Origin of the sequence: Cryobacterium sp. Hz9, assembly GCF_004402825.1 — a bacterium.
GTDB classification, from domain to species: Bacteria; Actinomycetota; Actinomycetes; order Actinomycetales; family Microbacteriaceae; genus Cryobacterium; species Cryobacterium gelidum.
Window position 1 is genome coordinate 1 of record NZ_SOFC01000025.1, and the last position, 108,998, is coordinate 108,998.

Sequence of the window (108,998 nt, forward strand, 5' to 3'; positions counted from 1 at the left end):
GATGTGGCTCAAAGGGCAGAGCATGGGCAGCGGCCAATGCCCGGTGAAGAAATACAATCGGCAATTGCGCGACCTGATTGCCGTGGGCAAGGCCAAGCCCTCATGGATCGTTTCGCACGAGATCCCGCTCAGCGAAGCCGTGGATGCTTACAAGAACTTCGGCGACCGCAACAACGGGTGGACCAAAGTCATCCTCAAGCCCGAATAGGCCACTGTCGAACGAACGCGCCGCGGCGCGTTCACCGCTCGGACTCGATAGTGGAGGGAGTGAACACGAGTTCGTCCAATGATCCAACCGAAAGCGCAACCATCACAGGCACCGACATGGTCGCCGAGTTCGGCGGGGCGGCATTCGCGGGTGCCGCCCCCGGATCAGCGGGACGACCCGTTCAGCGGGACGCCGCGTGCCGCCCGAAGCCCCACAGGGTAGCGGCGACAACAACCCCGTATGCCAGGTGCGGGGCGATGTCGCTGGCCCAGTCTTTGGCGGTCCAGGTGCGGGGGTCAGTCACCCCGAGAACCGTCATCGGCACGTTGCCGCCAATCAGCGCGCCGACCGTGGCCGCCAGCCCGCTCACCACCGGCGCGGGTCGCCAACCGGCAGAGCGGAAGAGTCCGAGCAGTGCACCAACACCCACGCCCACGATCACACCGGTCAACGGCCCGATGCCCGCGATCCGATTCTTTCTCACCTCGTCAGATCCGGGGATTGTGAGCTGGGCGACGTCGACAAGTTTCTCGACGGTGGCCTGCGGAGTGGTGCTGGCCGGTCTGCCTTTGAGCGCCATCCCGAGGTAGCTCACGGCGTTGAGCGCGGTGGTACCTGCCGCGCCAGCCGCCGCGCCGCCCAGGAACCCACGGAGCAGGCTCATGGTCGACGAACGAGTTCGGCGAAGAAATAGTAATCGCATGTGCAGGGCATGGCACTCCTTCGAAAGAGGCGACAACGCATCGGCCTGACTTCGGTTTACACCGACAGCAGCCGCATTTCAAGAGGGCTGGCTGTAGCCGCCCACTACGAACAACGTCGGACGCTCGGTGCGCGGCCGGTGAAAATTCACGCAAAACCCAGGAGACCTGTGCGGCAGCCTACGTGGATGCAGGTGAGGGCGCGGGCGCCAACCCGGCCGGCCCCTCCGCGAGCAGGGTACGAAACTCATCGGCGTCGAGGATTCGGATGCCGAGGGTTTCGGCCTTGCCGAGCTTCGATCCGGCGCCCGGCCCGGCGGCCACGAAGTCAGTGTTCTTGGACACGCTCGACGCGCTCTTACCGCCGGCGGCGATGATCGCCTCCTGCGCGCCCTCGCGGGTGAAGCCCTCGAGTGATCCGGTAGCCACGACGGTCAGGCCCACGAGCACTCCCCCAGCGGCCTCGGCCGCGCCCGGCCCTGGATGGTCTGGCGTGGTGAACTGCACGCCGGCCGCGGCCCACTGGGTCACGATAGCGACGTGCCAGTCCACCTGGAACCAGGCGAGCACCGCGTCAGCGATGATGCCGCCGACCCCGGCGACCCCGGCGAGTTCTTCGCGGGTCGCGGCACGAATGGCATCGAGCGAGCCGAAGTGGTTGGCCAGTGCACGGGCGGCAACCGGGCCGACGTGGCGGATGTTCAGGCTCACCAGAATGCGCCACAGCGGCTTCGTCTTGGCCTTCTCAATCTCGACCAGGAGCTTGAGCGCGCTGGAGGACGGCTGCGGACCCGTGAGCCCCTGCTTCTTCTCGGCGGCGGTGGGATTGCGCTGGAACGGCATCCGCTGCCGGGCGGTGCCGTCGTCGTCTTCTTTCGGCAGCCCGGTTTCAGCGTCGCGCACGAGCACCTGGATCGGCAGCAGGTCGGCAAGTTCGAGGTCGAACAGGCCAGCCTCGGTCGGTAGCGGCGGGTCGGCCGGCTCGGTCGGCTGGGTGAGCGCGGAGGCCGCGACCTCGCCGAGCACCTCGATGTCGAGGCCGCCACGGCTGCCGATGTGCTCCACCCTCCCGCGCACCTGGGCGGGGCAGCTGCGCGCGTTCGGGCAGCGCAGGTCGATGTCGCCCTCCTTGGCCGGGGCGAGCGGTGTGCCACACTCCGGGCAGTTCAGCGGCATGACGAATTCACGTTCAGTGCCGTCGCGCAGCTCGACGACCGGGCCGAGCACCTCGGGAATGACATCGCCGGCTTTACGAAGCACGATGGTGTCGCCGATCAGCACACCTTTCGCCCTGACGACGTCCTGATTGTGCAGGGTCGCCTGACGCACCTCGCTGCCGGCCACGAGCACCTTGTCCATCACCGCGAAGGGGGTGGCTCGGCCGGTGCGGCCGACACTCACGACGATGTCGAGCAGTTTCGTGTTCACCTGTTCGGGCGGGTACTTGTAGGCGATGGCCCAGCGCGGCGCCCGGTTGGTGGCGCCGAGCTCGGTGTGCAGGGCGAGCTCGTCGATCTTGATGACGATACCGTCGAGTTCGTGCACGACGCTACCGCGGTGCGCTCCGTAGTACTCGATGAACTCCGCGGCCTCCGCAGCCGAGGTGACCACGCGAAAGTAGCTGCTGGTTGGCAGCCCCCAGCGCTCGAGCAGGCCGTAGACCTCAGACTGGGTCTGCACGGGCGGGTTCTCCCAGGCGCCGATGCCGTGAACGAGCATGCGCAGCCGACCGAGGCGCGCCTTCATCAGGCGCAGCTGGACGGCGTTCTTGCCAGCAGCTTTCTGGCGCAGCGACCCGGCTGCCGCGTTGCGGGCGTTCGCGAACGCTCGTTCCCCGGCGGCGGCCTGCGCTGCGTTCAGCTCGTCAAAGGCGGCGACGGGAAAGAACACCTCACCGCGCACCTCCATCAGAGACGGATGCCCGGTGCCGGAGAGGTGGGACGGGATGCCGGGGACCAGATCGATATTTTCGGTGACGTCTTCGCCGACCACACCGTCACCGCGGGTAGCCGCAGAGACCAGCACCCCGTCGGCGTAGCGCAGGTTGATGGCGAGGCCGTCGATCTTGAGCTCGCACAGGAGGTGCACGGCGCGACCCGAGTTCTCCGCGGCTTTTCTCGCCCAGGCTTCGAATTCGTCAAGGGAGAAGACGTTGTCCAGGCTGAGCATCCGTTCGGCGTGCGTCACCGGGTCGAACAGGGTTGTTTCGGCGCGGCCGCCGACCGTTTGCGTGGGGCTGTCCTGGCTCGCCAGCTCGGGGTGCAGTCGTTCGAGTTCGGCGAGGCGCTGCACGAGCTGGTCATACTCGGCGTCGGAGACGACGACCGTGTTCTGCTCGTAGTAGGCGTCCCGGGCGGCCAGCACGCGTGTGGTGATGTCGGCCGCCTCGGCGGCCGCGACGCTCAGCGCGTCGGGGGTGGTGTCGGCGAGGGGCTCAGGCATTGACCGTGGCGGGGCTGGCCGGCGCGGAGGGGACGAAGGATGGTGCGGTTGCGGCAAGCGCGCTGACGGTGCGGTCGATGGTGCACTGGCCGAGCACGCGGGTGCCGATATAGACGACGGCGGTCTGCCCGGGGGCGACGCCGGCGAGCGCTTCATCGGGGATGATGCGCAGTTCGACGGTGCCGTCGACCCCCGTAACCGCCGTGGTGGAGACAACCTGGGCGACGGCGGGAACCGGATCGGCGTGGGCGCGAATCTGCACGTGGCAGGCGAACTCCACCTCAGGGTGTTCGGGGGCGAGCCCGGCCCAGGTGTATTTGTTCCCGCCGATCTCCTTGATGGCGAGCGCCTCTTTCGGGCCGACGATGACCGTGTTCGTGACCGGACGCACCTCGAGCACGAACCGCGGCTTGCCGTCCGCGGCCGGGGTACCGATCGACAGTCCCTTGCGCTGGCCGACCGTGAACGCGACGGCGCCGTCGTGCTGGCCGAGCGTGTTGCCCTCCTGGTCGAGAATGTCGCCGGTGACCGGAGCGACGCGTTCGCCGAGCCAGCCCTTGGTATCACCGTCGGGGATGAAACAGATGTCGTAGGAGTCGGGCTTGTTCGCCACCGAGAACCCGCGTTCGGCCGCTTCGGCCCGCACCTCGGCCTTGGTCGGTGTGGCGCCGAGCGGAAACATGGAGTGGTTGAGCTGGTCGGCCGTCAGCACGCCGAGCACGTAGGACTGATCCTTCGCCCAGGCGGCCGCGCGGTGCAGCTGCTTGTTGCCGTCGGTATCGGTGAGAATACTCGCGTAGTGTCCGGTGCAGACCGCGTCAAAGCCGAGGGCCATGGCCTTTTCGAGCAGTGCGGCGAACTTGATCTTCTCATTGCAGCGCATGCACGGGTTCGGGGTGCGGCCGGCAGCGTACTCGGCGATGAAGTCGTCGACGACGTCGAGCTTGAATCGTTCGGAGAAGTCCCAGACGTAGTAGGGAATGCCCATGATGTTGGCGGCACGCTGGGCATCCATGGAATCTTCCACGGTGCAGCAGCCGCGGCTGCCGGTGCGCAGGGTACCCGGCATGCGGCTCAGGGCCAGATGCACACCGACCACCTCGTGCCCCGCTTCGACCGCACGTGCGGCTGCGACGGCGGAATCAACACCGCCACTCATTGCTGCTAAAACCTTCACTCGACGAGTGTACGCGCCAGTGCCGGGCACGGCCAAGGTCAGCGCCCGGGCACCCGATCGGCCATGCCTGCAGCGAGCGCCTGGGCGTGTGCGGCCGGCAGGGCCGCGAGCAGCGCGTCGACGTCGGCGTCGGTCGAGGTGTGGCCGAGCGTGATGCGCAGCGCACCCCGCGATTCGATCTCACTGCGTCCCATGGCGCGCAACACGTGGGACGGTTCGGGCACGCCGGCCTGGCAGGCCGAGCCAGTCGACACGGACACTCCGGCGGCGTCGAGCAGGAACAAGAGCGAGTCGCCCTCGCAGCCGGGAAAGCTGAAGTGCGCGTTGCCGGGTAACCGGTGGGCCGGGTCGCCGTTGAGTACAGCACTGGGCGCGACGCGGGCCACACCGGCGATCACCCGGTCGCGCAGCGCCGACAGGCGCGCGGTGTCGACGCCACGGACGGCCCCGAGAGGCACCGGTGACAGCTGCGTCGTGACAGCGGATGCCGCCACCGCGAATGAGACCGCCGCCGCGACATCCTGGGTGCCGCTGCGCACCTTGCGCTGTTGGCCACCTCCGTGAATGAGCGGTTCGACCGTTGTCGCCCGGCCGAGCACGAGCGCCCCAATGCCGACGGGACCACCGACCTTGTGCGCCGAGACACTCAGCGCCGATACCCCGGCGGCGGCGAGCGTGCGAAAGTCCACCGGGATGTAGCCGTAGGCGGCGACGGCGTCGACGTGCAGCGGAATGCCGCTGGCCGCGGCGAGCGCCGCCACCTCGGCGACGGGTTCGATCGTGCCGACCTCATTGTTGGCCATGATCACGCTGACCAGCGCAATATCGGCAGGGTCACGCGCAATGGCTGCCGCAAGAGCGCCGAGGTCGATGCGGCCCAGGTCATCGAGCGGAATCCACTCGACGATCGCCTTCTCGTGGTGCGCCAGCCACTCGACCGTGTCGAGGGTGGCATGATGTTCACCGCCGGGCACCAGGATGCGCCGGCGCGGGGCCCGTGCCCAGTACAGGCCCTTGATGCCGAGATTGATCGCCTCGGTGCCGCTGCCGGTGAAGACAACCTCGATCGGATCGCAGGCGAGACTCGTGGCCACGATTTCGCGTGACTCTTCGAGCATCCGTTTCGCATTTTGGCCCTGGCTGTGCACCGATGCGGGGTTACCGACAACCCCCATCGCTTCGGCGTAGGCACGGATCGCGGCGGGAAGCATGGGCGTGTTCGCCGCATGGTCCAAGTAGACAACCATTCCGCTATTTTACAGCCGAGCGGAGGCCGGTGGTCGTCGCGCTCCCCGGCACTGATTACTCTTGAATCCATGAGTTCCACCGATCCCCTGCGCAACCTCGGTGTGCGACTGACCAGCGCCGGCGGCGAACTACGCGTCTGGGCCGAACATGCCGATGCCATGGACCTGTGTCTGTTCGACGAGATCGACCCGAACTGGATCATCAAGAGCGTACCGATGACGCAGGATGTGCACGGCGTGTGGTCCGGTAAATCGCGCACGCTGTCGCCGGGGCGCCGCTACGGCATTCGTGTGTCGGGTCCGGCGAGCCCGAAGAATTCGTTTCATCCGGAGAAGACCCTGATCGAACCGTATTCACGTGGTCTGGTTCGGGTCGGGGCCGGGCTCTGGCAGTCCTCGGTCGTCGATGACTATTTCGACTGGAACGGCAGCGAGAAACCGGGCATTGCCCTGGACCACACCGTCGTGTACGAGGCGCACGTGCGCGGCATCAGCCGGCTCAACCCGCTGGTTCCGCCCGCCCTGCGCGGAACCTATGCCGGGCTCGCGCACGAATCGACCATCGCCTACCTGAAAGACCTCGGTGTGACCGCGGTCGAATTGTTGCCGGTGCAGGCGTTCGTCTCGGAACAACGCCTGATCAAACAGGGGCTGATCAACTACTGGGGTTACAACACCCTCAACTTCTTTGCGCCGCACGCCGACTACGCTACCCAGGCGGCCCAGTCCGCCGGGCCGGAAGCCGTGCTGCGCGAGTTCAAGGGCATGGTCAAGCTGTTGCACGAGGCGGGGCTCGAGGTCATCCTCGACGTGGTGTACAACCACACCGCCGAGGAGGGGCGCAACGGCCCGGTCACGAGCCTGCGCGGCATCGACAACGCCGCCTATTACCGGCAGGACGAGTCCGGCGCCTACATCGACGTGACCGGCTGCGGCAACACGGTCAATTTCAGCCATGACGTGCCCCGGCGACTCGTGCTCGATTCCCTGCGCTACTGGGCCAACGACGTGCAGATCGACGGGTTCCGCTTCGATCTCGCCGCGACACTCGGCCGGGACGCCGGCGTGGTCTACGACCCGGAGCATCCGCTACTCACCCAGATTCGCGACGATCCCGAACTGGCCGGAGTGAAGCTCATCGCGGAACCGTGGGATGTCGGCCAGGGCGGCTGGCAGACCGGCAATTTTCCGACCGGCTGGACGGAATGGAACGACCGCTACCGCGACCGCATGCGCGACTTCTGGCTCTCCGATATGAAGAGCCTGCGATTGACCGGCTCGGCCAGCAGCGGCATCGGCCGATTCGCGACCCGCGTCGCGGGTTCGTCGAACACCTTCTCCGAGCGGCGCGGCCCGCTCGCTTCGCTCAACTTCATCACCGCACACGACGGGTTCACCCTCGCCGACCTGACCGCGTACGACACCAAGCACAATCTCGGCAACGGCGAGTCGAACCGCGACGGCACCGACAACAACAGTTCGTACAACCACGGAGTCGAGGGTCCGACCCGCGACGTGGCCATTCTGGCCACGCGGCGCAAGGCCATGCGCAACCTGCTCGGCACCCTGCTGCTCTCGGCCGGCATTCCCATGCTCACCGCCGGCGACGAGTTCGGGCGCAGTCAACGCGGCAACAACAACGCCTACTGCCAGGACAGCGAGCTGACCTGGCTCAATTGGGACTTCGACGACTGGCAGCAGGACCTGCACCGGGTCACCCGCCGCCTGTTGCAGCTGCGCCGGGAGAATCCGGCACTGCGACCGGTGCACTTTGGTCGGTTCGGCGAGACGACGCCGAGCGCCAGCCAGCTGGACTGGTACAACATAGCCGGTGAGGCGCTGACCGAAGACGCCTGGAATTCGCCGACCGAGCGCACCCTGCAGTACATTGCGGCGTCCACCCCCGAACACGAAGCCTTCAACCGCATCCTGCTCGTCGTGAACGCCCGAGAACAGGATGAGACGGTCACCCTGCCCGCGCATGAGGGAGTGGATGCCTACACGCTGCTCTGGGATTCCAGTCACGATGACCTGCGCGACTCGGTCATCGAACACGCGCCCGGCACTGCCCTGTTCGTGTCCGGCGCCTCGATGCAGCTCATGCGTGCGCACGGAGCGATCGCGCCCCGCCGTCCGCCGCTCGCCTGAGCTGCCAGGTCGCCGCCGTCGAACTTGAACGGCGCCGTCGAAACCGGACGGCGCCGTCTCGACTAGTTCGCGACCGCGACGAGACCCATTTCGGCCGGGCTGATCAGCAGGTCATTCCGGGGAACGACGCGAACGGTATAGCCGAAGGTGCCGGCCCGGTCAAGTTCGACCGTTCCCGTGAACAGGGTGGCCCCGCCGGCTGGGGCTTCTGTCAGCGGAGCCGGCTTGAGCGCCTGAATGGCCACATCCCGTAGCTCGTCGGTGCCGAGGCTCTTGCCGTAGACCACCTCGACGGTCACGTCCTCGGCCGAGAGCCCGCCGAGCTGCACGTGCGCGCGCAGGTGCAGGTCGTCGCCCACTTCCGGAACCGACGAGACGCCGCCGGATTCGACGTGGGTCACCGCGACCTGCGGCCAGGCCGAGACGATTCGCCCCTTCCACGCCGCCAGTTCGCGAGCCGCACGGTAGTTGTTGGCCGACATCAGCGCTTCGTAGTGCCCGGCCGGGCGGTACAGGCGCTGCACATACTCACTCACCATGCGGTCAGCGGACAGTTCCGGTGACAAAGTAGCGAGGGTGTGACGAATGTTGGACACCCAGCGTTCGGGCACGTCATCGTCGTTGCGTTCATAAAAGGTCGGTGCTACCTGATGTTCGATCAGGTCGTAGAGTGCCTCAGCTTCGAGCCGGTCACGTTCGGCGGCGTCGCCGGCCGAATCGGCCGATGGAATCGCCCAGCCATTCTTGCCGTCGTAGTATTCCGGCCACCAGCCGTCGAGGATCGACAGGTTGAGCGCGCCGTTGAGTGCAGCTTTCATGCCGCTGGTACCGCAGGCCTCGAGCGGGCGCAGCGGATTGTTGAGCCAGACGTCCGTTCCCGGATACATCAGCTGGGCCATGGCAATGTTGTAATCGGGCAGAAAAGCGATGCGGGTGCGCAGTTCGGGATCGGCGGCGAACTGCACGATCTTCTGGATCAACCGTTTGCCCTCTTCATCGGCGGGGTGGGACTTGCCGGCGATGACGATCTGAATCGGATGCTCAGGGTGCAGCAGGAGGGCACGCAGGCGTCCCGGATCATGCAGCATCAAAGTGAGGCGCTTGTAGGTGGGAACACGACGGGCGAACCCGATGGTCAATACGTTCGGATCGAACACCCGGCCGATCCAGGCCGGCGGGATGCTGCCTGGATTCTGATCGCGCCAGGCGCCCAGCAGCCGGCGGCGGGCATCCTCGACGAATTGCAGGCGCATCCGCCCGCGCACCGACCACAGGTCCTGGTCGGACACCTCAGGGGAGGCCCACTTAGCCGTCGACGTGTCACTCGTGCCGAGCTTGTCCTGCGCGAGGCTCTTGAGCGCCGGGTCGGTCCAGCTTTGGGCGTGCACACCGTTCGTGATCGACGTGATCGGCACATCCGCTGAATCAAAGCCAGGCCAGAGGCCGTTGAACATGCGGCGGCTGACCTCGCCGTGCAGGGTGGAAACACCATTGGCGTGCTGGCCGAGGCGCAACCCCATGATGGCCATGTTGAATACCTCGGAGGAGCCTCCGGCATAACTTTCCGCGCCGAGCGCGAGCAGGTCTTCCACGTCGACACCCGGCAGCAGATCGGTGCCGAAGTAGCGACGCACGAGTGAACGCTCGAACCGGTCGATGCCGGCGGCGACCGGGGTGTGCGTGGTGAAGACGGTTCCGGCGCGGGCCACCTGCAGAGCTTCCTGAAAGTTCAGGCCTTCACCGATCAGGCTGGAGATGCGCTCGAGGCCGAGGAACCCGGCGTGGCCCTCGTTGGTGTGGAACACCTCGGGCTCGGGCAGCCCGTGCAGCGAACTCCACAGTTTCACGGCGCGGGCGCCGCCGATGCCCAGGAGTAGCTCCTGCAGCAATCGGTGTTCGCCGCCGCCGCCGTACAGGCGGTCCGTGACCAGGCGCAGGTCGTCGGCGTTTTCAGGAATGTCGGCATCGAGCAGCAGTAGGCGCACGCGACCCACCTTTGCCTGCCAGACCCGGGCATGCAGGGTGCGGTCGTCTGGCAGGGCGAGCGACACCTGAACGGCTGAGCCGTCGGCGCGGCGCAGTACGGCCAGCGGCAGCCCGTCGGGGTCGAGCAGGGGGTAGCTTTCCATCTGCCACCCGTCGGGCGAGATGGCCTGGCTGAAGTAGCCGGCGCGGTAGAACAGGCCGACGCCGACGAGCGGAAGGCCGAGGTCGGAGGCGCTCTTGAGGTGGTCACCGGCCAGAATGCCCAGCCCACCGGAATACTGCGGGAGGGCGGCGGCGATGCCGAATTCCGGTGAGAAATACGCGATCGCGGCGGGTTTTTCGCCCTCGATCCCCTGGTACCAGCGTGGCTGTTCGAGATAGTCGCGCAGCGCGTCGCGCGTGGCATTGACCTCGGCAACGTAGTCGTGATTCTGCGCCAGCTCATCGAGCCGGCGCGGATCCACAGCACCAAGCAGGGCGACAGGATCAGTTCCGATCTCGCGCCACAGCTCAGGGGCGATGCGCTCGAACAGCTGCCGGGTGGGCTCATGCCACGACCAGCGAAGATTGCCGGCAAGCTCCTCAAGGGCCGCGAGAGGCTCGGGAAGAACGGCACGGACGGTAAATTTGCGGATGGCCTTCACGAGGTCAACCTTAGGGGTGCCGCGTGTCGAATATGAAACACCTCGACCACGCGCGGGCAAGCCTGATAGAAGGGGAGCGCCATGGCCGCTGTTCACGCTACGGTCGTGGTGTGGCCAAGACAGCAGCGAAAAAGACGATCCAGCCGACAGTACCGAGCGGCTCCCCTGTCGACGCGTCCATCATGACGCCGACCGACACGGTACCGAACCACCGGAGCAGCGCATCGGTCGGCCGTATTCCCCTGCTCGACCTCTCGCCCCAGCTGAACGACAATCTCTGGCCAGCCCGCGCCTTCGTCGGTGAAGTTGTGCCGTTCGCAGCGACCGCTTTTCGCGAGGGACACGACCTCATCGGTGTCGACCTGCAGCTCACGGCGCCGGACGGCAGCACGACGAGGCATCCGATGGTGCTCGAGGCTGACGGATCCGACCGCTATGGCACACAGGCGCAGCTCGGCGCCGCGGGCCACTGGCAGTATCGCGTGCGCGCCTACGCCGACGACTTCGCCACCTGGGAACACAACGCCGCTATCAAGATTTCGGCCGGCATCGACGTGGAACTCATGTTCACCATCGGCGGCGCGCTCCTGGCCCAGGCTGGCATCGACAAGGCCCGCCCGCTCGCCGCACGCCGCCTGTTCAAGGCGGCCGCAGCCACCCTCGCCGATACCGGCAAGTCGGCCACCGAGCGTTTTCTCGCAGTGGCGGATGCCGCCCTGCTGCAGGTCATCGCGGCCCAGCCGCTTGCCGGGCTGGCGTCCATCTCGGCGGAACGCACCATCATCGTCGAACGTGCCAGGGCCGGGGTCGGCTCCTGGTATGAGTTCTTTCCGCGTTCGGAAGGCGCCGTGCGGCGCGCCGACGGCACCTGGCAGAGCGGAACTTTCCGCACCGCGGCCAAGCGTCTGCCCGCCGTAGCCGCCATGGGCTTCGACGTGCTCTATCTGCCGCCGATCCACCCCATCGGGCAGGCTTTCCGCAAGGGTCCGAACAATTCGCTCACCGTCGCACTCGGTGACCCGGGCTCGCCCTGGGCGATCGGCTCGGCCGACGGAGGCCATGACGCCATCCACCCGGACCTCGGCACGGTGGCCGATTTCAGCTTCTTTCTGAAAGAGGCCGCCTCTCTCGGCATTGAAATCGCCCTGGACTTCGCACTGCAGGCCTCCCCCGACCATCCCTGGGTAGAGGAGCACCCCGACTGGTTCACGACCCTGCCCGATGGCACCATCGCCTATGCCGAGAACCCGCCGAAAAAATATCAGGACATCTACCCGATCAATTTTGACAACGACCCCGCCGGTATCCGTGCGGAGGCACTACGTCTGCTGCGCTACTGGATCAGTCTCGGCGTGCGCATCTTTCGGGTGGACAACCCGCACACCAAGCCGCTCGACTTCTGGGAATGGCTGCTCAAGGAGGTCAACCAGACCGACCCCGACGTGGTCTTTCTCGCCGAGGCCTTCACCCGGCCGGCCCTCATGCAGGCGCTCGGCAAGGTCGGTTTTCAGCAGTCGTACACGTATTTCACCTGGCGCAACACGAAAACCGAGCTGGAGGAGTTCTTCGACGGTCTCGCCACCGATACTCCCGATTTCCTCCGCCCGAATCTGTTCGTGAACACCCCTGATATCCTCACCGAGTACCTGCAATTCGGCGGCCCGGCAGCGTTCAAGATTCGGGCGGCGCTGGCCGCGACGGCGGCGCCGAGCTGGGGTGTCTACGCCGGTTTCGACCTGTTTGAGAACGTCGCCCGGCTGGGTGCCGAAGAGAGCATCGACAATGAGAAGTACGAGTACCGGCCGCGCGACTGGAGCAAGGCTGAGGAACTGGGCGAGTCCCTCGCCCCGTACCTGACGTTGCTCAACCGCATCCGGAACGAGCATCCGGCGCTGGGGCAGCTGCGCAATCTGGATATCCACAGCAGTGACGACGACTCGATCCTCGTCTACAGCAAGTACCTCGACGCCGCGTTCACCGGCACCGGGCAAGCGGATGCCCTGATCATCGTCGCCAACGTCGACCCGCACTCCGTGCGCCAGACGGTTGTTCACCTCGACGTGACCCGCTTCGGCATTGCTCGCGGCGACACCTTCGACGCGCATGACCTCGTGTCGGGCGTCACCTGGACCTGGTCGGCCGACAACTTCGTGCGGCTCGATGCCTTCACCGAGCCGGTGCATATCCTGCACGTCACCCCCCACGATCCGGGCCGCGCATGAGCGGCGACAAGAACGAAGACGAGAAAAAGAAGAACTCGAGCAATCATAAGAAGGGTCAGGCAAAGAACATCGACGGCAAGAAGGCGCAGTCCTTGAAGACACAGTCCACGAAGGCGCAGAAGCACGTGGCCCCCACCGAGCCGGCACCGATTCCCGACCACGTTCTCGAAGCCGTCGCCGCCGGCTGCTATTACAACCCGCACGAGATTCTCGGCCAGCACCTCGCCCACCAGGCCGGTGTCTCCGACGCGCTCGTCGTGATCCGAGCATTGCGGCCCCTTGCTACCGAGGTTTTCGCGATTCTGGCCAACGGCGCGCACGTGGAACTGGCCCACCTCGCGCAGGGTATCTGGCAGGGCGAAAGCACCCTCGGACTCACCGACTACACGATCGAGGCGCGCTACCAGGATGCCCCGCCGTGGATCTGCGATGATCCCTACCGCTTCGTTCCAACGCTCGGCGAGCTGGACCTGCACCTGATCGGTGAAGGCCGCCACGAGCGCCTCTGGGATGTCCTGGGCGCACACCACCGGGAGCACCAGGGCGTCACGGCGGCCTCGACCGGCACGTCCTTCGCGGTCTGGGCACCGCACGCCCGCGCCGCCCGCGTGATCGGCGACTTCAACGGGTGGAACGGGGTCACCCACGCCATGCGCAATATGGGCAGTACCGGCGTGTGGGAACTGTTCATTCCGGGCCTGGAACTCGGGACCAATTACAAATTCCAGCTGCTCACGCAGTCCGGCGCCTGGGTGGAGAAAGCCGACCCGATGGCCCGGCTTGCCGAGGTGCCGCCGCAGACCGCATCGGTGGTCACCGCATCGCACTACGAATGGGCGGATGCTGCCTGGCTGGCCAACCGAGCCGCCAACGATCCCCACGACCAGGCGATGAGCATCTACGAGATGCACGTCGGCTCGTGGCGTCCCGGGCTCGGCTACCGCGACCTGGCCGATCAACTCGTCGGGTATCTGCACGAGCTCAGCTTCACGCACGTGGAGTTCATGCCCCTCGCCGAGCATCCGTTTGGTGGGTCCTGGGGCTATCAGGTCAGCGGCTATTACGCCCCGACCAGCCGATTCGGCTCCCCCGATGACCTGCGCTATCTCATCGACCGGCTGCACCAGGCTGGCATCGGCGTGATCATGGACTGGGTTCCCGGTCACTTTCCCAAAGACGACTTCGCCCTCGCCCGTTTCGACGGCCAGCCGCTCTACGAGCATCCAGACCCGCGCCGCGGCGAGCAGCTGGACTGGGGCACCTACATCTTCGACTTCGGTCAGATGCAGGTACGCAACTTCCTGGTCGCGAACGCCCTGTACTGGCTCGAAGAATTCCACATCGATGCCCTGCGTGTCGATGCGGTCGCCTCGATGCTCTACCTCGATTATTCGCGCGAAGACGGCCAGTGGGAGCCGAACCGGTACGGCGGCAACGAGAACCTCGAGGCGATCAGCCTGCTGCAGGAGATCACCGCGACCGCCTACAAGCGCAACCCCGGCACCATCATGATCGCCGAGGAATCCACCAACTGGGGCGGGGTGACGGCCCCCACCAGCGGTGGCGGACTCGGATTCGGGTTCAAGTGGAACATGGGCTGGATGCACGACTCGCTCGAGTACATGCAGGTCGACCCGATGTACCGGTCGTACCACCACAACGACATCACCTTCTCATTCATGTATGCGTTCAGCGAGAACTTTCTGCTGCCGATCAGCCACGACGAGGTCGTGCACGGCAAGGGCGCCCTGGTATCGAAGATGCCCGGCGATTCCTGGCAGCAGCTCGCCAACGTGCGCGCCTACCTGTCGTTCATGTGGGCGCACCCTGGCAAGCAGCTGCTGTTCATGGGCAGCGAGTTCGGGCAGCGATCAGAATGGAGCGAGGAGCGCGGACTGGACTGGTGGATGCTCGACCAGCCGGCACACCGCGGATTGTTCAACCTGGTCGGGCAGCTCAACCGGGTCTACCGCGACAACGCGAGCCTGTGGAGTCGCGACAACGACCCGGGCGGTTTCGAACTGCTCGACGGGGGCGCAGCGAGCCAGAACGTCGTGTCTTTCTTGCGCTGGGACAACCATGGGGTTCCCGTCGCCTGCTTCTTCAACTTCGCCGGACAGCCGCACACCGACTACCGGGTGGGCCTGCCCTTTGCCGGGCAGTGGGAAGAGATTCTCAATACGGACGCCGGCGACTTCGGCGGGTCCGGCGTGGGTAATCTGGGCACGGTCGAAGCCTTCAATGAGCCATGGGCCGGCCGGCCCGCCTCCGCGACACTGACCCTGCCGCCCCTGGCCGGTCTCTGGTTGCGCCTGCGCCGCTGATACCCCTGCGGTGAGAGCGCGAAGACAGCCCGAAAACGCAGGTGTCCGGGCCCTCGTAGCGCTCTCGCTCCAGGGGGATTAGTAGAGCAGGGCCGCCAGGCGAGAGCGGGTGGGTGCCACTCGGGGGTCGTCGGTGCCGATGACCTCGAAGAGCTCCAGGATGCGTTCGCGGATCGTGTTGCGTCCCGGTGCGGGCTGCGCCGGGAACAGGTTCAGCAGGCGATCGAAGGCGTCTTCGATATGACCGCCCGACAAATCCAGGTCGGCGACCAGGAGCTGCGCCTCGAGGTCGTCGGGAGATGATGCCGCACCGTTTCGGATCTGGTCGATCGTCTTGCCCTGCAGCCGGGCGAGCAAGCTCACCTGGGCCAGGCCAGCTACGGCCATGGTGTCGTTCGGGTTTTGGGCCAGCGCCGTGCGGTATTCGTTCTGGGCGGTGGCGTAGTCGCCGGCTTCGATCGCCGTGTATGCCTCCAGGTGGTGCGGCGGCAGTGGCTCGTCGACCACGGGGACCGGCTCGGCGTCGACGGCCACGTCGGACGCCTCGGCCGTGCCCGTCACACCCTGCTGCGCGGCGAGCTCCAACACGCGGCCGAGCACGTCGCTGATTTGTTCCTCGGCGAGCGGGCCGTTGAAGAGCTGCACCGGCTGGCCCGTGATGACCGCGGCGACCGTGGGCACCGACTGTGCCTGGAACGCCTGTGCGAGCTGCGGGTTGGTGTCGATCTCGACCCGGGCGAGCACGAACTGACCGGCGAGACCGGTGATGAGCTTCTCCAACACCGTTATGAGCTGGGTGGAGGGTTCGCTCCACGACGCCCAGAGCGCGACGATAACCGGAACGCGGGAGGAGAGCTCGAGCAGCTCACCGAAATTGGCGTCCGTGCCGTCCAGCACGAGGCTTGGAACCGTGACAGCACCGATCGACGATGCATCACCGCCGGCGGGTGTGCCGGTCACGGGTGGGCCACCACCGGCGACCGGCGGCGTCCCGACGGGGGCACGGTTCACGAGAGAAGAGAGGTCGACCGCTCCGCGCAGGTTCGATCCGAGAGGGGGCATATTCGTCATGGAAGCTCCGCTGATGTGATGAGGCCCTGGGCGAAGCCCAGGAGCACGATTTTGTCGCTTGAACCGGCCGTGGGCACATAGAACAGCAGTTGGTCGCGGTAGGTATTCTGAAAGCCCTTAGCCGTGGTGGTGATGCCGGAAAGCGCCTTGGTAGCGAGGGCGTCAGCCGCCGGGCCCACCGTGGCGCCGGCATCGACGGGTTTGACCGTCTCGGTCTCCGTCATGCTGACGGAGACGATGCTGCCGGAGTCGTTCGTGGCCAGGGCGACGGTCTCGTCGCTGCCCGCCATGGCCGCGAAATCGATCGATGCGGTTGACGGCAGGGCGGCGATCTTGGCGGCGTTGAGGTCAGCGACCTGGATTCGGAAGTTGTCGCCCTCGCTCTCGAACAGTTCGTACGAGGGGCTCGCTTCGCCCTGCGTCAAAACGTCGGCGTAGGCGGCGGCCAGCTGGTCCGGTGGCAGCAACAGCAGCTTGTTGTCCGGGGCGATAGCGGGTGCACCGACGATGGCCGGAGCTGCCTTCGGTACGTGCGCCGATTGCTCCAACGCGAACAGGTAGTTCACCTGATAGTTGGCGCGCGGCGATTCCTGCTTGAGCATGACCGCCATCGTCGGAATGCTGGGATCGTTTTCGTCCTGAATGACGGTCATGACGACCCGCGGCCAGGAATTGGTCTGCTGTGGCAGCGTGAACGTGAGCGGGGCCGCCGGCAGTGCAACGAGCGGGGCGATGGCCGGGTCGACGGCACGGATCTTGTAGTTGGCCAGGCGCTGTTCCAGGGCCGGCCCGGTGAATCGCGTCGCGATGCTGTCGGTATTGAGGTTGGTATCGGCCTCCGCGCTGAGCCGCGAGATTTCACTCATGATCGTCTCCAGCTGAGAGACGGTCACGGCGGGCGGCGGCAGCTCGGCGGCAGCTTCGACCGAATCGGTGGATTGTGGCGTCGCGGTAGGGGTAGCGGTGGTGGTGCTGGCCGTACTGAGGTCGGGCCAGAGATCGGCCGAACAGCCCGTCAAGACGAGGCCGGAGACCACAATCATCGGCACGACGGCGACCCGGTGGGTGATTCCACGCCGCGATTGGGTGATTTGACTGGCCTTGATGGCCTTCGGTCGTGGGGCGCGAGGCAATCTGGGCATGCGGGGACCGCGCGGAAGGTTGCGGCGCGGCCGGCGGGAGCGACGCAGGTGCAGCAGGGCCAACACGTAGAGCACCAGGCCAGCCAGAAGCAGCACGGCACCACCGGCGAGGAGCGGGCCTGCCAACGGGGTGGAATTGTCTGAGGCCCAGGAGAGTCGGATGCTCGCGGGCGCCGGCTCGATCCCGTCCGAGGCGACGAGCACCGAGATACCCTCGGGCAGGGCCAGCGTGGTCGTCACGGATTTCGTGCCGGAGTATTCGTCGAGCCAGAGGTCTGAGCCGGCCGGATTCACGATCGCGGCGGCAGCATCCGGTGTTGCAGCAGCGCCCGACGTTCCGTTGGGATTGTCGGGAACAACGGCATCGGTGACGGTAGAGGTCAGTTCCCCGGTTTTCTCGCTGAGGCCGACGGTGGCGTACGCGTCGTCCCCGATCCAGGCGGCAACGTCTTCGGAACGCCCGTACGCGAGGAAGATGGCCCCGTCTCCGCGCACGTTGATGGTCTGGCTGCCCGTCGAGGCCGCCAGGGCGCTGGGATTGATCACGGTGTACTTCGCGTCACCGGTGACGGTCGAGCTCAAAGAGGTGAAAGCGGGTTCGAGAAAGATCGTTCGCTGCGCGATGCCGAGAACGATCATCACGGCAGCAAGAACGAGGGCCACGATGGCAAGAACAAAACGCACGTATCACCCTTCAGCATTTTTGCTGGTCGGTACTGTTCAGTCACTCTGGCTGACCCACGTGCCTGAAAATCCGCACGCACGGAGATCCTACGTTACTGCGTTCTCCTGAAAGGTGCCTAATAGCGCCCGCGTCCCCGTCGGTCGGTACGCGAAACCGAGCTGGGGCGGCAACGCACTAAAATTGTCCTGTTCCCCGTCATGCATGATCCATCGAGGGCCGGGGCCCCATTTGTGAGGAGTAACAATGTCTGACGACGAAGCTGATTTCACCCAGGTGTTTCGCGGCTATGACAAGGATGAGGTCACCAAGGCCGTCCAGTCGCTGCGACGCGAACTGATTCACGCCAACACTCAAAACGCAGAAGCCGGCCGGGAGATCAAACGGCTGACCAGCCGCATCGACGATCTCAATGCCGAGATCGAGGAGGTGGGGAGCCCCACGTTCTCCGGTCTCGGTACCAAACTGGAGAACACCCTTCGCGTCGCCGAGGAGCAGTCCACCCGCGTCATCGCTCAAGCCGATATCGACGCCGAAAAGCTGCGTGCCGCGACCAACGACGAGGTGCAGCTGCTTCGTCAGAACGCGCTGGAGCAGTCCGAACGCACTTTGTCCGATGCCGCCGTCAAGGCGCGCCGTGTACTCGATGACGTGCGCGTCGAAGCGGATGACTTGCGCGCTCGCGCCCAAGACGACCAGGCCCAGATCACCCAGGACGCGGTTCGCGATGCCTCACTGATTCGCGGCGCGGTCGCCACCGAGGCCGCCGAAGCGCGTGCCACGGTCAAGCGTGAGGTGGCGGCCATTCGCTCGGAGGCCGATCGCGAAGCAGCCGAAGTGCGTGTGGTCGCCCAGCGCGAGGCCACGGAGGCCCGTGAGATTGCGGCCGGACTGACTCGCGAGACCGAGCTGACCCGCGCCGAAGTGGCACTGGAACTCGATCAGCAGCGCGCTGATCTACAGCGGGAGACCGAGCAAGCGCGCGTCGATCTCGGCGCCGAGACCGAACAGGCTCGCGTCGATCTCGCCCGGGACAGCGAGCAGGCCCGGCTGGCCGGCGCCCACGAGGCGGATCAGGCGCGAACCCTGCTCGCCGCCGAGGTCGAGCAGGGTCGTATCGATCTGGCCCGCGAAATCGAACAGGCGCACGCGGTGACCGAGGTCGAACGTGAGCAGGCGCAGACTGACCTCGTTCGCGAGCTCGATCGCAAGCGTGCCGGCCTGGCCCGCGAGATCGAGCAGGCCCGTGCCGCTCTCACCGCCACGGGAGAGCAGGCCGGCGCCGACCTGGCCCGAGAAAACCAGCAGGCTCGTATCGACGCCGAGGCCGAGGCCGAACAGGCCCGCATCGATCTGGAAAACCAGCTCACCGCCACACGCAAGAAGGGTGAGCACGAGGCGGGTCGCCTGACCCGGGAGATCGATCAGTCCCGAGCCGACTTCGACGTTGAGCTGAAAGCGCGCCGCGACGAGGCCGAGCAGGACCATCTGGCCCGCCATCAGGAAGCTGTGGCGCAGACGCAGAAGTTTCAAGCGGATGCCGCCAAGCAGCTCATCGAGACGACGGAGCGCACCACCGAGCTGCGCACCCTCAACGAGCAACTGGATACCGGTGCGCGCGAGGAGGCCAAGGCGAACAAGGACCTCGCCGAAGAGAACGCCGCGCGCATTCTCAGCGACGCCCACTTCACCGCCACCACACTCGTCACCGAGGCGACGACGCGTTCGCGCGCCCTCGTCGCCGACGCCGAAGACCGGTTATCGCAGATTAGGATTGAGCGCGATGCCGTTGCCGGTTATTTCGAGAGCCTGCGCAGCGTTTTGACCCAGGCGGAACGGGTCACGGCCGAGTAATTCCCCACTCCTGGAGTCGACACGTGAAAATTCAAAATGCATTCCGGTTTGGCCTTGTGGGTACCCTGGGCGTCGGGTTGGGCCTACTGATCATCACCTCGGTGATCACCCTGCAGACGATCATCATCTATGTCGGGGCCGCGCTGTTCATCGCGCTTGGTCTAGACCCGGCCGTTTCCTGGTTGGAGAAGAAGAAATTCCCTCGCTGGGCTGCCATTCTGACCGTGGTGACGGCGGTGCTCGGCGTGCTCACCGCGGTGATCGTTGCGATCGTTCCGATCATTGTCGGCCAGCTGTCCAAGCTCTCCAACCTCATTCCGGAACTCGTTCGGGCAGTCAACAGCTCGACGTTCCTGACTGATCTCCAGAAGCAGTTCCCCGGCTTCGACATCGGACAGATCAGCAGGACGATTACCGATTTTCTTGGCGGAAACCTGACCAACATCACGGCCACGGTCGTTCAGTCGGGGTTGGCTTTTGTCAACGGCCTGTTCGGCGGTCTCATCATTTTGATTCTCACGCTGTACTTCACGGCCTCCCTGAACGCCATAAAGCGCGCAACTTACCAGCTGGTTCCAGCGTCCAAGCGGGAGCGCTTCACCGATATCAGCGAGCAGATCACCACGGCGGTCGGTCGGTACATCGTCGGGCAGGCAGCGTTGGCTTCCGTCAATGGCGTGCTGAGCTTTATCTTTCTGTCGATCATCGGGGCACCGTTTCCGGCCCTTCTGGCGTTCATCGCCTTTCTGCTGTCCCTGGTGCCGCTGATCGGTACCATTTCCGGCTCGGTCATCATCGTGCTGACCTGCCTGATCCCCGAGATTGGCAGTTCCCCGCAGACTGCCCTGGCCGCTGCTATTTATTACCTCATCTACATGCAGGTCGAGGCCTACGTGCTCAGCCCGAACATCATGAACCGGGCCGTCTCCGTGCCGGGCGCGGTCGTCGTGATCGCGGCTCTGGCCGGCGGCAGCCTGCTCGGCATTCTCGGCGCGCTCATCGCCATCCCGGTCGCCGCCTCGATTATCATGATCGTCAAACAGGTCGTCATCCCCCGCCAGAACGCGCTCTGACCGGTCTCGAGGCCGCGCGGCCGCGGCGCGCAGGACGCGTCTGGCTACGGCGCCGTCCACTCGGTGGGCAGCGGAAGCGCGCCGGGATTGACGGTGGCCACGATCTCGGTCAGTACTCGGCGGGTCAGGTTTTCACCGACCCACAGGTGTTTACCACCCGCGACTGCGACGAGACGGAGGTCGGGAACGCTCGTGAACCGCAGGCGGGCGGCATCCGGTCGCAGATAGTCGTCGAACTCGGGGATCATAGCCACCAGAGCCCGTTCATTTCCGGCCCACGCCGCCACCTCCTCAGCGGTCGTCCGGTGCAACGGCGGCGACAACAGGATGGCACCTCGGATCGGATGCTCCAGGCCGTACTTGAGCGCGAGTTCTGTGCCGAACGACCAACCGACCAACCAGGGATTGGGCAGCTCGCGCTCGGCGACGAAGGCCATCGCCGCAGCTACATCGGCCCGTTCGGTGAGTCCGTGGCCGAAATCGCCCTCGCTCGTGCCGCGGGGCGACGACGTACCGCGAGTGTTGAACCGCAGTACGGCCAAATCAGCCAGGGCGGGCAGACGGTTAGCTGCCTTACGCAGAATGTGTGAGTCCATGAAGCCGCCAGCGGTGGGCAGCGGATGCAGGGTCACAAGCGTCGCGACCGGTGCACGGCCGACCGGGGTCGCCAGTTCACCCACCAGGGTGAGCCCATCGCTGGTCTGCAGTTCGATGTGCTCGATGGTGGCGGGCAGTTCGATGGCCCCACGAATGTCAACCGGCAGAGTCACTGAGTCTCCTCATATCTCGGTGCGCGCTGGTGTACCAGGTGCGTCACTTGATTTTCCAACAGTGGTTATGCCAATGCCGCCGGTTGGACAGGTCGGCGGCATCGCCGAGTACCCCATCGCCGCGCCACGTTACGATGTGCGCTGTTCCCGGCACGATCTCGAGGGTGCAGCCGGGGCACAGGTAGGTTTTAACTGCCTGTTTGGCGGGAACCGGCTGCACGTGCCACAGCCCGTCCCGACGAACCTCACTGCGCCGCCACCCCGCTAGCAGGTGATTGAGGCCGACGGCTTCGTCGTCGTCCTGCTGCTTGGCTTTGCGGCCTCGGGGTCGATTGCTGCGCGCCATGGGTCCAGTCTAAAGTGCGGCCCTGCGGCCGAACGCCAGGTGGTGCCGGCGGGTAGTCAGTACCAGCCGGAGGCCTTGGATTTCTCCCACGCGCCGCACGGTGTACCGTAACGGCCGGTGATATAGCCGAGGCCCCATTCAATCTGTGTTCCTGCGTTCGTGGCCCAGTCTTCGCCTGCCGACGCCATCTTGGAGCCGGGGAGCGATTGTGGGATTCCGTAGGCGCCGCTCGACCCGTTCTGGGCGTTGACGCGCCAACCCGACTCTTTCTGCCAGAGCGAGACCAGGCAGTTGAACTGGTCCTCGCCCCATCCGCGGGCCGCGACGGCGTCGTAGGCGTAGGCCTGAGCTGACCCCGGATCGGGCACAGCGGCCGACGGCGCCGAGAAACTCGGCTTCTTCTTCTCGGCCGCGACGACAACCGGCACCGGTTTGGGCTTCTCGGTGACGACATAACCGTCCCGAGCGATGGTGTTGGTGTAACTGCCGGCTACGAGCACAGCCTGGGCCGGGCCACCATCGGTGGTGCTGCCGGCGATTTGAAAGTACGGCGATGCCGTAGCGCCCGAGTAGGGATCAACCACGGTGACGAGCACGAATGCGAACGCTGCGGTGAACCCGAACAGAAAGTGCGCCGACTTCACCCGAGGTCGGGTTCGAGAAACACCTGGACGGGTCTTGGCCGGAACAATGTCGATTACGTGCTGATGCCTACCCATTTGTCCCCGACTCTATCGCACAAATTTACTACTGACCACGTAGTGGTCGCCAACTCAGCGCACCGCGAGCATGACGTCGACAGCGCTGTCCAGCACGAGGTCTACCTGCGCCTCGCGGTATCCACCCCGCTCAGGGCGAAAGACGGCCGTGCGAACTTCATCGACAGTGAGCTCGTGACCGTGTCGGAAATGTTTCACCAATTTGTTGGCGAGACGGTCGACATCCGCTTTTTTATAGCCGACCGCCAGCACGCTCGCGCGCGTGAAACGCTGCCCGGGCGGGCGGCTGAGTCGGGCGACGAGCACGTTGGCCGCGCTTTCGGCGTCCGCCATCCAGGCCTGCTCTCCCCCGGCGCGCGTCGCCTGATCTCGTTCCCTTGCCGCGAAGGCGTCTTCGAGTCTTTCCAAGGCCGCATCAACGTGATCGGGAGAGTAACCGTCCTTGTGCATCGCGAAGGCCGTGTGGCGGATGCCCTCAGCCGTCAGGGCCGCACTGCCACGGCTTGCTTTCGTCTCGACCTTTTGGTGATCAGCAGTAGGAAAGACCCTGGTGTCGTCAGGGACCGACGCCCCGGATACCGTTCGGTTGGGCTCGCCGCTGGCGGCAATGGTATCGACGGATTCGACGACACCGGTATCGGCGTCGAGCTCGTCGTCGTCGGGTTGGTCGTAGGCACGCCGAGCCGCATCCAGAAATGTTTCGACCTGGGTGACGTTATAACCGAGAGACTTACGGCCCACTCGGGGAAATATGGTGCTCATAGCCTCTTGTCTCGTACGGAGTTTGTGGGGGAAAAATCGTTCTGGCTCACGCGAAGACCAGGTAGAGCGCGTATGCGGCAGCGGCCGACGGCAAGATCGAGTCCAGTCGATCCAGAAAACCGCCGTGACCGGGCAGCCACGAGCTCATGTCCTTGATGCCGAGGTCACGTTTGATGAGCGATTCGGCCAGGTCTCCAAAGGTGGCGGTCAGTAGGATGACCGCTCCAAAGATCAATCCGAACCACCACGCCTGGTCGAGCATGAAAATTGATAACAGGACGCCGGCAATCATGCAGATCAGCCCGGCACCGATAAAGCCCTCCCATGTTTTCTTGGGGCTGATCGAGGGCGCCATCGGATGCTTGCCGAAATTGAGCCCGCTCACGTATGCGCCGGTATCCGCCGAAATGACCAGGATCAGGAAGGCGAGGGTCCACCATTGACCGTGCGGCTGAGCGACGAGCAGTACGGCGAAGCTGGCGAGAAAGACGACGTAGACCTGAATCAGGATGCCGCCACCCACGTCCCCGACGATGGAACGGGCCGAGGCTCGATGGGACGTAACCACGAGCAGGGCCAAACGCCACAGGCCGATCAGCACGATGCCGCCGAGCATGACCAGCCATTGGCCGATCGCTCCGCCGTAGAACGCGGCCGGGACGATCGCGACCGCGGAGACAATCACGGGGATGCGCGGCACGTTTCGCCCGGCGTGCCTCAGGGCCTGGGCCAGTTCGAAGGCGCAGAATCCCACGATCACGACCGCGAAGATCATGAAGAGTTCTTTGATGATGATGAGGCTCACGAGCATGGCGCCGCCGAGCACGAGTCCGATCAGGATGGCCAGAATAAGGTTGCGCCCGGTGCGGGCCTCGATGCGCTCGTTCGTCGCGTCGAGTTGGGCCCGGGTCGCCTGCACCTGGCGTTCAAAATCAGCCTTGGTGTTCTGCACCTGACGTTCGAAATCAGCGCGGGTCGATTTCACCTGCGCCCGGAACTCGGCGCGACTGACGCCGTGACCGCGTTTATGCGGCTGATCGTTCCCCGGTTTCTCGGTCATCTGATCGTTCCCTAGATCTCGAGGAGTTCGGCTTCCTTGCGCTTGAAAGCGTCGTCAATGCCGTCCACGTGGCTCTTGGTGATCAGTTCGAGCTCTTTTTCGGCGCGACCCACCTCGTCGTCGCCAACCTCGCTCTTGAGCGCATCGAGCTCGTCTTTGGCCTTACGGCGAATATTGCGCACCGAGATGCGGGCATCCTCCGCCTTGGCCTTGACGATCTTCACGAATTCCTTGCGGCGTTCCGTGGTGAGTTCGGGCAGGGTAGCCCGGATGGTGGTGCCGTCGTTGCCGACGTTGGCGCCGAGGTTCGGGGTATCGCGGATGGCGATCTCAATGTCGCGCAGCGCGGACTTGTCGTAGGGACCGATCAACATGGTGCGCGCTTCCTGGTTTTGCAGCGACGCGAGCTGTTCCAGCGGGGTGAGCGTGCCGTAGTAGCTCACCAGGATCTTCGCGAACATCTGCGGGTTGGCGCGGCCGGTTCGCACGGTGCCAAAGTCGTCTTTGGCGGCCTCGAGGGCCCGGTTCATGCGCGCAGTGGCGTCGGAAAGAACATCCGCGATCACGGTGACTCCTTTATTGGTGGTGGAACAATTCTAGTTGGAGACGCGGGTGCCCAGATCGGTGCCGAGGATGGCCGCGGTGACGTTGCCCTCGGGCGCCATGCCGAACACCTGCATGGGCATGTGGTTGTCCATGCACAGGCTGAACGCGGTGGAGTCGACCACCTTGAGGCCGCGCTGCAGGGCCTCCAGATAGGTGATGTGGTGAATCTTCTGAGCATCCGGGTTGGTGCGCGGGTCGTCGGAATACACGCCGTCCACGCCGTTCTTCGCCACGAGCACCACATCGGCGTCGATTTCCAGGGCACGCTGCGCGGCCACCGTATCGGTCGAGAAGTAGGGCAGTCCCGCTCCAGCACCGAAGATAACAACGCGGCCCTTTTCCAGGTGCCGTTCGGCGCGCCGCGGAATGTACTGCTCGGCGACCTGGGTCATCGAGATGGCGGACTGCACGCGGGTTTCGGCACCGGCCTGTTCCAGAAAGTCCTGCAGGGCGAGGGCGTTCATGACGGTGCCGAGCATGCCCATGTAGTCGGCGCGTCCGCGGTCCATACCGCGCTGGGAGAGCTCGGCGCCTCGAAAGAAGTTGCCGCCGCCGACGACGATGGCCACTTCGACCTGCTTGGCACCCTCGGCGATCTCCCGGGCCAGTGAGCTGACGACATCGGGATTCACACCCACGGCGCCGCCGCCGAAGGCCTCACCGGACAGTTTGAGAAGCACCCGTCGTTTCTTCACGACCGCGGTCGGGTTTATCGGGCTGGTGTGGGGCATGGGCGAGCTGGCCGTGTCAGTCATGTCGTGCGGGGCCTTCCGAGAGGGAGTACTACCAAACTACCGAGTGCGCGCGCATACCCCACCGGGGCACACACACAAAACGGAGGCCGGATCGCTTTCGCAATCCGGCCTCCGTCATTTTTTGTTAGGCGCCGACCTTGAATCGGGCAAAGCCCGACACGGTCAGTTTTGCGTCGTCGAGAACCTTCGCGACGGACAGCTTGTTGTCCTTGGCGTAGTCCTGTTCGAGCAGTGCGACCTGCTTGAGGTAGGCCTTGACGCGTCCCTCAACGATCTTGGGCAGTGCCGCTTCCGGCTTGCCCTCGTTCTTGGAGATCTCGGTGACGATCTTGCGCTCGGTCTCCACGAGGTCAGCAGGAACATCGCTCGCCGCGAGGTACTCGGGGTTGGCGAACGAAATGTGCTGGGCTACGCTGCGCGCGGTTTCCACGTCGGCTCCCGAGAAGCCGAGAACAACGCCAACCTGCGGAGGCAGGTCCTTGCTGGTCTTGTGCAGGTAGATCGAGAACAGCTCGCCGTCGACAGCAGCGACACGGCGAAGTTCGAACTTCTCGCCGATGATGGCGGCTTCGCCGTCGATGAGCTCCGCAACGGTCTGGGTTCCGGCCGATGCGGCCAGTCCAGCCTCAACGTCGCGTGCGCCAGCAGCGGCGATCGCGTCGAGAACCTTGTCGGCCAGGACGACGAACTTGTCACCCTTCGCGACAAAGTCGGTCTCGCAGGCAAGCTCGATCATGAACGCGGTCGTGCCGATTTCCTTGGCAGCGACGAGTCCCTCCGAGGTGGAGCGGTCGGCGCGCTTGGCGTTGCCCTTGGCACCCTTGAGACGCAGGATCTCGATGGCCTTGTCCATGTCGCCGTCAGCTTCAACGAGGGCATTCTTGGTGTCGACCATTCCGGTGCCGAGGTTCTCGCGAAGAGCCTTGACGTTTTCGAGTGTGAAGTTTGCCATCCGGGTTCCTTACTTGGTCTCGTCTGCAACAACGGTTGTGTCGTCAGCGACGGCAGCCAGTACGGCAGCAACGTCGGTGTCGGCGACAGCGTCGGCGATGGTGGACTCTGCAACGACGGCCTCGTCGGCGACGACAGTAGCGTCGGCAACCTTCTCGGTTTCGGCAGAGGACTGCGCAGGGGTGGTCTCGACGTCGGTGGCCTGGAGCAGTTCAGCTTCCCACGCAGCGAGGGGCTCGACTTCGGCCTCCGGCTTGGCGTGACGCTGGATGAGTCCCTCGGCTGCGGCGTCCGCGATGATGCGGGTCAGCAGGCCAACGGAGCGGATGGCGTCGTCGTTGCCCGGAATCGGGTACTGCACGTCGTCGGGGTCGCAGTTGGTGTCGAGGATCGCGATGACGGGGATGCCGAGCTTGCGCGCCTCGTCAATGGCGAGGTGCTCCTTGTTGGTGTCCACAACCCACAACGCCGACGGGGTCTTCGTGAGGTTGCGGATGCCGCCGAGGCTCTTGTGCAGCTTGACGAGCTCGCGCTTCTTGATGAGCATTTCCTTCTTCGTGAACCCGCTCTTAGCGGTGTCCTCAAAGTCGAGCTCTTCGAGTTCTTTCATGCGGGCCAGACGCTTGGAAACGGTCTGGAAGTTGGTGAGAAGTCCACCGAGCCAGCGCTGGTTGACGTAGGGCTGGCCCACGCGCTGCGCCTGCTCGGAGATGGATTCCTGGGCCTGCTTCTTGGTGCCGACGAAGAGGATGGTGCCGCCGTGGGCAACCGTCTCCTTGACGAAGTCATAAGCCTTGTCAACGAACCCGAGCGACTGCTGCAGGTCGATGATGTAGATGCCGGAACGCTCGGTGAAGATGAAACGCTTCATCTTCGGGTTCCAACGGCGGGTCTGGTGCCCGAAGTGCACGCCGCTGTCAAGCAGCTGGCGGATGGTTACGACGGCCATGTGCCGTACTCCTGTTCTGATGCGGGCTGGAAACCCACACCAATCGGTTTGTGCAATGATCGGTCGATCATTGCTCCTGGTGCCCGGCGCACGTCCGCCCTGTGACACGAAGATTCTCGTGAGACGGGACCGATTGAACGTGGCGGCCAAATGGGCACGCGTAGTCAGCGCACAAAGCGCTGCTTTGGATAGCGTATCACCGCCGGGGGTTCGGAAGCGACCGGCTCTGTCTCCTCTACAGGCCCGGCACTTCGGAACTGTGCACGAATCCGCCCGCTGCCCAGCCGAGAGCGAGGCCACGCGGCAGGGTGGGCAGATGCAGAACCCACGCGTGCTGGCGGCATCCGCTCTCATTGTTGTGATGGTGGTTTCTGGTGCCGGGCCGGCTTCCGGTGCCGCGCGGGCCGGGACGCCGTCGATCACTGCTCCGGCCCGCGCTGAGGGCTGGCGGTGGCCGCTGGCGCAACCGCACCGAGTGACCCGGGCATTCGTCGCGCCGGAGTCGCCCTATGCGGTCGGTCATCGCGGGATCGATTTGGCGGCTGAGGCCCACGAGGAGGTCTTTGCTCCGCACGATGGTGTGGTGTCGTTTGCGGGCAGTGTCGTTGATCGGCCGGTGCTGTCAATCACGCAACCGGGTGATCTGATCGCGACCGTGGAGCCCGTGGTCGCCCTCGTCGTGGTGGGAGATCGCGTGCGAGCGGGGCAGGTGATCGGTACCGTGGCGACCGGTGGTCATTGCCCGCCCGGCTGCCTGCACTTCGGTGTGCGTCTGCACGGGTCGTACGTGTCGCCGCTGCTCTTTCTCGGCAATCTGCCCCGCGCGATCCTGCTACCAGCGGCACAGTGAAGACGGCGGCACCGTACACGGCGGCACGGTACACGGCGGCACGGCGCGATGCTGTGCTCGGGCAGGGTCAGGCGCGATGCTGTGCTCGGGCAAGGTCAGGCGCGGGGGTGGGCCAGTCGATAGCTGGCTTTGAGTCGTTCCGCCGACACGTGGGTGTATATCTGGGTGGTGCCGAGACTGACGTGCCCGAGAAGTTCTTGCACCGCGCGTAAGTCGGCCCCTCCATCGAGCAAGTGGGTAGCTGCGGTGTGGCGCAGGGCGTGCGGTCCGGCCGGACCGGTGCCGGGAACCGCGGCGAGCAACGTTGCGACGAGGCGGTAGACCCCACGCACGCCGAGGCGCTGGCCCTGACGGCCCAGGAAAAGCGCGGTGGCGTTCGGTGCTGCAGTGACGGTCGGCACGGCCCCCTGCGACCCCGCGTTCCCGGTTCCCGCCGCTTCGGTTGCGAGCGTGTTCCGGGCCTGGCGCAGGTAGTCGACGAGGGCGCGCTGCGCCGGAACCCCGAACGGAACCACGCGTTCCTTCGCGCCCTTGCCGGTGACCCGCACGGTCAACCGGTCCAGGTCGACGTCCGCGAGATCGAGGCCGACGAGCTCAGACACGCGCAGCGCTGAGGCGTAGAGCAACTCGACGATCGCTCGATCGCGCAGCGCGAGTGCCTCTCCCCCGGCGGTGCGCGATGCCAGCAGGTTGAGCAGGTCGGTCATTTGGGCATGGGTGATGACTCGCGGCAGGGCGCGTCCCGGCTTCGGCGAGCGCAGGCGGGCCGCCGGGTCGGTGCTGTCGTCGTGGCTGAATGCGAGCCAGGCCGTGAAGCTGCGCGCCGACGCCGACCGGCGGGCCAGGGTGGCCCTGGCCAAACCGGCCTGGGTGGCAACCCACAGCCATTCCCGCATGAGTTCGAGGCTCAGATCGGCGGATGCCTGGTTGCCGCGGTCGGCAGCAAACCTGGCAAGTTGGTCCAGGTCGGTGCGGTAGGCCCGCACGGTATGCACCGAGTAACCGCGCTCGGCGGTGAGGTAGCGCAGAAAATCGTCAATGTCGTCGCTCAGGTGCACCGGTTGATTATCTCTGCCTGTCCTGCTCATTGCTGCCGCGAAAATGCCTGCCGGCGGTCGTGCGGCGAGAGGGCGGCCAGTTCATCAACGTAATCGGCTGAAAACTGCGTGACGGCGGTGAAAGCCCCGATCGGCACCTGCGAGTGAGTGATCTGGTCGGCGTAGACGTGCACGAGGTTGAGCGTCTGGCCGCCGTTCACCCCGGTTAGTGTGCGGTGAGGGGCGCTCAAATCCATCGTGTAGCAAGTGGCTGCCGCGACCGAAACGGGAATGCCGGCAAACAGGCCCTGGGTGGAATAGTGCAGGTGCCCGCCGAGAATGGCGCGCACGTCACTGCCCGCCAGTACGGCAGCCAGTCGAGGCTGGTCTTGCAGCTCGAGCACGCTCATCAGCGGCAACGGCGTTGGAATGGGTGGATGATGCAGGGCCAAAATCGACCCGTGGCGGGCGGGCTGGTGGAGCACGTCGGTCAGCCAGGTCAATTGCGCGTCGGTGATTTCGCCGTGGTGATAGCCGGGAACGCTCGTGTCGAGGGCGATGATGCGCAGCCCATCGAGGTCGTGCACGTGGTCGACGGGCGACGCCAGCCCGACCGACGCTGCCTCGCCCAGCAGCACGCTACGAAAGGATTCACGTTTGTCGTGGTTGCCCATCACCCAGATGATCGTGGCATTCCACTGGGCGGCGGCGGCCTCCACGATGCCGCGAATGCGGCGGTAAGCCTCTGATTCGCCCCGATCGGCCACGTCGCCGGTGAGGATGAGCGCATCGGGGCGGATACCCGAGCGGTGCAGCTGCTCGAGCGCGCGGTGCACGGTTTGGTCGGTGTCGACGGCGCCATAGAGCGGCGCGCTATTCGCGAGAAAATGGGTGTCACTGAGGTGTACGAGAATCTTCCCGGCGGGCGCATACTGGCCCAGCTGCACGGCTTCCATTGTTCACCTCTCGTCGGCTATTCAGACTACGTGCATCCACCGACACCGATCGCAGCCATACCGCCCAGGACGTTGGCCTCACCACACAGTCCGCAGGAACACCAACACCGCTGGCCTCGACGCGGCCCTTGTTCGTCTTCGCGATGGTCTGGAGCGCATCCAGATGTCGGGAAATGCTGGCAACCGAAAAAAGGGTGCAGCAGCTAACGCTGTCGCGTGTCACCGTGGGCCCGTCCGCAACCGGCGACCGGGGCAGATCTGACCGGGCGGGGCTATCATGGCGCCATGTCTGCCCAGCCGGATGCCTACACCGAGGCTCTGGACCGTGCACTGCTGCACGCCCAGGCCTGGCTTGCGTCGCTCCCTTCCCGCCCCGTCGGCCCCCGCGTCGACGCCGATACCCTGGCTGCGCTGTCGGAGGGCCCGCTCCCCGCGTCGCCGACCTCTCCGGCAGACGTCATCGATGAACTGGCTTCCTTCGCGGAACCCGGCCTGATGGCGATGCCGTCCGGCCGATTCTTCGGCTGGGTCATCGGGGGAACCCTGCCGGCAGCGCTCGCCGCCGACTGGCTGGTGACCGCGTGGGACCAGAACGCCGGAATGCGGTTCGCCACTCCCGCGACCGCCGTCCTCGAGGAGACCGCTGGTGGCTGGCTGCTCGACCTGCTCGGGCTGCCGCTCGGAGCAGATGTCGGATTCACCACTGGCGCGACGATGGCCAATTTCGTCGGCCTCGCCGCCGGTCGGCAGTGGATTCTGGAGCAGTCCGGATGGGACCTTGACCGTAACGGCCTGGCCGGTTCGCCACGGGTACGGGTTTTCGTGGGGGCTGAACGTCACGATGTCATCGATCTCACCCTGCGCTACCTGGGCCTCGGTGCACCCATCGTGGTCGACGTCGACGAGGAAGGCAGACTGCGCCCGGACGCTCTGGCCGAGCTGATGACCGCCGGGGACGGACCTGCCATCGTCTGCCTGCAGGCTGGCAACGTGCATTCCGGAGCTTCGGACCCCATGGGTGCGGCGATCGACGTGGCGCACCGGCATGGAGCCTGGGTTCATGTGGACGGGGCATTCGGCCTCTGGGCGGCGGCCAGCCCGAGTTATCGCGCGCAGCTGGCCGGGGTGGAATCGGCCGATTCCTGGGCGACCGACGCCCACAAGACGCTCAACGTTCCCTACGACTGCGGAGTGGCGATCGTGTCCCGGCCGGAGGTGGTGCGCAAGGTGTTCGGCGTGCACACGAGCTATCTGGTCGCGGCCGACGCTACCCCAGGCCACCCTGGCCCCGGTGACCCGTTCGAGAAGGTGCCGGAGTTGTCCCGCCGGGCCCGCGGGGTTCCGGTCTGGGCTGCGCTGCGTTCCCTCGGCCGGGACGGCACAATTGCGCTGGTGGACGGTCTCGCGGCCAATGCGCGCGCGCTGGCCGACGGCCTGCTGGCGATGCCGGGCGTTGAAGTACTCAACCAGGTTGTGTTCACCCAGGTGTGCGTGAGTTTCGGCAGCGACGAGCGCACCCGGCTGGTGACGCAGCGACTCATCGCCGACGGCTCCGCGTGGATGTCAGGGTCGCGCTGGCACGGCCGGGACATCCTGCGCATTTCAGTGAGCAACTGGTCGACGGACGCCACCGACGTTGCTCTCTCCCTCGCCGCGGTGGCACGAGCCGGCGCGGCCGTGGAAGCAGACGCGGGTCGGTAGTCACCCTCTAACCCGCATCGGACCGCCCACAGCCGCGACCCGACCACCACCGGAGCTCCAGCCTGCCTCCTAGAGCCGGCGCACCCAGCCGGCCTCTCGTTCCTGGGCTGCCCCGTCGAGATCGAGGCCGCCGAGGGCGCCGCGCACGGCCGCACTCGACAGCCCTGCGCGCCGCGCCAGATCGGCTACCGTGCGCGGAGACCGACCGCTGAGCGCGTCGAACACGCGGACCTGGTCGCTCGTGCGCGGTATCGGGCCCGGGCCCTCGTCGGTGTCGGGAAAATCCAGTGGCCCCTGAATCATTCGTTCGCCGACGAGCTCGGCCATCTCGGTCGGGTTGGTCACGCAGATCGCGGCAAATTCCCGAATAAGACGATGGCAGCCGGCCGAGGTCGGGCTCGTGATCGGCCCCGGCACGGCGCCGAGTGGCCGACCCAGCGCCGAGGCGTGGCCGGCCGTGTTGAGCGAGCCCGACCGCCAGCCGGCTTCGAGCACGACCGTGGCCGCACTCGCCGCGGCGATCAACCTGTTTCTTTGCAAAAAGCGCCATTTTGTCGGTGCTGCCCCGCAGGGCAGCTCCGATACCACTGCTCCGGAGGCCACGATGCGGGTGAGCAGGGAGTCGTGGCCACTCGGGTAGAACCGGTCGACTCCCCCGGCGAGGAAAGCCACGGTGATTCCATTACTGGCCAGTGCGGCCCTGTGCGCCATCCCGTCGATGCCGTAGGCGGCACCGGAGACGACGGCGAATCCGCGGTCCACCAGCCCGGCCGAGGCTTCCATGGCAATGTGCTCACCGTACCCGGTGGCCGCCCGGGCCCCAACCAGCGCGATCGAGTTGGGCAGCGCGGCGAGGGCACCGGGCACGCCGCGCCACCACAACGCGAGCGGCGCATGCAGCTCGAGGTCGTTGAGCGAGGGCGGCCACAGGGCATCCGTGGCCAGCAGCAACCGAGCCTGCAAGCGGGCTGCTTGCTGCAGCGAGCGGATGACGTCGCCGGAGCTGAGCCGCGGCCGCCAGCGTTGCAGTCCCAGGTCGAGGGCCTGTTCCAGTTCGGCGCTGGTGTCGGCATCCGCTTCGGTGACATCGGGGCTGGGGCTAGCAGCAAAGACCACATCGGGCCCGCCCTGCTCATCGCCTGCGAGCACGTCGCGCACGAGCGCGCCGAGCCGCACCGGACTCCACGATTCGAGAATGGCGGTCAGCGCGACGCTCGCACCGAGGCTCGCCACGAGCAACCCGGCCGTCCCGTCGCCGGGTTCGGTGATGCCCGACCAGGCGGCGCGGGCAAACACGTCGCTGGGCGCTGCTCTGTCGTCAACGGGCGTATCGTGAACGGTGCCGTCGTCGTCGGCCGCTGTATCGGTTACGGCGCTCCGGGGCCGGTCGAACGCTGCTATCTCGTCGGAATCGGGGCCACCGTCTGCGGGTGATTGGCCGGTGCGCGGCACACCGCGCACGCCGGCGGCGAGCGCTCTGACCCGGGACTCGTCGAGACCGAACAGCATCATGATGTCATTCCTTTGCGTAGAAAGAGCGCCTGGCCGACCTGGTCGGGGCCGGGGATGGAGAGGCCGTCGTAGTCGGCGAGGGTCCAGGCGATGCGCAGCACCCGGTCGTAGCCGCGCATGGTGATTCCGCCGCGTTCCAGGGCTCGATCGAGGCCTGCGGTGGTGCGGGGGGCCAGTCGCACCGCCGCACCGCGTAGCCACGGACCCGGAACCTGGGAGTTCAGGGTCCAGGGTGTGCTGCCGAGCCGCTCGGCCGCCGCGGCTCGGGCGGCGACCACCAGCTCCCGGGCACGGGGGCTCGTGACCCGCTGCGTGCCGGCGGCGAGGCGCAGCTGGGCGGTGGTGATGCGCTTGACGTTGAGCTGAATGTCGATGCGGTCCAGGAGCGGACCGGAGATGCGGGCGAGGTAGCGGCGGCGCGCGTTCGGCGGGCAGGTGCAGCTGAGGTCGCCCGCCCCATACTGCCCGCAGGGGCACGGGTTGGCCGCCATGACCAGTTGGAACCGGGCGGGAAAATGCGCGACGGCATTGGCTCGGTGAATGCTGATCCAGCCGGATTCGAGCGGCTGGCGCAGGGCGTCGAGCACCGGGGATGCGAATTCGGGGGCCTCGTCGAGGAACAGAACGCCGTGCGAGGCTTGCGACGCGGCCCCCGGGCGAATCTGACCGTTGCCCCCACCGACCATGGCGGCAGCGGTCGCGGTGTGGTGTGGCGCCTCCCACGGTGGCCGGGTGATCAGGGTGCCGCCCAGTCCGAGGCCGCTGAGTGAGCGCAGTGAGCTCACCTCGAGGGAGCTGGCCGGGTCGAGGTCGGGCAGCAGGCCGGGCAGGCGCGCGGCGAGCATCGTCTTGCCCGCCCCGGGTGGGCCCAGGAGAAACACATGGTGCCCTCCGGCTGCGGCGATCTGCAGAGCCAGAATGGCATCGTCATTGCCGATCACATCGGCCAGGTCGGGTTCGGCGGCCGGGCTGCCCGACAGGGCTGTGGCCAGAATCGGCTCGACCGATATCGGCGCAAGCGCGGCACCGTGCCAGATCGCCGCATCCCGCAGCGACGCCACGCCGATCACCCGTATGTCGGGCACGAGTCGGGCCTCGGCCTCATTGCCGATCGGCACCATCACCGTCGTGTGCCCGAGACGGGCGGCGGTCATCACCCCCGGAAGGATGCCCGGAATCGGCCGGAGCCGGCCGTCCAGGGCGAGTTCACCGAAGTGCACGACCTGTTCTACCGACCCGGGTGCCACGGTGCTGTCGGCGGCGAGGCAGGCCAGCGCGATCGCGAGGTCGAAGCCGGCGCCGTGTTTGGGCAACGCGGCCGGCGACAGGTTGATGGTGAGGCGGTGAACGGTGAGCGGGCATCCACTGTTGGCGGCCGCGGCCCGCACCCGCTGGGTTGCCTGCGCGAGGGCCGCATCGGGCAGTCCGATCAAGATCATGCCGGGCAGTTGCGCCGAGATGTCGGCCTCGACCTCGACGAGCGCGCCGGTCAGGCCGAGCATGGCCACGGCGTGCGTGCGGGCGATGCCCATCAGAACACGCCACGGAGGTGTTCGATGACCGGTTCGCGGCCGGTCGGGGCAATCACCGCGATGACGTCGAGCCGGATCTGGCGCGGCCACCGCTCCGCCTGCACGCACCAGGCCACGGCGAGGCGGCGCATCCGGGCAAGCTTCGTCACGGTGATGGCCTCAAACGGATGCCCGAAACTCAGGCTGCTGCGCGTCTTCACCTCGACGAAGACGACCGCGACGCCCCGCTGTACGACGAGGTCGATCTCCCCCTCGGCGCACCGCCAGTTGCGGGTCAGGATCGTGTATCCGGCGCCCTGAAGAAAGCGCGCCGCTTGCTCTTCGCCGAGTTTGCCGAGTTCATCTTTACGCGCCACGAGTGCCTCCGACCACCAGCTTGACCGTTCCGGTGACCGGTGACCGGGGCGCGGCCCGCTTGGTGCACAGTGCCGCAGCGCGGTGATTGTGGAGGAGGAGGAGGAGGAGCGGAGGAGCGGAGGAGCGGAGGAGACTACGAAGCGTGCATTACGAACAGTCGGCGCACGACCTCGCCCGCGACGAGCGCGTCGAGGCTCTCGTTGAGGTCGGTGAGCGGCCGGGTGTCGGTGTGGAGCAGCTCAACCGGCAACCGGCCATCGCGCCACAGCTGAAGGTAGCGGGGAATGTCACGGCTCGGCACGGAGTCGCCCATGTACGAGCCAAGCAGCCGCCGGCCGAGTCCGGCGAACTGCAGCGCCGGAGTGGTGATGGTCTGTTCGGGGTGCGGCAGACCGACCGAGACGAGGGCGCCGCCTCGGGTGAGCAGCGCGAGGCTTGCCTCCATTACGCGGGCGCTGCCGACGGCCTCGATGGCGAGGTCGACGCCGTCGCCCGCGTGCAGCCGTACGAGCTCGGCCGCCTGGTCGGGTGATCCGGCGTGGTGGGCGCCGCAGCGCAGGGCCAGCGTCTGCTTCTCCGGCAGCGGATCGATCGCCATGACGGTCGTTCCGGCGACCTGGGCGGCGGCCATGACAGCCATCAAGCCGACCGCGCCGAGTCCGAACACGATCACCGACTGACCGGGCGCGAGGGCGCCGGTGTTGAGCACGGCGCCGATGCCGGTGAGGGCCGCGCAGCCGAACATGGCGGCGACGTCGAAGGGAACATCCTGGTCGATCGCGACGACCGATTCCCGGGCGACGACCGCGTACTGCGAGAACGCCGAGACACCCAGATGGTGGTTGATACGCTCCCCCGTAGCGCTCGCCAACACGGCCGGGCCGTGCAGCAGGTCGCCGGTTCCATTAGCCTCGGCGCCACGGTGGCAGAGTGCAGGGCGCCCGGCCAAGCAGGCCCGGCAGCCGCCGCAACTCGGCACGAAGACCAGCACGACGCGGTCGCCCACCGCCAGATCGTCGACGCCGTCGCCGAGCGCCGTCACGGTGCCGGCGGCCTCGTGGCCGAGCGCCATCGGCAGGGGCCGAATGCGCGAGCCATCAATGACCGAGAGGTCGGAATGGCACAGACTCGCGCGTTCGATGCGCACGAGCACCTCGCCGGCGCGGGGCGCAGGCACCGGAATCTGCTCGAGCGAGAGCGGGCGGCTGTCGGCGTAGGGGCGCGTGGAGCCGGCTTGGCGAAGAATCGTACTGAGCATCGTTGCTGGAGTCATTCTTCCAACCTAACGCCCACTAAGGCGTACGCTGAGCGTATGAAAATGCGCGACCGGGTGACCGACCTTGGCATGCGAACGATGAATGGCGTGCACCGGATGGTGCTGGGCCTGTCGGGCGGACGCCTCGGCTGGACCATCCGCACCATGCAGACGGTCGAACTGCACACGACCGGCCGGACTACCGGGAAGCGTCGGTCGACGATGCTGACGGCGCCCGTGCACGAGGACGGCCGGTACGTGCTCGTAGCCTCTAAGGGCGGCGACGACCGGCATCCGTTCTGGTATCTCAACCTGGTGGCGCAGCCCGACGTGGAGCTGACCATTCGCGGGGTGACGCGACCGTTTCGGGCTCGCGCCGCTTCATCCGTTGAGAAGGCTGCGCTGTGGCCGCGCATTGTCGCCGCCTACCCGGGATACGGCACTTACCAGGGCAAGACCGAGCGTGCGATTCCGGTGGTTATCTGCGAGCCGCGTTTGACGAACGACCGTTAGGCGACCGGCTCGAGCGTTTCGGTGAGAATGGTCGGGAAGAGCGGCGCGTGCACCCCTGACATCTCTTCGAGCACCCGAATGACCTGGCAGCTGTAGCCGTATTCGTTGTCATACCAAACGTAGAGCACGGCCTTCCGGTCGGTGACGATGGTGGCGAGACCGTCGACGATGCCGGCACGACGCGAGCCGAGGAAGTCACTGGAGACCACCTCGGGCGAGTCGATGAAGTCAATCTGGCGGTGCAGAGAGGAGTGCAGCGACATGGTGCGGAGGTAGGTGTTGAGCTCATCCTTGTCGGTCGTGCTGGCGAGGTTGAGGTTGAGGATGGCCATCGACACGTCGGGGGTGGGAACGCGGATCGCGTTGCCGGTGAGCTTGCCAGCCAGCTCGGGCAGGGCCTTGGCGACGGCCTTGGCCGCGCCGGTCTCGGTGATGACCATGTTCAGCGCAGCCGAGCGGCCTCGGCGATCGCCAGAGTGAAAGTTATCGATGAGGTTCTGGTCGTTGGTGAACGAGTGCACCGTCTCGACGTGGCCGTCGATGATGCCGTAGCGGTCATTGATGGCCTTGAGCACCGGCGTGATCGCGTTCGTGGTGCACGACGCCGCGGTGATGATGCGGTCACTCGCGAGAATATCGGCGTGGTTGATGCCGTGCACGATGTTCTTGAGTGCGCCCTTACCCGGCGCGGTCAGGAGCACCCGGGCGACGCCGGGGCACGTCAGGTGCTGGGACAGCCCCTCTTCGTCGCGCCACTTGCCGGTGTTATCGACGACGATGGCGTCGTGGATGCCGTACTGCGTGTAGTCGACGCTGGCCGGGTCACCGGAGTAGATCACCTGAATGAGCGTGCCGTTGGCGAGGATGGTGTTGTTCTCCTCGTCGATGGTGATCGTGCCGTCGAACGGGCCGTGCACCGAGTCGCGGCGCAGCAGGCTGGCACGCTTGACCAGGTCGTTGGCAGAACCGCGACGCACGACTATTGCGCGCAGGCGCAGACCCTGGCCGCCGCCAGCGTGTTCGATCAGGATGCGCGCGAGCAGCCGGCCGATGCGGCCGAAACCATAGAGCACAACGTCCGTGCTGGTGCGCTCTTCCCGACCGTGCTGACCGACGACATCGGCGAGTTCGGCGCGCAGGTAGCCCTCGAGGGTGACGCGGTCGTTCTGCTCGCGAAACCCGAGGGCCAGGCGGGCGAGGTCGATCGAAGCGGCACCGAGGTTGAGTCGGTCAAGGGCCTGCAGAATCGGAAGGGTCTCGTCGAGCGGTAGCTCGACATCCGCTATGTGTCGGGCGAAACGGTGTGCCTTGACCAAACCGACGACCGACTTGTTGACCAGTCCGCGCCCGTAGACACTCGTCACAACCGTGTTCTCCCGGTACAGGCGCCCGATCAGGGGGATCATCGCCTCGGCGAGAGCCTCGCGCTTGCTCCACGTTGCACGGGCACGATCAGCGTCCTGGATCACAGGGTTGCCTTCCTAAACCTTCATTAGTCAGTGTGGCCACACAAGTCCGGCCACCCAGGGCCCCGGAGTCATTCCTTATTCGTCGAGCGCAAGTTCCTTGGGGAGTTCGAAGTCCTTGGAGGCGAGCTCTTCCACGTTGACGTCTTTGAAGGTCAGCACGCGCACCGATTTCACGAATCGGTCGGAGCGGTAGACGTCCCAGACCCAGACGTCCTTCATGGTCAATTCGAAGTAGAAGTCGTGTTCCGTGTCGCGACGCACCAACTCGACCTCGTTCGCGAGGTAGAAGCGTCGTTCGGTTTCGACGACGTACTGGAACTGGCCAACCACGTCTCGATATTCCCGGTACAGGGCCAACTCGACCTCACGGTCGTAGTCCTCGAATTCGTCTTCTTCCATGGTGGTCTCATCTTACGCTGAGATTTTGAGCCACGATTTGCGGTGTAGGGGGTTCGGTCCGAGCAGGTCGATGGCGCTCATGTGGGCGGCGCTGCCGTAGCCTTTGTTCGACGCCCAGCCGTAGCCGGGCGCTTCGTCGTGCGCGTCGATCATGAGGCGGTCGCGGTGTACCTTCGCGATGACGGATGCCGCCGCCACCGACCCGCAATCGCGGTCCGCTTTGATGCGGGTCACCACGTTCAAGGGGGTGGTCAGCGCCTTGTTGAGCCAGTCGTCGCTGCCGTCCAGCAGCACGATGCTGCCAGCGACATCAACGCCCTGCGTGTACAGCTCGGCCAGTGCACGCTTGCCGGCAAGCCCGAGGCAGGCGATGATTCCAAGTTCATCGACCTCGGCGGCCGAGGCGAGGCCGACGGCCGAGTACGTCGCCCAGGCGGCGGCGAGGGGTGCGATCAGTTCCCGGCGCGGTTCGCTGAGCATCTTCGAGTCGCGCAGTCCCGCCGGTATGGGCAGAACGGAGCTGTTCACCGCGGCGAAGCCCACGGCCACCGGCCCGGCGAGGGCACCGCGGCCCACCTCATCACAGCCGATCACAAAACTGGCGCCGGTGCGGAGCAGATCGAACTCCACCTCGAGGGTGGGGTCGGACACCGTCACTATTGGTCGCCCTTGTCGGCGTGTTCCACCTCGCGGAACACGTCGGGGTAGTCGTCGAGCCAGGACCAGTTGGCGAGCGGCCAGCTCACGACGAGCGCACGACCGACGACGTTCTCGATCGGCACGTAGCCCTTGCCGGCCGTGTCGCCGTTGTAGCGGGAGTCCTTGGAGTTGTAGCGGTTGTCGCCCATCATCCAGAGCGAGTCGGCCGGGATGGTGACGTCGAAGGCGTCCTTGGAGACCTTGGTCTCCCCGGCCGGCAGAAGCACGTAGGCCGACTCGTCGAGTGGAACACCGTTGATGCTCATCTGGCCGAGGGTGTTGCAGCAGACAACGTGATCTCCGGGCAGCCCGATGACTCGTTTGATGAGGTGGTCGTTGCTGTCGGGAGCAGACAAGCCAACCACCGAGAGCAGCCAGTCGGCTCCGGCAACGATCGGGTTTTGTACGATCTCAGCCTGGGGCAGCAGCCAGCCACCTGGATCTTTGAAGACGATGACGTCGCCGCGGGTGATCGGGATCAGCTCGGGTTCGAGCTGGTTCACGATGATGCGGTCGTCGACCTGCAGGGTGTTCTCCATCGACCCGGAGGGGATGTAGAACGAACGGATCAAGAAGGTTTTAATCATGAACGAGATGAGGAGCGCGACCACGAAAATGATGAGGAGGTCACGAACGAACAGCAGGATGCTGCGCTGTTTACTGCTCGCCTTCTTTCTGCGTGTCGTCTTGCTTCGGAACTTCTTCGACTCTGACACCCGACGATCGGACCTGGAGGCGAGCACTTCATCTGTCATTAAACCGCCTGAGCTCCCCATCAGTGTAAGTGATGGGGAGCTCAGGAAGATCCGGTTGGATCTCAGTTGACGCGAAAGTTAGCGCTTTTCCTTGATCTTGGCCTTCTTGCCACGCAGGTCGCGCAGGTAGTACAGCTTGGCGCGACGGACATCGCCGCGGGTCACGATCTCGATGTGGTCGATGACCGGGGAGTGCACCGGGAAGGTGCGCTCGACGCCGATCTGAAAGCTGACCTTGCGAACGCAGAACGTTTCGCGCACGCCTTCGCCGGAGCGGCCGATGACGACTCCCTGGAAGACCTGGATACGAGAGCGGGTTCCCTCAATGATGTTGACGTGAACCTTGACGGTGTCGCCGGCACGGAAGTCAGGAAGATCCTGCTTCAGCGATGGGGCGTCTACCGCGTCGAGAATATGCATGTTGTTTCGCTCTCTGTACCCGCCACAGGTCGACTACGCTAGGTGCTTCATTCGAAGCAATCAGTATGGGGATGTGCGCCGCTCGGTGCAGGTTCCCCTGTGGCAGAGTCCTGCAGCGGCACAATCGCCTATTCTGCCATGAACTCGGTCCCGTCGCAAAGTGGGGTCAGTCCGGCTAGATCAATCGGCTAGGGACGATCGCGTTTTTCTTCGACGACGATGACCTCGGGGGTGCCGGTTCGGCCAAATCTCGGTGCCGGTCGGGTCTGGTTGGGCAGGGTCTGCTTCGGCAGGGTCTGGTTAGGCAGGGGCTGCTGTGGCCTGCCCGGAGCGGCCTGCCCCCGTGCCGTCTGCTCCACCAGGTCGACCATCGCGCGCATGCGCCGCTTGGCGGAATCGACCAGCTCCCAGACGGTGAACCAGAACACGGCGAACCCGCCGATGATGACGAGCACGCTCAGCCAGCCAGCGGCATCCGTGGAAAACGGAATGGCGACGATGAGCACGTGCCAGAGGGCCAGCACGCCGACGTCGGCGTAGGAGACGGCCCGGGCTTCGCGTACTTCTTTGCGCGCATAGACGACGAGTGCAACGAGGAGCAACCCGAGGCCGATGAGCACGGCTCCGAAGAAGATGCCTAGCACGGCCCAGCCGCCCGATCCGAAGATCGACGACCCGACGAGGAGCCAGAGCGGCAGGGCTCCGGCGGCAATGAACTGCCAATGGTAAAAGGCGCGGCGGATGATCACGACTGTAGTTTATCGACGAGGGCTGGTAGTGGTCTTGGCGTTCGCTGGAGGCAGAAGGTGCGGTGTCACAAGGTCGGGACGCACCCGTTCGGTGCGTTCGATCTGCTGCTGGCGACGCCAGGTACTGATGGCCCCGTGGTTACCGCTGAGCAACACCGGTGGCACGTCGAGCCCGCGCCAGCTGGCCGGCTTGGTGTAACTGGGGTATTCGAGCAGTCCGTCTTCATGGGACTCCTCGACGAGGCTCTCCGGGTTGCCGACGACGCCGGGAATGAGTCGGCCGATCGCTTCGATCATGGCCATCACGGCGACCTCTCCCCCGTTGAGTACGTAGTCGCCGAGGCTGACCAGCCGTACCCGGCCGCGGGCCTCATAGTGGTCGACGACGCGCTGGTCGATACCCTCGTAGCGGCCACACCCGAAGACGAGGTGCTTCTCGAGCGATAATTCGCGGGCCATCGCCTGGCTGAACTGGTCGCCGGCCGGCGAGGGAAAGATGAGGATGGGGCCGTCTTCGTGCGTTACGCCGCAGTCTGTCGTGCCGGCACCGTCTGTCGTGTCGGCGCCGTCTGTCGTGTCGGCGCCGTCTGTCGTGCGAGCGCCGTCGCCGTCGCCGTCGCCGAGGATGGAATCGAGGGCGTCTCCCCACGGCTCGGGCTTCATGACCATGCCGGCGCCGCCACCATAGGGGGTGTCGTCGACCGAGTGGTGCCGGTCATGGGTGTGGTCGCGCAGGTTGTGCACGCCTAACTCGATCAATCCGCTCTGGCGGGCCTTGCCGAGCAGCGACAGATCGAGCACATCGAAGAATTCGGGAAAAATGGTGACGATGTCGATGCGCATGGTCAAATTCTAGAAGAGTCCGGCGTGCTCTTTCGCCTCGAGGTAGCGGTCGACGACCAATTCGACCAACGGCGCAGGGGCCGCTTCCCCCGGCACCAGCAGCGGGGCGGTGACCAGTTCGGCGCCCACGCTCTGGGCGCGGGTGAGGTCGAAGAAGAATCCGGGTGCCATGAGATAGGTACTCACGGCCACGTGCTGGCTGCGAAGTCGGGCACGGGTCACGGCACAGGACAGCCGAGGTGTGGCGGCGGAAAGAAAGCCCACGGTGACACGAATACCCAGGCGTTGTTCGAGCCGGGCACCGACCGTGCGGCAGTCCAGAACCGCGCGTTCGTCACTGGAGCCGGCGGCGGCGAGCACGATCTCCTGGCCGGGTGCCCGCTTATCGAAGCCGGCCGCGCGCAGGCGATGCTCGAGTACGTCGAGGAGTCGGTCGTCGGGGCCGAGGGCCCGGGAGACGGTCGTCTCGCGGGTGTGCGCCCGGGTCTCACGCTGCAGGTCGACGTGTACGTGATACCCGGCGGAGAGCAACAGGGGCACCACGACCGCGGCGGAATCCGGACGCACCGCGCCGAGGCTCGCCGCGACATCCGGTTGTTGCACATCGACGAAACCGCCGGTCACTCCGAGATCGGGGCGAGCCGATGCGACGGCGGCGACGAGAGCGGCGATGGCGGTCTGGCCGTCAGCCGAGTTGGTGCCGTGCGAGATAGCGACGAGAGCGGCGGGCGGCGATGTGGAGCTCTCGGCGCTGCGGCGCTCGCTCTGATCATCATTCGGCGCGTCGACGTTGCTCCGATCGGCACCGCGCCCGAAGGTGCTGTGCGGGTCGGTACCACGTCGTTCGCCGAGCAGGGTCATGCCGCCTCGAGTAGTCCAGTCTCGACCGCGACCTCGATGTAGCCGCCGACGACGCGGGTGTCATAGGTGTGCAGCACGAGCGTGGGGTTGGTGAAGCATTCCCCGGTACCGAGGTCGTACACCTCTTTGTGCAGCGGCGAGGCGATGGTGGGACGGTCGCCCTTGGAACCGACGATGCCACGGGCCATGACGTTGGCCTCGGTGTGCGGATCGCGGTGGTCGACGGCGTAGATCTCGGTCGGCGACAGGAGAAACAGTGCAATCTGCTTCCGGCGAATGAGGGCGGCCTCGCCCCAGCTGGGTTCGAGATCGGACACGGCGCAGGCGCGCTCCCAGACCAGGGTGGGGCGGGTCGCTGAAGCGTTGGGGCGAGTCTCGGCCGTTGTCATCGTCATGGTGGTGTGCTCCCAGGGTTGTCGCGTTCGTGCGTTGATCCCACGGTAGGCGGGCCACATTTCGGCCAGCGACGCACTGTGTTTCTTCGCCGTGAAACTCACCTCACAGCGGGGGTGCACCGCTGTGGGGCTTTCGACCAGTCCGGGACACACGAGCGACACGAGCGGGAAACTGCCCCGAACTACGCTCACAATTGCCCCGCTTCGAAAGGATGCTGATGCCAGCTTCGAATGAAACCGCTTCCGCGTATTCTGCCCCAGACCCCACGGCTGCCGCTGGGGATTCGACACACGCCGTCACATCGACGAGCCCACCGGATGCCGACGTGCACACTCCTGAGGTACCTCGCCGTGTCATCGTGATCGGTGGCGGCCCCGCGGCGCACCGCCTCACCGATGCCCTGCACTCCCGTGACACCGGACACACCCTGTCGATCGTCGTACTGACCGAGGAGAACCACCGCCCCTACGACCGGGTCGCGCTGAGCCAGCGGCTCGCCGGAATGGTCGACCTCACCCTCGAGCCCACAGCGCCATGGGACAGCGAGCGCATCACGCTGCGCATCCACGAGCGAGCCACCCGGATCGACCCGATCGCACGCACCGTCACGACATCGACCGGTGCCGTGCTCGCGTATGACGACCTCGTGCTCGCCACCGGGTCGAGCGCCCCTGTGCCAGAGATGCCGGGCCGGGAACACATTCGGGTGTATCGCACCCTCGACGACGTCGACGCCCTCGTCGACGAACTCACCGCTCTGACGGCCTCGCTCGGCCGCACCCCGCGGGTCGTGGTGGCCGGCGGCGGGCTGCTCGGCCTCGAAGCGGCCGGCGGACTGCATACGCTCGGCGCCGAGGCGGCCATTGTGCACTCCGGCGGCTGGCTGATGTCGGCCCAGCTCGACGAGGGCGGCGGTCAAGCCCTCGGCCGGCTCATCGTCGCTCAGGGCATCGAGCTACACCTCGGCACCCGGGCCCGCACCATACTGGCCACGCACGACAACACCGCGGTGACCGGCCTGCAGCTCGGCAACGGCCAGGAAATTGCCGCCGACCTGGTCGTCTACGCGATCGGAATCTCGCCGCGCGACGAGCTGGCGCGCGCCGCCGGACTGACCATTGGCACCCGCGGCGGCGTCACGATCGGCAACGACTGCCGCACGAGCGATGCGAATATCTGGGCGATCGGCGAAGTCGCCAGCTGGAATGACCGGTGCGTCGGCCTTGTGGCTCCGGCCAATGCCATGGCCGAAGTGGTCGCCGACCGGCTGCTCGGCGGCACGGCGGAGTTCACGACCGTCGACGATGCCACCAAACTCAAACTCTCCGGCGTCGATGTGGCCAGCTTCGGCGACGCCCTGGCGACCACGCCGGGCTCGCTCGAAATCGTCTTCGCCGACCCGGCCCGCGGGCTGTACCAGAAGCTCGTCATGACCGACGACGCCAAGACCCTGCTCGGCGGCATCTTCGTCGGCGACGCCACCCCCTACTCGGCGTTGCGCCCGATGGTCGGCCGGCAGCTGCGCAGTGAGCCCGCCGCGTACCTCTCGGCGGCCGGTGCCGAAGCTCCGGCCGGCGACGAACTGCCCGATGACGCACTGGTCTGCTCCTGCAACATGGTCTCGGCCGGCGCGGTGCGACAGGCCGTGCGCGCTGACGACACGAGCGCAGACAATGCGCGTGGCGTTTGCACCGAACTCGGCGCCCTGAAGACCTGCACCCGGGCCGGCACCCAGTGCGGTTCGTGCGTGCCGCTGGTCAAGAAGATCCTCGAGGCCGAGCTGACGGCATCCGGTCACATCGTCTCGCACGCCCTGTGCGAGCACTTCGAATTGAGTCGTCAGGAGCTGTTCGACTCTGTGCGGGTGCTCGGGCTGGTATCGAGCGACGAGATCTTCTCCCGCTTCGGCGCCGGTCGCGGCTGCGACGTCTGCAAACCGGTCGTCGGCTCGATCCTGGCCAGCCAGAACACGTCCTACATTCTGGATGCCGGCCGCGGCACCCTGCAGGACACCAACGACCGCGCCATGGCCAACATGCAGAAGGACGGCACCTATTCGGTCGTCCCGCGCATTCCAGGGGGCGAGATCACGCCGACCAAACTGGCCGTGATCGCGCAGGTCGCGCTCGACTTCGACCTCTATACCAAGATCACCGGCGGGCAGCGCATCGACCTGTTCGGCGCCCGCCTGGAGCAGCTGCCCGACATCTGGCGCATCCTGGTCGACGCCGGGTTCGAGTCGGGCCAGGCCTACGGCAAGGCGCTACGCAACGTGAAGTCCTGCGTGGGGTCCACCTGGTGCCGGTTCGGCGTGCAGGATGCCGTCGGCCTCGCGATTCGACTCGAGTTGCGTTATCGCGGGCTGCGCGCGCCGCACAAATTCAAGTTCGGGGTGTCGGGCTGCGCCCGGGAGTGCGCCGAAGCCCGTGCCAAGGACGTGGGCATCATCGCAAGCGACAACGGGTGGAACATGTACGTCGGCGGCAACGGTGGCTTCCAGCCCGCGCACGGGCAGCTGCTCGCGACCGACCTCGACGAAGAAACCTTGATCAGGTACATCGACCGCTACATGATGTACTACATCCGAACGGCCGATCGCATGCAGCGTACCGCCCGCTGGATGGAGGATCTGGACGGCGGCCTCGAGCATGTGCACGACATCGTCATCAACGATTCGCTCGGCCTCGGCGAGGACCTCGAACAGGCCATGCTCGCCCACGTCGACAACTATGAAGACGAGTGGGCGGCGACGCTCGCCGATCCGGACCGCCTGCGCCGGTTTCGCTCCTTCGTGAACGCCCCGACCGAACCCGACCCGAGCATCGCCCTCGTTACGGAGCGTGACCAAATACGACCGGCGACCCCGGCCGAGCGGGCCGCATCGAGTACTCTGCTCCTAAGCGGAAGCCGTATTCCCGTTCGAAAAGAGTAAGCAGATGACAGGCCAAAGTTCCCGCTCAGTTGGGCACGTTCCCCCCGGCCAGGTCACCCTCGTCGGCGGCGGCCCCGGCGCCGCTGAGCTGCTGACCGCGGCAGCGACCGAGGCGCTCCGGCACGCCGACATCGTGCTGTTCGACCGCCTCGCACCGAATGACGAACTGGCGACGCTCGCACCGAACGCCACTCTCATCGATGTCGGTAAGCGCGCCGGGAGTCACCCGGTGTCACAGACCGGCATCGAACAGTTGATGGTCGATCACGCGTTGAGCGGCAAGCGGGTCGTGCGGCTCAAGGGCGGCGACCCGTATGTATTCGGGCGCGGCAGTGAGGAAGTTCTCGCCTGCCACCGCAATGGCATTGCCGTGACCGTCATTTCCGGAGTCACCAGTGCGATCGCTGTGCCGGCGGCGGCCGGAATTCCGCTGACCCACCGCGGCATGAGCCACGCCTTCACGGTGATCAGCGGCCACGCGCCGCTCACCGAAAATGAGCTGGAAGGTTTGAAACTGCTCGGCAGCACCGTCGTCGTGCTGATGGGCGTGGGTACGTTGCCCACGCTGAGCCAGGGTTTGCTGCGACACGGCATGTCCCCCGACCTTCCCGTGGCGATAATCGAGCGCGGATTCAGTGCCACCCAGCGCACCACCGTGAGCACACTGTCGGCAGTCCTGGCTGATGCCGCCACGGCTGGAGTGCGCAGCCCCGCCGTGCTCGTGATCGGCGAAGTCGTGCGCCTGGCTTTTCGTGGCGACGACGCCGCGGAAGACCTCGTGGCCCGAGCGGCGGCGTTCGCGGTGAGCGACTGATGGCGACAATGAGTGACGGGAGCGGTACGGTTTCGGGTGCCGGGGCTGCAGAATCCGCCGCGTCTGATCTACCCGCACCGGTCTTGCAGCCGAATCAGCTCGAAGGTTTTCGTATCGGTGTCACGAGCGATCGGCGCTCCAGCGACCTCATCGACGCCTTTGAGCGGCGCGGGGCCCGTGTCATGCACGCGCCGACCCTGCGCATCGCGCACGCCGAGCAGGATAGCCCGCTGTTGGAGGACACCCGCACCATGATCGCTGCGCGGCCCGATATTCTGCTCGCCACCACCGGCTACGGCGTGCGGCGTTGGTTCGAGGTGGCCGAGGCAGACGGCATCGGCTCCGAGCTGACCGACGCGCTGGCCGAGGCGATCATTCTGGTACGCGGGCCGAAAGCGCGCGGCGGCATTCGCGCGACCGGGCTGGCTGACTCCGGCATGAGTGACTCGGAGACGACGGCCTCGCTCGTCGACAAGGTTCTGACCGAGTATCCACCCGGGCTCGTCATTGGCATTCAGGTGCACGGTGCCACCGACGAGGTGCAGCTCGACCGGCTGCGCGCCGTGCATCAGCGCGTGCTCATCGTCGCGCCCTACCGCTGGATCGCCGTCGACGACACGGATGAGCGTGTCTACAAGCTCGTCGAGGCGATCTGTGCCCGCCAACTCGACTGCGTCACGTTCACGAGCGCGCCGGCCGTGCACGCCCTGTTCACCGCGGCCGAGGGGATGGAGGTGTATCCCGAGCTGCTCGAGGCGCTGCAGACGCGGGTCTGCGCGGCGGCCGTCGGCCCGGTGACCAGCGCCCCGCTGATCGCGGCCGGGATCACGCCGATTCAGCCGACCCGGTTTCGCATGGGCGCACTGATCCGGCTGGTCTGCGAGCACCTCGAACGGAACATGATCGAACGGGTCGAGACCCGGAACGGGCTCGTGCAGCTGCGCGGCTCGATCGCGCAGATCGGCGACGAGCGCGTGCAGCTGCCGCCGACGGCGCTCGCGATTCTGCGCACGCTCGTGCGGGCACGCGGGGCGGTCGTCTCCCGCGACGACCTCACCCTCGCGCTGGCCGGCGACTCCGACGATCACGCCATGGAGGTTTCACTCAGCCGGCTGCGGCAAACGCTCGGCGTGCCCGGCCTGGTGGCGACCGTGGTGAAGCGCGGCTACCGCCTCAACGTCTAGCTCCCGACACACACGTGCCGGTGCGCTCCCATACGGCCGACGGATCGGGCAGGGGCGCGCACCGGCAATGGCACGGATATGAGCCTTAAATGCGGTCGGTTTCGACGGCGCCGGTTTCTACGGCGCCGGTTTCTGCGGCGCCGGTTTCGACAGCGCCGGTTTCGACAGCGCCGGTTTCTGCGGCGGTTTCTGCGGCGGATACCGCGGCATCCGCTTCAGGGTCCACATCAGCTTCGTCTTCCGGTAGCTCTTCGAGCAGGCCGGGCGGCGGTGTGATCGTGATCAGGCCGTTTTTCACGTCGACGCTCGGCACGATCGCCTTCACGAACGGGATCATGACGTCGCCGGTGGGCGTCTTCACGATCAACAGGTCTTGGGCGGGCAGGTGTTCGAGGCGACCGATGGTGCCAATGCGCACACCGTCCCGCACGACGGCGAGGCCGATGAGCTGGTGGTCATACCAGGCATCTTCTTCATCCGACTGCTCGGCGACGTCCGCGTCGATCCAGAGGATCGCCTTCGCGAGCGTTTCTGCCGCGCTGCGGTCGACAACATCCTTGAAAAAACCGACCGCATGCTGGTTGTACCAGCGCAGCTCGACGAGTTCGATCGTCTTGCCGTGCCAGGTCGAACCGGTCGGAACCTGCAGGGTGAACACGGCGCCCGGAACGAAACGTCGTCCCGGGTCATCCGTGAACAATTCGAGCTTGATTGCTCCCTTGAGGCCGTGAGCCTTGGTCAGGCGCCCCACCCGTAACTGCTGGGTGCGGTCCTTCTCGCTATCGTCCACCGATCTAGAAATCGGTGTCGACGACGTCGACGCGAACGCGTCGACCATCGGCCAGAGCTGCAACGAGGATGCGCAGGGCCTTGGCGGTGCGACCCGCACGACCAATGACCCGGCCGAGGTCCTCGGGGTTCACACGAACCTCGAGCACCTCGCCTCGCGGCGAGTTCTTTTCTGCAACGTGCACATCGTCCGGGTGATCAACGATCCCTTTGACGAGGTGTTCGAGCGCGGGAGCAAGCAACAGTTACGCCTCTTCGGTTGCTTCGGCAGCAACCTCGGTGGCCTTGACGACCGGCTTCTCGGCCTTGGGCTTGAGAACCGGCTTCTTCTTCTCGTCAGCGACGAAAGCGGCCTTCGGCTCCTTCACCTTGACGGTGTTCTTGGCGTTCTTGTCGCCCTTGAAGATACCCCAGTCGCCGGTGAGCTTGAGGAGGGCAGCGACCTGCTCGGTCGGCTGAGCGCCGACGCTGAGCCAGTACTGCGCACGCTCGGACTTGACCTCGATGACCGAGGGCTCCTCCGTGGGGTGGTAGATGCCGATTTCTTCGATGACACGACCGTCGCGCTTGGTGCGCGCGTCGGCAACGACAATGCGGTAGTACGGTGCACGGATCTTGCCCATGCGCTTCAGACGGATTTTGACAGCCACAATTCTCCAGTGTTGATTCGGTGTTTGGCGAACCTTGGGCCGTGAGCGTGGGGGCACACTCGGCATAAGCTCTATAGGATCACGTTGCACCGAGATAGAGGGTCGGGCACAACGGATCGCGACTAATCATTCTGTCAGAGATTGCGCACCCGGTGCTAATCGAAACGTGATAATCGACCAAAACGGCTCTCACCAGCCCATCCAAGGAGCGCCCGTGCCACTCGAATTTGCCCGATCCGCCCGCTCCACCGTGGGCATCGAGTGGGAGGTCGCCCTGGTGGACCGCACCACCGGCGATTTGGTCGGGGTCGCCGACCAGGTGCTCGACGCCCTCCGCGGTCCCGACGGCTCCTCCCATCCGACCATCACCGGTGAACTGCTGCTCAATACGGTCGAGCTGGTTTCCGGTGTGCACGACACGGTGGGCCACGCGGTAGCGGATGTCGCCGGCCAGCTCGGCGAGGTTCGCCGCGTTCTGACCGGCCGTGACGTGGATGTGATCTGTAGCGGATCGCATCCGTTTGCGCAGTGGTTCGACCAGACCGTCACCGACAAGGCGCGTTACCACAAGCTCATTGACCGCACCCAGTGGTGGGGTCGCAACATGATGATCTGGGGCATCCACGTGCACGTGGGTATCGAAGACAAGGCCAAGGTCATCCCGATCATGAACGGCCTGCTCACCTATGTTCCCCACCTGCAGGCGCTGAGTGCCTCGAGCCCGTATTGGGCCGGCGTCGACACCGGCTATGCCAGCAACCGCTCCCTCATGTTCCAGCAGCTGCCGACCGCCGGCCTGCCATGGGATCTGCCCGACTGGGAGGCGTGGGAGCGCTACGTCGATGACATGGCGGTGACCGGCATCATCGACGACGTCACCGAGGTGCGCTGGGATATCCGCCCGTCCCCACGTTGGGGCACGATCGAGGTGCGCGTCTGCGACAGCGTCTCCACCACCGTGGAGCTCGGGGCGATCGCCGCGTTCATCCAATGCCTGGTCGAGTGGATGTCTACCCGCCTCGACGCGGGAGAAGACGTACCGCGCATGCAGCCGTGGTTCGTGCGCGAGAACAAATGGCGGGCGGCGCGTTACGGGCTCGACGCCGAGATCATCCTTGGTGCGGCCGGCGCCGAATGTCTCGTGACCGATGACGTGCGTCGCCTCATCGAGATCCTCTCCCCCGTCGCGGTGCGGCTCGGTTGCCTGCCCGAGCTGCTCAGCCTCCACCGCATCATCGACGACGGCGGCAGTTACCAACGCCAGCTCGCCGTCGCCGCCGCCAACGGCGGGAGCCTGCCAGCCGTGGTCTCCGCGCTCAGCCACGAGCTGGCGCAAGGCCTCGGCAGCTAGAGCAGTTGGGCACGGGCAGGACAACCGGGCACCGTTCACGGCCTCTCAGGCCGTTGGCCCGAGAACTCAGTTGCCGTGCGCCTCGATCGAAACCGGCTGCCATTCGTTCCACGTCGCCAGTCGTGACTCGTAATCCTTCGTCGCGATGCCCAGGGGCGCCTTGCCGAAGAAGATGCGCAGTGGCGGCTTCTGGGCATCGACGACCTTGAGGATCGCGCCCCGGGTGGCCTTCGGGTCACCGGGATCGTTTGCGGAGGGACGATTTGCCGCCGCCTGGCGCACATCGGCGTACTCCGCCATCTGCTCGCTCCGCGAGGCGGAGGGACCCGACCAATCGGTCGAGAAGCCACCGGGTTCCACCAATGTCACGTTGATACCGAAGCCCGCGACCTCCTGGGAGAGGGACTGTGAGAAGCCCTCGAGCGCCCACTTCGACGCATGGTAGATACCGACCGTGGGAAAGGCGCTGATACCGCCGATGCTCGACACCTGGATGATGTGACCCGAACCCTGCTGACGCATAACGGGCACCGCCGCCTGGGTGATCCAGAGCGCGCCGAACAGGTTCGTTTCCATTTGCGCTCGAGCCTCGTCTTCGGTCAATTCCTCGACCATGCCGAAATGACCGTACCCAGCGTTATTGACGACGATATCGAGCCGGCCGAAGTGCTTAGCCGCCTTCTGCACGGCCGCGAAATCCGCATCCCGGTCCGTGACGTCGAGCCGAATCGGCAAAAAAGTATCCGGGTATTGCTCAACGAGAGCATCGAGCGTTTCCAGCTTTCGTGCGGTGCCTGCGACGCTGTCGCCACGCTCCAGCGCCGCTTCCGTCCACTCGCGGCCGAAGCCCTTGGACGCGCCAGTAATGAACCACGTCTTGCTCATGGGTATGTTCCTTTCAATGGATTGCCTACACGGATAACGTTCGACGCGGGCACAAACTTCCCGCCTGCACGGGTCGTCGGGTGTCGCTCTCGCGCCCTGATCGCTCTAACGGTGGCGAACCTACTACGCAACCGGGTGCGGTGGCGACGGGCCGGCGTCGTCGCCCTCGATCGTCACCATCCGCGGGGCAACCGACGGATGGGTGCCGTACCCGTTCCTGGACCCGGCCCGGCGCTAGGGTGTCGTCGCGCCCTACACCATCGCCATCTCCGTTGCCACCGTCGTATTCGCTGAAATCATCTGGGCCGTCAGCAGGTTGCCAGCATGGACTTGATCGCGGCCTTTTCAGCGGAGTCCATGGACAGCCCCCACCCGTACTTTACGTGCACAACATGCTTGGCGTAGGTGCAGTGGTACGAGGCCAGCGGCGGCTGCCACTCCGCCGCGTCCCTATCGGACTTAGACGCGTTGACGTTGTCGGTGACCGCGATGAGCTGACCGTCGCTCAGGCTGTTGGCGAACTGTTGACGCTTGCTCGTTGTCCAGGTCGACGCTCCGGACCCCCAAGCCTCAGACAATGCCACGACGTGGTCGATGTCGACATCCGACGACGCGTAGTTCCAGGCACCGTCATAGACGGAGTACCAGTTTCCCGAGGTCGCTGAACAGGTCGAGCTGGTCACGACGTCGACGCCATCGCGCTGGAGCACTATCTCTCGTGTGTCGCAGCTACCGGATTGCGTGGACCAGTGCGGAAATAAATCTCGGGAGTACCCGGCCGAACCCGTCTCGGCCTTGGTGGCGATCGTGGCCAGCTCGCTGTTGATCGTGCTGAGCGCCGGCGGGTCCGGCGGGGAGGCCAACGCCGGAGTGGCCGTCAGATGAGTCGCCGCAACGACAAGTGCACCGATCAGTAACAGGGCGGGGGGCAGACGTGTCATCGAGACTCCTCGGATCGACCGTGAATCAGAAGTCATCGATTCATCGGATTGCCTCAATACTCTCGGGTAGCGGGTCTGCACCGCAGGCCATTCAGGTGAACACTAGGCAGCCATCGCGCGACGGCCGGTTCGGAGCACCGGCCGCGTCATATCGGCAAGCAGCACTCCGCCTGTGCGTGACGTGGCCTCCGAGCATGATCTCGAGCAGCGTGGCGCCCCGCGTGACAGAGGCGCTGACCCTCCTCCCCGCCGAGCGCGGCAGCGCCGAGCGCTGCAGCGAGTTCAGCAGCCCTCAGGAAAGCACGCGGTGGGCGTACAGGCGTCCGTTGACGATGGCGGCATCCACATGCTGAATCGGTCAGGGCGTGGGTGCTCAGGCGTTCTTGGAGTCGCGCCAGGCCAGCCAGTCGGTGGCGGGCGCGACTTACCGACGCGCAGGTTCGCAGCGTGCCTCTTCGGGCAGGCGGATGCTACCGGCCGAGCATTTTCTGCAGCGCGGCCATTTCGTCCTCGGTCGGGCCGCCGGCCTTGCCCCTGCCGGGCTGGGCGCCGGAGCCGAGGCCGAACCCGGAGCCGCCGGCATCCGCCCGCATGGTCTCACCGGCGGGCTTGACTCCCGAGGCGATCGCAGCATTTTCGGCGGCGCGCTTGGCCGGGTTTCCCGACTTGGAGCCCTTCTTCTTCTGTTGCACCTTCGGCTTGCCGCCGTAACCGGCACCGGGGATCGGGCCCATGCCGGGAATGTTGGGCATGCCTCCCTTGGCCACGGTCTTCATCATCTTGGCGGCCTGCTCGAAGCGTTGCACGAGCTGGTTGACCTCGGTGACGCTCGATCCGGACCCCCGGGCGATGCGCATCCGGCGCGAGCCGTTGAGCAGCTTGGGAGTGGTGCGCTCCAGCTTGGTCATCGACTGGATGATCGCCTCGGTGCGCACGATTTCGCGCTCGTCAAAGTTGTCCAGCTGCGCCTTCATGGCGCCGGCGCCGGGCAGCATGCTCATCATCTTCTTGATCGAACCCATGTTGCGCAGCTGCTGCATCTGGCCGAGGAAGTCGTCGAGGGTGAAGGTGTCGGTCGCGAATTTCTCGGCGACCTTGCGGGCCTCGTCTTCGTCGAACGCGCCCTGCGCTTGCTCGATCAGGGTGAGGATGTCACCGAGGTCGAGGATACGGCCGGCCATGCGGTCGGGGTGGAACGGCTCGAAGTCGTCGAGCCCCTCACCGGTGGAAGCGAACATGATCGGGCGACCGGTGAGGCTCGCGACCGAGAGAGCCGCCCCACCACGGGCGTCGCCGTCAAGCTTGGTGAGCACGACGCCGGTGAAGTCGACGCCGTCCTGGAAGGCCTTCGCTGTGGCGACGGCGTCCTGGCCGATCATGGCGTCGATGACGAAGAGTACTTCGTCGGGATTGATCGCCTTGCGAATGTTGGCGGCCTGCTTCATGAGCTCGGCGTCGACGCCGAGGCGTCCGGCGGTGTCGACGATGACGACGTCGTGCACCTTCTGCAGGGCGTATTTCACGCCGTCGCGGGCGACCTTGACCGGATCGCCGACGCCGTTACCGGGCTCCGGCGCGTACACGGCGACGCCGGCCTGCCTGGCGACGACCTCGAGCTGGGTGACCGCGTTGGGGCGCTGCAGGTCGGCGGCGACCAGCAGCGGCGTGTGGCCGTCTTTGGCGAGCCACTTGGCGAGCTTGCCGGCGAGGGTGGTCTTACCGGCGCCCTGCAGGCCGGCGAGCATGATGATGGTCGGCGGCTTCTTGGCGAATTCCAGCCGACGCTGCTGGCCACCGAGAATGGTGACGAGCTCGTCGTTGACGATCTGCACGACCTGCTGGGCCGGGTTCAGCGCCTTGCTGACCTCGTCGCCCAAGGCGCGCTCCCGCACCTTGCCGGTGAAGTCCTTGACGACCTCGAGGGCGACGTCGGCGTCGAGCAGGGCGCGACGGATCTCACGAACGGTGCCGTCGACATCCGCTGCGCTGAGCTTGCCCTTGGTTCGGAGGTTTTTGAACGTCTCGGCAAGACGATCTGAGAGGTTTCCAAAAGTTGCCATGATGGGCTCAGTTTATCGCAGCCGTTGCGCTCGGTGCGATCAGTCGCTCGACCGCACGGATGACGTTGGCACGCCGGGTCTTGATCACGACCGGGTCGGGCGCGCCGCCGCGCTCCTGCACCGCGCCAGGCTCGTGCAGCCAGGCAGTGGCGATGCCGAAGATGAGGGTTATGAGCTGCACCGGATCCCACGCCGTGTCGACCCGACCGGCGGCCTGGGCCAAGCGGATGCGGCGCACCTGTTCGTCGCGATAACCGAGCATGACTTCCAGGGCCGGCAGCCAGGTGCCGTCGGTTTCGAGGCGCGCCCAGTCGATCATGCGCAGGTGATCGCCGTGGCGCACCGCGTGGTCGAACAGCGCTCCGGCGAAAGCCGGCACGTCGTTGTCGGTCAGCACGGCGTCGCTTGAGAATTCGCGCAGGTTGAGTTCCAACACCTCCAGGAACAGGTGTTTCTTATCGGGGTAGTAGGCGTACAGGCGTTCCTTGCTCGCCGAGGCAGTTTTGGCAATTCGATCTACGCGCGCGCCGGCGAGGCCATAGGCGGCGAACTCCGCGCGTGCCGCTTCCAGAATGCGTGTCTGGGTACCTGCTCCGTCGCGTGCCATACCTCGACTATAACCATTTCCGACACAAAACAAACTAGTTCGTTCGGTGTTGGATAGAGTGGCAGCTATGTCGACCCCCAGCATCAGCACCGATCCGCCCGGTACCGCTCCGGCAAGCCAGGCCATCGCGGCCTCGCCCCCAGCCAACCCGCGCCGGTGGTGGCTACTCGCAATCGTCGCGCTCGCCCAGCTCACCGTCGTGCTCGACGGCACCATCGTGAATATCGCGCTCCCCCAGGCTCAGACCGCGCTCGGTATGAGCGACGGTGACCGCACCTGGGTCGTCACCCTGTACTCGCTCGTGTTCGGTGCGCTGCTGCTGCTCGGCGGGCGCATCGCCGATTTCTGGGGCCGTAAGCGCGCCTTCATCGTGGGTATGGCCGGGTTTGCCATCGCCTCCGCCCTCGGTGGTGCCGCACAGAGCACCTGGGAATTGCTCGCCGCTCGCGGCCTCCAAGGTCTGTTCGCGGCGCTGCTCGCTCCGGCCTCGCTCGCCCTGCTCACCGTGAACTTTCCCGGCGGCAAGGACCGCATCAAGGCATTCGCCGTCTACGGAGCGATTGCCGGCGGTGGCGCAGCCGTCGGCCTCATTCTTGGTGGTGTGCTCACCGAGTACGCGAGCTGGCGCTGGTGCCTCTACGTGAACGTGCCGATCGCCATCGTGGCGATCGCCACTGCCATCCCGGTCATTCGGGAGAGCAAGGCGCACGGCAATACCCGGTACGACATGCCGGGGGCTATTCTCGTGGCGCTCGGTCTCGGATCCCTGGTCTTCGGCTTCGCGCAGGCCGAGAACGGGTGGGGCACCTGGCCCGTGCTCGTCTGCCTCCCGGTGGGACTGGTGCTGCTGGGACTGTTCGTGTGGGTGGAAAGCCGGTCGAACCATCCGCTGCTGCCGCTGCGAATTATGGCCAGCAGGGTGCGCGGCGGGGCTTTTCTCACCGCCCTACTCTCGGGCGCCGCGCTTCTGGGCGGGCTGCTGTTCCTCACGCTCTATCTTCAAATCGTGTTGGGATACACCCCGATTCAGTCCGGTCTTGCCGCATTGCCGATGACCGCGACAATCATGATCGGTGCGGGGGTGCTGTCAAAGTTCCTGGCCCGCACCGGCGTGCGTATCCCGATGACCGTCGGCCCGATTGTGGGTGCGGCCGGGCTGCTCTGGCTCACCGGCATCACGGTGGGTGGCAACTACGCGCTGGCGGTGCTGCCCGGGCTTATTCTGCTCGGCGTCGGCCTGGCCATGATCTTCGTACCCTTGCAGAATGTGGCGCTGTCGGGGATCGCCGAACACGACGCCGGTGCCGCGAGCGCAGCGGTAACGGCCATGCAGCAGATTGGAGGATCGCTCGGAACCGCGCTGTTCACCGCGCTGTACACGGCCGCCGTGAGCGGGTACCTGGTCGGGAAGGTACCCTCGCAGGCCGTGCAGTTCGGCGCGCTCGTGAGCGGATACCAATCGGCTTTTCTGTGGGCGGCCATCATCATGTTCGCGGCGGCGCCCATCGCATTCTTCCTGGTGCGCCCGAGCAAGGAAGATCTGCTCGGCTCGGAGCCCGCTGTGCACCTCGGGTAGCACCTCGGGTAGCACTTCAGCCAGGCACGAAGGTAGCCGGGGTTCAGTTGTCGAGGGCTACCAACACCGTGTCGCCGTGCACGTCGATCGTGACCACGAGCAGGCCGTCGGTGTCGTCGGGGCTGATGGCGTATTCGAGAATCGCGAAATGTGCCTCGTTGCCGCTGTGGTGCGGGTGGAAGCCGATGCGCTGGAGGCGCAGCGAGCGCAGGAAATCGATCTGCTGATCACCGGAATCCCAGATGATAGCGTCTTCGATCGCCTCGGGCTCCATCTCATCCAGCTGCTCGGCGATGTACTGACTCGTCACCGAGACCTCGGCCGACAGATCGGCGACGAGGGACTCGCGCACCTGGGAGTCGAGGTCCTCGATGGAACCGATCATGGCCGCGGCAATGTCGAGGGCCTCAGCGGTGACCGAGGCTTCATCGGGCGCACTGAGGTCGATTTCGACGCTCTGGTCACCCAGCTCGGCCGACTCGGACCAATAGACCTCGCCCTCATCTTCGTCGCCGAGTATTCCGAAGAAATCGTGTTCGATGCTCATACTGCCCTCATTGTCCCTAAAGTTCTTTGATGCTCGATCAGCCGACGAGTTTCTGGGCGAACACGTGCGGGGTGAAACCGGTGAGGTCGTTGATGCCCTCACCCTGTCCGACCAGTTTGATGGGAATACCGGTCCTCTCCTGCACGGCCAGCACGAAGCCACCGCGCGCGGAGCCGTCGAGCTTGGTCAGCACGAGGCCGGTCACCCCGGCGTGTTCAATGAACGCCTCGGCCTGGGCGAGTCCGTTCTGTCCGGTCGTCGCGTCAAGAACGAGCAGCACCTCGGCAATCGGGCCCTGCTTTTCGACGACTCGGCGAATCTTGGTGAGCTCGTCCATGAGGCCGCCCTTGGTCTGCAAGCGCCCAGCGGTATCGATGAGCACGATTTCGATGCCCTCGTTCTTCGCCTTCTCGACGGTTTGAAAGGCGACGGATGCCGGATCCTGGCCCGTCATCTGCGGCTTCACGATTTGCGCCCCCGCCCGTTCGGCCCACGTCGACAGCTGCTCGACGGCACCGGCACGGAACGTGTCAGCGGCGCCGATCACGACGCTGCGGCCGTAGGTGTGCAGAAACTTGGCAAACTTGCCGATCGTGGTCGTTTTACCGACGCCGTTGACGCCGACGACGAGCACGACGGCTGGACGCTCGGAGAGCGTCAGGGTGGAATCGAGCACCGAGAGCCGCTCTTCGATGCCCTCGCGCAGCATCCGCTGTAAATCAACCGGGTCGGTCGTGTTGTACCTGGCGACCTTCGCGCGCAGGTCTGTGATGACCGCTTCGGTCACGGTGGGGCCGAAATCGGCCTGCAGCAGGGCGTCCTCGAGGTCGTCCCAGCTGTCGGCGTCGATGGTCTTCTTCGCGAACATTCCGCGCAGCGCGCCGGAGAGGGACCAGGGGGTGCGTTCAGCCATGTCCCTAGCCTACGGGGGCTACACCGTCTTGCGCGGCGCCCGCCTAGCGCCTGCTCCGTTCCCTGCACCCTGTGTGACGCTTCGTGACAGCGTGTGACAACACGTGACCCCCCTCGCTGTCCCCTCTTCGCGCGGCGCACTAGCGTGAGAAGCGTTGCTCCGGTTCGTGAACACCGGGGCGACGCCGCAAACAGAGGGAGCCGACGTGCCGAACGAAACCGAGACGGTGCACACCACTGCGGCAGGGGCCGCGAACGCACCGGTGACAGCGACCACGCTGCCCGCAGCACGACCACCGCGGCCATCCACCCGCCCGAACGGCCAGTGGAAGATCGACGGCACCGAACCGCTCAACGGCAATGAGGTCTGGAAGCAGGTCGACAACGGCCTGGCCGTGCGCGGCCGCATCGAGGAGATCTACTCCAAGCAGGGCTTCGATTCCATTGACGGAACCGACCTGCACGGCCGTTTTCGCTGGTGGGGCCTCTACACGCAGCGCAAGCCCGGCATCGACGGCGGCAAGACCGCCACCCTCGAGCCCGAAGAACTCGAAGACCGCTACTTCATGCTGCGCGTGCGCATCGACGGTGGCCAGCTCACGACCGAGCAGGCCCGCGTGATCGGCGAGGTCTCCCGCGACTTCGGCCGCGATACCGCCGACATCACCGACCGCCAGAACATTCAGCTGCACTGGATCCAGATCGAGGACATGCCCGAGATCTGGCGCCGCCTCGAAGCCGTCGGCCTTGAAACCACCCAGGCCTGCGGTGATGTGCCACGCGTGTTCCTCGGCTCCCCCGTGGCCGGTATCGCCGCCGACGAACTCATCGACCCCACCGAGTCGATCAACGAGCTCGCCCGCAAGTTTCTCGGCACCGACGAGTTCGCCAATCTGCCGCGCAAGTTCAAGACCGCCATCACCGGTCACCCCAGCCAGGACGTCGTCCACGAGATCAACGACATCGGCCTCGTCGCCGTCGAGCACCCCGAACTCGGTATCGGCTACGACCTGTGGGTCGGCGGCGCGCTCAGCACCACCCCGCGCCTGGCCGAACGCCTCGGCGCGTTCGTGGCCGAAGACAAAGTGTCCGAGGTCTGGCGCGGCGTCGCGTCCATCTTTCGGGACTACGGCTACCGCCGCCTGCGCGGCAAGGCACGCCTGAAATTCCTCCTCGCCGAATGGGGTCCCGAGAAGTTCCGTCGTATTCTCGAAGACGAATACCTCGGCTACACCCTGCCGGACGGCCCCGCCGCGCCCCGCCCGAAGACGCAGGGCGACCACATCGGAGTGCACAAGCAGAAGGACGGCCGCTTCTACATCGGCGTGGCCCCGTTCGTCGGCCGCGTCTCCGGGCAGACCCTCGTGAAGCTCGCCGACCTGCTCGAGGCCCACGGTTCGACCCGGCTGCGCACGACTCCGCACCAGAAGATCGTGGTGCTCGACGTCGCCGAGGAGCACGTGGAACCGCTCATCGCGGCCCTCGACGAGATCGGCCTGTCGGCCCGCCCGAGCCTGTTCCGCCGCTCCACCGTGGCCTGCACCGGAATCGAGTTCTGCAAGCTCGCCATCGTCGAGACCAAGCAGTCCGCAACGGATGCCATCCTCGAGCTTGAACAGCGCCTCGCCGACATCGACGCCCCGCACCCCATCACCCTGCACGTGAACGGATGCCCGAACTCCTGCGCCCGTATCCAGACCGCGGACATCGGGTTGAAGGGCCAGCTGCTGCCGGACGGCAACGGCGGCTCCACCCCCGGCTTCCAGGTGCACCTCGGAGGCGGACTCGCCTCCGTCGACCGCGACGAGGCCGGTCTCGGCCGCACCGTGCGCGGCCTCAAGGTGACCGCCGAAGACCTCGCCGACTACGTCGAACGCCTCGTGCGGCGCTTTTTGGCCGCCCGCACCAACGACGAAACCTTTGCCCAGTGGGCGCACCGCGCCGACGAGGAGGACCTCAAATGAGCGCCATCAACCTGAACGCGCGCGCTCGCAGCAACAGCCCCGCGGCATCCGCTGCGCCCGCTCGTGCGTTGCCGGAGCGCCGGCCGGCCGCCGAGCTGCAAGCCCTCGCCGAGCAGGGTTCGGCCGAACTCGCTCAGGCCGCCGCAGCCAACGGCCGTGAGGCCACCGCCGCCGAGGTCATCGCCTGGGTCGCCCGAAACTTCAGCGCCGACGCCGTGGCCGTCGCCTGCTCCATGGCCGACGCGGTGCTGCCCGAGATCGTGTCGCAGCAGCTGCCCGGCATCGACGTGCTCTTTCTCGATACCGGCTATCATTTCGCCGAAACCTATGAGACTCGCGACGCCGTCGCGGCGACCTTGGCGGTCACCGTCGTCGACGTGCTGCCGCTGACGACGGTGCCGGAGCAGGACGCCGAGCATGGCGCCGAGCTGTTCGCCCGGGATCCCAATGCCTGCTGCGCGATGCGTAAGGTCGAACCCTTGCAGCGCTCACTCGGCGGCTACGAACTCTGGTTCACCGGTGTACGCCGCGATGAAGCACCCACCCGCGCCAACACGCCGCTCGTCATCTGGGACGAACGCAACGGCCTGGTCAAGGTGAACCCGGTCGCCGCCTGGAGTTACGACGAGCTCATGGACTACGCCACCCGGCACCACGTTCCCGTGAACGTGCTGCTCTCCCAGGGCTACCCCTCCATCGGCTGTGCCCCCTGCACCCAGCCCGTCGCGGCGGGTGCCGATCCCCGTTCCGGCCGCTGGGCCACCCTCGAGAAGACAGAATGCGGGCTCCACCTATGACCATCGCAACTTCACACCGCCTGTCCGAACTTGATGTGCTCGAGAGTGAAGCGATCCACATCATCCGCGAGGTCGTCGCCGAGTTCGAACGCCCCGTACTGCTGTTCAGCGGCGGCAAGGACTCCGTCGTCGTACTGCACCTCGCCGCGAAGGCGTTCTGGCCCGGCAGGATTCCGTTCTCCCTGCTGCACGTGGACACCGGTCACAACTTTCCCGAGGTGCTCGAGTTTCGTGACAAGACCGTCGCCGCGCACGGCGTACGCCTGACCGTCGCCAAGGTCGAGGATTACATCGCCGACGGCCGCCTGGCGGAACGCGCCGATGGCACCCGCAACCCCCTGCAGACCCTCCCTCTGCTCGACGCCATCGCAGCCGGTCGGCACGACGCCGTCTTCGGCGGTGCCCGTCGCGACGAAGACAAAGCGCGTGCGAAGGAGCGCATCCTCTCGCTGCGCGACGAATTCGGGCAGTGGGACCCGCGCAACCAACGCCCCGAACTGTGGAACCTCTACAACGGCCGCCACACCGTGGGACAGCACGTGCGCGCCTTCCCGATCAGCAACTGGACCGAACTCAACGTCTGGCGCTATATCGAACGCGAGAACATCGAACTGCCCCCGCTCTACTACGCCCACGAGCGTGAGGTCTACCGCCGCGACGACATGTGGCGCGCCGTCAGCCCGGTCAGCCCGGCACGGGCCGACGAGACGATCGAACTTCGCACCGTGCGCTACCGCACGGTGGGCGATATGAGCTGCACCGGCGCGGTCGACTCGGCAGCGGCATCCGTTGCCGATGTCGTCCGCGAGGTGGGAGTGAGCACCATCACCGAACGCGGCGCGACCCGCGCCGACGACCGCATCTCCGAGGCCGCCATGGAAGACCGCAAAAAGGAAGGATATTTCTAATGAAGAATATGCTCCGTTTGGGCGCCCTCATGCTGGGAACGTCACTTCTGCTCGGTGGATGCGCCGCCACGGCCAGCACCGAGCCCGCCACCGACCAGGGTCCAGCCGCCGAACTTCGCCTGGGTTACTTCGACAACGTCACCCACGCCGCAGCGCTCGTCGGGCTGCAGAACGGCTACTTCGCGGATGCCCTCGGCGACACGAAACTGAGCACCCAGATCTTCAACGCCGGCCCGGCCGCCGTTGAGGCGCTCAGCGCCGGCGCCATCGACGCCGCCTACATCGGCCCGAGTCCAGCGGTGAACACGTTCATCCAGAGCCGCGGCGAGTCGGCCGTCATCGTGGCCGGAGCTGCCAGCGGAGGTGCCGCACTCGTCGTGCGTGACGGCATCGACAACGCGGCCGACCTGGCCGGCACCATCCTCGCCACCCCGCAGCTCGGTAATACCCAGGATGTCGCCCTGCGTTCCTGGCTCAATGATGAGGGCTACACGACCAGTACGACCGGCGGCGGCGAGGTCAATGTCTCCCCGACAGAGAACGCGCAGACCCTGACCCTGTTCCAGAGTGGCAAGATCGACGGCGCCTGGCTGCCCGAACCGTGGGTGTCCCGACTCGTGCTCGAGGCCGGAGGCCACGTTCTCGTGAACGAAGCAGACCTGTGGGAGAACGGCGACTTTCCCACGACCGTGCTGCTCGTGCGCAAGGCCTTTCTCGAGGAGCACCCCGACACCGTGAGCGCCCTGCTCGAAGGGCACGTCACCGCGGTCGACTGGCTCACCCAGCACCCGGCCGACGCAGCGACCGTCATCAACGCGAAACTCACGGCCGACACCGGCAAGGCTCTGGCCGACGACGTGCTGGCCCGCGCCCTGACCGAAGTGAAATTCAATGTCGACCCGTTGGCGTCGACCTTTCCGATCTCGCTCGCCGAGGCGGTCAAGGCCGGCATCGGCAAGGACGGCGACCTGAACGGTCTGTTCAACGTGGCACTGCTGAACGCCGTACTGGCCAAGCACGCCGAAGAACCGGTCTCGGCCGGCGGATTGGGAACGGAATAAACGCATGACACTCACCATTGAGACTCAGATTCTCGCCAGCGAAGCCGCTGTCGCCGCTCCCGAAGGCACCCTGTTTCGCTTCGCGACGGCCGGCTCGGTCGACGACGGCAAGTCCACCCTCGTTGGCCGGCTGCTGCACGACTCGAAGGCCATCCTCGCCGACCAGCTCGAAGCGGTCACCCGCACCTCCACCGAGCGCGGCTTCGGCGGCGAGAGCGGCGGAATCGACTTCGCCCTGCTGACCGACGGCCTGCGCGCGGAACGCGAACAGGGCATCACCATCGACGTGGCCTACCGCTACTTCGCGACGCCCGCCCGCTCGTTCATTCTGGCGGACTGCCCCGGCCACGTACAGTACACACGGAACATGGTCACCGGCGCCACCACAGCGGATGCCGTCATCATGCTCATCGACGCCCGCAAGGGGGTGCTCGAGCAGACCCGCCGGCACCTCAGTGTCGTCGCCCTGCTGCGCGTGCCGCATGTGATCGTCGCGGTCAACAAGATCGACCTGCTGGATTACGACGAGGCCGCCTATCGTGAGGTGGAGGCCAGCGTTCGACTGGTCACCGCCGAACTGGGCATCGCTGAAGTGCTGGTCATTCCCGTGTCGGCGCTGGTCGGCGACAACGTCGTCGACCGCTCCGAGCGCACCCCCTGGTACGACGGGCCGAGCCTGCTCGAACTGCTCGAAACGCTCACCGTGATCGACGACCTCGACGAGCGTGGCCAGGCCACCGAGGCGTTTCGCCTGCCCGTACAGCTCGTGCTGCGCCCGCAGGGCGCGGTCGTCGTGGCCCCCGAGCTCACCGACTCCTACCGCGACTACCGGGCTTACGCCGGGCAGGTCGCGAGCGGCAGCATCAAGGTCGGCGACACCGTGAGCGTCGAGCCCGGCGGCGGCACCAGCACGGTCACCGGCATCGACTTCGCCGGCGTCGCTCTTGACGAGGCCTTCGCTCCGCAGTCGATCGCGCTGCGCCTGGCCGACGACCTCGATGTGGCCCGCGGCGCGGTGATCGCCGCCGTCGACACCCTGCCGCCGATCACCCGCACCCTCGAAGCCGACCTGTTCTGGCTCGACCCGCGCCCGCTCGCCCCTGGCGCCCGCGTGCTGGTGAAGTTCGGCACGACGGTCATGCAGGCCCTGATCAGCGAGGTCACCGGCCGGCTCGACCTGACGACACTGGCTGTTGAACCGGCCAGGACTCTCGCCGTGAACGATATCGGGCAGGCGAGCATCCGCTTGTCACGCGATCTGCCGGTCGAGCGCTACTCTTTGAACCGCCGCTCCGGTGCGTTCCTCGTGATCCACCCGCAGGACGGCGCAACCCTCGCCGCCGGCATCGTCACCGCCCCCGGTGAACCCACCCGCGGCGGCGACGGCTCGGGCGCCGGGTCGGAAGTGTCACCGTGACTTCCCTCACCAACGTGTCCGCTGCCACAATCCCGGCCGCCGCTGCGCTCGAGCCGGCCGCGATCACGATCGATGCCCTTGGCAAGCGCTACGGCACCGGCCCGCTCGTGCTCGACGACATCAACCTGACGATCGAGGCCGGCCAGTTCGTCTGCCTGCTCGGGGCAAGCGGATGCGGCAAGTCCACGCTGCTGAACATCATCGCCGGACTGGAGAAGCCGACCGAGGGCGCCGTCACCGTGGCGAGCGGCAAGGCCGCCGTCATGTTCCAGGACGCTGCCCTGTTTCCGTGGCTGACCGCCGGTCGCAATGTGGAGCTCGCCCTCAAGCTGCGCGGGGTGCCCCGCGGGGAACGTCGCAGCGAAGCCCTCGAGCTGCTCGACCTGGTCAATCTGGCCGATGCCGCCGACAAACGCCCGCACGAGCTCTCCGGCGGGATGCGCCAACGCGTGGCCCTGGCCCGCTCGCTCGCGCAGGACCGCAAGGTGCTGCTCATGGACGAACCGTTCGCCGCCCTCGACGCGATCACCCGTGACCTGCTGCACGAGGAGTTGGAACGGGTCTGGCGTCAGACCGGTCGCACCATCGTCTTCGTCACCCACAACGTGCGGGAAGCGGCCCGGCTGGGCGAACGCATCCTCCTGATGTCGTCACGCCCCGGTCGCATCGTCAACGAGTGGACCATCGCCGACACCGGCTCACGCCGCATCGAATCCCCCGAAGTCGCCCGCCTGGGCGACGAGATCACCGACCAGCTGCGAGAGGAAATCCGCCAAAATGCCGCTTGATCCGCAGGCTGCCACCGCCAGGGTTCACGACACCGGCCACGACGAACTCCGGCGCCTCGAAGCCGGCCTGGATTCGCTGCAGGCCGTTCCCGAAACGCCCCGCGGCGCCTTCCGCCGCACCCTCGACGGTGTGGTGCCGCCGATTCTGCTGCTTGTGGCCCTCGTCGCGGCCTGGCAGGTCTACATTGTGATCGCCAAACCCCGCCCCGACCTGATCCCCGGTCCCCTCGACGTGTTCGGCGCGTTAGCCAGTGCGTGGAACAGCGACCGCCTGCAGCTCGCTGTCACGACGAGTCTCGAACGAGGCGGGCTCGGCTTCCTTCTCGCCGTCGCCATCGGCACCCCGATCGGGTTGTTGCTTGCCGAGTGCCGCCCGGTGCGACGCGCCGTCGGCCCGCTGCTGTCTGGATTGCAGGTGCTCCCCTCGGTCGCCTGGGTGCCCGCCGCGATCATCTGGTTCGGCCTCACCGACGCCACCGTCTTCTTCGTCATCCTGATGGGCGCCGTACCCTCGATCGCCAACGGGCTCGTCTCGGGGGTCGACCAGATTCCGCCGCAGCTGCGCCGCGTCGGCACGGTACTCGGAGCCTCACGCTTCGAGATGGCTACCCTGGTCGTACTGCCGGCCGCCCTGCCGGGCTATTTCTCCGGCCTCAAGCAGGGCTGGGCCTTCGCCTGGCGTTCCCTGATGGCGGCCGAGATCATCACCCAGGGCGGGACGATCGGTTTCGGCCTCGGTTCGATGCTCGACCAGAGCCGTGTTCTCGCCGACCTGTCCGGCGTGCTCGCCACGATCCTGGTGATCCTGTTCGTCGGCATCCTGGTCGAGCTCGTCGTCTTCGCTCCGATCGAACGTCGCCTGCTGCGCCGTCGCGGGCTGATGGCCGCCGGCCTGCGCTGACCGCGCGCATCCACTCTTCTTCTTTCGTGAAAGCTTGCGCTGTTGAAAGGCACAATATGACCCCCGCTCCCTCTGCCCTGCGTGTCGCCATCATCGGCGCCGGCCCGGCCGGCATCTACGCTGGTAACATTCTGAACCGGCTCGTGGTCGAGGCCGGCCACACCGTGGCCATCGACCTGTTCGATGCGTTGCCCGCACCATACGGGCTGATTCGCTACGGCGTCGCCCCCGACCACCCGCGTATCAAGGGCATCGTCAAGTCGTTGCAGGAGATGCTCGACGCCGACACGATCCGCTTCATCGGTAACGTGACGTATGGCACCGACCTGAGCCTCACCGATCTGCGCGAGCACTACCACGCGGTCATTTTCGCGACCGGCGCCATTCTCGACGCCCCCCTCGTCATTCCCGGCATCGACCTGCCCGGATCGTTCGGCGCCGCCGACTTCGTTTCCTGGTATGACGGCCACCCCGACGTCCCCCTGGAATGGCCGCTCGACGCAACCGACGTGGCGGTCATCGGCAATGGCAACGTCGCCCTCGACGTGGCCCGCATTCTCGCCAAGCACGCCGACGACCTGCTCACCACCGACATTCCCGCCTCCGTCTACGCCGGCCTCGCCGGATCTCCGGTCACCGACGTGCACGTATTCGGTCGTCGCGGGCCCTCGCAGGTGAAATTCACCCCGATCGAGCTCCGGGAACTCGCCGACATTCCCGATGTCGACCTCGTGGTCTATGCCGAGGATTTCACACCCGATTCGCACAGTGAACAGCTCGTCGCCAGCAACAACCAGATCAAGATCATGACCCGCACGCTGAACGGATGGCTCACCAAGGCTCCACTTGGCGCCTCGCGTCGCCTGCACCTGCACTTTCTGCACGCACCGGTCGAGGTGTACGGAGACGGTCGGGTGGAAGGCATCCGCTTTGAACGCACCGAACACACCGGAGACGGCGGCGTGCGGGCGACCGGGCAGGTCGTCGACTACCCGGTACAGGCCGTCTATCGCGCGATCGGCTACCGGGGCAGCGCGCTGACCGAGGTACCGTTCGACGCCGTGCGCGGTGTCATTCCCAACGACGGCGGGCGGGTGCTCGACGCGGCCGGCGAGCCGATCGCGGGACTGTACGCCACCGGGTGGATCAAGCGCGGCCCGGTCGGCCTCATCGGGCACACCAAGGGCGACGCCCTCGAGACCGTGACCCGGCTTGTGGCCGACCTGCCGGTGCTGTTCGCCGGGGGTACGGCCGTGGGCACGGCGGATGCAATCCTGGCACTGCTCGAGGAACGCGGGGTAGAGTTCACGACCTGGGCCGGCTGGCAGGCTCTCGATGCCCACGAACTGATGCTCGGCAGCCTCGACGAGGTCACTCCGGGTCGCGAACGGGTGAAGGTCGTCTCCCGCGCGGAACAGGTTTCGATCTCGCGCACGGAAGCGTTGCTGACCCTGTGACCTATGTGATCGCTCTGCCCTGCGTCGATGTGAAAGATCGTGCCTGCATCGACGAATGCCCGGTGGACTGCATTTATGAGGGCGAACGCTCCCTCTATATCCATCCGGACGAGTGCGTCGACTGCGGAGCCTGCGAACCGGTCTGCCCGGTCGAGGCCATCTACTACGAAGACGACCTGCCCGAACAATGGGCCGACTATTACAAGGCCAACGTCGAATTCTTCGACGACATCGGCTCCCCGGGCGGAGCCGCCAAGGTCGGCGTGCTCGCCAAGGACCACCCCGTCATCTCCGCGCTGCCGCCGCAGGTCACCGAGCCAGCCTGACTCGAAAGGGGCGGCGGGGCGCCGCCGGATGCGCGGCCATATTCTGGTATCGCAGCCGCCCGCGATCGAGTCGTGTCGTGTCAGAAGCTGGCGGGCCAGGCACGCAGACGCCGGACGGTTAGCTCGCGGTAGCAGGCTCCCGCTGGTCAGCGCGCGTCGCAACGCGCTGGCCGATGACGGCAGAAACACCGTCGTGCCGCATGCTGACGCCGTAGAGGGCATCCGCTATCTCCATGGTGCGCTTCTGGTGGGTGATGACGATGAGCTGGCTGGTCTCGCGCAGGTCTTCAAAGATGGTCAACAGTCGGCCGAGATTGGCGTCATCGAGGGCCGCTTCCACCTCGTCCATGATATAAAACGGGCTCGGGCGAGCCTTGAAGATGGCAATCAGCAGCGCGACGGCGGCGAGCGAGCGTTCCCCACCGGAGAGCAACGAGAGACGTTCGATCTTCTTGCCGGCCGGTTTCACCGATACCTCGATGCCGGTCGCGAGCAGGTCGTCGGGGTCGGTGAGCCAGATGCTGCCACTTCCGCCGGGAAACAGCACCGGGAACACCTCGGCGAAAGCTGCCCGGGTGTCGTCGAACGCGTTCGAGAAGATGGTCTGCATCTTCTCGTCGATGTCGGCGATGATGGTGAGCAGGTCGCTGCGGGTCTCGGTGAGGTCGGTGAGCTGTTCGGTGAGAAACCGGTGACGCTGCTCGAGCGCCGCGAATTCTTCGAGTGCAAGGGGGTTGACCCGGCCGAGCTGGCCGAGCTTGCGTTCGGCGACCACAAACCGTTTCTGCTGTTCGGCCCGAACGAAACGGACGCCATCGGGCGTAATCAGCTGATCGGGCCCATATTCGCCGACAAGTACGTCTTCGGTCAGTCCCAATTCGCTGCCGGCCCGTTCGAGCAGGGCCGAAAGGTGCAGCTTCTTCTCATAGATCTCAAGCTCGAGGACGTGCACGTTCTCTGTGATCGAGGCGAGACGCTCACGCAGCGTGTTCTCATCACGACGCAACTGCTGCAGCTCGGTGTTTTGGCTCGTTCGCTCCGCTTCGGCGCTGGCGAGACGAAGCCGCGCCTCGGCGACCGAGCGGTCGACCGAGGCGAGCACGGCCGGAAGCGCCTCGGCGACGCGGGAGGCGGAATCTACCTGTCGGCGGCGAATGACGGCCCGACGAGCCGCCGCGGCGGCGACCGTTCGGTCAGCTTCGAGCTGCTGCGTCATGGTCACCACGTGCAGTTCGCCCGCGCGCACGCGTTCGCGGGCGGTTTCCACCTGCAGCCTGGTCTCGACCTCGGTCTCGCGGGCGGCCTCGAGTTCGGTGTCGAGCGCGTCGCGCACGGTCGCGTCGAGGATGGGTCGTGGCTGCGACCGGGCGGCGACGAGAGCGGCACCGGCTCGGGCTGCGATGGCCCCGGCTTCGGCGACAGCGCTGCTCGCCAGCTGCAGCGCGGCCGAGACCCGGTCGACGTCGGCGTCGGCGGCAGCCGCCTGTACCATAAGGCGTCCGCGACGTTCGGTGTGCGCGGCGAGTTGGGTTTCGAAGGCGCGCAGTGCGGCGCGCGCGCTGACCGACTGCTCTTTGCACGCCTGCAGCAGTGTGCGCTGTTCGGTGAAATCGGCGCGTACGCGCTCGATCAGCGAGGTGACGGCCGCAAGCTTCTCGGTGGCGGTGTCACGTTCGGCGACGAGTTCGAGCTTGCTCTGCCGCGCGCCGGATCCTCCGCGCACAACCCAGGGGCTCAGTACCTCACCGGCGAGCGTGATGACGGTGAGGCCGTCGGGTAGTTCTGTGGCACGGGCCACGGTGAGGTCGTCGGCGATAACGGTCTGGGCGAGCAGTCCGTGCACCCCGGCCGGGCCGTCGACGACCGACGTCGCCCAGCGGATGCCCGGCCGCGCACCCAGATCATTGGTCGGTGCGGCGGTGACTTTGCCGTCGGCCAGGACCAGTTCTACGCGCCCGAAGTCGTCACGCTCGGCCTGCACGATCGCAGCGAGGGCGGCGGAGCGATTCTCAGCGAGCACGGCGTCGGCGAGGGAGCCGAGCGCGGCGGCGATCGCCGCTTCGAAACCGGGCTGCACCCGCACATGGTCGGCGACCAGGCCGCGAATACCTGCCGGCTGCGCGTCGAGCAGGGCGGATGAGCCGTCTTTCTGGTCGAGCGCGAGGCAAAACGCGCCCTGCCGGGCCGCTTGGGTGTCGCGGTCCCGCTCGTGCTGGTGCAACTCATCGCGCAGGCGTTCCACCGCGGCCTCAACGCGGTGCGCCGCGGCCTGCGCCAGTGCGAAAGCTGCGGACAGGTCGACCGAATCGGGTGCACCAGCCGGCGCTATGGTCTGCAGCTGGTCGAGTTGCTCCCGCGCGTTCTCGCTGCGGTCGGTCGCCGCGTCGAGGGCATTCTGCTGCCGCAATTGTTCGCCGCGCACGGCCGCGAGCCGCGACGCGGCCGTCTCGGACTGGCCGGTCAAGTGGGAAATTTCGAGGTCGTGCCTGGAAACGAGCGCGGCCTGCGCCGAAATGTCTGCGTCGACCGCGTCGAGTCGCGACCGGACGGCCGCGCTCTGCGCGCGGGCACTGTTCCAGGCGATGCCGGCCACCCCGATGCTCGCGTGCAACTGCTCGACCTCGGCCGCGGCCTCCTTCAGCAGGGTGGGCGTGACACTCGATACGAGACCGGTCGCCTCGACCTGCGAACCCAGCAGGGCCAGCCGCTGGTTGGCGAGGGTGAACAAGCCGCGCAGGCGTTCCTGCACCGATTCAAGGCCATAACCGGTGCGGCGGGCCAGATCGACGGCATCGCCGACCTGAGCGAGCTCGAGCCGCCGCAAACGCCCCTGTTTCTGCGAGAACTGCTCCTGCAGCACGACCCGTTCGGTATGCCGTTCGCTCTCGGTGCGATTGTGGACGTCGAGCGCAAGCTTCAGCGTGACCACGTCGTCGGCGAGCAAACGGGCGCGGGCGTCCCGCACGACGGCGGCGATGGTCTGCGCTTCCCTGGCGATGTCGGCCTGGTGACCGAGTGGCTTGAGCTGGCGGCGAATCTCCCCCGCGAGATCGCTCAGCCGGGTGAGGTTGATCTGCATGGCATCGAGCTTGCGCAGGGTTTTTTCTTTGCGGCGCCGATGTTTGAGAATGCCGGCCGCTTCTTCAATGAAGCCACGGCGTTCCTCCGGGCTGGCGCGCAGTACCGCATCGAGCTGTCCCTGCCCGACGATGACGTGCATCTCGCGGCCGAGACCGGAGTCACTGAGTAGTTCCTGCACGTCGAGCAGCCGGCAGGTCCGCCCGTTGATAGCGTATTCACTCGCGCCGTTGCGAAACAGGGTGCGCGAGATGGTGACTTCGGAGTACTCGATCGGCAGCGCGCCATCGGAGTTATCGATGGTGAGAATGACCTCGGCCCGGCCGAGCGGGCCGCGGGTCGACGTGCCAGCGAAGATGACGTCGTCCATTTTGCCGCCGCGCAGCGTTTTCACGCCCTGCTCGCCCATCACCCAGGCCAGGGCATCGACCACATTGGACTTACCCGACCCGTTTGGACCGACGACGCAGGTGACTCCGGGTTCGAACGCGAACGTCGTCGGCTGCGCGAACGATTTGAACCCCTTGAGGGTGAGGCTCTTCAGATACAACGGGCACCCTTTCGATCGGCCTGCCACGAGGACGAAGCCCGGGCTAAGCCAACGGTACCGCGCCCCACCGACAGGAGCCGGCACATCCGCTTCTTACGAAGTGTGGCGCACACAGCAGCGATCATCGCCGCGCGTTGGACCGCTTTCGGACTGATTGTGGCGCCGCAGACGGCAGCTTTCGCCGGGCCGCACCACACCTACCTTCAGTGCAACGCAACAACAGCAGCGCAACGACAGCAGCGTGACGCCGCAGCCCGCTGAGGCCGCCGGTGGAAAGGCGCGGCGGCGGCGTCCCCATCGGATCCGGCAGGCCGTCCAGGTCCTCGAATGTAGGAACCGTCAGCGCAGGCGCTGGCAGCGTGGGCAGAAGTGCGAGCCGCGGTTCATGAATTGCTCGCGCACGATCAGGGTGCCGCAGCGCGAGCACGGCGTGCCCTGCCGGCCGTAGGCCTCCAGGCTGTGCGCAAAATAGCCGGATTGGCCGTTCACATTCACGTACTGGGCATCGAAGCTCGTGCCCCCCTCGGCGAGAGCGCGGTGCAGAATGGTGCGTACGGCCGCGAGCAATGCCACAGCTTTCACTGGCGACAGCGACGCGGCGGGCTGCACATAGTGGATGCGCGCGGCGAACAGGGCTTCGTCCGCGTAGATATTACCGATGCCGCTGATCAGGTTCTGGTCGAGCAGTGCCCGCTTGATCCCGGTGTTCTTACGCGCCAGGGCGGCGAAGAAAAGGTTCGAAGAAAACGACGGGTCGATCGGGTCGCGGGCAATGTGCGCCACTTGCGACGGAATACGGTGCTGCCAGGTGGCATCCGCTTCGACCGTTCCCGAATAGCCGGCCGGTAGTCCGTCGCTGGTCGGGCCCATGGCGTCGACGGCCATGCTGCCGAAGATGCGCTGGTCAACGAAATTGACCCACAGTTCGCCGTGGCTTGGGTGCTCGAGTGTCAAGCGGATACGCAACATGCGATCCAACGCAGCTCCCGGTGTGCGCAGCAGCACCTGGCCGCTCATGCCGAGGTGGATCACCAGTGCCCGCCCGCTGTCGAGGGGAAGCCACAGAAACTTACCGCGACGCACGGCGGCGAGAATGCGGTGCCCGCGCAGCTGGTCAGCGAACAACCCGGATGCCGGCACGTGCCGGCGCAGGGAGCGTTCGTCGAAGATTTCGACGCCGGTGACCCGGGCATCGGTGACAGCCGGTTGCAAACCGGCGCGCACGACCTCGACTTCGGGTAGTTCTGGCATGACTGCGAGGTTAGAGCGCGTTGAGCCGGTCGATGGCGTCGCGGGCCGCGGCCATCTCGGCGAACTTCTTGCTCGGGCCAACACCCTGGGCGGTCACTACCGAGCCGACGGTGACGGTCGCGACGAACTCCTTGGAGTGATCGGGGCCGCTGGCTTCGATCGTGTAGACGGGGATGCCGACGCCCACACTCGCGGCGAGCTCCTGCAGGCTCGTTTTCGGGTCCATCGACACACCGAAGTGGCCTGGTTCGGCCAGAAGTGGCTGGATCAGGCGCAGCACGAACGCCGTGGCAACGTCCCCGCCGGCATCGAGATAGGTCGCGCCGATGAGCGCTTCCACGGTGTCGGCCAGGATGGACGCCTTGTCACGCCCCCCGGTCAGGATTTCACCACGACCGAGGCGAATGTGCTCACCCAGGCCCAGACCGCGGGCGATCTGGGCGAGCGCGGCCGTCGACACCAGGCTGGCCCGACGCTTGGCGAGGTGGCCCTCGTCGAGGGCGGGGTAGGTGCGATACAGCATCACCGTGACGGCTTGGCCCAGAATCGAGTCACCGAGGAATTCCAGGCGCTCATTGGTCGGAATGCCACCGTTTTCGTACGCAAAAGACCGGTGGGTCAGAGCAAGCTCCAAAATCACCGGTTCAATCTGCACACCGAGGGTCGCCAGCAGTGGCGACCGCTCGGTGTTCACACTTTTCATCGACACATTTTCATCAATACAGCTTCATCGGCCCAGTTCCGGCCGATCGAGAAGAGGTGTGTTAGATGTCGGCGACTTTACGGCCCTTGTATTCCATGAACATCGGGGTGCCGGTGGAGTCGGTGACAACCTTGGCGCGGTGCGGCAGGCTGTAGACGACCTTGCCGCCCTCCATGGTCTTCACGAGGGTGGGAGGCGTGGCCTTCCACTGCGCGCGACGCGAGTGGGTGTTGGAACGCGACATCTTGCGCTTCGGAACTGCCATGACTACTTCTCTTCTCTGCTGTCTGAAACATGGGTGTGGACACCCATGTCTTTGTCTGTGGAAGCCGTGAACCCCGCAAGCGCTGACCACCGGGGATCGGGCGCATCGTCGGAAACGAGTTCCGGTAGTTCGGCAAGCGGCTGCCCGGTCTCACTGTCAAGACCAGGGCAATCCCGCCGACATACTGGCTGGAACGGAAGTGATAACACTACCGCGTCCCGGATCAAAGATTCCAAATCGACATGGTCGTCCAAAATCTCAAACTCGAAGGCTTCCTCCTGAGGATAACCGAAAAGCTCGGCAAACTGAACTCGAACCGGCAGGTCGATGTCTTTGAGGCACCGACCACACTCGCCGAGAGCTCGCGCATACACCTCGATACTCACCAGGATTCCCTCGTGCATCGCCTCGAGGCGCAGCTCGGTCGACAGGGTCGACCCGGCTTTCACGGCCACGAGGCCAGCGCCGAGGTCGTCGGGCACCACAATGTCGAGGTGGCGTTCCTGCATGGTGCCCGGCCGGTTGATGAGGTCACGCACGTCGAGTGTGTACGGCGTCTTCTTGAACTTAGTCACGGTCATGAATTGTACGCGCTGCGCGTGGGTGCTCCGTTCAGGGAGACATCGCGCGCGCGCGACGCTCTCCGCGCAGCACCGTTCCCAGGGCGGCGAACAATGAGGTGGGCGCGAACGTGGCCCGCAAGCGGATGCCGACGCTCGCGTTCTCGTGCAGCGCCCGCAGCACCAGGGTCAGATCGTCGGCCAGGGTTTCTACCCACGCATGCGACCGGTCGAACCGCGAGCGCTCCAACGCCAGGAGCACCCGTTCAAGTGCCTGCGACGACGCCGGATCGAGCCTTCCGAGCCTCTCCAGGCGCCCGGCGAAGGCTCGGGGAGTTTCGGTAATCGGTACCGGTATGCCGTGATCGAGGCTGGTGTGCTGCAGTTCAGTCCAGGCCAGGACCCCGCCGGCGTCTTTGGAACGGATGCGGCGCACCCGCGTGCGACGCAGCATCAGTCTTGCGCCGCCGGGCACAAGCAGCAGCACCAATCCCAGTGCGCTGACCCCGACGATGCCCAGCAGATAGGCGGAGTCTGTGCTCGGCACTGCCGTTTGGCGTTCGAGGGCGGAATCGTCGGCCAGCCGGTCGGCGCTGAGGCCGGGGGCGCTCGGAGCGCCGGGCGCACCGGGTATGGTCGTCGGCGTGCCGGCATCCGCTGTCTGCTCGTAGTTGGGTACGGTGCCGCGGCCGGGGGTCGGTTCGAATTTCACCCAGCCGATACCGACGAAATACAGCTCCGGCCAGGCGTGCAGGTCGTGCGAATCAACGTTGTACTGTCCGAGACCCTGCGCGAGATCCTGCGATTTGACGCCGGGCAGATAACCGAGCGAAACCCGCGAAGGAATGCCGAGGGTGCGTGCCATCGCGGCCATAGCTGAGGCGAAATGCACGCAGTAGCCGCGTTTGGCCTTCAGGAACGCTCCGATGACGTCGACCCCGCCTCCGTCGTAACCGTCTTCAACGGGTGCGTCGGTGTCGTAGGTGAAGGCGCTGCTGCGCAGATACTTCTGCATGGCAATTGCGGCGTCGTAGCTCGACGTGGCGCCCGCCGTCACCTGCCGTGCCGTCTCCTCGATGATCGGCGGCGGATCGATTGGGAGTTGCAGATTGCCGATAACGCTCGCCGGGTAGTCGGTGCCGGAGACACGCAGTTGGTCGGCGGTGGGCTTGATTTCTAACGATGACACCGTGTACTTCTGGTTGAGGGTGCTCGCGGTGGTGCTCGCGATCGCCCGGGTGCGGCTGTCCCAATACCAGCTGCCGGACAGCCCGTCGACGCTGGTCGCGCGGGCCGGTGCGGGCAGCCAATGGCTGTTGACGCCGTCGATCACGACCGAGGCCGATGCCTCCTCGGTCTTCACACTGGCGTCGAGACCGAACGGTCTCGCAATGTCGTCGACGGTATTGCGGGTGTCGGCCCCGTCGATGCGTGCCGTCCAGGTCAGTCCAATGACCTCGTCGAGGGTGAGCAGGGTGAAATAGGGTTGCTCGGTGCCGGTCGAAGTGTAGTGAAAGGCTGGTCCGGCCTTGGGCCGCCGCAGGTCTTGCCCCAGATTGATCATGGGGCTCACCCCGCTGCCGAACAATAAGCCGCCGGGCCGGGCCGTGACCAGGCCTCCGGCGCTAAACGCCGGGGCGACCGCGCTCAAAATCAGCGCACCCACGATGGTCAGGGCTCCCACCATGAGTGCTCCCCCGATCGCACCGGGACCACGCGACCGCTCCGGCCGGTAGGCACGCGGCGCGCCCGCACCGGTCGGCGGATGCCTGGCCGCCTGCGTGCGACGCACGTACACATCAACCCGCAACAGCAACAAAAATGCGATCGCGGCCACGACGAGAGTGGCGATATCAGCCCCATCGTCGATGACGAAGCCCGGCGCCAGGAGTGGTACGAGTGCGAACGCAGCGCCGAGGGCGGGCCAGCGCAGCGTCAGAGCGAGCAGGTCCATGAAAATAGCGATCAGTCCGGTGCCGCCGGCCAGCAGAAAGAGGATACCGAGGGTCACTTCGGCCGGCGTGCTCTGCTGGGCGATCGAGGCCCCACCGTCAGTGATCAACCCGCCGAACACACCGATGGTTTGCGATGTCGGAATGAGCCAGAACAGGCCGGTGCCGCCAGCGAATAACAACGTCATCGTGCCGACCAGCATTAGGGCGTTCGCTACCGGGATGACCGCGCGCGGCAGCCCAAGGCGGCGAAACAGCGCCGCGCCGATCAGCACGACGGCGCCGACCATCGCGCAGACCCACCACCAGGCGCTGCCTCGAAGCAGCGGCCCCAGCGCAGCACAGCTGATGAGGAGCAACAACAACAGGCTGAGGGCCAGCGGCCAGAGCGCGGCATCACGCCCGCCCTGCCGACGGCGCGCCGGACCGCTGGGGCGTGCCGCGGTCGGCGTCGCCAGCGAATCCGCGGCCGGTGCCCGCTTGGTGGCCACGCTAGTCATGACCGGCACCTCGATCCCCGCTCACGTTGTTCCACGCATCTTCAAGGTCGTCGGCCGTGGCAAGCTCCAGACAGCGCCAGCCGGCGTCCTGCAGACGTTCTCGGGCGATACCGCTGACGGTGCGCTGCACGAACGCGACGGCGGGCTCGCAGTGACGGGCGAGGTGCACCAGGTCGTCGACATCCGCTTCGGACACGCTCACGAGCATCGCGAACGTCGGCAGAGATTGTTGCGCGCCACGCAGGGCAGCGCGCACCGGTGCCCGGCGTGAGGCGGCCAGACGAACGCTGCGGCTCGGCCACGGTACCGGAACCACGCCTGCGAGGGCCTCGAGCAGTGCGCGGTCGCCGCCGGGGGCGCGAAAACTGGCTGGCACATCGCCGTGCAGCCCGCCCAGGGTCTGTTGGTGGCCTGGCAGCAGCTGGCTGGCGCCCAGCTCGATCACCTCGAGGCGGTAACCGGCGTCGAGAAGGTGCACACCAACGGATGCCGCCAGATCTATCTCGACTTCGAATGCGGCCACGAGATGTGGTGGGACATGCCCGGCACCCAGGCCGGCCGCTCCGGCCAGGGTGGTGTCAAGCACCATGCGCGCCTCCGGATTGCTGCGCTGTTCCTCCTGCCGCACCATGATTTCGCCGTGCCGGGCTGTGGCCGGCCAGTTCACGCGGCGCAGGGCGTCGCCCGGGCGGTATTCGCGGGCAATGAGCTCGTCGGAGGTGGGGGTTGCCTGGCGAACCAGTTCTCGGATCGAACCGTCATTGCTGGTCTGGGCGAGGCCGCTGCCGGGCAATGGCGTCACCCGTGGCGTCACGATCAGGTCGTGGGGTGTTCCGGCGTTTCGGTCGCTGCGGGCGAAGCCGAACGGGTCTTGACGTGACACGCGCAGCGGACCGACGTCGTAGACGCCGCGGTGGCGCGGCACGATGGAATATTCCAGGCGTACGCTGTCGCCGGTTGCGCCGTTTCGGCTCACGAACGGAAGGATGACCGCTGGCGGCGCCTCAATGCCTGGCGGCGAGGTGTCGGCCCACGAAGCGCCGCCGAGCGGTGTCACCGAGAGGTTGCGCAGCTGCAGAGAAACGACGGTCTCGCCGCTGACCGGCACGATCGGCGGCCGAAAGACGCGCGTGACCTCGACCCGCGCCGGGCGGAGCGAGACGTAACCGGCGGCGACGAGCGGCGCCATGATCAGGAGGCTGGCCACGAACAGAATGTCGCGGCTGTTGATCAAAATCGCGTTGGCGAACAAGACGGCTCCGGCTGCCAGGAAGACCACCCCGCGCAGGGTGAGCCGCGTGGCGAATCGGGCAGCCACACGCGCGAACCAGTCGGTACTGGCTACCTGCCCCGAACCTCTCACCCGGCGCTTCATGGCTACGACTGCCCGGTGGAACTCACTGGCCGAGGCGGGACAGCGTGCACCGGCGACTGCGCTACGGACGGCACCGCTACGGATCGAGCCGATGCTCCGCTGCCGATCGGCACGGGAGTGTCGGCCAGGATTCGACGCACGATGTCATCGATCACGGGTCCGCTGTCTTGGTGGTGGTGCCCCAACGCCCGGCTGGTGGGCACCATCCGATGACCCAGGACGGCCACGGCGAGCGAGTCGATATCGTCGGGCAGCACGTAATCCCGACCGCTCAACGCGGCCTGCGCCTTCGCAGCACGAATCAGCTGCAGAGTCGCTCGCGGGCTGGCACCGAGGCGCAGGTCGCGGTCGTCGCGGGTGGCCCGCACCAGATTGACCGCGTACTCCTTGACCGCACTGGAGGCGAAGACCGCTCGTGCCGCGTGCATCATGTTGCGCAGGTCCTCCCCCGACACCACGGCCGAGATCAGTGCGAGCGGGCTGTTGGTGTCGCGCGAGTCGAGCATCGCGAGTTCCGACTCCGTGTCGGGATAGCCCATGGAGATACGCGCCATGAACCGGTCCCGTTGCGCTTCCGGGAGAGCATAGGTGCCCTCCATCTCGATTGGGTTTTGGGTGGCGATGACGGTGAAGGGCAGGGCGAGCGGGTAAGTGACGCCGTCGACGGTGACCTGGCGTTCCTCCATCGATTCCAGCAGCGCGGACTGGGTTTTCGGACTCGCCCGGTTGATCTCGTCGCCGATGACGATGTTGGCGAAGACGGGGCCTGGTTTGAACTCGAATCGGCGCTCGGCCTGGTTGAACACCGACACTCCGGTCACGTCGGAGGGCAGCAGGTCGGGGGTGAATTGAATTCGCCCGACCGTGCAGTCAACGGACCGGGCGAGGGCCTTGGCGAGCATGGTCTTGCCGACACCGGGTACGTCCTCGATCAGAAGGTGCCCCTCGGCCAGCAGCACGGTCAGAGCGATTTGTACGGCTTCATGTTTGCCGTCGATGACCGTCTCGATATTGCGCATGATCGCGCGCCCAGCGGCTTGCAGCTCGCTGAGGTCAACGGCCGACACTCCCTTGAACGGCGCAGCGTCAGCCGACGGAACCGACGCCAGTTCCGCGTTGGAGCGAATCGGTTTGAGGTTCATACGCGTGAACGCTCCAAATACTCTGCCACGGCCCTGGGCACGTAGGGCGAGACATCGCCGCCGAGTCCGGCAACCTGGCGCACCAGCGAGCTGGAAACGTGGGCGTTGGCCGGATCGGGCAGCAGGAAGACCGTTTCTACCGCGGCCAGATTGCGATTGACAATCGCCATCGGCGTCTCGTAGGCCACATCAACCTGCGAGCGGATGCCCTTCACCAGGACGCTCGCACCGACGTCCAAGCAGTAATCCACCAGCAAACCCATGCTCCAGCTGGCGACGACGATGTTGGTCGGGAGCCCGGCTTCTTTGATGGCCTGTTCCAGCAGCGACACGCGCTGACTGATCGGTAGCAGGGCGGATTTGTCGGGGTTGTGCACCACGAGGACGTGGAGCTCGTCGAACAGGCCGGCGGCACGATCGATCACGTCCAAGTGGCCCAGCGTGACGGGGTCAAATGATCCAGGGACAACGGCGATCCTGCGCATGAACACACCCTACTGCCACAGGCTGCGCGGTGCTGCCCGGTGCATCCGCTTGGAGCTGACATATTCAACCTTTGTTGAGCCACGTGCGTTCGGAGTCGTTCAGCCGGCGCGCGATCGCCTCGCGCAGGGGCGGGTTGGTGCGGATGCCCGGATCATTGGTCACCAGGTGGTGGGCAGCTTGCCGCGCCTCGGCGATCATGTCGCCGTCGACCGCCACCCGCAGAAAGCGCAGTTTTGAGCCGTCTCCGGATTGCAGATCACCGAGCACGTTGCCCTCTCGGCGCAGGGCGAGGTCGAGTTCGGCAAGCACAAAACCATCGAGGGTCGCGGCGACGTCGCCGATGCGCTGTCGGGCCGGCGACCCCGGCCGGGCGTTGGTGACCAGCAGGCACAGCCCGGGCACGCCGCCCCGCCCGACGCGGCCGCGCAACTGGTGCAGCTGCGAGACACCGAACCGGTCAGCGTCGAGCACGACCATGGCCGAAGCGTTGGGCACGTCCACACCGACCTCGATGACCGTGGTTGCAACGAGAACATCGATCTCACCCGCGGCGAATGAGCGCATGATGCGATCTTTCTCGTCGCTCGTCATGCGCCCGTGCAGGGCCTCGATACGGTATCCGGCCAAAGGCAGGAATCCGCGAAGCTTCTCGTGCACGGTCTCCACGTTGGCGAGCGGTGTCTTCTCGTCATCGGGCGATGGTGCCGTCTCGTCTTCCGCGACTTTTTCACGCTCAGCGGGGGAAATGGCCGGGCAGACGACAAAACCCTGCCGTCCGAGAGCAAGCTCTTCGGCGAGTTTGGTCCAGATCCGTTGAAACCAGTTCGGGTGGTCGGCCAGCGGTACGACGATGCTGGTGATGCCCTGGCGCCCGGCCGGCAGCATGCGGATGGTGCTCACGTCGAGGTCGCCAAACACGGTCATGGCGATGGTGCGCGGTATCGGCGTGGCGGTCATGACGAGCACGTGGGGTGGTTCGGCACCTTTCAGCCGGAGGGTTTCACGCTGGTCGACACCGAATCGGTGCTGCTCGTCGATCACGATCAGACCGAGGTCGAAAAAGGTCACGGTGTCGCTGAGCAGGGCGTGGGTACCGATCACGATTCGTGATTGGCCCGACACGGTGCGCAGCAGCGCCTTGCGTTTCTGCGCAACGGGCAGTTTGCCGGTCAACAGCGTCGGCATGAGTTCGGCCGCGAGATCGGGGCCGAGCAGGGTGGTGATCGACCTCAGGTGTTGCCCGGCAAGCACCTCGGTCGGTGCCAGCAGGGCCGTCTGGCCGCCGCTGTCGGCCACGGCGAGCATGGCTCGCAGCGCGACGACGGTCTTACCCGAGCCGACCTCGCCCTGCAGCAGTCGGTTCATGGGACCGGACTGGGCCATGTCGGTGTCGATTTCGACCGCGCAGATCTCCTGGTCGACCGTGAGCGCAAAGGGAAGTGCCGCGTCGAAACGTTCGAGGTACCCGCCGGGCGTCGGTACGCGCGGCCGAGTGCGGCGCTCCCGGGCCAGACTGTGCCGCTGCAGGAGGGCGCACTGCAGCACCCAGGCCTCGGTGAACCGCAGGGTGTCCTGGGCTGCCATCCATTGTTCTTCATCATCCGGGCTGTGAATCCAGCGGATGGCCTGGGTGTGGCTGAGCAGGCCGTGTTCGGCGCGGAGATCGTCGGGAACGGGGTCGGGCAGAGTACCAACGCGCCGGAGCACCCGGTCGATCATCGTCTGCAGGTTCCAGCTGGTCTCCGCGGCCGTTGCCGCGTAAATCGGGATAAGAGGCTTGTGCCGCAGCAGCAGGGACGGATCGTCGCGAGCCTCTTCTTCTTCGCTTTCGAAGGTTTTGTAAGACGGATTCGCCAGTTGGCTCTCGCCTTTGTACATGCGCACCTTGCCGGAGAAGCTGCCGCGCAAACCGGGCCGCAATTGTTTGAGGCGCCATTCCTGACTGTTTTTGCCAAAGAAAGTGAGGGTGAACTCGCCTCCACCGTCGGAGATCACCACCTCGACAATCGTGCCCGGCCTCGACGACATGCGCTTCTCGTGCACCGACATGATGTCGGCGATGACCGTGACGTTGGCGCCGGGCGTGATTTGATTCAGGGGCCGCAGCACCTCGCGGTCGGCGTAGTCGCGCGGGTAATGGCTGAGCAGATCGCCGACGGTGTGCATGGCGAAAGCCTTGGACAGCGCCGTTGCTTGGGGTGCACTGAGCGCCATTTTCAGGGGCGTGTCGAGACTGAGCGGTTCGCTTTGGGGCGCTGGCAGTTCGACACCATCGAATTCGGGGCCACCGGCAGCACTCGAATCGGTCATGATTCCATCGTAAACCGCGCCTCTGACATGGTGATGCTGCGATTGGGAGAGCTGTCGAGGGCTGGTACGCAGCGGGAAGCTAGGCTCGAAGGGTTATGACGCGAATTATTTCCGGGTTTGCCGGCTCATTGACCCTGGCTGTTCCCAAGTCGGGCACCCGGCCGACCAGTGATCGGGTCCGAGAGGCTATCTTCTCCGCACTCGAATCGCGGGATGCGCTGCACGGTATGCGCGTTCTGGACTTGTATGCCGGATCGGGCGCGTTGGGTCTTGAGGCGGCCAGCCGCGGGGCGCGGGTCGTGACCCTCGTCGAGAACAGTTATGGCGCAGCGGCCATGTGCCGCAAGAACGCAGAGGCGGTGCAGCGGTCAGCTCCGAAGGGTACCGAGCTGAAGATTGCGGTGTCGTCGCAGGCCGTGCAGTCGTTTCTGGGGGCGACCAAAGACGGCTTCGACGTCGTGTTCCTCGACCCGCCCTACGACCTCACTGAAGTTGAGTTGGGGAACAATTTGGGCGCACTCGCTCCGCTGCTGGCCGAGGACGCCCTCGTGGTGCTGGAGCGAAGCTCGCGCTCGCCCGAGCCGAACTGGGGCACCCAGCTCGTGCTCGAGCGCCGTAAGGACTACGGCGACACGACCGTCTGGTATGCCTCCCCCACCGAACAGCCCACGTTGTAGCTGGGCCGCCAGTGCGGCGCCGGTCGACGTGCACTATCCGGCGGCGCCGTCCCAGCCGCGGTAGGGATCCCATCCGCTCTGGTCGTGTGGCGCACCGTCGACGGTGATCGTTCCGGCACGGACCGAAGCGGATGCCGCGGTGACCGTGCCGAGACGGCGAAAGCCGGGCGGTAGAGCGGAGCCTGGTGCAAAAGTGGCGAGCAGCCCGTGGTCTTCACCACCACCGAGGGCGACCTCGATGCGCTCCCCCAGGCAGGCGGAGTCGAAATCGATGCCGACTCCGCTGGCCCTCGCGATGCGTCCCGCGTCGATGGCGAGGCCGTCAGAGACATCGAGCATGGCGGTAGCCCCGGCGAGGGCCGCAATCGGTCCGCTTGCAATCGGCGGCACCGGGGTGAGCTGGGCGGCGACCTCGGCGGGGTGCGTGAGCTTGAGGGCGTTGGCACGCTCGAGGTCGGGCACTCCATCGGCGTCGACACCCAGCCGGAACAGCAGTTCAAGCCCGACTCCGGCATCGCCGAGCCGCCCGGAGAGCGCCACGGTGTCTCCGGGGCGTGCCCCCGAGCGCAACACGGGTGCACGACCCTCTAAGTCGCCGAAGGCCGTCACGGCGAGGGTGAGGGCGTCGGAGGCCGAGAGGTCGCCTCCGACCACGCCGCAGCCGGGCGCGAGAGCCTCGCAGCAGTCGCGCAGCCCGTCAGCGATGCCCTCGAGCACCGACACGGGCGTCGACGGTGGTGCGGCGATCGCCAGGACGAGAGCGGTCGGGCGGGCGCCCATCGCGGCGACATCGGAGAGATTGGTTGCCGCGGCCTTCCAGCCGAGGTCGTGCGGTGTCGACCAGGCGAGGCGAAAATCAGGGCCCTGAATCATCATGTCGGTTGTCACCACGAAGCGTCCGTCGGGTGCAGAGATGACCGCCGCGTCATCGCCGGGCCCCAGCAGTTCGGCCGCTGCGGCCGGAAGTCGGGGAAAGATCCGCCCCAGCACGGCCCCCTCGCTCAGGTCGGCGAGAGTTTCGGTAGATGTGGATGGCGAACGCGGGACATCCGCAGCAGGGGTCATGTAAGAAACGGTAGCCTGAATACGATGTCTCACCCATTCCTGCGCTCAGCCCCGCTCCGCTTTGTCGCCATCGTCACCATGCTCGCCGGTTCGCTTATGCTTGCCGGCTGCGCCGCCGCCGTGCCGCTGACCCCGGCCACCGACGCCACCAACGTCGCGTGCGCCGATGTCATCGTGCACCTGCCGTCCACCGTCGCCGATCAGGCGTCACGGGAGACGAACGCCCAAGCCACCGGCGCGTGGGGCGACCCCGCCGCCGTCCTCCTGCACTGCGGCGTGACGGTACCAGCGCCCACGACGCTGCCATGCCTGAATATCAACGGCATCGACTGGATCGAGGACGACTCCGACGCCCCGACCTATCGCTATACGACGTATGGTCGCGACCCGGCCATCGAGATCGTGATCGACTCGGCAGCGGTGAGCGGGTCGACCGCACTCATCGACGTCGCAAACGCGGTCGGGTACGTGCCGGCTACCAGTGCCTGCGTCGGCGCCGAGGACGTGCAGCTGCCCACCGACGGGGCCACGACCGCCCCCTGACCCGCGGGCGGATTAGCGCAGTCCGATGTCGACGAAGTAAGCCTGGCCATCGTCGAGCAGGACGCCGATGCGGTAGTAGTGCCCGCCCGTACCGGTTTTCCAGTTATAGATGTACTGGCCGCCGTCGCCGCGATACGAGCTGCCGCTGTCCGCCGCAGCCGTGTACAGCGATTCATCGACCGGGAGTGACATGGCCGAACCCTGATCCGGTGTCAGCCACTTCGGTGCGGAGCTCGACAAGACGACCGTCCCGCTGGCCGTTTTCAGCTGGAATTTGACCGGAACCGTGCTTCCACCCTTGAACACGCTGGTTGCGACGCCGACCTGGTGGGCCGTGTCATTGATCGGCTGCAGGAATCCGTCGAAGCGGTAGACCACCTTGTAGCTCCCGCGAGAGACCGAGGTGTTGCCAGCGCTGTCGATCGCGGTCGCGGTATAACGGAAGGTGCCGACACCGTTCGGAGTGCCTCCGGTCACGGTGACCGCGCAGGTTCCGAGTAGCCCAGAGAAGCTGTCGCTCGCACTGCAGGTCACCGCCGGCACAGCGCCGAGGGTGTAGAAACCGCCTGCCACATTGACAGATGTGATGCTTGGCGCCTCCATGTCGATTTTGATTCCGGACAGCACTGTTGCCGCGGAGTTGCCGGCTCTGTCGGCCGTCGCTCCGTTGGCCGTGTTGGCTCCATTGGCGGTGAGGGTCACGTCGTCGGTGCAGGTGGCGATCCCGGAAAGCGCGTCTGCGCAACTGAAGCGAACCTTGACCGGACCGAGGTACCAGCCGTTGCTGCCGACCACCCCGCTTGCGATTGCTGCACTGATGCTCGGTGCCGTCTTGTCGAGTTTCACGGTCACACTGTCGGTGCCGACGTTTCCGGCGGTGTCAGTTGCCGATCCGGCAACGAGCCGACCGGCGGTTTCGACCGAGACGTTCACAGGGTCCGTGACCCGGGCGATTCCCGAGCCGGAGTCGTCGTCCCTGGCAGTGAAGGTCACGGTCAGGTCGCTGTTGTTCCAGTCGTTGGCGTTGGCCGCGGGGCTGACGCCGTGCGTGACGGTCGGCGCGATATTGTCCCACTTGAGGGACACCGCATTGGCTGCCTCGGTGTTGCCGGCGTAGTCGACCGCCCAGTAGCGCACGGTGCCGACCCCGCTGCCATCGAGCGGGACGCTCAGGGTCTTGGTCGATCCCATCGCCACCTGCTCGGCGCCGCCGTCGATCGAGTAGTGCAGCTCTCTCACGCCGGACAACCCGACCTGGTCGACGCCGCTCACGGTGACGGTTGCGGTCGATCCGGTGCAGAAGTCGTTCACGAGCGTGCAGACGTTGTTCGCGGTGCTGCTGGGAGCGGTGCCGTCCACGTTGATGCCGCTCACCACCGCAGCGGCGCTCTCGTGGCCGGCCAGGTCACCCGCGGTGGTGCTCGTGACGGACTGGTTCGCGCCGTCATTTGCGAAGATGAGACTGCTCGGGCAGTGCGCGACGCCGGAAAGGGCGTCGAAACAGCTGAAGTCCACGAGAACCTGGCTGCGATACCAGCCGAAGGTGTTCGGGTTGGTCGTCGGCGCACCGCTCAGGGTCGGTGTGGTGCGGTCGATCCGAATTCCGGTGACGGATGCCCCGGCGCCGTTTCCGGCCCGGTCCGACACGGTCGCCGAGGCGCCCAGATCGCTGCCTTCGCCGTCGATCACGCTGTTCGCTGGCTTGTCGGCCGCGTCGATCCCCGACAGCCCATCCGTGCCGGTCCACGCGACAGTGACGTCTCCGCGGTACCAGCCGGCCCCGTTGGAATCCGTCGTGGCGGCGCCGCTGAGACTCGGGGCGGTCTTGTCGACCCTGATGTTCTCGACCGTGGCGAAGCCGGTGTTGCCTGCCACGTCGATCGCGTCGCCGCGAACCGACTGGCCGGCACCTTCGTTGCCGACCGTGGTGTCGGGTCCGCAACCGGCGATGCCAGAGTTGGTGTCAGTGCAGGCGAAGGTCACGTCGACGTTGCTGTTGTTCCAGCCGAAGCTGTTGGCGGTCGGGCTTGCCGTGCCGGCGATGGTCGGAAGCACGGTGTCCACTTTCACCACGGTGGTGCGTGTGGCCTCGAGGTTTCCGGCGAAGTCCTCACTCCAATAGCCGATCTCGTGGCTGCCAGTGGGCAGTTGCGTGGTGAGCGCCTCGAGGTAGATCTGCGGGGCGCCGCCGTCGATCGTGAAGTAGGTTCCCTCGACGCCCGACTCAGCATCCGTGGCCGCCACGGTGAGCGGAATGTCACTGCTCTGGAACCAGCCGCTAGCCGGCGAGACCGGGTCGGTCAGTGTCGTGACCGGAGCGATGCTGTCGATGGTGAACCCGACGCTGGTCGAAGTTTCGACGTTACCGGCAACATCCGTGCTCCAGTATTCGATGCTGTGAGCGCCCTGGCTGCTGATGCTGATCGGCTCGCTGTAACTCTGGGTTTCGGCTCCGTCGACGCTGTAGGTCGTCACGGCGACACCGGAGGTGAGGTCGTGCCCGCTGAGGGTCAGTGTCACGGTGCCGGTGTACCAGTTGTCGGAGAGCGGACCCTCAACGAGCGCGCTTGTGCTCGGCAGCTCCTGGTCGATGCTGATGCCGGTCACCGTGGCCGTCGCCGGGTTGCCGGCGATATCACGAGCAGTGCCGGAGGCCGTGTTCGCACCGTTGTCGGTGAGTGTGACATCGTCCGGGCAGGTGGCCAGTCCGGAGAGGGCGTCGGCGCAGCTAAAGTGCACCGTCACCGGTCCGAGATACCAGCCGTTGCTGCCGATCGTGCCGCTCACGATCGCGCCGCTGATGGTCGGGGCCGTCTTGTCCAGTTTGACGGTGACCGAGTCGGTGCCGACGTTTCCGGCAATATCGGTGGCGGAACCGTTCACCGGCAGGCCGAGCGTCTCGGTCGAGACGTTCTGTGGTGCGGTGACGTCCGCCATCCCGGAGCCGAGATCGTCGTCGGTCGCGGTGAAGGTAACGGTGACGTCGTCGCGATTCCAACCGGTGGCGTTGGGGGCGGGCGAGACCAGGTGCGAGAGCGTCGGCGCGATGTTGTCCCACTTGAGGGCGACCGCCTGAGCGGTTTCGACGTTGCCCGCGTGATCGACCGCCCAGAAGCTGACGGATGCCGCGCCGCTTGCGTTGAGCGGAACGCTCACGGTTGTGGTGGATCCGGTGACCACCTGTTCAGTGCCGTTGTCGAGCGTGTAGTGCAGTTCGGCGACCCCGGACAGGCCGTCCTGATCGTCAGCGGAGAGCACCACGTCGGCGGTTGCGCGGGTGCAATAGTCGTTGACCGCGGTGCAGCGGTTGTCGACGCTTGTGCTCGGCGCGGCGCCGTCGACGTTGATGCCGTGCACAGTCGTGCCCACGCTGTCATTGCCGGCCAGGTCAGTAGCGGGGGCGCTCGTCATGCCCTGGTTTGCGCCGTTGCCGGCGATGACCCTGCTGATGGGGCAGGAGGCCACTCCCGAGAGTGCGTCGGTGCAGGCGAAGTCGACGACGACCTGACTGCGGTACCAGCCGGCCGCGTTGGGGGCGGCCGTCGGAGCCCCGGTCACGACCGGCGCGGTGCGGTCGAGCTTGATGCCGGTCACCGTCGCCGCAGCCGTGTTTCCAGCCCGGTCGGAGACGGTCGCCTCGGCTGAGAGCTGGTCGCCTTCTCCGGTGATCGTGCTGTCGTCGGGGGCGTCTGCGACTGCGATGCCGGAGAGAGCGTCGGCGGCGGTCCAGGCGACGGTGACGTCATCCTGGTACCAACCGGCCCCATTGGCGGGGGTCGTTGCGGCACCCGAGAGGCTCGGATCCGTCAGGTCGATGCTGATGTTCTCCACCGTGGCGGAGTTCACGTTGCCGGCCACATCGGCTGTCGTGCCGGTGGCGACCTGGTCGGCACCCTCGGCACCGAGAATGACGCCTGGGCCGCAGTCGACGAGCGAATCGATGCCCGAGTTCGCGTCGCTGCAGCTGAAAGCCACATCGACGGCGGTGTTGTTCCAGCCGTAGCCATTGGCTTCGGGGGACGCGAGGCCGCTGATGCTCGGCCGCACGGTGTCGACCCAGACCTCGGTTGTGCGGGTATCCTCAACGTTGCCGGCGAGGTCGACGCTCCAGTAGGCGATCGTGTGCAGGCCGAGCGAGAGCTTCTCGGTGAAGGGTTCACCGTACAGCAGAGTGTCGCCGCCGTCGATCGTGTAGTAGGTGCCGGCGATTCCCGACTCGGCGTCGCTCGCGTCGAAGGCGACCGGGATGCCGCTCGTGACGAACCAGCCGCTCGCCGGTGAAATCGGGTTGATGACGGTGGTCGTGGGGGCGTTCCCGTCGATCTCGAGGGTCAGGCTGTTGACGATGGAGTCTTCGGCGTTACCGGCAACATCCGTGCTCCAAAAACTCAGGACGTGTGTGCCGCGCAGGGCGAAGGGGCCGGTGTATTCCTGGGTCGCGCCGCCGTCGACGGTGTAGCTCGTCGTCGCGATGCCGGAGAGGGCGTCCAGCCCGGTCAGGGTCACGTCGACGGCGTCAGCGTACCAGCCGCTCGCAGGCGGAGCCGGCACGGTCGCGGTCGTCGTCGGCGACGCGCGGTCGATCTGAATTCCGAAAACGGTGACGGATGCGGTGTTGCCGGCCGTGTCGGTGCAGGTCGCGCTTGAGGACAGGTTTGCGCCTTCTCCGCTGACGGTGTCGTTGGTCGGCCCGGTGGCGACGCCGGAGAGGGCGTCGGTGCAGGTCCAGGTCACGGCCACGTCGGTGGTGTTCCAGCCGTGTGGATAGGCGGTGCTCAGCACCGGTGCGGTCGTGTCGATGTTGATGCCGGTGACGCTCGCGCTCGTGGAGTTGCCGGCGGCGTCGGTGGCGGTTCCCGCCGCAGATTGGTTGGCTCCCTCGCCGAGCACCTGTGCGGAGGGGGCGTTTGTTATACCGGAGAAGGCGTCACTCGCCGTGAAGTTCACGGTGACCGAGTCGTTGTACCAGCCGGCGCCATTGGCGGCCCGGTCGCTTGCGGCCGCGAGGCTCGGGGCGCTTCTGTCGATGCTGAGCACCGCCGTGTCGGTGGCGGTGTTGCCGGCGTTGTCGGTTGCTGTGCCGGTGACCTGCTGGGCCGCTCCCTCGGCGCTGTGGATTGCTGGCGGTGTGCAGGAAGCGACGCCGGAGCCGGAGTCGGCGCAGTCGAAGGTGACCGTGACGTTCTGGTTGGTCCAGGCGCCGTCGAGGTATCCCAGGGGCGTGAAGGAGTGGCCGATGGTAGGGGCGGTCTTGTCGATCTTCACGCGTGCGGTCTGTGCGGCCTCGGTGTTGCCCGCTTTGTCAGTGCTGAAGTAGCTGATGCTGTGGTCACCCTCGCTCGAGAGCTGAAGGGTCGTGCCGCTGACGGTGCTGCCGCCGTCGATCGAGTACCGGGTCGTCGCCACACCCGAGAGGTTGTCGCTCGGCGAGAGCGTGACGGTGACGGTGCCGTTGCTCCAGCCCTTCGAAGCGCCGCTGATTCCGGTTGTCGGGGCGGTACGGTCGATGTCCACCGGGGAGCTGTCCGCGGCGATCGTGTTGCCGGCCAGGTCGCTCACGACCTTGGATGCGTGCAGGCCACTGCCTTCGCCCATGATCGTGCTGTTCGACGGGACCGGACCGGCGAGGCCGGACAACCCGTCGGCGGCGCTCCAGGCGACCGAGACGTTGCCGTTATACCAGCCGGCTGCGTTCGCGGTCGAAGTGGGCAAGCCGCTCAGGGCCGGTGCAGTCTTGTCGATGCTGATGCCGTCGACGCTGCCGGTGCCCGAGTTGTCGGCGTTGTCGACCGCGGTTCCGCTGACAGACTGGTTGGCACCCTCGGCCGAGACGAGGACGCTCCCGCTGCCGGTGCAAGTCTTGATGCCCGAGAGGGCATCGGTGCAGCCGAACGAGACGGTGACGTTCGAGTTGTTCCAGCCGGCTGCGTTGGCTGCCGGGGCGCGAGAGCCACTGACAACCGGGTTGGTCTTGTCGAGCTTGACCGTGGCGGAACCGCTGCTGGTGTTGCCGACGCGGTCGGTAGCCTTAGCGGTTTTGAGGTCACCGCTGGTGTTGGCAGTCACGCTCGCGGTCTCCGGGGCGGGGCCGGAGGCGACGCCGGAACCGGCATCCGTTGCCGACCAGGCGGCGGTGACGTTGGCCTTGTTCCAGCCGGCCGCGTTGGCGGCTGGCGAGAGGCCCGCAGTGACGATCGGACCGGTGTTGTCGAGGGCGAAAGCGGCCTGCATCGAGGAGGAAGGACCTGTGCACTTGCCCTGCGCATTGACGTTGGGGGAGGCGGCGGCGGTGGCGGCCTGTGCGCCCTCGCCCGCGCCGGCGACGGTCGCGAAGGTCCACCGCGTCTTGCCGGTCAGTGAGGTTGATGTGATGTTCAGGGCAGTGCCGGCCACCTCAACACATTTCGTATCACTGCTCGTGTCGACGGTGAGGGTGAGCGCCGTTCCCTGCCGGGCGTAGAGGGTTCCGCCGACCAGGGCGCTGCCCGTGCCGCCGGTGAAAACTGCACTCGAAACACTCGAGGCGAAGGCCGGCGCCGCATTGAGCATGCCCAACACGAGCCCGAGAACTGCGGCCCGGGCGAGCCACCCACGACTTTGCTGACGGCCGCTTTGACGGGGGGATGTAGCAGCGATCGTGGCAGTGCGCATGGAAGCCTCCCGCGACGCGGATGTTCGGGTCCACCGCCACCGCCACAGTCTTACTTTTTCTCACCCGTCGAACAATTCCCCGTTTGGGGCTCGTGCCCCCCGGGGCTGACGGCCGCCGGCCGCGCGCCGGACGCGCGCAGCCGTCGACGGGACGATCTCGCCCGTTGCAGCGTCGGGCGTGGTCCGGGCCGCGCGCAGCCGAGGCGTGGTACCCGCAGGCTCCCGAGAACCTCGGGAAACATGGGCGAGTCCCCTCAGAACCCGTGCCGGGCGTGGGCCATGGCCACCGCGATGAGTTCGTCGATCAACTCGGGGTAGGTGTAGCCGCTTGCTAGCCAGCAGCTCGGAAACATTGAGATGCTCGTGAACCCGGGCATGGTGTTGATCTCGTTGATCACCCAACCGGTCGCCGTGAAGAAGAAGTCAACCCGGGCCAGGCCCGCGCCGCCGATCGCCTCGAAGGCGGCAATGGCCAGCCGTTGCACCTCGGCCAGCTCGGCCGGGGACAGGGGCGCTGGGCAGACCAGGTCGACGCCTGACGCGCCCAGATACTTCGCGGCAAAGTCGTAGAAGTCGCGACCGGACACGACGACCTCGCCGGCCGCGGAGGCGCGGGTCTTTTCCCCCGGGCGTCCTTGCAGCACGGCAATCTCCAGCTCCCGGCCGACCAGCCCGGATTCGATGAGCACCTTGTTGTCTTCGGCGAGCCCGACCGTCATGGCGTCGGCCAGCTGGTCTGGCGTCGACACCCGGCTGACGCCGACGCTCGACCCGGCACGCGCCGGCTTCACAAAGGCCGGCAGGCCGAGCTGCTCGAGGGCCGTGTAGGCCATGCCGGGGGCCGCTGCCCAGTCATCCGCTGTCAGGGTGCGCCACGGCGCAACCGGCAGCGCGGCCTGTTGAAAGACGGTCTTGGCGAAGTGCTTGTCCATACCCAGAGCGGATGCGAGAACTCCCGACCCGACATACGGCAGGCCGAGCAGGTCGAGCATGCCCTGAATGGTGCCGTCCTCGCCGAACGGTCCATGCAAAATCGGGAATACCAGGTCGACAGAGCCGAGCGAGCGCGCACCAGCTGCGTCGACCACGGTCAGTTCCCGGCTGGACGAACTCTCCGGCCAGCGCACCCGGGTGCCGTTGTCGGCGACAACCGGTAACGCCGAGGCGTTCAAAGCAAACTTGGCCGGGTCGTTGTCTTCGAGAACGAACGCACCGTCCCGGGTGATTCCAACCGGGATGACCGTGTAGCGCTCAGGGTCGAGGGCTGCCAGCACCCCGCCCGCCGTGGCGCAGCTGATCGAATGTTCGCTGGAACGCCCCCCAAAGAGAAGCACCACCGTGAGCTTGTCCATCGTCAAGTGTCCTTTCGCCCTGCGGTTCGCCGGAGTCAGTTGTGAGGTGCGGCGCAATGTCGCGGGGATTGAGCGTGCCGTCCAGCACTTGGCGGACCTGTTCGACGATCGGCATCTCCACGCCCTTGGCGCGGGCGAGTTCGAGGACCGGTTTCACCGAGGCGAGGCCTTCGGTGGTCTGCTGCATCTGCGTGACGACATCGTGGATGCTGTAGCCCTGCCCGAGCAGCCGCCCGGCCGTGTTGTTGCGCGACAGCGGCGACTGGCAGGTGGCAATGAGGTCGCCCAGGCCGGCCAGGCCGGCCAGTGTCTCGGGTTGGGCTCCGTAGGCGACCGCGAAGTCGGTCATTTCAACCAAACCACGGGTAATGATCGAGGCTTTGGTATTTTCGCCAAAACCGACACCGTCGACGATGCCGATGGCGACCGCGATGAGGTTTTTCAGCACCCCACCGAACTCGGTACCGATGACGTCGGTGTTGATATAAGAGCGGAAGTACCGGTTGGTGGCCAGTTTCGCCACGGCCTGCGCGGTTTCGAGGCTCGAAGATGAGACGACCGCGCCGGTGGGTTGTTCCTTGGCGATTTCGAGCGCGAGGTTCGGCCCGCTGATCACCGCGATGCGATCGGGGCCGATGCGCAGCACCTCCTCGATCACCGAACTCATCCGCATACCGGTCGAGCGCTCGACTCCCTTCATGAGCGAGACGATGATCGCGTTCTCGGCCAGGTAGGGCTCGACCTGCTTCAGGTTTTCGCGCAGCGACTGGCTCGGCACCGAGACGAAGACCATTTCAGCGCCGGCCAGGGCCAGGTCGAGGCGGCTCGTTGCGCGCAGGCCGACCGGCAGATTCACCCCCGGCAGGTAGTCACTATTGCGGCGTGCTTCGGAGATTTCGCGCGCCAATTCGGGACGGCGGGCCCAGAGAACGACGTCGGCACCGCCATCCGTCAGAATTTTGGCGAAGGTCGTTCCCCAGCTGCCGGCCCCGAGAACGGCCACCCGAGTGCCTGGCTCAATCTTGGGCTGCGGGAGGGTTCTAGGCGTCAAAACGACCGGTCTCTTTCTGGTTGTGCTCCGACGGATTCCACCGCTTGGCCGGAGCGTTCTCGCCGCGCAGGTCTTCGAGCAGCGCGGTGATGGCCACCATCACGACCGCGGTCGCCTCGTTGAGCGTGGCCGTGTCGAGGCTGCGGCCCTGAAACTGGGCGAGGTCGATCGGGTCGCCGATTTTCACGGTGATGGTCTTGCGCGGAAACAGGTTGATCTTCTTGGAATACCGCTCCATCAGGTACTGGGTGCCCCAGTGGGCGGCCGGCACGATCGGAATCCCCTGCTCGAGCGCGATGCGCACGGCGCCGGTCTTACCGCGCATCGGCCACAGGTCGGGGTCGCGGGTGAGCGAGCCTTCCGGGTACACGACCACCATCTGGCCCTTCGCGACCAGGCGCTGCGCGGCCTTGACCGGTTCGCTGCCGCGCACCGACCCGCCGCGCTGCACCGGAATCTGGCCCGATTTGCCCAGCACCCAGCCGAGCACAGGAATCTTGAAAACGGATGCCTTCGCCAGAAACCGCGGCAGCCGCCCCAGCTTCCACGCGACGACGCCCATGACTACGGGATCGATCTCGCTGTAGTGGTTCGGGGAAAAGACAAACGCACCGCTGCGCGGAAACTTGTGAGCATCGATGATCTCGTAACGAGCCGCGAGGTTCATCACCGGCAGAATCACCCCGGCGAGAATCCAGAACGCCGACGGCCGGCTCTTCTCCGAACGTATTCGGGTCGGTGGCGCGGGGGATTCTGGCACGGCATTATTTTCAGGCACGCGCCCATTATCCTTCGAGATCGAAGTCCGCCCCCAAAAGCCGCAGCTTGCCGATGAAGTTCTCGTAACCGCGGCTGATGATTCCCACGTTGCTGACCGTGGAGGTGCCATCGGCGGAGAGCGCCGCGATCAGGTGACTGAAGCCACCACGCAGGTCGGGCACGACGATGTCGGCGCCGTGCAGCTTGGTCGGGCCGGTGATGACGGCCGAGTGGTTGAAGTTGCGCTGACCAAAGCGGCACGGATGCCCGCCGAGGCATTCCTTGTGAATCTGGATGGTCGCGCCCATGTCGACGAGCGCATCGACAAAGCCGAAGCGTTGCTCGTAGACCGTCTCGTGCACAATCGACGTGCCGTGCGCCTTCGTCAGGGCGATGACGAGCGGCTGCTGCCAGTCCGTCATGAAGCCGGGGTGAACATCCGTTTCAATGATGACGGGCTTGAGGTCGCCGCCGGGATGATAGAAACGGATGCCGTCATCGCAGATGTCGAAAGCGCCACCGACCTTGCGGAAGACGTTGAGGAATGTGAGCATTTCGGGCTGGCGGGCACCGCCGACAAAGATGTCGCCGTTGGTCGCGAGGGCAGCGGCAGCCCAGCTCGCCGCTTCGTTACGGTCGAACAGCGCACGGTGATGGTAGCCCGTCAGGCGTTCGACGCCCTCGATGCGAATCACCCGGTCGGTGTCGACCGTGATGATGGCGCCCATTTTCTGCAAAATATTGATGAGATCCATGATCTCGGGCTCGATCGCCGCACCCTTGAGTTCGGTGATGCCGTCGGCCCGGACCGCGGTGAGCAGCACCTGCTCGGTCGCTCCCACGCTCGGGTAGGGCAACTCGAGCTTGGCGCCCTTGAGACCGTTCGGCGCCGACATGCGGATGCCGTTGGGCTGCTTCTCGACGACAGCACCGAACTTGCGCAGCACCTCGAGATGAAAGTCGATCGGTCGGTCACCAATGCGGCAGCCGCCGAGGTCAGGAATGAACGCCTCGCCGAGCCGGTGCAGCAGCGGTCCGCAGAACAGAATGGGGATGCGCGAGGATCCGGCGTGGGCGTCGATGGCGGCGAAGTGCGCGCTCTCCACGTTGACCGGGTCGAGAATGAGGTCACCCGGTTCGTTGCCCTCTGTCACCTTGACGCCGTGTACTTCGAGCAGCCCACGAACGATTCGAACATCGCTGATGTTCGGAACGTCCTTGAGCACGCTGGGGGTTTCACCGAGCAGGGCGGCGACCATGGCCTTGGTGACGAGGTTTTTCGCCCCCTTCAACTCGATCCGGCCGACCAGCGGGATACCGCCGCGAATGGTGATTTTATCGAAGCTGAGGCCAACGGATGCTCCATGGTTCTGAGCGCTCCCCCGCTCGTTGGCGTCGTCGTGGCGCCTGGCTTCGTTCAAATCCTTCGCCTCTTGATCACGCCGGGCGTCGCTGAGAGTGCTCACAAAATACCTGTCCTGGTGCAGATTAGCGCCATGCAAACTAGTGCAATTTAAGGCGTAGAGGTCGATTCGACGGACAGCGCGGGAAGGGTGCGGGGCAGCCACGACTCGCGCGTCGCTTCGAATTCATCGATTCGCGCTTCGTCACGCAGCGTCAGCCCGATGTCATCAAGACCTTCGAGCAGCCGCCACCTAGTGTAATCGTCGATTTCGAAATCCACGGTCAGATCGCCGACACGCGCGGTTTTGCTCACCAGATCCACGGTCAGCTCAATCCCGGGGTCACACTCGATCAGGTTCCACAGGGTGTCGGCATCCGCTTCGCTGATCTGCCCGGCGAGCAGTCCCTGCTTGCCGGAGTTACCGCGGAAGATATCGCCGAACCGGGGGCTGAGGACCACGTCGAAGCCGTAATCGCGCAGGGCCCACACCGCGTGTTCGCGGGAGGAGCCGGTGCCGAAGTCGGTGCCGGCGATGAGCACGCGACCGCCCTGGTATTCCTTCTTGTTGATGACGAAATCCGGGTCGAGCCGCCAGGCCGCGAACAGGGCATCTTCAAAGCCGGTTCGCGTGACACGCTTGAGGTACACGGCGGGGATGATCTGGTCGGTGTCGACGTTGGACCGGCGCAGCGGTACCGCGATGCCGGTGACGGTGGTGAACTTCTGCATGCTACTGGTCTCCATCCGAAACGAGGTCCCACGGGCTGCTGAGCGTACCGCGAATGGCCGTGGCCGCCGCGACGAGGGGCGACACCAGGTGGGTGCGCCCGCCCTTGCCCTGACGACCTTCGAAGTTGCGGTTGCTGGTTGAGGCGCAGCGTTCGCCGGGTTCGAGCTGGTCGGGGTTCATGCCGAGGCACATCGAGCAGCCGGCGAAACGCCATTCGGCTCCGAAATCAAGGAAGATCTTGTCCAGTCCCTCGGCTTCGGCCTCGATGCGCACCCGGGCAGAGCCGGGCACAACCATCATGCGCACTCCCTCGGCTTTGGTTTTGCCCTTGATGATCTCGGCGGCAGCGCGCAGGTCTTCGACCCGGCTGTTGGTGCACGAGCCGAGGAAAACGGTGTCGACCCGAATCTGCTTCATGGGAGTACCAGCCCGCAGGTCCATGTATTCCAGGGCCCGCTCGGCCGCGGAACGCTCGTTGGCGTCGACGATTTCGGCGGGGTTGGGAACCGATCCGCTCAGGGACACGCCCTGTCCGGGGTTGGTGCCCCAGGTGACGAACGGTTCGAGCTCGTTCGCGTCGATGATGACCTCGGCGTCGTAGGTCGCGCCGTCATCGGTGGCCAGGGTCTGCCAGTAGGCGACGGCCGCGTCCCAGTCGGCCCCGCGGGGCGCGTGGGTGCGACCCTGCAGGTAGTCGTAGGTGACCTGGTCGGGAGCGACCATGCCGGCGCGGGCGCCGGCCTCGATCGACATATTGCAGATGGTCATGCGGCCCTCCATGGAGAGGGCGCGAATGGCCTCACCACGGTATTCGAGCACGTAGCCGGCTCCCCCGCCGGTTCCGATCTTGGCGATCACAGCGAGGATGATGTCCTTCGCGGTAACCCCGGTACGCAACCTGCCGTTGACCGTGATGGCCATCGTCTTAAACGGGTTCAGCGGCAGCGTCTGGGTGGCCATGACGTGCTCGACCTCGCTCGTTCCGATGCCCAGCGCCATGGCGCCGAATGCGCCGTGAGTTGACGTGTGAGAATCGCCGCAGACCACGGTGATGCCGGGCTGGGTGAGCCCCAGCTGCGGGCCGACGACGTGCACGATGCCCTGCTCGATGTCACCGAGTGAGTGCAGGCGCACCCCGAACTCGGCGCAGTTGCGACGCAGGGTCTCGATCTGGGTGCGGCTGGTCGGGTCGGCGATGGGCCGGTCGATGGCGAGCGTTGGCGTGTTGTGGTCTTCGGTCGCGATCGTCAAATCGGGGCGACGCAGGGCTCGATTGGCGAGGCGCAGGCCATCGAAAGCCTGAGGGCTGGTCACCTCGTGCAGCAGGTGCAAGTCGATGTAGATCAGGTCGGGCGTGCCATCCTGACCCTTGGTGACAAGGTGCCGGTCCCATACCTTCTCGGCGATCGTGCGCAGGCCGGTGCGGGAGCTAACTTGCGAAGCGGGTATCACGTTGGTCATTTTGAGCGTCTTCCTCACGAATCGATGGCAGCCACGCCGAACTCCGCGACGAGTGAGGCCTCAGGACAGGGACTCGTCGCGGCACAGAAGAAGTCGACTCAGCACCACGGGTTCAGGCTAACACCTCGCCCAGCAACCCGGCTCGCGCGCAGCCCGTCGAACGCGTCAGTCGAACGTCGACTCCAGGTAGACGACACTCACGTTGTCGCGCCCGCCATGGTCGATGGCTTCATCGACGAGAACGTCAGCGACGCTGCGCCCGGCTGCATCCGAGCCGATGTCCATGGCGAGTATGCGCGCGATCGCCGCGTCGTCGAGTTCTTTGGTCAGCCCGTCCGAGCAGATCAGGAAAGAGTGCTCTCCCAGGGCCGGCAGTAGCCAGACGTCGGCGTCGACGAACTCGTCGGCGCCGATCGCCCGCGTGATGACATTGCGTTCGGGGTGATTCTCGGCTTCTTCGGTCGAAATCAGGCCAGCGTCGACCATCTCCTGCACGGCGGAATGGTCGATCGACAGCTGGGTCAGTACGCCTTCGGCCCAGGTGTAGACACGGGAATCGCCGACGTTGAAGGCCATCCAGTGGTAGCCGATATCGTCGCCGGCATCGACGAAGGCGATGCCGGCGAGGGTCGTACCCGACACTGCGGTGCCGTAGTCATCGGCGGCGCTGAGATCGCGCACCGCATCGTTCGAGGAGTGGATGGCATCGAGAATACGTTCCGGAGTCGACGGCAGGTCGCGCGCAATGTGCTCGTCGAACACCCGCAGCACGGTCTGACTGGCGACGTCTCCCTGGGCGTGGCCCCCCATGCCGTCGGCAACGAGAAAGAGCGGAGACTGCGCCAGGACGCTGTCTTCATTGATCTTGCGCACGCTGCCGACCTCGGACCGCGCGACGAACGAGAGCCGGGCGGTGGCGGTGGCGACTTCAATCGTGCTCCGCTGATTCAGAGTCATGGCCATCCCCCGTTCGCCGACGCGCGGCCCCCATCAATCATTCGTGAACGTTAGCCGAAATCTCCTCGGCCAGCGTGTGTCCACGCTTCTTGGCATCATGGCGCGCCTTGATCAGGCTCGCGATGGTGGCCACGGCCATGCTTCCGATGATCACGCCGAGCGAGGTCCAGGTGCCAATTTCCGGAGCCCATTCAACAGGGTTACCACCGTTGATGAACGCGACCTCATTTTCATGCAGTGCGTGCAACACGAGCTTGACACCGATGAAGCCGAGAATGACGGCGATACCGTACTTGAGGTACTCGAGTCGTTCGAGCAGTCCGCCGAGCAGAAAGTACAGCTGGCGCAGGCCCATCAGGGCGAAGATGTTCGCCGTGAACACGATGAACGGGCTCGTCGTGATTCCGAAGATCGCCGGAATCGAGTCGAGGGCGAAGATGAGGTCGGTCGTGCCGATCGCGATGAACACGATCAACATCGGAGTGAAGACCTTCTTGCCGTCGATCCGGGTGCGCACCTTGGAGCCGTCGAATTCCGACGAGATGCGAATGCGACGACGGAGCAAACGGATGAGACCGTTTTCCTTGTCTTCCGTTTCTTCCTCAGACGAGAACGCCTGCTTGACGGCGGTGTAGAACAGGAACGCGCCGAAGATATAGAAGATCCAGCTGTAGCTTTCGATCAGCTGGGCGCCGAGCAGAATGAAGATTCCGCGCAGCACGAGGGCGATGATGATGCCCACCATCAGCACTTCCTGCTGATACTTTCTTGGCACCGAGAACCGGGCCATGATGATGACGAAGACGAACAGGTTGTCGATGCTCAGGCTGTACTCGGTGAGCCAGCCAGCCAGGAACTGGCCGGCATGCTCGGCATCGCCGAGCAGGAGCATCAGCAAGGCGAAGATCAGGGCGAGCCCGACATAGAACGCCACCCAGAGGCTGGCTTCTCGCATGCTGGGAACGTGCGGACGCTTGTAGACGATAAGCAGGTCGGCGACGAGGATGACGGTCAAGAGGATCAGGGATCCAATTTCGAACCAAAGAGGGAGTGCGAGTTCCACGGGGGCCTTTCAAGAAATGACGGGAGTCGGGTGTTGCAAAAACCCGAAAGTCTCTCCCGCACCGAGAACACCCGAACGGAGCCCATCGATGCCACCACGACCGGGGCCCCTACTGCGCGGCCCGTATTGACGATCGCGACATAGAACCCGATCGGGCCCAGAGGGATACTCCCCTTCGCTTGGAAAATCTTATCAGTGGAACGGCCCGCACGCGCACCCGGCCAGCTGCGAGTGGCTGCCGGGGCCGGTCGCCACGACGCAGGCGAGCATCGATGGCGTACCTCGCCGCGGCCTATAGTTGAAGGCTATGACTATGGACCGGCTCCGATGACGGCCGCAGACACCCCGCGCGAATACATCGGCTGGTCCCAGGACGGTCATGCTGCCTCCGCCCTCTGGCAATCGGCCAATGGTGCGTCGGCTCCCAAGCGCGTCGTGCCCGTCGACGACACCATCACAGCGGATGCCGCCTACCGGCTGGCCTCGCAGGGTGTCGCGATGCTCTGGAACGGGGACTTCCAGAATGCCCGCCAGATTCTGACGGCCCTGGAGCACCGCACGCGGCCGCGCCCGGATCGCATCGAGCGCACGACCGCCGAGCTGTTCTACCGCTATCGCCAGAATCGCTCGCACCGGGCGCGGATTCTCGGCCTGCTGCTCGTTCCATTGGATGACGGCAACGTCATCGGGTTGCGCCGGGCTCCGGACGTGGTCGCGGCCACGGTTGATGCCTATGGAAGCATCACCGAGGCATCCGTTGTGTCGCTGCACGAGGTGCTCGGCACGATCGGCGCGCACCAGTGGCGCACCAAGGGCATTCCCGTCGCCGCGCTGAACGCCAAGGTGTATCCGCACTACGGCACGTTCTTTCCGGTGCGCAGCGAATACGTCGACCTCGTGGCCAGCGCTCCGCTGGGCACGCCACGGGTCGCCTTCGACATCGGCACCGGTACCGGGGTGCTTGCGGCGGTGCTCGCCACCCGGGGTGTGCCCCGGGTGGTCGCGACTGATATTGAGCCGCGCGCCGTCGCATCCGCTCGGGAAACGGTCTCGCGGCTGAAGCTCGATGATCGGGTTGAGGTGCAGCTGGCCGACCTGTTTCCCGACGGGCGCGCCGATCTGATCGTCTGCAACCCGCCGTGGATTCCGGCGACCGCACACTCACTGCTCGACGCGGCCGTCTACGACCCCGGCTCGCGCATGCTCAAAGGATTTCTGGCCGGTGTGCTCGACCATCTGCAACCCGGTGGTGAAGCCTGGCTCGTGCTCTCGGATTTCGCCGAACTGGTCGGGCTCCGCTCCCGTGACGACCTCATGAACGTGATCGATGCCGCCGGCCTCCGGGTGCTCGGTGCGCTCGAAGCACCCGCCGGGCACTCCCGCGCAAGCGACACGAACGACCCGCTGCACGCGGTGCGGAGAAACGAAGTCACCTCGCTCTGGCGTCTCACGGCCGGCGAACCAGCCCGCTGACTCGCGAAACTCCGCCGGCCTGGCGGGGTGACGAAGCGCGCTGCAAACCGGCTGACATTCGGGTGTTGCCGGGCGGTCTCGGCGGGTACTCTGGCGGCGATGGTTCGTTCTGGGGCGTCATCCTCGGCCTGCTCCAGGCGATCGTCTGGCCGGTCTACGTCGTCTGCCACGTGTTAGTCCTGCTCGGCGTTTGAGCCGACGATCTGAGAATTGGAGATTCTGCCATGGAGAACGTGCACAAGCCCGCCACTGCCGCGGCCAGCGGCGAACCGTCAGAGGGCTTCTCGAAGGAGGAACGGGCTGCCATCAAGGAGCGCGCCGCCGAACTGCGGGCAGAGAAGCGCCGCAGCCGGGCAACGAACAAGGAGGCGGAGGACACGAGCGCGGTACTCGCTGCGATTGCCCAGATGCCCGATGCTGATCGCGTTCTCGCCGAGCGCCTTCACGCCGTGATCATGGCGACCATACCGGCCCTGTCACCCAAGCTCTGGTACGGGATGCCCGCGTATGCCAGAGACGGCAACATCGTCTGCTTCTTTCAGGGCGCACAGAAATTCAAGACGCGATACGCCACGCTCGGCTTCAACGATGAGGCGAACCTCGACGACGGAACGATCTGGCCGACAGCCTTCGCCCTGACGGGGCTGAGCGAAGCCGACGAAGCAACGATCGCAGCCCTCCTGACGCGGGCTGTGAGCTGATCACCGCCCGCTTCAGAACAGCGGCCAGGGCACGGCTGACTGGTCACGGCGCGGGGCGGGAAAGCGGCGCTCGGCCAATAACCGGTCGCAGCGCGCCGCAAGCTGCGCGGCCTCGAGGCCGCTGACGAACCCAGTGAGCGTCTCGCCGAGCTCGCCCGCCAGCTGCGAGCGTACCCGTTCGATTCCGGCCAGCTCGTCGCCGGTGAAATCTTCGCCGAGCCAGCCCCACAAAACCGTACGCAGCTTGTCGTCAACGTGAAACGTGAGTCCGTGGTCGACGCCGTGACGGTGTCCGTTCGTCATGGCGAGAATGTGGTCACCCTTGCGATCGGCATTGTTCACGACGATATCGAAGACTGCCATCCGTCGCAGGGCAGCAGAATCCTCGTGGATGAGGCTGACCGCACGGTCCTGCTCGTCCTGACCATCCAAAACGTGACGCCAGCCCGTATCCGGGACTGCATCGGTCAACACGAGGTCGACGGCGGTCTGTTCGGGATCAGGTTCCTGCCAGAGCTGCACCATGCCGACGCCAAAGGGACCATCGCGCAACCAGGTGCGCGGTACGACGTTCCAGCCGAGTGCCTCCGAGACCAGGTAGGCCGCGGCTTCGCGGTGGGCCAGGTCACCGTCGGGAAAGTCCCACAATGGACGCTCGCCCGCGATGGGCTTGTAGACGACCGCGATACCGCCGATGCTGCCGAGGAAGGTCGCATTCGAGGCCGTCCGGATGCGTCCGGTGAGCTCGAGACCCGCGTTGACCAGATCCGCATTGCCCCGCTCGGCCTCCGGCACCATCAGTTATCGCCGGGGAGGGTGCAGACGTGCCCTGCTGCGTCGACGGGTGTGCCACAGAGAACGCAAATGGGTCGGCCGGCGCCCACCACTTCGCGGGTACGTGTCGCGAAGGCCTGGGCGGTGCCAACGGGGAGGCGTACCAGCAGCATTTCCGCTGGCTGCGCATCGGGGGCGCTGTCCTCGTCCGCGTCCTCGTCGTCGTCCGGCGTGAGCGGATACGCCTCGATCACGACCTGCGCGGTGCGCGGGTCCCAACCCAGGCTCATCGTGCCGGTGCGAAATTGCTCCTCGACCGGCTGTTCCAGTGGGTCGTTGTCGACGAGTTCGATGGGCGTGGTGGCTGGCACGCTGAAGGGGTTGCCGTCGTGCGTCATCAGCTGCTCCAACAGCTCGGTGAGCTTCTCGGCGAGCAGCGCAGATTGCTGTTTCTCCAGGGCGATACTGACAATTTGGGCTCCGGTGCGCACCTGCAGGTAGAACGTGCGTGATCCGGGCAGCCCGACCGTGCCGATGACGACGCGATCAGGCCAGGCAAATTCGTAGACGATTGTGGGCATATGAATATTTTAGGAGCGCAATCTCTGTGGCGCCTCAGGACCGGCCCCGCCGCCGACCGGCGCGTCGGCTCCGGGACTACTCGCGCGTAGCCAGGACAGGTCGCCGGAGTCGGTGTTGGTGGCGATGACATTGGGACGATTGGGCCCGTAGCGCACGATCGACACCGAGGCCGGACCGACAGAAATGCGCTGGAACAGGTCGAGGTGCATGCCGAGCGCATCGGCCAGGATCGACTTGATGATGTCACCGTGGCTGACCGCCACCCACACGGCATCGGGTCCATATTCCGACTCGAACTCCGCATCGCGGCGTCGAATGGCGGCGACCGAGCGGGCCTGCATGGTGGCCATCGACTCGCCACCGGGAAAAACGGCAGCTGAGGGTTGCGTTTGCACGACCGACCACAGTTTTTCGTGAGCGAGGTCATGGAGGGTGCGACCCTGCCAGAGTCCATAATCGCACTCCGTGATCCCCTCCTCCACCGAGGTCACCAGTGAGCCAGGCTGACGTTCAAGAATCTGGTCTGACGTCTGTCGGCACCGTTCCAGCGGACTGGAGACCACACCGACCAGCGGAACGGGGGCAAGTCGCTCCCCCGTACGGGCGGCCTGGTCACGCCCGAACTGGTCGAGCCTGACCCCGAGGGTACGACCGGCTAACACTCCATCGGCGTTGGCTGTGGTGCGACCGTGTCGCACGAGAATGACTGTGGCCATGGTGACGAGCCTATACACGGCGGACCACACCCCGCGACGGCCTTAAAACAAGAAAACCCGGCGCCTTCGCAGAAGAAGGCAACCGGGCAATTGTGACCCCAGCGGGATTCGAACCCGCGTTACCGCCGTGAGAGGGCGATGTCCTAGGCCGCTAAACGATGGGGCCGTTTTTGCAACTTACCGAGTATGCCACACGCACGAGGGCACATCCAAACCGAGCGCACGCGGCGCGTCGCCGCGTGTGGTCGTCACCCCGTTCGTGCGTGCAGGAACGACGTCCAGAAAGCGGATGCCGTTGCGCCACGACGCGAATCGGGGTTAGCTCGGGAAATGAAACTGACCAAGCTCGAACACGCCGCCCTGATCCTGGAACTGTCTGGCAAGAAGCTCTACATCGACCCCGGTTCGTTCACCAGTGCGCTCAGCGACACGGCGAATGCCGTTGCCGTGGTCATCACCCACGAACACGCCGACCACTGGACCCCCGATCAGCTCGGCCGCATCGTAGAAATGAACTCCGACCTGCGTATTTTCGCGCCGGCCGGCGTCGCTCGGGCCATTGCCGCCGTCAACGCCGATCTCGATGTCACGACGGTGCAGGCCGGCGATACCGTCCTGGTCGCTCCATTCACGCTGCGTTTCTTCGGAGCCACGCACGCGGTCATCCACGAATCGATCCCGGTCATCGACAACGTGGGGGTGATGGTCAATGACGAGTTGTACTACGCCGGGGACGCTTTCACGATTCCCGAGGGGGTCGAGGTCGGCACGCTCGCCGTACCGGCCGCAGCGCCCTGGATGAAACTCAGTGAGGCGATGGACTACGTTCTGGCCGTGAAGCCCAAGCGCAGCTTCACTACCCACGAGATGTTGCTCTCCCGCGCCGGAAAAGACTTGTCGAATGCGCGAATTCAAGGCGTCACCGAACAGGGCGGCGGTGAGTTCTTCCCGCTGGAACCGGGTGAAAGCCTCGACTTGTAGACCCACCCGGCTGCCGCATCCGCTCGAAAACGACCCGCCATCAGTCAACTTGCGGCGACTGCAATTTAGAGTGCAGTTACTGCACATGTGGCCCATGTGGGTCGCACAGAACCGAGGGAAGCACGATGGACTCCGAGTGGGTAATTGATGCGCAGGGCCTGGAGAAATCCTACGGGTCGGGTGCGAGCCGTTTCGACGCTCTGAAAGGCGTCTCCGTTCAGATCGCACCCGGCGAGACCGTGGCCATCGTTGGAAAGAGCGGGTCAGGCAAATCGACCCTCATGCACCTGCTCGCGCTGCTCGACGAGCCTGACCGAGGAACGCTCGAGGTTGCCGGCAGAGAGGCCAAGTCGCTCGCCAAGCGCGCGGTCAACGAGCTGCGCAATAAAGAGTTCGGCTTCGTTTTTCAGCAGTTCTTTCTCACTCCCAACGTGAGTGTGCTCGAAAATGTCATTCTGCCGCTCAAGATCGCCGGCGTTGGCGGCAAGGAGCGCCGCCGCCGCGGCATGGAAGTTCTCGAACAGCTCGAACTGGCCGACAAGGCCAACAGCAAGGCCACGACCCTCTCGGGCGGTCAGAAGCAGCGTGTCGTGATCGGTCGCGCCCTGGTCAATGCGCCACGGGTGATCTTCGCCGACGAACCGACCGGAAACCTCGACACCGCCACCGGCGCCGTGGTGGAAGACATTCTGTTCGAGCTCAATCGCAACCAGGGCATCACGCTCGTCATCGTCACCCACGACGAGGAACTCGCTGCCCGCTGTGACCGCCAGATCTACATTCGCGACGGACTCGTCGTGTCGCACGCTGCCCAGACACACAACCCCGGTGCCCACGCACTTGTCATCGGCGGAGGTACAGCGTGAGAACCAAGGACCTCGTCGCCACCGCGATCTCCAATACCTTTCGCAGCAAGCTCCGCACGACCCTGACCGTTTTGGCCATCTTCGTCGGCGCCTTCACGCTCACACTCACCAATGCCGTCGGCGCCGGAGTCAGTCAGTACGTCGACGCCCAGGTGGGCTCCCTGGGCTCCCCCGACGTGTTCATCATCACGCAGGCGAGCGACGCAACCACTGCCGAAGACGGCCCGGTCCAGTACGACGCGAGCAGTTCGGCATCCGTCCCCAGCCAGCAGGGGCCTCCCGGCACCACGACCAAGGCGCTCACGGCCGCCGACCTCACGACGATCGGCGATACCGCCGGCATCGTCTCGGTCGATCCGATCCGATCGGTGCTGCCCGATTACATCGAATACGACTCCGGATCGCAGTACGAGTTCAGCATCAACGCCACCTCGGCCGTCACCACGGCCGACCTCACGGCGGGCGCGCAGCTCGATGGCGGCGCCACCGAGGCGCAGCTCGTGCTGCCCGACACCTTTGTGAAGCCGCTCGGGTTCGCGTCGGCGGACGACGCGGTGGGGGCATCCGTTTCGATCGGCATCACCGATATTCTCGGCGAGAAGCACACCGTGAATGCCACCATCGTCGGCGTCTCACTCGAGAGCCTGCTCGCTTCGGGCGCGGGGGCCAACGACGCACTGATCGCCGAATTGGCCGATGCGCAGTCCGGCGGCATCGAGACCGCGGTCACGAGCTACGGTGTGGCTGTCGCTCACTTCGACACCGCGCTGTCAGCGGATGCCGTCACCGCGCTCAAGGCGGATCTCGCGGCCGAGGGCTACACCGCGAGCACCATTGCGGACCAGCTGGGGGCCGTGCAGACGGTGATCAACGGCATCGTCGGCGTGCTCAACGCCTTCGCCGTGATTGCCCTGATCGCCGCGGCGTTCGGCATCATCAACACCCTGCTGATGAGCGTGCAGGAACGTACCAGGGAGATCGGTCTGATGAAGGCCATGGGTATGAGCGGCGGCAAGGTGTACACCCTGTTCAGCCTCGAGGCCATCGTCATCGGGTTCCTCGGCAGTGCCATCGGGGCCGGTGTGGCCATCGGTCTCGGCTCGGCCCTGAGTGCTGTGCTGTCACAGGGACTGCTCTCGGGGTTGCCCGGGTTGAACATTCTGCTGTTCGAGCCGGCATCCGTGGCCTTCGTCATCGGTCTGGTCATGCTGATCGCTTTTCTCTCCGGCACGCTGCCGGCCCAGCGGGCGGCCAAGCAAAACCCGATCGAGTCGCTGCGGTACGAGTAGCGCGGTACCGCCCACCGACACCGAAGACGACGCGGTCCTGGCATCGGCCCTGACCGAGTCCCTCGATCGAACGGTCGCGCTGTTCATTCCTGGCCTGTAGACACTGGCCTGTAGCTCCTGGCGCAGAATTCCGCGGTTTTCCGCGGTTGTCAAGCCTTCCACGCTATGCGCCAGTAGGGATGCGTATGGTCCGATACCGGTCGCTTTGCGGGGTTTCCGGCTCGTTTTTCGTTCCGGCATGGAGACCCGCACGCAGGCCGACAGCCTCAGGTCAATGCCTCCAGCGAGTTCTTCCAGTGCTGCAAGTCACGGCTTTCACAAGACGACAATTTATACCGCTAGGGGTATATGGTGGCATTGCGGATCAGTGAACGGAAGGAAGTAACTCAGATGATGTGGGGTAACGGAAGTATGGGATGGTCCTGGGGGTTCGGACTGCTGGCCCTGGCAGGCGTCGCCGTGCTCATTTATGTCATTGTTCGGTTACTGTCGAACAAGTCCGGGAGCGATGGCACGCGATCCGCTCCCAGGCAAGCTGGTGCGGTCAGTGCCAGGCAGATTCTCGAGGAGCGATTCGCTCGGGGGGAGCTCACTGCGGAGCAGTTCCGTGATCAGTTGCGGGTGCTCGAGGAGGGCCGGTAGTGCCCGATCTCAGTCGCCGGAGCGCCCTGGTCCTCGGCGGGGTGGGGATTGCAGGCACAGCTGTGGGTGGAACGGGTT

Annotated in this window: 94 protein-coding genes, 1 tRNA gene and 1 pseudogene; 32 read left to right on the top strand and 64 right to left on the bottom strand. The window is 65.9% G+C overall.

The annotated features are described in order from the left end of the window. Nucleotides 1–208: pseudogene (locus E3N85_RS15350) on the top strand (aldehyde dehydrogenase); the annotation flags it as partial. 181 nt (nucleotides 209–389) lie between these two features. On the opposite strand, the gene E3N85_RS15355 reads toward E3N85_RS15350, so the two are convergent. The 4 genes from E3N85_RS15355 to E3N85_RS15370 form a co-directional block, all read right to left on the bottom strand. After that, nucleotides 390–872, bottom strand: coding sequence for a hypothetical protein (locus E3N85_RS15355; protein WP_134464735.1), 483 nt, complete (start codon nucleotides 870–872; stop codon nucleotides 390–392). 217 nt (nucleotides 873–1,089) lie between these two features. Beyond that, nucleotides 1,090–3,351 carry an NAD-dependent DNA ligase LigA gene (gene ligA / locus E3N85_RS15360; RefSeq protein ID WP_134464737.1) on the bottom strand — a complete coding sequence of 754 codons (2,262 nt, stop codon included), beginning with the start codon at nucleotides 3,349–3,351 and terminating at the stop codon, nucleotides 1,090–1,092. After that, entirely contained in the window at nucleotides 3,344–4,528 is a 1,185-nt protein-coding gene (mnmA, locus tag E3N85_RS15365; protein ID WP_194088186.1) for a tRNA 2-thiouridine(34) synthase MnmA, read from the bottom strand. Before mnmA ends, ligA begins: the two co-directional genes overlap by 8 nt. A gap of 38 nt (nucleotides 4,529–4,566) precedes the next feature. Then, on the bottom strand, nucleotides 4,567–5,775 hold the full coding sequence (locus E3N85_RS15370) for a cysteine desulfurase family protein (protein ID WP_134464739.1): 1,209 nt from the start codon (nucleotides 5,773–5,775) through the stop codon (nucleotides 4,567–4,569). 69 nt (nucleotides 5,776–5,844) lie between these two features. Here E3N85_RS15370 and glgX point away from each other — a divergent pair, with 69 nt between their 5' ends. Next, the gene (gene glgX, locus E3N85_RS15375; protein WP_134464741.1) at nucleotides 5,845–7,923 is read left to right on the top strand and encodes a glycogen debranching protein GlgX; all 2,079 of its coding nucleotides are present in this window, start codon (nucleotides 5,845–5,847) and stop codon (nucleotides 7,921–7,923) included. Between the two features lie 62 nt (nucleotides 7,924–7,985). Here the strand turns inward: glgX and glgP are convergent, their stop codons facing one another. Continuing rightward, on the bottom strand, nucleotides 7,986–10,553 hold the full coding sequence (gene glgP, locus E3N85_RS15380; RefSeq protein WP_134464743.1) for an alpha-glucan family phosphorylase: 2,568 nt from the start codon (nucleotides 10,551–10,553) through the stop codon (nucleotides 7,986–7,988). A gap of 182 nt (nucleotides 10,554–10,735) precedes the next feature. Between glgP and E3N85_RS15385 the strand changes: the two genes are divergently transcribed. After that, the gene (locus E3N85_RS15385) at nucleotides 10,736–12,775 is read left to right on the top strand and encodes an alpha-1,4-glucan--maltose-1-phosphate maltosyltransferase (RefSeq protein ID WP_134464898.1); all 2,040 of its coding nucleotides are present in this window, start codon (nucleotides 10,736–10,738) and stop codon (nucleotides 12,773–12,775) included. Then, on the top strand, nucleotides 12,772–15,099 hold the full coding sequence (glgB, locus tag E3N85_RS15390) for a 1,4-alpha-glucan branching protein GlgB (RefSeq protein ID WP_134464745.1): 2,328 nt from the start codon (nucleotides 12,772–12,774) through the stop codon (nucleotides 15,097–15,099). Before E3N85_RS15385 ends, glgB begins: the two co-directional genes overlap by 4 nt. Before the next feature lie 78 nt (nucleotides 15,100–15,177). On the opposite strand, the gene E3N85_RS15395 is transcribed toward glgB, so the two are convergent. Further along, nucleotides 15,178–16,170: a tetratricopeptide repeat protein gene (locus tag E3N85_RS15395; protein ID WP_134464747.1), complete on the bottom strand. Its 993-nt coding sequence runs from the start codon at nucleotides 16,168–16,170 to the stop codon at nucleotides 15,178–15,180. Further along, nucleotides 16,167–17,996, bottom strand: coding sequence for a hypothetical protein (locus tag E3N85_RS15400; protein WP_134464749.1), 1,830 nt, complete (start codon nucleotides 17,994–17,996; stop codon nucleotides 16,167–16,169). Before E3N85_RS15400 ends, E3N85_RS15395 begins: the two co-directional genes overlap by 4 nt. 244 nt (nucleotides 17,997–18,240) lie before the next feature. Here E3N85_RS15400 and E3N85_RS15405 point away from each other — a divergent pair, with 244 nt between their 5' ends. Next, complete coding sequence (locus E3N85_RS15405) at nucleotides 18,241–19,848, top strand: hypothetical protein (protein ID WP_134464751.1); 1,608 nt, start codon at nucleotides 18,241–18,243, stop codon at nucleotides 19,846–19,848. 23 nt (nucleotides 19,849–19,871) lie between these two features. Then, a complete protein-coding gene (locus E3N85_RS15410; RefSeq protein ID WP_134464753.1) occupies nucleotides 19,872–20,921 on the top strand; it encodes an AI-2E family transporter in 1,050 nt (349 codons plus the stop codon). Between the two features lie 44 nt (nucleotides 20,922–20,965). Here the strand turns inward: E3N85_RS15410 and E3N85_RS15415 are convergent, their stop codons facing one another. The 9 genes from E3N85_RS15415 to rpsB all read right to left on the bottom strand — a co-directional run bounded on the left by E3N85_RS15415 (nucleotide 20,966) and on the right by rpsB (nucleotide 27,839). Further along, nucleotides 20,966–21,685, bottom strand: a complete 720-nt coding sequence (locus tag E3N85_RS15415) for an alpha/beta hydrolase (protein WP_134464900.1) — start codon at nucleotides 21,683–21,685, stop codon at nucleotides 20,966–20,968. A gap of 49 nt (nucleotides 21,686–21,734) precedes the next feature. Next, nucleotides 21,735–22,037 carry a hypothetical protein gene (locus E3N85_RS15420; RefSeq protein ID WP_134464755.1) on the bottom strand — a complete coding sequence of 101 codons (303 nt, stop codon included), beginning with the start codon at nucleotides 22,035–22,037 and terminating at the stop codon, nucleotides 21,735–21,737. A gap of 56 nt (nucleotides 22,038–22,093) precedes the next feature. Further along, complete coding sequence (locus E3N85_RS15425) at nucleotides 22,094–22,756, bottom strand: lytic transglycosylase domain-containing protein (protein WP_241978553.1); 663 nt, start codon at nucleotides 22,754–22,756, stop codon at nucleotides 22,094–22,096. Nucleotides 22,757–22,810: 54 nt separating this feature from the next. Further along, nucleotides 22,811–23,518 carry a DivIVA domain-containing protein gene (locus E3N85_RS15430; protein WP_134464757.1) on the bottom strand — a complete coding sequence of 236 codons (708 nt, stop codon included), beginning with the start codon at nucleotides 23,516–23,518 and terminating at the stop codon, nucleotides 22,811–22,813. A gap of 46 nt (nucleotides 23,519–23,564) precedes the next feature. Then, nucleotides 23,565–24,578 carry a phosphatidate cytidylyltransferase gene (locus E3N85_RS15435; RefSeq protein ID WP_134464759.1) on the bottom strand — a complete coding sequence of 338 codons (1,014 nt, stop codon included), beginning with the start codon at nucleotides 24,576–24,578 and terminating at the stop codon, nucleotides 23,565–23,567. A gap of 11 nt (nucleotides 24,579–24,589) precedes the next feature. After that, nucleotides 24,590–25,144 carry a ribosome recycling factor gene (gene frr, locus E3N85_RS15440; protein ID WP_134464761.1) on the bottom strand — a complete coding sequence of 185 codons (555 nt, stop codon included), beginning with the start codon at nucleotides 25,142–25,144 and terminating at the stop codon, nucleotides 24,590–24,592. A gap of 30 nt (nucleotides 25,145–25,174) precedes the next feature. After that, on the bottom strand, nucleotides 25,175–25,915 hold the full coding sequence (gene pyrH / locus E3N85_RS15445) for a UMP kinase (RefSeq protein WP_134464904.1): 741 nt from the start codon (nucleotides 25,913–25,915) through the stop codon (nucleotides 25,175–25,177). A 148-nt stretch (nucleotides 25,916–26,063) separates the two neighbouring features. Then, on the bottom strand, nucleotides 26,064–26,891 hold the full coding sequence (gene tsf / locus E3N85_RS15450) for a translation elongation factor Ts (protein WP_134464763.1): 828 nt from the start codon (nucleotides 26,889–26,891) through the stop codon (nucleotides 26,064–26,066). 9 nt (nucleotides 26,892–26,900) lie between these two features. Continuing rightward, a complete protein-coding gene (gene rpsB / locus E3N85_RS15455; RefSeq protein ID WP_134464765.1) occupies nucleotides 26,901–27,839 on the bottom strand; it encodes a 30S ribosomal protein S2 in 939 nt (312 codons plus the stop codon). Nucleotides 27,840–28,155: 316 nt separating this feature from the next. Between rpsB and E3N85_RS15460 the strand changes: the two genes are divergently transcribed. After that, a complete protein-coding gene (locus E3N85_RS15460) occupies nucleotides 28,156–28,689 on the top strand; it encodes a murein hydrolase activator EnvC (RefSeq protein ID WP_241978554.1) in 534 nt (177 codons plus the stop codon). A 95-nt stretch (nucleotides 28,690–28,784) separates the two neighbouring features. Here the strand turns inward: E3N85_RS15460 and E3N85_RS15465 are convergent, their stop codons facing one another. Further along, on the bottom strand, nucleotides 28,785–29,747 hold the full coding sequence (locus tag E3N85_RS15465) for a tyrosine recombinase XerC (RefSeq protein WP_241978555.1): 963 nt from the start codon (nucleotides 29,745–29,747) through the stop codon (nucleotides 28,785–28,787). A gap of 26 nt (nucleotides 29,748–29,773) precedes the next feature. Further along, nucleotides 29,774–30,682, bottom strand: coding sequence for a metallophosphoesterase (locus tag E3N85_RS15470; protein WP_134464769.1), 909 nt, complete (start codon nucleotides 30,680–30,682; stop codon nucleotides 29,774–29,776). Nucleotides 30,683–30,967: 285 nt separating this feature from the next. On the opposite strand from E3N85_RS15470, the gene E3N85_RS15475 reads away from it, so the two are divergent. Further along, nucleotides 30,968–32,383, top strand: coding sequence for an aminotransferase class V-fold PLP-dependent enzyme (locus tag E3N85_RS15475; protein WP_134464771.1), 1,416 nt, complete (start codon nucleotides 30,968–30,970; stop codon nucleotides 32,381–32,383). Nucleotides 32,384–32,452: 69 nt separating this feature from the next. Here the strand turns inward: E3N85_RS15475 and dprA are convergent, their stop codons facing one another. The 4 genes from dprA to E3N85_RS15495 form a co-directional block, all read right to left on the bottom strand. Next, the gene (gene dprA, locus E3N85_RS15480; RefSeq protein ID WP_241978556.1) at nucleotides 32,453–33,895 is read right to left on the bottom strand and encodes a DNA-processing protein DprA; all 1,443 of its coding nucleotides are present in this window, start codon (nucleotides 33,893–33,895) and stop codon (nucleotides 32,453–32,455) included. Next, nucleotides 33,892–35,427 (bottom strand): YifB family Mg chelatase-like AAA ATPase, encoded by a 1,536-nt coding sequence (locus E3N85_RS15485; RefSeq protein WP_134464773.1) that lies wholly within the window; start codon nucleotides 35,425–35,427, stop codon nucleotides 33,892–33,894. The genes dprA and E3N85_RS15485 overlap by 4 nt, the downstream gene beginning before the upstream one ends. Next, nucleotides 35,427–35,783 (bottom strand): YraN family protein, encoded by a 357-nt coding sequence (locus E3N85_RS15490; RefSeq protein WP_134464775.1) that lies wholly within the window; start codon nucleotides 35,781–35,783, stop codon nucleotides 35,427–35,429. The genes E3N85_RS15485 and E3N85_RS15490 overlap by 1 nt, the downstream gene beginning before the upstream one ends. A 134-nt stretch (nucleotides 35,784–35,917) precedes the next feature. Further along, complete coding sequence (locus E3N85_RS15495; protein WP_134464777.1) at nucleotides 35,918–37,057, bottom strand: alcohol dehydrogenase catalytic domain-containing protein; 1,140 nt, start codon at nucleotides 37,055–37,057, stop codon at nucleotides 35,918–35,920. A gap of 39 nt (nucleotides 37,058–37,096) precedes the next feature. Between E3N85_RS15495 and E3N85_RS15500 the strand changes: the two genes are divergently transcribed. Continuing rightward, nucleotides 37,097–37,552: a nitroreductase/quinone reductase family protein gene (locus E3N85_RS15500; RefSeq protein WP_134464779.1), complete on the top strand. Its 456-nt coding sequence runs from the start codon at nucleotides 37,097–37,099 to the stop codon at nucleotides 37,550–37,552. On the opposite strand, the gene E3N85_RS15505 is transcribed toward E3N85_RS15500, so the two are convergent. The 9 genes from E3N85_RS15505 to nirD all read right to left on the bottom strand — a co-directional run bounded on the left by E3N85_RS15505 (nucleotide 37,549) and on the right by nirD (nucleotide 44,142). Next, nucleotides 37,549–39,021, bottom strand: a complete 1,473-nt coding sequence (locus E3N85_RS15505) for a glyceraldehyde-3-phosphate dehydrogenase (RefSeq protein WP_134464781.1) — start codon at nucleotides 39,019–39,021, stop codon at nucleotides 37,549–37,551. The two genes, E3N85_RS15500 and E3N85_RS15505, sit on opposite strands and share 4 nt — an antisense overlap. Nucleotides 39,022–39,096: 75 nt before the next feature. Further along, nucleotides 39,097–39,420: a DUF2469 family protein gene (locus E3N85_RS15510; protein WP_022886464.1), complete on the bottom strand. Its 324-nt coding sequence runs from the start codon at nucleotides 39,418–39,420 to the stop codon at nucleotides 39,097–39,099. A 12-nt stretch (nucleotides 39,421–39,432) separates the two neighbouring features. Further along, complete coding sequence (locus tag E3N85_RS15515) at nucleotides 39,433–40,077, bottom strand: ribonuclease HII (protein WP_134464783.1); 645 nt, start codon at nucleotides 40,075–40,077, stop codon at nucleotides 39,433–39,435. After that, the gene (gene lepB / locus E3N85_RS15520) at nucleotides 40,077–40,874 is read right to left on the bottom strand and encodes a signal peptidase I (protein WP_134464785.1); all 798 of its coding nucleotides are present in this window, start codon (nucleotides 40,872–40,874) and stop codon (nucleotides 40,077–40,079) included. The genes E3N85_RS15515 and lepB overlap by 1 nt, the downstream gene beginning before the upstream one ends. A gap of 78 nt (nucleotides 40,875–40,952) precedes the next feature. After that, nucleotides 40,953–41,294 (bottom strand): 50S ribosomal protein L19, encoded by a 342-nt coding sequence (rplS, locus tag E3N85_RS15525; RefSeq protein ID WP_134464787.1) that lies wholly within the window; start codon nucleotides 41,292–41,294, stop codon nucleotides 40,953–40,955. A gap of 188 nt (nucleotides 41,295–41,482) precedes the next feature. Beyond that, nucleotides 41,483–42,043, bottom strand: a complete 561-nt coding sequence (locus E3N85_RS15530; protein WP_134464789.1) for an MFS transporter — start codon at nucleotides 42,041–42,043, stop codon at nucleotides 41,483–41,485. Between the two features lie 9 nt (nucleotides 42,044–42,052). After that, on the bottom strand, nucleotides 42,053–42,886 hold the full coding sequence (gene trmD / locus E3N85_RS15535; protein ID WP_134464791.1) for a tRNA (guanosine(37)-N1)-methyltransferase TrmD: 834 nt from the start codon (nucleotides 42,884–42,886) through the stop codon (nucleotides 42,053–42,055). Between the two features lie 9 nt (nucleotides 42,887–42,895). Next, nucleotides 42,896–43,747 carry a sirohydrochlorin chelatase gene (locus tag E3N85_RS15540; RefSeq protein ID WP_134464793.1) on the bottom strand — a complete coding sequence of 284 codons (852 nt, stop codon included), beginning with the start codon at nucleotides 43,745–43,747 and terminating at the stop codon, nucleotides 42,896–42,898. Beyond that, entirely contained in the window at nucleotides 43,744–44,142 is a 399-nt protein-coding gene (nirD, locus tag E3N85_RS15545; protein WP_134464795.1) for a nitrite reductase small subunit NirD, read from the bottom strand. The genes E3N85_RS15540 and nirD overlap by 4 nt, the downstream gene beginning before the upstream one ends. A 218-nt stretch (nucleotides 44,143–44,360) precedes the next feature. On the opposite strand from nirD, the gene nirB reads away from it, so the two are divergent. From nirB to E3N85_RS15560, 3 genes are read left to right on the top strand one after another with little or no spacing between them, the layout of a single operon-like run. Then, nucleotides 44,361–47,075 carry a nitrite reductase large subunit NirB gene (gene nirB, locus E3N85_RS15550; RefSeq protein WP_134464797.1) on the top strand — a complete coding sequence of 905 codons (2,715 nt, stop codon included), beginning with the start codon at nucleotides 44,361–44,363 and terminating at the stop codon, nucleotides 47,073–47,075. A gap of 4 nt (nucleotides 47,076–47,079) precedes the next feature. Next, entirely contained in the window at nucleotides 47,080–47,889 is an 810-nt protein-coding gene (cobA, locus tag E3N85_RS15555; protein WP_134464799.1) for a uroporphyrinogen-III C-methyltransferase, read from the top strand. A gap of 8 nt (nucleotides 47,890–47,897) precedes the next feature. Next, nucleotides 47,898–49,073: a uroporphyrinogen-III synthase gene (locus E3N85_RS15560; RefSeq protein WP_134464801.1), complete on the top strand. Its 1,176-nt coding sequence runs from the start codon at nucleotides 47,898–47,900 to the stop codon at nucleotides 49,071–49,073. An 85-nt stretch (nucleotides 49,074–49,158) separates the two neighbouring features. Here E3N85_RS15560 and rimM read toward each other — a convergent pair whose 3' ends face one another. The 3 genes from rimM to rpsP are packed head-to-tail and all read right to left on the bottom strand — an operon-like array spanning nucleotide 49,159 to nucleotide 50,512. Next, complete coding sequence (gene rimM / locus E3N85_RS15565) at nucleotides 49,159–49,911, bottom strand: ribosome maturation factor RimM (protein WP_134464803.1); 753 nt, start codon at nucleotides 49,909–49,911, stop codon at nucleotides 49,159–49,161. Further along, nucleotides 49,868–50,104, bottom strand: coding sequence for an RNA-binding protein (locus E3N85_RS15570; RefSeq protein ID WP_134464805.1), 237 nt, complete (start codon nucleotides 50,102–50,104; stop codon nucleotides 49,868–49,870). Before E3N85_RS15570 ends, rimM begins: the two co-directional genes overlap by 44 nt. A gap of 3 nt (nucleotides 50,105–50,107) precedes the next feature. Then, on the bottom strand, nucleotides 50,108–50,512 hold the full coding sequence (rpsP, locus tag E3N85_RS15575) for a 30S ribosomal protein S16 (protein WP_134464807.1): 405 nt from the start codon (nucleotides 50,510–50,512) through the stop codon (nucleotides 50,108–50,110). Between the two features lie 214 nt (nucleotides 50,513–50,726). Between rpsP and E3N85_RS15580 the strand changes: the two genes are divergently transcribed. After that, the gene (locus E3N85_RS15580) at nucleotides 50,727–51,863 is read left to right on the top strand and encodes a glutamate--cysteine ligase (RefSeq protein ID WP_134464809.1); all 1,137 of its coding nucleotides are present in this window, start codon (nucleotides 50,727–50,729) and stop codon (nucleotides 51,861–51,863) included. Between the two features lie 66 nt (nucleotides 51,864–51,929). Here the strand turns inward: E3N85_RS15580 and E3N85_RS15585 are convergent, their stop codons facing one another. The 4 genes from E3N85_RS15585 to E3N85_RS15600 form a co-directional block, all read right to left on the bottom strand. Beyond that, the gene (locus E3N85_RS15585) at nucleotides 51,930–52,748 is read right to left on the bottom strand and encodes an SDR family oxidoreductase (protein WP_134464811.1); all 819 of its coding nucleotides are present in this window, start codon (nucleotides 52,746–52,748) and stop codon (nucleotides 51,930–51,932) included. Nucleotides 52,749–53,056: 308 nt separating this feature from the next. Next, nucleotides 53,057–53,689 (bottom strand): HNH endonuclease family protein, encoded by a 633-nt coding sequence (locus tag E3N85_RS15590; protein WP_134464813.1) that lies wholly within the window; start codon nucleotides 53,687–53,689, stop codon nucleotides 53,057–53,059. Nucleotides 53,690–54,159: 470 nt separating this feature from the next. Then, nucleotides 54,160–55,749, bottom strand: coding sequence for a signal recognition particle protein (ffh, locus tag E3N85_RS15595; protein ID WP_134464815.1), 1,590 nt, complete (start codon nucleotides 55,747–55,749; stop codon nucleotides 54,160–54,162). A gap of 7 nt (nucleotides 55,750–55,756) precedes the next feature. Next, complete coding sequence (locus tag E3N85_RS15600) at nucleotides 55,757–56,356, bottom strand: TetR family transcriptional regulator (RefSeq protein WP_166783981.1); 600 nt, start codon at nucleotides 56,354–56,356, stop codon at nucleotides 55,757–55,759. A 67-nt stretch (nucleotides 56,357–56,423) separates the two neighbouring features. Here E3N85_RS15600 and E3N85_RS15605 point away from each other — a divergent pair, with 67 nt between their 5' ends. After that, a complete protein-coding gene (locus tag E3N85_RS15605; RefSeq protein ID WP_134464819.1) occupies nucleotides 56,424–57,932 on the top strand; it encodes an MFS transporter in 1,509 nt (502 codons plus the stop codon). Nucleotides 57,933–57,975: 43 nt separating this feature from the next. Here E3N85_RS15605 and E3N85_RS15610 read toward each other — a convergent pair whose 3' ends face one another. Together E3N85_RS15610 and ftsY are read right to left on the bottom strand one after the other, a co-directional pair. Then, the gene (locus E3N85_RS15610) at nucleotides 57,976–58,479 is read right to left on the bottom strand and encodes a DUF2004 domain-containing protein (protein WP_134464821.1); all 504 of its coding nucleotides are present in this window, start codon (nucleotides 58,477–58,479) and stop codon (nucleotides 57,976–57,978) included. A 37-nt stretch (nucleotides 58,480–58,516) separates the two neighbouring features. Then, entirely contained in the window at nucleotides 58,517–59,392 is an 876-nt protein-coding gene (gene ftsY / locus E3N85_RS15615; protein WP_134464823.1) for a signal recognition particle-docking protein FtsY, read from the bottom strand. A 226-nt stretch (nucleotides 59,393–59,618) separates the two neighbouring features. Between ftsY and E3N85_RS15620 the strand changes: the two genes are divergently transcribed. From E3N85_RS15620 to fdxA, 9 genes are all read left to right on the top strand, one after another. Continuing rightward, the gene (locus tag E3N85_RS15620) at nucleotides 59,619–61,355 is read left to right on the top strand and encodes a nitrite/sulfite reductase (protein WP_134464910.1); all 1,737 of its coding nucleotides are present in this window, start codon (nucleotides 59,619–59,621) and stop codon (nucleotides 61,353–61,355) included. Continuing rightward, on the top strand, nucleotides 61,352–62,152 hold the full coding sequence (locus tag E3N85_RS15625; protein WP_134464825.1) for a phosphoadenylyl-sulfate reductase: 801 nt from the start codon (nucleotides 61,352–61,354) through the stop codon (nucleotides 62,150–62,152). Before E3N85_RS15620 ends, E3N85_RS15625 begins: the two co-directional genes overlap by 4 nt. After that, nucleotides 62,149–63,060: a sulfate adenylyltransferase subunit CysD gene (cysD, locus tag E3N85_RS15630; protein ID WP_174722504.1), complete on the top strand. Its 912-nt coding sequence runs from the start codon at nucleotides 62,149–62,151 to the stop codon at nucleotides 63,058–63,060. Before E3N85_RS15625 ends, cysD begins: the two co-directional genes overlap by 4 nt. Then, nucleotides 63,060–64,121 carry an ABC transporter substrate-binding protein gene (locus tag E3N85_RS15635; RefSeq protein WP_134464829.1) on the top strand — a complete coding sequence of 354 codons (1,062 nt, stop codon included), beginning with the start codon at nucleotides 63,060–63,062 and terminating at the stop codon, nucleotides 64,119–64,121. Before cysD ends, E3N85_RS15635 begins: the two co-directional genes overlap by 1 nt. Before the next feature lie 4 nt (nucleotides 64,122–64,125). Next, nucleotides 64,126–65,538, top strand: a complete 1,413-nt coding sequence (locus E3N85_RS15640; RefSeq protein WP_134464831.1) for a sulfate adenylyltransferase subunit 1 — start codon at nucleotides 64,126–64,128, stop codon at nucleotides 65,536–65,538. A 62-nt stretch (nucleotides 65,539–65,600) separates the two neighbouring features. Beyond that, entirely contained in the window at nucleotides 65,601–66,326 is a 726-nt protein-coding gene (locus E3N85_RS15645) for an ABC transporter ATP-binding protein (RefSeq protein WP_134464912.1), read from the top strand. Then, nucleotides 66,316–67,227 (top strand): ABC transporter permease, encoded by a 912-nt coding sequence (locus E3N85_RS15650; protein ID WP_134464833.1) that lies wholly within the window; start codon nucleotides 66,316–66,318, stop codon nucleotides 67,225–67,227. The genes E3N85_RS15645 and E3N85_RS15650 overlap by 11 nt, the downstream gene beginning before the upstream one ends. A 56-nt stretch (nucleotides 67,228–67,283) precedes the next feature. Further along, entirely contained in the window at nucleotides 67,284–68,684 is a 1,401-nt protein-coding gene (locus E3N85_RS15655; RefSeq protein ID WP_134464835.1) for an FAD-dependent oxidoreductase, read from the top strand. Continuing rightward, on the top strand, nucleotides 68,681–69,010 hold the full coding sequence (gene fdxA, locus E3N85_RS15660; RefSeq protein WP_134464837.1) for a ferredoxin: 330 nt from the start codon (nucleotides 68,681–68,683) through the stop codon (nucleotides 69,008–69,010). The genes E3N85_RS15655 and fdxA overlap by 4 nt, the downstream gene beginning before the upstream one ends. A 118-nt stretch (nucleotides 69,011–69,128) precedes the next feature. Here fdxA and smc read toward each other — a convergent pair whose 3' ends face one another. From smc to E3N85_RS15710, 10 genes are all read right to left on the bottom strand, one after another. Continuing rightward, nucleotides 69,129–72,638 (bottom strand): chromosome segregation protein SMC, encoded by a 3,510-nt coding sequence (gene smc / locus E3N85_RS15665; protein ID WP_134464839.1) that lies wholly within the window; start codon nucleotides 72,636–72,638, stop codon nucleotides 69,129–69,131. Between the two features lie 339 nt (nucleotides 72,639–72,977). Next, nucleotides 72,978–73,889: a bifunctional DNA-formamidopyrimidine glycosylase/DNA-(apurinic or apyrimidinic site) lyase gene (mutM, locus tag E3N85_RS15670; protein ID WP_134464841.1), complete on the bottom strand. Its 912-nt coding sequence runs from the start codon at nucleotides 73,887–73,889 to the stop codon at nucleotides 72,978–72,980. Nucleotides 73,890–73,899: 10 nt separating this feature from the next. Continuing rightward, entirely contained in the window at nucleotides 73,900–74,592 is a 693-nt protein-coding gene (gene rnc / locus E3N85_RS15675) for a ribonuclease III (RefSeq protein ID WP_134464843.1), read from the bottom strand. A gap of 61 nt (nucleotides 74,593–74,653) precedes the next feature. Beyond that, nucleotides 74,654–74,857 carry a 50S ribosomal protein L32 gene (gene rpmF / locus E3N85_RS15680; protein ID WP_105036395.1) on the bottom strand — a complete coding sequence of 68 codons (204 nt, stop codon included), beginning with the start codon at nucleotides 74,855–74,857 and terminating at the stop codon, nucleotides 74,654–74,656. Between the two features lie 2 nt (nucleotides 74,858–74,859). Then, nucleotides 74,860–75,432 carry a DUF177 domain-containing protein gene (locus E3N85_RS15685; RefSeq protein ID WP_370289396.1) on the bottom strand — a complete coding sequence of 191 codons (573 nt, stop codon included), beginning with the start codon at nucleotides 75,430–75,432 and terminating at the stop codon, nucleotides 74,860–74,862. Between the two features lie 37 nt (nucleotides 75,433–75,469). Then, nucleotides 75,470–77,869 carry a DUF3488 and transglutaminase-like domain-containing protein gene (locus E3N85_RS15690; protein WP_134464847.1) on the bottom strand — a complete coding sequence of 800 codons (2,400 nt, stop codon included), beginning with the start codon at nucleotides 77,867–77,869 and terminating at the stop codon, nucleotides 75,470–75,472. Continuing rightward, nucleotides 77,862–79,187: a DUF58 domain-containing protein gene (locus tag E3N85_RS15695; protein ID WP_166783982.1), complete on the bottom strand. Its 1,326-nt coding sequence runs from the start codon at nucleotides 79,185–79,187 to the stop codon at nucleotides 77,862–77,864. Before E3N85_RS15695 ends, E3N85_RS15690 begins: the two co-directional genes overlap by 8 nt. A 59-nt stretch (nucleotides 79,188–79,246) precedes the next feature. Continuing rightward, complete coding sequence (locus E3N85_RS15700) at nucleotides 79,247–80,263, bottom strand: MoxR family ATPase (RefSeq protein WP_241978561.1); 1,017 nt, start codon at nucleotides 80,261–80,263, stop codon at nucleotides 79,247–79,249. 119 nt (nucleotides 80,264–80,382) lie between these two features. Next, complete coding sequence (gene coaD, locus E3N85_RS15705; protein ID WP_134464853.1) at nucleotides 80,383–80,871, bottom strand: pantetheine-phosphate adenylyltransferase; 489 nt, start codon at nucleotides 80,869–80,871, stop codon at nucleotides 80,383–80,385. A 64-nt stretch (nucleotides 80,872–80,935) separates the two neighbouring features. Then, nucleotides 80,936–83,086: an ATP-dependent DNA helicase RecG gene (locus E3N85_RS15710; protein WP_134464914.1), complete on the bottom strand. Its 2,151-nt coding sequence runs from the start codon at nucleotides 83,084–83,086 to the stop codon at nucleotides 80,936–80,938. Between the two features lie 191 nt (nucleotides 83,087–83,277). Between E3N85_RS15710 and rsmD the strand changes: the two genes are divergently transcribed. Then, a complete protein-coding gene (gene rsmD, locus E3N85_RS15715; RefSeq protein ID WP_134464855.1) occupies nucleotides 83,278–83,859 on the top strand; it encodes a 16S rRNA (guanine(966)-N(2))-methyltransferase RsmD in 582 nt (193 codons plus the stop codon). Between the two features lie 33 nt (nucleotides 83,860–83,892). Here the strand turns inward: rsmD and thiL are convergent, their stop codons facing one another. Then, complete coding sequence (gene thiL, locus E3N85_RS15720; protein ID WP_134464858.1) at nucleotides 83,893–84,924, bottom strand: thiamine-phosphate kinase; 1,032 nt, start codon at nucleotides 84,922–84,924, stop codon at nucleotides 83,893–83,895. A gap of 24 nt (nucleotides 84,925–84,948) precedes the next feature. Here thiL and E3N85_RS15725 point away from each other — a divergent pair, with 24 nt between their 5' ends. Continuing rightward, nucleotides 84,949–85,467 carry a DUF3515 family protein gene (locus E3N85_RS15725; RefSeq protein ID WP_134464860.1) on the top strand — a complete coding sequence of 173 codons (519 nt, stop codon included), beginning with the start codon at nucleotides 84,949–84,951 and terminating at the stop codon, nucleotides 85,465–85,467. 12 nt (nucleotides 85,468–85,479) lie between these two features. On the opposite strand, the gene E3N85_RS15730 is transcribed toward E3N85_RS15725, so the two are convergent. From E3N85_RS15730 to E3N85_RS15770, 9 genes are all read right to left on the bottom strand, one after another. Continuing rightward, nucleotides 85,480–92,118: a PxKF domain-containing protein gene (locus E3N85_RS15730; protein WP_134464862.1), complete on the bottom strand. Its 6,639-nt coding sequence runs from the start codon at nucleotides 92,116–92,118 to the stop codon at nucleotides 85,480–85,482. A 254-nt stretch (nucleotides 92,119–92,372) separates the two neighbouring features. Continuing rightward, nucleotides 92,373–93,470, bottom strand: a complete 1,098-nt coding sequence (locus E3N85_RS15735) for a D-alanine--D-alanine ligase family protein (RefSeq protein ID WP_134464864.1) — start codon at nucleotides 93,468–93,470, stop codon at nucleotides 92,373–92,375. Next, nucleotides 93,370–94,473 (bottom strand): NAD(P)H-dependent glycerol-3-phosphate dehydrogenase, encoded by a 1,104-nt coding sequence (locus E3N85_RS15740; protein ID WP_134464866.1) that lies wholly within the window; start codon nucleotides 94,471–94,473, stop codon nucleotides 93,370–93,372. The genes E3N85_RS15735 and E3N85_RS15740 overlap by 101 nt, the downstream gene beginning before the upstream one ends. 37 nt (nucleotides 94,474–94,510) lie before the next feature. Then, nucleotides 94,511–95,281, bottom strand: coding sequence for a 1-acyl-sn-glycerol-3-phosphate acyltransferase (locus E3N85_RS15745; protein ID WP_241978557.1), 771 nt, complete (start codon nucleotides 95,279–95,281; stop codon nucleotides 94,511–94,513). Nucleotides 95,282–95,306: 25 nt separating this feature from the next. Beyond that, nucleotides 95,307–96,614: a UDP-N-acetylglucosamine 1-carboxyvinyltransferase gene (gene murA / locus E3N85_RS15750; protein WP_241978562.1), complete on the bottom strand. Its 1,308-nt coding sequence runs from the start codon at nucleotides 96,612–96,614 to the stop codon at nucleotides 95,307–95,309. Between the two features lie 179 nt (nucleotides 96,615–96,793). Further along, entirely contained in the window at nucleotides 96,794–97,414 is a 621-nt protein-coding gene (leuD, locus tag E3N85_RS15755) for a 3-isopropylmalate dehydratase small subunit (protein ID WP_134464870.1), read from the bottom strand. A 1-nt stretch (nucleotide 97,415) separates the two neighbouring features. Then, on the bottom strand, nucleotides 97,416–98,876 hold the full coding sequence (leuC, locus tag E3N85_RS15760) for a 3-isopropylmalate dehydratase large subunit (protein WP_134464872.1): 1,461 nt from the start codon (nucleotides 98,874–98,876) through the stop codon (nucleotides 97,416–97,418). Nucleotides 98,877–99,041: 165 nt separating this feature from the next. Further along, nucleotides 99,042–99,833, bottom strand: coding sequence for a PP2C family serine/threonine-protein phosphatase (locus E3N85_RS15765; protein ID WP_134464874.1), 792 nt, complete (start codon nucleotides 99,831–99,833; stop codon nucleotides 99,042–99,044). Nucleotides 99,834–99,870: 37 nt separating this feature from the next. Then, entirely contained in the window at nucleotides 99,871–100,896 is a 1,026-nt protein-coding gene (locus E3N85_RS15770) for a TerC/Alx family metal homeostasis membrane protein (protein ID WP_134464876.1), read from the bottom strand. 327 nt (nucleotides 100,897–101,223) lie between these two features. Here E3N85_RS15770 and E3N85_RS15775 point away from each other — a divergent pair, with 327 nt between their 5' ends. From E3N85_RS15775 to E3N85_RS15780, 3 genes are all read left to right on the top strand, one after another. Continuing rightward, entirely contained in the window at nucleotides 101,224–102,369 is a 1,146-nt protein-coding gene (locus E3N85_RS15775; RefSeq protein WP_134464878.1) for a class I SAM-dependent methyltransferase, read from the top strand. 62 nt (nucleotides 102,370–102,431) lie between these two features. Next, nucleotides 102,432–102,563: a hypothetical protein gene (locus tag E3N85_RS17005; RefSeq protein ID WP_255453910.1), complete on the top strand. Its 132-nt coding sequence runs from the start codon at nucleotides 102,432–102,434 to the stop codon at nucleotides 102,561–102,563. Nucleotides 102,564–102,593: 30 nt separating this feature from the next. Next, nucleotides 102,594–103,070 carry an iron chaperone gene (locus tag E3N85_RS15780; protein WP_134464880.1) on the top strand — a complete coding sequence of 159 codons (477 nt, stop codon included), beginning with the start codon at nucleotides 102,594–102,596 and terminating at the stop codon, nucleotides 103,068–103,070. Between the two features lie 12 nt (nucleotides 103,071–103,082). Here E3N85_RS15780 and E3N85_RS15785 read toward each other — a convergent pair whose 3' ends face one another. From E3N85_RS15785 to E3N85_RS15800, 4 genes are all read right to left on the bottom strand, one after another. Beyond that, nucleotides 103,083–103,868 (bottom strand): SCO1664 family protein, encoded by a 786-nt coding sequence (locus E3N85_RS15785; RefSeq protein WP_134464882.1) that lies wholly within the window; start codon nucleotides 103,866–103,868, stop codon nucleotides 103,083–103,085. Then, nucleotides 103,868–104,425, bottom strand: a complete 558-nt coding sequence (locus tag E3N85_RS15790) for a DUF3090 domain-containing protein (RefSeq protein ID WP_134464884.1) — start codon at nucleotides 104,423–104,425, stop codon at nucleotides 103,868–103,870. Before E3N85_RS15790 ends, E3N85_RS15785 begins: the two co-directional genes overlap by 1 nt. A gap of 9 nt (nucleotides 104,426–104,434) precedes the next feature. Then, nucleotides 104,435–105,142 (bottom strand): histidine phosphatase family protein, encoded by a 708-nt coding sequence (locus tag E3N85_RS15795; RefSeq protein ID WP_134464886.1) that lies wholly within the window; start codon nucleotides 105,140–105,142, stop codon nucleotides 104,435–104,437. A 93-nt stretch (nucleotides 105,143–105,235) separates the two neighbouring features. Continuing rightward, nucleotides 105,236–105,308: transfer RNA gene (locus E3N85_RS15800), tRNA-Glu, on the bottom strand. A gap of 164 nt (nucleotides 105,309–105,472) precedes the next feature. Here E3N85_RS15800 and E3N85_RS15805 point away from each other — a divergent pair. The 4 genes from E3N85_RS15805 to E3N85_RS15820 all read left to right on the top strand — a co-directional run bounded on the left by E3N85_RS15805 (nucleotide 105,473) and on the right by E3N85_RS15820 (nucleotide 108,920). Next, complete coding sequence (locus E3N85_RS15805; RefSeq protein WP_134464888.1) at nucleotides 105,473–106,123, top strand: MBL fold metallo-hydrolase; 651 nt, start codon at nucleotides 105,473–105,475, stop codon at nucleotides 106,121–106,123. Between the two features lie 125 nt (nucleotides 106,124–106,248). Further along, nucleotides 106,249–106,989, top strand: coding sequence for an ABC transporter ATP-binding protein (locus E3N85_RS15810; RefSeq protein ID WP_134464890.1), 741 nt, complete (start codon nucleotides 106,249–106,251; stop codon nucleotides 106,987–106,989). Beyond that, nucleotides 106,986–108,278: an ABC transporter permease gene (locus E3N85_RS15815; RefSeq protein ID WP_134464892.1), complete on the top strand. Its 1,293-nt coding sequence runs from the start codon at nucleotides 106,986–106,988 to the stop codon at nucleotides 108,276–108,278. The genes E3N85_RS15810 and E3N85_RS15815 overlap by 4 nt, the downstream gene beginning before the upstream one ends. A 390-nt stretch (nucleotides 108,279–108,668) precedes the next feature. Continuing rightward, nucleotides 108,669–108,920 (top strand): SHOCT domain-containing protein, encoded by a 252-nt coding sequence (locus tag E3N85_RS15820; protein WP_134464894.1) that lies wholly within the window; start codon nucleotides 108,669–108,671, stop codon nucleotides 108,918–108,920. Nucleotides 108,921–108,998 lie beyond the last annotated feature (78 nt).

Excerpts from the sequence above, each read along its gene's own strand:
- tsf (WP_134464763.1), bottom strand. The coding sequence starts at position 26,891 with ATGGCAAACTTCACACTCGAAAACGTCAAGGCTCTTCGCGAGAACCTC.
- E3N85_RS15640 (WP_134464831.1), top strand. The coding sequence starts at position 64,126 with ATGACACTCACCATTGAGACTCAGATTCTCGCCAGCGAAGCCGCTGTC.
- rsmD (WP_134464855.1), top strand. The coding sequence starts at position 83,278 with ATGACGCGAATTATTTCCGGGTTTGCCGGCTCATTGACCCTGGCTGTT.
- glgB (WP_134464745.1), top strand. The coding sequence starts at position 12,772 with ATGAGCGGCGACAAGAACGAAGACGAGAAAAAGAAGAACTCGAGCAAT.
- leuD (WP_134464870.1), bottom strand. The coding sequence starts at position 97,414 with ATGCAGAAGTTCACCACCGTCACCGGCATCGCGGTACCGCTGCGCCGG.
- rnc (WP_134464843.1), bottom strand. The coding sequence starts at position 74,592 with ATGAAAAGTGTGAACACCGAGCGGTCGCCACTGCTGGCGACCCTCGGT.
- E3N85_RS15370 (WP_134464739.1), bottom strand. The coding sequence starts at position 5,775 with ATGGTTGTCTACTTGGACCATGCGGCGAACACGCCCATGCTTCCCGCC.
- E3N85_RS15435 (WP_134464759.1), bottom strand. The coding sequence starts at position 24,578 with ATGACCGAGAAACCGGGGAACGATCAGCCGCATAAACGCGGTCACGGC.
- E3N85_RS15610 (WP_134464821.1), bottom strand. The coding sequence starts at position 58,479 with ATGAGCATCGAACACGATTTCTTCGGAATACTCGGCGACGAAGATGAG.
- E3N85_RS15635 (WP_134464829.1), top strand. The coding sequence starts at position 63,060 with ATGAAGAATATGCTCCGTTTGGGCGCCCTCATGCTGGGAACGTCACTT.
- nirD (WP_134464795.1), bottom strand. The coding sequence starts at position 44,142 with ATGACGATGACAACGGCCGAGACTCGCCCCAACGCTTCAGCGACCCGC.
- E3N85_RS15590 (WP_134464813.1), bottom strand. The coding sequence starts at position 53,689 with ATGACACGTCTGCCCCCCGCCCTGTTACTGATCGGTGCACTTGTCGTT.
- E3N85_RS15600 (WP_166783981.1), bottom strand. The coding sequence starts at position 56,356 with ATGGCACGCGACGGAGCAGGTACCCAGACACGCATTCTGGAAGCGGCA.
- E3N85_RS15710 (WP_134464914.1), bottom strand. The coding sequence starts at position 83,086 with ATGGCGCTCAGTGCACCCCAAGCAACGGCGCTGTCCAAGGCTTTCGCC.
- rimM (WP_134464803.1), bottom strand. The coding sequence starts at position 49,911 with ATGGTCGACGCGTTCGCGTCGACGTCGTCGACACCGATTTCTAGATCG.
- E3N85_RS15810 (WP_134464890.1), top strand. The coding sequence starts at position 106,249 with ATGGACTCCGAGTGGGTAATTGATGCGCAGGGCCTGGAGAAATCCTAC.
- E3N85_RS15485 (WP_134464773.1), bottom strand. The coding sequence starts at position 35,427 with ATGGGCATCGCCCGCACGCACGCCGTGGCCATGCTCGGCCTGACCGGC.
- lepB (WP_134464785.1), bottom strand. The coding sequence starts at position 40,874 with ATGACAGATGAAGTGCTCGCCTCCAGGTCCGATCGTCGGGTGTCAGAG.
- E3N85_RS15430 (WP_134464757.1), bottom strand. The coding sequence starts at position 23,518 with ATGAGCACCATATTTCCCCGAGTGGGCCGTAAGTCTCTCGGTTATAAC.
- E3N85_RS15775 (WP_134464878.1), top strand. The coding sequence starts at position 101,224 with ATGACGGCCGCAGACACCCCGCGCGAATACATCGGCTGGTCCCAGGAC.
- E3N85_RS15820 (WP_134464894.1), top strand. The coding sequence starts at position 108,669 with ATGATGTGGGGTAACGGAAGTATGGGATGGTCCTGGGGGTTCGGACTG.
- E3N85_RS15585 (WP_134464811.1), bottom strand. The coding sequence starts at position 52,748 with ATGAGCAAGACGTGGTTCATTACTGGCGCGTCCAAGGGCTTCGGCCGC.
- E3N85_RS15795 (WP_134464886.1), bottom strand. The coding sequence starts at position 105,142 with ATGGCCACAGTCATTCTCGTGCGACACGGTCGCACCACAGCCAACGCC.
- E3N85_RS15605 (WP_134464819.1), top strand. The coding sequence starts at position 56,424 with ATGTCGACCCCCAGCATCAGCACCGATCCGCCCGGTACCGCTCCGGCA.
- E3N85_RS15690 (WP_134464847.1), bottom strand. The coding sequence starts at position 77,869 with ATGACTAGCGTGGCCACCAAGCGGGCACCGGCCGCGGATTCGCTGGCG.
- rpmF (WP_105036395.1), bottom strand. The coding sequence starts at position 74,857 with ATGGCAGTTCCGAAGCGCAAGATGTCGCGTTCCAACACCCACTCGCGT.
- E3N85_RS15765 (WP_134464874.1), bottom strand. The coding sequence starts at position 99,833 with ATGACTCTGAATCAGCGGAGCACGATTGAAGTCGCCACCGCCACCGCC.
- E3N85_RS15735 (WP_134464864.1), bottom strand. The coding sequence starts at position 93,470 with ATGGACAAGCTCACGGTGGTGCTTCTCTTTGGGGGGCGTTCCAGCGAA.
- E3N85_RS15785 (WP_134464882.1), bottom strand. The coding sequence starts at position 103,868 with ATGGTGCCGGAGGCCGAGCGGGGCAATGCGGATCTGGTCAACGCGGGT.
- E3N85_RS15420 (WP_134464755.1), bottom strand. The coding sequence starts at position 22,037 with ATGGCGCGCAGCAATCGACCCCGAGGCCGCAAAGCCAAGCAGCAGGAC.
- dprA (WP_241978556.1), bottom strand. The coding sequence starts at position 33,895 with ATGATGCTGTTCGGTCTCGACGAGTCCCGGGTCAGAGCGCTCGCCGCC.
- E3N85_RS15560 (WP_134464801.1), top strand. The coding sequence starts at position 47,898 with ATGAGTGACGGGAGCGGTACGGTTTCGGGTGCCGGGGCTGCAGAATCC.
- rpsB (WP_134464765.1), bottom strand. The coding sequence starts at position 27,839 with ATGGCCGTCGTAACCATCCGCCAGCTGCTTGACAGCGGCGTGCACTTC.
- pyrH (WP_134464904.1), bottom strand. The coding sequence starts at position 25,915 with ATGCCCCACACCAGCCCGATAAACCCGACCGCGGTCGTGAAGAAACGA.
- E3N85_RS15395 (WP_134464747.1), bottom strand. The coding sequence starts at position 16,170 with ATGACGAATATGCCCCCTCTCGGATCGAACCTGCGCGGAGCGGTCGAC.
- glgX (WP_134464741.1), top strand. The coding sequence starts at position 5,845 with ATGAGTTCCACCGATCCCCTGCGCAACCTCGGTGTGCGACTGACCAGC.
- E3N85_RS15425 (WP_241978553.1), bottom strand. The coding sequence starts at position 22,756 with ATGGGTAGGCATCAGCACGTAATCGACATTGTTCCGGCCAAGACCCGT.
- E3N85_RS15470 (WP_134464769.1), bottom strand. The coding sequence starts at position 30,682 with ATGGAAGCCGTGCAGCTGGGCCAGTATGCGCCCGCCGGGAAGATTCTC.
- E3N85_RS15790 (WP_134464884.1), bottom strand. The coding sequence starts at position 104,425 with ATGCCCACAATCGTCTACGAATTTGCCTGGCCTGATCGCGTCGTCATC.
- thiL (WP_134464858.1), bottom strand. The coding sequence starts at position 84,924 with ATGACCCCTGCTGCGGATGTCCCGCGTTCGCCATCCACATCTACCGAA.
- E3N85_RS15475 (WP_134464771.1), top strand. The coding sequence starts at position 30,968 with ATGTCTGCCCAGCCGGATGCCTACACCGAGGCTCTGGACCGTGCACTG.
- E3N85_RS15725 (WP_134464860.1), top strand. The coding sequence starts at position 84,949 with ATGTCTCACCCATTCCTGCGCTCAGCCCCGCTCCGCTTTGTCGCCATC.
- E3N85_RS15650 (WP_134464833.1), top strand. The coding sequence starts at position 66,316 with ATGCCGCTTGATCCGCAGGCTGCCACCGCCAGGGTTCACGACACCGGC.
- rplS (WP_134464787.1), bottom strand. The coding sequence starts at position 41,294 with ATGCATATTCTCGACGCGGTAGACGCCCCATCGCTGAAGCAGGATCTT.
- E3N85_RS15540 (WP_134464793.1), bottom strand. The coding sequence starts at position 43,747 with ATGACCCTGCTCGGCGAACGACGTGGTACCGACCCGCACAGCACCTTC.
- E3N85_RS15625 (WP_134464825.1), top strand. The coding sequence starts at position 61,352 with ATGAGCGCCATCAACCTGAACGCGCGCGCTCGCAGCAACAGCCCCGCG.
- mutM (WP_134464841.1), bottom strand. The coding sequence starts at position 73,889 with ATGCCAGAACTACCCGAAGTCGAGGTCGTGCGCGCCGGTTTGCAACCG.
- E3N85_RS15355 (WP_134464735.1), bottom strand. The coding sequence starts at position 872 with ATGAGCCTGCTCCGTGGGTTCCTGGGCGGCGCGGCGGCTGGCGCGGCA.
- coaD (WP_134464853.1), bottom strand. The coding sequence starts at position 80,871 with ATGCGCAGGATCGCCGTTGTCCCTGGATCATTTGACCCCGTCACGCTG.
- cysD (WP_174722504.1), top strand. The coding sequence starts at position 62,149 with ATGACCATCGCAACTTCACACCGCCTGTCCGAACTTGATGTGCTCGAG.
- E3N85_RS15700 (WP_241978561.1), bottom strand. The coding sequence starts at position 80,263 with ATGCGCAATATCGAGACGGTCATCGACGGCAAACATGAAGCCGTACAA.
- E3N85_RS15780 (WP_134464880.1), top strand. The coding sequence starts at position 102,594 with ATGGAGAACGTGCACAAGCCCGCCACTGCCGCGGCCAGCGGCGAACCG.
- leuC (WP_134464872.1), bottom strand. The coding sequence starts at position 98,876 with ATGACCAACGTGATACCCGCTTCGCAAGTTAGCTCCCGCACCGGCCTG.
- E3N85_RS15460 (WP_241978554.1), top strand. The coding sequence starts at position 28,156 with ATGCAGAACCCACGCGTGCTGGCGGCATCCGCTCTCATTGTTGTGATG.
- E3N85_RS15405 (WP_134464751.1), top strand. The coding sequence starts at position 18,241 with ATGTCTGACGACGAAGCTGATTTCACCCAGGTGTTTCGCGGCTATGAC.
- E3N85_RS15385 (WP_134464898.1), top strand. The coding sequence starts at position 10,736 with ATGACGCCGACCGACACGGTACCGAACCACCGGAGCAGCGCATCGGTC.
- E3N85_RS15500 (WP_134464779.1), top strand. The coding sequence starts at position 37,097 with ATGAAAATGCGCGACCGGGTGACCGACCTTGGCATGCGAACGATGAAT.
- E3N85_RS15655 (WP_134464835.1), top strand. The coding sequence starts at position 67,284 with ATGACCCCCGCTCCCTCTGCCCTGCGTGTCGCCATCATCGGCGCCGGC.
- cobA (WP_134464799.1), top strand. The coding sequence starts at position 47,080 with ATGACAGGCCAAAGTTCCCGCTCAGTTGGGCACGTTCCCCCCGGCCAG.
- E3N85_RS15730 (WP_134464862.1), bottom strand. The coding sequence starts at position 92,118 with ATGCGCACTGCCACGATCGCTGCTACATCCCCCCGTCAAAGCGGCCGT.
- E3N85_RS15495 (WP_134464777.1), bottom strand. The coding sequence starts at position 37,057 with ATGACTCCAGCAACGATGCTCAGTACGATTCTTCGCCAAGCCGGCTCC.
- trmD (WP_134464791.1), bottom strand. The coding sequence starts at position 42,886 with ATGCGCATCGACATCGTCACCATTTTTCCCGAATTCTTCGATGTGCTC.
- ftsY (WP_134464823.1), bottom strand. The coding sequence starts at position 59,392 with ATGGCTGAACGCACCCCCTGGTCCCTCTCCGGCGCGCTGCGCGGAATG.
- E3N85_RS15805 (WP_134464888.1), top strand. The coding sequence starts at position 105,473 with ATGAAACTGACCAAGCTCGAACACGCCGCCCTGATCCTGGAACTGTCT.
- ligA (WP_134464737.1), bottom strand. The coding sequence starts at position 3,351 with ATGCCTGAGCCCCTCGCCGACACCACCCCCGACGCGCTGAGCGTCGCG.
- nirB (WP_134464797.1), top strand. The coding sequence starts at position 44,361 with ATGCCAGCTTCGAATGAAACCGCTTCCGCGTATTCTGCCCCAGACCCC.
- ffh (WP_134464815.1), bottom strand. The coding sequence starts at position 55,749 with ATGGCAACTTTTGGAAACCTCTCAGATCGTCTTGCCGAGACGTTCAAA.
- E3N85_RS15510 (WP_022886464.1), bottom strand. The coding sequence starts at position 39,420 with ATGGAAGAAGACGAATTCGAGGACTACGACCGTGAGGTCGAGTTGGCC.